The sequence below is a fragment of the Citrobacter sp. HN-141 genome, assembly GCF_033341895.1.
Lineage (GTDB): Bacteria > Pseudomonadota > Gammaproteobacteria > Enterobacterales > Enterobacteriaceae > Citrobacter.
The window spans coordinates 1-115,025 of record NZ_JAWPBF010000011.1 but is presented as its reverse complement, the minus strand read 5'-3'; the positions used below and the strand labels follow the sequence as shown (position 1 = coordinate 115,025).

General features: G+C 52.7%; 110 protein-coding genes, 1 tRNA gene and 2 pseudogenes (1 of these 113 running past the window's edge). 67 read left to right on the top strand and 46 right to left on the bottom strand.

Translation table 11 applies throughout. From position 1 onward, the window contains the following. The 9 genes from hflX to RYZ59_RS15030 form a co-directional block, all read left to right on the top strand. Positions 1-927: the 3' portion of a ribosome rescue GTPase HflX gene (gene hflX / locus RYZ59_RS15070; RefSeq protein WP_003025589.1), read on the top strand. Its footprint begins 354 nt before the window's first position; the window shows 927 of its 1,281 coding nt (coding positions 355-1,281); its start codon lies off the left edge, out of view; its stop codon occupies positions 925-927. 189 nt (positions 928-1,116) lie between these two features. Beyond that, positions 1,117-2,370, top strand: coding sequence for an FtsH protease activity modulator HflK (gene hflK / locus RYZ59_RS15065; RefSeq protein WP_048212892.1), 1,254 nt, complete (start codon positions 1,117-1,119; stop codon positions 2,368-2,370). 2 nt (positions 2,371-2,372) lie between these two features. Continuing rightward, positions 2,373-3,377, top strand: a complete 1,005-nt coding sequence (hflC, locus tag RYZ59_RS15060; RefSeq protein WP_005122169.1) for a protease modulator HflC — start codon at positions 2,373-2,375, stop codon at positions 3,375-3,377. An 82-nt stretch (positions 3,378-3,459) separates the two neighbouring features. Further along, positions 3,460-3,657 carry a DUF2065 domain-containing protein gene (locus tag RYZ59_RS15055; RefSeq protein WP_202039811.1) on the top strand — a complete coding sequence of 66 codons (198 nt, stop codon included), beginning with the start codon at positions 3,460-3,462 and terminating at the stop codon, positions 3,655-3,657. A gap of 102 nt (positions 3,658-3,759) precedes the next feature. Then, on the top strand, positions 3,760-5,058 hold the full coding sequence (gene purA, locus RYZ59_RS15050) for an adenylosuccinate synthase (RefSeq protein WP_048212891.1): 1,299 nt from the start codon (positions 3,760-3,762) through the stop codon (positions 5,056-5,058). Between the two features lie 216 nt (positions 5,059-5,274). Further along, a complete protein-coding gene (gene nsrR / locus RYZ59_RS15045) occupies positions 5,275-5,700 on the top strand; it encodes a nitric oxide-sensing transcriptional repressor NsrR (protein WP_005134424.1) in 426 nt (141 codons plus the stop codon). A gap of 38 nt (positions 5,701-5,738) precedes the next feature. Continuing rightward, the gene (gene rnr / locus RYZ59_RS15040; RefSeq protein WP_318049138.1) at positions 5,739-8,201 is read left to right on the top strand and encodes a ribonuclease R; all 2,463 of its coding nucleotides are present in this window, start codon (positions 5,739-5,741) and stop codon (positions 8,199-8,201) included. Between the two features lie 70 nt (positions 8,202-8,271). Further along, a complete protein-coding gene (gene rlmB, locus RYZ59_RS15035) occupies positions 8,272-9,003 on the top strand; it encodes a 23S rRNA (guanosine(2251)-2'-O)-methyltransferase RlmB (RefSeq protein ID WP_003830482.1) in 732 nt (243 codons plus the stop codon). A gap of 119 nt (positions 9,004-9,122) precedes the next feature. After that, a complete protein-coding gene (locus RYZ59_RS15030) occupies positions 9,123-10,745 on the top strand; it encodes an isovaleryl-CoA dehydrogenase (RefSeq protein ID WP_318049135.1) in 1,623 nt (540 codons plus the stop codon). An 85-nt stretch (positions 10,746-10,830) separates the two neighbouring features. Here the strand turns inward: RYZ59_RS15030 and yjfN are convergent, their stop codons facing one another. Then, a complete protein-coding gene (gene yjfN, locus RYZ59_RS15025) occupies positions 10,831-11,106 on the bottom strand; it encodes a DUF1471 family protease activator YjfN (protein WP_005134428.1) in 276 nt (91 codons plus the stop codon). Positions 11,107-11,253: 147 nt separating this feature from the next. After that, entirely contained in the window at positions 11,254-11,583 is a 330-nt protein-coding gene (gene bsmA, locus RYZ59_RS15020) for a biofilm peroxide resistance protein BsmA (protein WP_040232967.1), read from the bottom strand. A gap of 181 nt (positions 11,584-11,764) precedes the next feature. Here bsmA and yjfP point away from each other — a divergent pair, with 181 nt between their 5' ends. Then, positions 11,765-12,514 carry an esterase gene (gene yjfP, locus RYZ59_RS15015; protein WP_202039806.1) on the top strand — a complete coding sequence of 250 codons (750 nt, stop codon included), beginning with the start codon at positions 11,765-11,767 and terminating at the stop codon, positions 12,512-12,514. Here yjfP and ulaR read toward each other — a convergent pair. Continuing rightward, positions 12,511-13,266 carry an HTH-type transcriptional regulator UlaR gene (gene ulaR, locus RYZ59_RS15010; RefSeq protein WP_318049128.1) on the bottom strand — a complete coding sequence of 252 codons (756 nt, stop codon included), beginning with the start codon at positions 13,264-13,266 and terminating at the stop codon, positions 12,511-12,513. The genes yjfP and ulaR overlap by 4 nt on opposite strands. A gap of 105 nt (positions 13,267-13,371) precedes the next feature. Continuing rightward, positions 13,372-14,436 (bottom strand): L-ascorbate 6-phosphate lactonase, encoded by a 1,065-nt coding sequence (ulaG, locus tag RYZ59_RS15005; protein ID WP_318049127.1) that lies wholly within the window; start codon positions 14,434-14,436, stop codon positions 13,372-13,374. Positions 14,437-14,803: 367 nt separating this feature from the next. Here ulaG and ulaA point away from each other — a divergent pair, with 367 nt between their 5' ends. From ulaA to RYZ59_RS14975, 6 genes are read left to right on the top strand one after another with little or no spacing between them, the layout of a single operon-like run. Continuing rightward, the gene (gene ulaA / locus RYZ59_RS15000; protein WP_318049201.1) at positions 14,804-16,201 is read left to right on the top strand and encodes a PTS ascorbate transporter subunit IIC; all 1,398 of its coding nucleotides are present in this window, start codon (positions 14,804-14,806) and stop codon (positions 16,199-16,201) included. Between the two features lie 15 nt (positions 16,202-16,216). Continuing rightward, complete coding sequence (gene ulaB, locus RYZ59_RS14995; RefSeq protein WP_045439008.1) at positions 16,217-16,522, top strand: PTS ascorbate transporter subunit IIB; 306 nt, start codon at positions 16,217-16,219, stop codon at positions 16,520-16,522. Between the two features lie 11 nt (positions 16,523-16,533). Further along, positions 16,534-17,001 (top strand): PTS ascorbate transporter subunit IIA, encoded by a 468-nt coding sequence (ulaC, locus tag RYZ59_RS14990; protein ID WP_318049121.1) that lies wholly within the window; start codon positions 16,534-16,536, stop codon positions 16,999-17,001. Between the two features lie 12 nt (positions 17,002-17,013). Beyond that, positions 17,014-17,664, top strand: coding sequence for a 3-keto-L-gulonate-6-phosphate decarboxylase UlaD (ulaD, locus tag RYZ59_RS14985; protein WP_318049119.1), 651 nt, complete (start codon positions 17,014-17,016; stop codon positions 17,662-17,664). Positions 17,665-17,673: 9 nt separating this feature from the next. After that, the gene (locus RYZ59_RS14980) at positions 17,674-18,528 is read left to right on the top strand and encodes an L-ribulose-5-phosphate 3-epimerase (protein ID WP_318049116.1); all 855 of its coding nucleotides are present in this window, start codon (positions 17,674-17,676) and stop codon (positions 18,526-18,528) included. Further along, positions 18,528-19,214 (top strand): L-ribulose-5-phosphate 4-epimerase, encoded by a 687-nt coding sequence (locus RYZ59_RS14975; protein ID WP_318049200.1) that lies wholly within the window; start codon positions 18,528-18,530, stop codon positions 19,212-19,214. Before RYZ59_RS14980 ends, RYZ59_RS14975 begins: the two co-directional genes overlap by 1 nt. Before the next feature lie 130 nt (positions 19,215-19,344). Here RYZ59_RS14975 and yjfY read toward each other — a convergent pair whose 3' ends face one another. Beyond that, on the bottom strand, positions 19,345-19,620 hold the full coding sequence (gene yjfY, locus RYZ59_RS14970) for a DUF1471 family protein YjfY (RefSeq protein WP_318049113.1): 276 nt from the start codon (positions 19,618-19,620) through the stop codon (positions 19,345-19,347). A 299-nt stretch (positions 19,621-19,919) separates the two neighbouring features. On the opposite strand from yjfY, the gene RYZ59_RS14965 reads away from it, so the two are divergent. The 6 genes from RYZ59_RS14965 to RYZ59_RS14935 all read left to right on the top strand — a co-directional run bounded on the left by RYZ59_RS14965 (position 19,920) and on the right by RYZ59_RS14935 (position 23,348). Next, complete coding sequence (locus RYZ59_RS14965) at positions 19,920-20,684, top strand: TSUP family transporter (protein WP_318049110.1); 765 nt, start codon at positions 19,920-19,922, stop codon at positions 20,682-20,684. A 158-nt stretch (positions 20,685-20,842) separates the two neighbouring features. Then, a complete protein-coding gene (rpsF, locus tag RYZ59_RS14955) occupies positions 20,843-21,238 on the top strand; it encodes a 30S ribosomal protein S6 (RefSeq protein WP_003025672.1) in 396 nt (131 codons plus the stop codon). A gap of 6 nt (positions 21,239-21,244) precedes the next feature. Then, positions 21,245-21,559: a primosomal replication protein N gene (gene priB, locus RYZ59_RS14950; protein ID WP_006686338.1), complete on the top strand. Its 315-nt coding sequence runs from the start codon at positions 21,245-21,247 to the stop codon at positions 21,557-21,559. Positions 21,560-21,563: 4 nt separating this feature from the next. After that, positions 21,564-21,791: a 30S ribosomal protein S18 gene (gene rpsR / locus RYZ59_RS14945; protein WP_000135199.1), complete on the top strand. Its 228-nt coding sequence runs from the start codon at positions 21,564-21,566 to the stop codon at positions 21,789-21,791. Between the two features lie 41 nt (positions 21,792-21,832). Continuing rightward, positions 21,833-22,282: a 50S ribosomal protein L9 gene (gene rplI / locus RYZ59_RS14940; RefSeq protein WP_137383988.1), complete on the top strand. Its 450-nt coding sequence runs from the start codon at positions 21,833-21,835 to the stop codon at positions 22,280-22,282. Between the two features lie 142 nt (positions 22,283-22,424). Next, positions 22,425-23,348, top strand: a complete 924-nt coding sequence (locus RYZ59_RS14935) for a DMT family transporter (protein WP_202039798.1) — start codon at positions 22,425-22,427, stop codon at positions 23,346-23,348. A gap of 88 nt (positions 23,349-23,436) precedes the next feature. Here RYZ59_RS14935 and RYZ59_RS14930 read toward each other — a convergent pair whose 3' ends face one another. Then, positions 23,437-24,087, bottom strand: coding sequence for an OapA family protein (locus RYZ59_RS14930; RefSeq protein ID WP_318049105.1), 651 nt, complete (start codon positions 24,085-24,087; stop codon positions 23,437-23,439). Between the two features lie 218 nt (positions 24,088-24,305). Between RYZ59_RS14930 and fklB the strand changes: the two genes are divergently transcribed. Then, positions 24,306-24,926, top strand: coding sequence for a peptidylprolyl isomerase (gene fklB, locus RYZ59_RS14925; RefSeq protein WP_202039821.1), 621 nt, complete (start codon positions 24,306-24,308; stop codon positions 24,924-24,926). Positions 24,927-25,234: 308 nt separating this feature from the next. After that, entirely contained in the window at positions 25,235-26,644 is a 1,410-nt protein-coding gene (gene cycA / locus RYZ59_RS14920) for a D-serine/D-alanine/glycine transporter (RefSeq protein ID WP_137383985.1), read from the top strand. Positions 26,645-26,802: 158 nt separating this feature from the next. On the opposite strand, the gene ytfE is transcribed toward cycA, so the two are convergent. Further along, positions 26,803-27,465, bottom strand: a complete 663-nt coding sequence (gene ytfE, locus RYZ59_RS14915; RefSeq protein ID WP_318049102.1) for an iron-sulfur cluster repair protein YtfE — start codon at positions 27,463-27,465, stop codon at positions 26,803-26,805. A 245-nt stretch (positions 27,466-27,710) separates the two neighbouring features. On the opposite strand from ytfE, the gene RYZ59_RS14910 reads away from it, so the two are divergent. Then, on the top strand, positions 27,711-29,282 hold the full coding sequence (locus RYZ59_RS14910; protein WP_318049099.1) for a methyl-accepting chemotaxis protein: 1,572 nt from the start codon (positions 27,711-27,713) through the stop codon (positions 29,280-29,282). Between the two features lie 41 nt (positions 29,283-29,323). Here RYZ59_RS14910 and RYZ59_RS14905 read toward each other — a convergent pair whose 3' ends face one another. From RYZ59_RS14905 to RYZ59_RS14895, 3 genes are all read right to left on the bottom strand, one after another. Next, positions 29,324-30,289: a DMT family transporter gene (locus RYZ59_RS14905; RefSeq protein WP_202039820.1), complete on the bottom strand. Its 966-nt coding sequence runs from the start codon at positions 30,287-30,289 to the stop codon at positions 29,324-29,326. 76 nt (positions 30,290-30,365) lie between these two features. Beyond that, positions 30,366-31,190: an AraC family transcriptional regulator gene (locus RYZ59_RS14900; protein ID WP_318049097.1), complete on the bottom strand. Its 825-nt coding sequence runs from the start codon at positions 31,188-31,190 to the stop codon at positions 30,366-30,368. Positions 31,191-31,271: 81 nt separating this feature from the next. Further along, the gene (locus tag RYZ59_RS14895; RefSeq protein ID WP_318049094.1) at positions 31,272-32,120 is read right to left on the bottom strand and encodes an SDR family oxidoreductase; all 849 of its coding nucleotides are present in this window, start codon (positions 32,118-32,120) and stop codon (positions 31,272-31,274) included. A gap of 90 nt (positions 32,121-32,210) precedes the next feature. Between RYZ59_RS14895 and RYZ59_RS14890 the strand changes: the two genes are divergently transcribed. Continuing rightward, positions 32,211-32,591, top strand: coding sequence for a winged helix-turn-helix transcriptional regulator (locus tag RYZ59_RS14890; protein ID WP_123268761.1), 381 nt, complete (start codon positions 32,211-32,213; stop codon positions 32,589-32,591). A gap of 47 nt (positions 32,592-32,638) precedes the next feature. Here the strand turns inward: RYZ59_RS14890 and RYZ59_RS14885 are convergent, their stop codons facing one another. Next, on the bottom strand, positions 32,639-34,582 hold the full coding sequence (locus RYZ59_RS14885; RefSeq protein ID WP_318049090.1) for a bifunctional 2',3'-cyclic-nucleotide 2'-phosphodiesterase/3'-nucleotidase: 1,944 nt from the start codon (positions 34,580-34,582) through the stop codon (positions 32,639-32,641). Between the two features lie 187 nt (positions 34,583-34,769). On the opposite strand from RYZ59_RS14885, the gene cysQ reads away from it, so the two are divergent. Beyond that, positions 34,770-35,510 (top strand): 3'(2'),5'-bisphosphate nucleotidase CysQ, encoded by a 741-nt coding sequence (gene cysQ, locus RYZ59_RS14880; RefSeq protein ID WP_271449165.1) that lies wholly within the window; start codon positions 34,770-34,772, stop codon positions 35,508-35,510. Here cysQ and RYZ59_RS14875 read toward each other — a convergent pair. Then, positions 35,500-36,057, bottom strand: coding sequence for a YtfJ family protein (locus RYZ59_RS14875; protein WP_318049085.1), 558 nt, complete (start codon positions 36,055-36,057; stop codon positions 35,500-35,502). The genes cysQ and RYZ59_RS14875 overlap by 11 nt on opposite strands. 326 nt (positions 36,058-36,383) lie before the next feature. On the opposite strand from RYZ59_RS14875, the gene RYZ59_RS14870 reads away from it, so the two are divergent. Further along, positions 36,384-36,590: a DUF1107 domain-containing protein gene (locus RYZ59_RS14870; RefSeq protein ID WP_003025710.1), complete on the top strand. Its 207-nt coding sequence runs from the start codon at positions 36,384-36,386 to the stop codon at positions 36,588-36,590. Between the two features lie 65 nt (positions 36,591-36,655). On the opposite strand, the gene RYZ59_RS14865 is transcribed toward RYZ59_RS14870, so the two are convergent. Both RYZ59_RS14865 and msrA read right to left on the bottom strand, forming a co-directional pair. Continuing rightward, entirely contained in the window at positions 36,656-37,993 is a 1,338-nt protein-coding gene (locus RYZ59_RS14865; RefSeq protein WP_137383976.1) for a hemolysin family protein, read from the bottom strand. Between the two features lie 298 nt (positions 37,994-38,291). Beyond that, a complete protein-coding gene (msrA, locus tag RYZ59_RS14860; protein WP_318049081.1) occupies positions 38,292-38,930 on the bottom strand; it encodes a peptide-methionine (S)-S-oxide reductase MsrA in 639 nt (212 codons plus the stop codon). Between the two features lie 213 nt (positions 38,931-39,143). On the opposite strand from msrA, the gene tamA reads away from it, so the two are divergent. The 3 genes from tamA to RYZ59_RS14845 are packed head-to-tail and all read left to right on the top strand — an operon-like array spanning position 39,144 to position 44,997. Then, positions 39,144-40,877, top strand: coding sequence for an autotransporter assembly complex protein TamA (gene tamA, locus RYZ59_RS14855; RefSeq protein WP_318049079.1), 1,734 nt, complete (start codon positions 39,144-39,146; stop codon positions 40,875-40,877). Beyond that, positions 40,874-44,650 carry an autotransporter assembly complex protein TamB gene (gene tamB, locus RYZ59_RS14850; RefSeq protein WP_318049076.1) on the top strand — a complete coding sequence of 1,259 codons (3,777 nt, stop codon included), beginning with the start codon at positions 40,874-40,876 and terminating at the stop codon, positions 44,648-44,650. Before tamA ends, tamB begins: the two co-directional genes overlap by 4 nt. A gap of 2 nt (positions 44,651-44,652) precedes the next feature. Then, the gene (locus RYZ59_RS14845) at positions 44,653-44,997 is read left to right on the top strand and encodes a gamma-glutamylcyclotransferase (protein WP_048212859.1); all 345 of its coding nucleotides are present in this window, start codon (positions 44,653-44,655) and stop codon (positions 44,995-44,997) included. Between the two features lie 57 nt (positions 44,998-45,054). On the opposite strand, the gene RYZ59_RS14840 is transcribed toward RYZ59_RS14845, so the two are convergent. From RYZ59_RS14840 to ppa, 3 genes are all read right to left on the bottom strand, one after another. Then, the gene (locus RYZ59_RS14840) at positions 45,055-47,064 is read right to left on the bottom strand and encodes a TonB-dependent receptor domain-containing protein (protein ID WP_318049073.1); all 2,010 of its coding nucleotides are present in this window, start codon (positions 47,062-47,064) and stop codon (positions 45,055-45,057) included. Between the two features lie 86 nt (positions 47,065-47,150). Continuing rightward, positions 47,151-48,221 (bottom strand): YncE family protein, encoded by a 1,071-nt coding sequence (locus RYZ59_RS14835; RefSeq protein WP_318049070.1) that lies wholly within the window; start codon positions 48,219-48,221, stop codon positions 47,151-47,153. A gap of 209 nt (positions 48,222-48,430) precedes the next feature. Beyond that, positions 48,431-48,958 carry an inorganic diphosphatase gene (gene ppa, locus RYZ59_RS14830; protein ID WP_005134479.1) on the bottom strand — a complete coding sequence of 176 codons (528 nt, stop codon included), beginning with the start codon at positions 48,956-48,958 and terminating at the stop codon, positions 48,431-48,433. A 309-nt stretch (positions 48,959-49,267) separates the two neighbouring features. Here ppa and ytfQ point away from each other — a divergent pair, with 309 nt between their 5' ends. The 5 genes from ytfQ to RYZ59_RS14805 all read left to right on the top strand — a co-directional run bounded on the left by ytfQ (position 49,268) and on the right by RYZ59_RS14805 (position 55,070). Beyond that, complete coding sequence (gene ytfQ, locus RYZ59_RS14825) at positions 49,268-50,224, top strand: galactofuranose ABC transporter substrate-binding protein YtfQ (protein ID WP_048212856.1); 957 nt, start codon at positions 49,268-49,270, stop codon at positions 50,222-50,224. A 103-nt stretch (positions 50,225-50,327) separates the two neighbouring features. Then, the gene (gene ytfR, locus RYZ59_RS14820; RefSeq protein ID WP_271440305.1) at positions 50,328-51,830 is read left to right on the top strand and encodes a galactofuranose ABC transporter, ATP-binding protein YtfR; all 1,503 of its coding nucleotides are present in this window, start codon (positions 50,328-50,330) and stop codon (positions 51,828-51,830) included. A 13-nt stretch (positions 51,831-51,843) separates the two neighbouring features. Beyond that, positions 51,844-52,866 carry a galactofuranose ABC transporter, ATP-binding protein YtfT gene (ytfT, locus tag RYZ59_RS14815; protein WP_318049064.1) on the top strand — a complete coding sequence of 341 codons (1,023 nt, stop codon included), beginning with the start codon at positions 51,844-51,846 and terminating at the stop codon, positions 52,864-52,866. Continuing rightward, the gene (gene yjfF / locus RYZ59_RS14810; protein ID WP_318049062.1) at positions 52,853-53,854 is read left to right on the top strand and encodes a galactofuranose ABC transporter, permease protein YjfF; all 1,002 of its coding nucleotides are present in this window, start codon (positions 52,853-52,855) and stop codon (positions 53,852-53,854) included. Before ytfT ends, yjfF begins: the two co-directional genes overlap by 14 nt. Positions 53,855-53,957: 103 nt before the next feature. Continuing rightward, on the top strand, positions 53,958-55,070 hold the full coding sequence (locus RYZ59_RS14805; RefSeq protein ID WP_318049059.1) for a methyl-accepting chemotaxis protein: 1,113 nt from the start codon (positions 53,958-53,960) through the stop codon (positions 55,068-55,070). A 76-nt stretch (positions 55,071-55,146) separates the two neighbouring features. Here RYZ59_RS14805 and fbp read toward each other — a convergent pair whose 3' ends face one another. Next, complete coding sequence (gene fbp, locus RYZ59_RS14800; RefSeq protein WP_137383961.1) at positions 55,147-56,145, bottom strand: class 1 fructose-bisphosphatase; 999 nt, start codon at positions 56,143-56,145, stop codon at positions 55,147-55,149. 175 nt (positions 56,146-56,320) lie between these two features. Between fbp and mpl the strand changes: the two genes are divergently transcribed. Both mpl and RYZ59_RS14790 read left to right on the top strand, forming a co-directional pair. After that, on the top strand, positions 56,321-57,700 hold the full coding sequence (gene mpl / locus RYZ59_RS14795; protein ID WP_318049055.1) for a UDP-N-acetylmuramate:L-alanyl-gamma-D-glutamyl-meso-diaminopimelate ligase: 1,380 nt from the start codon (positions 56,321-56,323) through the stop codon (positions 57,698-57,700). Positions 57,701-57,843: 143 nt separating this feature from the next. Beyond that, positions 57,844-58,368, top strand: coding sequence for a GNAT family N-acetyltransferase (locus RYZ59_RS14790; RefSeq protein ID WP_318049052.1), 525 nt, complete (start codon positions 57,844-57,846; stop codon positions 58,366-58,368). Between the two features lie 37 nt (positions 58,369-58,405). On the opposite strand, the gene yjgA is transcribed toward RYZ59_RS14790, so the two are convergent. Beyond that, positions 58,406-58,957 (bottom strand): ribosome biogenesis factor YjgA, encoded by a 552-nt coding sequence (yjgA, locus tag RYZ59_RS14785; protein ID WP_318049050.1) that lies wholly within the window; start codon positions 58,955-58,957, stop codon positions 58,406-58,408. Positions 58,958-59,053: 96 nt separating this feature from the next. Here yjgA and pmbA point away from each other — a divergent pair, with 96 nt between their 5' ends. The 13 genes from pmbA to RYZ59_RS14720 all read left to right on the top strand — a co-directional run bounded on the left by pmbA (position 59,054) and on the right by RYZ59_RS14720 (position 69,217). Beyond that, the gene (pmbA, locus tag RYZ59_RS14780; RefSeq protein ID WP_318049048.1) at positions 59,054-60,406 is read left to right on the top strand and encodes a metalloprotease PmbA; all 1,353 of its coding nucleotides are present in this window, start codon (positions 59,054-59,056) and stop codon (positions 60,404-60,406) included. A gap of 80 nt (positions 60,407-60,486) precedes the next feature. Continuing rightward, positions 60,487-60,873, top strand: coding sequence for a cytochrome b562 (gene cybC, locus RYZ59_RS14775; RefSeq protein ID WP_005134218.1), 387 nt, complete (start codon positions 60,487-60,489; stop codon positions 60,871-60,873). A gap of 309 nt (positions 60,874-61,182) precedes the next feature. Beyond that, positions 61,183-61,527 carry a glycine dehydrogenase gene (locus RYZ59_RS14770; RefSeq protein ID WP_318049042.1) on the top strand — a complete coding sequence of 115 codons (345 nt, stop codon included), beginning with the start codon at positions 61,183-61,185 and terminating at the stop codon, positions 61,525-61,527. Between the two features lie 10 nt (positions 61,528-61,537). After that, positions 61,538-61,900, top strand: a complete 363-nt coding sequence (locus RYZ59_RS14765; RefSeq protein WP_137383954.1) for an SFCGS family glycine-rich protein — start codon at positions 61,538-61,540, stop codon at positions 61,898-61,900. 2 nt (positions 61,901-61,902) lie between these two features. Continuing rightward, complete coding sequence (locus RYZ59_RS14760; protein ID WP_016151468.1) at positions 61,903-62,202, top strand: DUF4312 family protein; 300 nt, start codon at positions 61,903-61,905, stop codon at positions 62,200-62,202. A 22-nt stretch (positions 62,203-62,224) separates the two neighbouring features. Next, positions 62,225-63,001 (top strand): DUF4311 domain-containing protein, encoded by a 777-nt coding sequence (locus RYZ59_RS14755; RefSeq protein ID WP_043018215.1) that lies wholly within the window; start codon positions 62,225-62,227, stop codon positions 62,999-63,001. Between the two features lie 11 nt (positions 63,002-63,012). Next, entirely contained in the window at positions 63,013-63,657 is a 645-nt protein-coding gene (locus RYZ59_RS14750; protein ID WP_318049037.1) for a DUF4310 family protein, read from the top strand. A gap of 58 nt (positions 63,658-63,715) precedes the next feature. Beyond that, positions 63,716-64,849, top strand: a complete 1,134-nt coding sequence (locus RYZ59_RS14745; RefSeq protein WP_318049033.1) for an amidohydrolase/deacetylase family metallohydrolase — start codon at positions 63,716-63,718, stop codon at positions 64,847-64,849. After that, on the top strand, positions 64,833-65,951 hold the full coding sequence (locus tag RYZ59_RS14740; RefSeq protein ID WP_318049031.1) for a DgaE family pyridoxal phosphate-dependent ammonia lyase: 1,119 nt from the start codon (positions 64,833-64,835) through the stop codon (positions 65,949-65,951). Before RYZ59_RS14745 ends, RYZ59_RS14740 begins: the two co-directional genes overlap by 17 nt. Beyond that, a complete protein-coding gene (gene dagF, locus RYZ59_RS14735) occupies positions 65,948-66,688 on the top strand; it encodes a 2-dehydro-3-deoxy-phosphogluconate aldolase (protein ID WP_318049029.1) in 741 nt (246 codons plus the stop codon). Before RYZ59_RS14740 ends, dagF begins: the two co-directional genes overlap by 4 nt. Positions 66,689-66,709: 21 nt before the next feature. After that, positions 66,710-68,623, top strand: a complete 1,914-nt coding sequence (locus RYZ59_RS14730; protein WP_318049026.1) for a BglG family transcription antiterminator — start codon at positions 66,710-66,712, stop codon at positions 68,621-68,623. A gap of 77 nt (positions 68,624-68,700) precedes the next feature. Continuing rightward, positions 68,701-68,943: a type II toxin-antitoxin system RelB/DinJ family antitoxin gene (locus RYZ59_RS14725; protein ID WP_137383949.1), complete on the top strand. Its 243-nt coding sequence runs from the start codon at positions 68,701-68,703 to the stop codon at positions 68,941-68,943. Continuing rightward, positions 68,933-69,217 carry a type II toxin-antitoxin system RelE family toxin gene (locus RYZ59_RS14720; RefSeq protein WP_149281801.1) on the top strand — a complete coding sequence of 95 codons (285 nt, stop codon included), beginning with the start codon at positions 68,933-68,935 and terminating at the stop codon, positions 69,215-69,217. Before RYZ59_RS14725 ends, RYZ59_RS14720 begins: the two co-directional genes overlap by 11 nt. Positions 69,218-69,220: 3 nt before the next feature. Here the strand turns inward: RYZ59_RS14720 and nrdG are convergent, their stop codons facing one another. The 5 genes from nrdG to treR form a co-directional block, all read right to left on the bottom strand. Next, on the bottom strand, positions 69,221-69,685 hold the full coding sequence (gene nrdG, locus RYZ59_RS14715; protein ID WP_318049021.1) for an anaerobic ribonucleoside-triphosphate reductase-activating protein: 465 nt from the start codon (positions 69,683-69,685) through the stop codon (positions 69,221-69,223). A 184-nt stretch (positions 69,686-69,869) separates the two neighbouring features. After that, on the bottom strand, positions 69,870-72,008 hold the full coding sequence (gene nrdD / locus RYZ59_RS14710) for an anaerobic ribonucleoside-triphosphate reductase (protein ID WP_137383946.1): 2,139 nt from the start codon (positions 72,006-72,008) through the stop codon (positions 69,870-69,872). 409 nt (positions 72,009-72,417) lie between these two features. Beyond that, positions 72,418-74,070, bottom strand: coding sequence for an alpha,alpha-phosphotrehalase (treC, locus tag RYZ59_RS14705; RefSeq protein WP_318049019.1), 1,653 nt, complete (start codon positions 74,068-74,070; stop codon positions 72,418-72,420). A gap of 49 nt (positions 74,071-74,119) precedes the next feature. Continuing rightward, positions 74,120-75,538, bottom strand: coding sequence for a PTS trehalose transporter subunit IIBC (gene treB, locus RYZ59_RS14700; protein WP_318049017.1), 1,419 nt, complete (start codon positions 75,536-75,538; stop codon positions 74,120-74,122). A gap of 157 nt (positions 75,539-75,695) precedes the next feature. Next, the gene (treR, locus tag RYZ59_RS14695; RefSeq protein ID WP_137383943.1) at positions 75,696-76,643 is read right to left on the bottom strand and encodes a trehalose operon repressor TreR; all 948 of its coding nucleotides are present in this window, start codon (positions 76,641-76,643) and stop codon (positions 75,696-75,698) included. A gap of 417 nt (positions 76,644-77,060) precedes the next feature. On the opposite strand from treR, the gene mgtA reads away from it, so the two are divergent. From mgtA to RYZ59_RS14675, 4 genes are all read left to right on the top strand, one after another. Next, positions 77,061-79,769 (top strand): magnesium-translocating P-type ATPase, encoded by a 2,709-nt coding sequence (gene mgtA / locus RYZ59_RS14690; RefSeq protein WP_318049015.1) that lies wholly within the window; start codon positions 77,061-77,063, stop codon positions 79,767-79,769. 375 nt (positions 79,770-80,144) lie between these two features. After that, positions 80,145-81,122: a TRAP transporter substrate-binding protein gene (locus tag RYZ59_RS14685; RefSeq protein WP_318049013.1), complete on the top strand. Its 978-nt coding sequence runs from the start codon at positions 80,145-80,147 to the stop codon at positions 81,120-81,122. Between the two features lie 55 nt (positions 81,123-81,177). Further along, complete coding sequence (locus RYZ59_RS14680; protein ID WP_318049011.1) at positions 81,178-81,687, top strand: TRAP transporter small permease; 510 nt, start codon at positions 81,178-81,180, stop codon at positions 81,685-81,687. Between the two features lie 30 nt (positions 81,688-81,717). Beyond that, positions 81,718-83,004 carry a TRAP transporter large permease gene (locus RYZ59_RS14675; protein ID WP_202039765.1) on the top strand — a complete coding sequence of 429 codons (1,287 nt, stop codon included), beginning with the start codon at positions 81,718-81,720 and terminating at the stop codon, positions 83,002-83,004. A 91-nt stretch (positions 83,005-83,095) separates the two neighbouring features. On the opposite strand, the gene ridA is transcribed toward RYZ59_RS14675, so the two are convergent. The 4 genes and pseudogenes from ridA to pyrL form a co-directional block, all read right to left on the bottom strand. Beyond that, positions 83,096-83,482: a 2-iminobutanoate/2-iminopropanoate deaminase gene (gene ridA, locus RYZ59_RS14670; protein WP_000047544.1), complete on the bottom strand. Its 387-nt coding sequence runs from the start codon at positions 83,480-83,482 to the stop codon at positions 83,096-83,098. Positions 83,483-83,558: 76 nt separating this feature from the next. Next, positions 83,559-84,020, bottom strand: coding sequence for an aspartate carbamoyltransferase regulatory subunit (pyrI, locus tag RYZ59_RS14665; protein WP_003025816.1), 462 nt, complete (start codon positions 84,018-84,020; stop codon positions 83,559-83,561). Positions 84,021-84,033: 13 nt separating this feature from the next. Next, a complete protein-coding gene (gene pyrB, locus RYZ59_RS14660; RefSeq protein ID WP_003025818.1) occupies positions 84,034-84,969 on the bottom strand; it encodes an aspartate carbamoyltransferase in 936 nt (311 codons plus the stop codon). A gap of 2 nt (positions 84,970-84,971) precedes the next feature. Next, a pseudogene (pyrL, locus tag RYZ59_RS14655) lies at positions 84,972-85,107 on the bottom strand (pyr operon leader peptide). Here pyrL and RYZ59_RS14650 point away from each other — a divergent pair. Then, positions 85,087-85,209 (top strand): hypothetical protein, encoded by a 123-nt coding sequence (locus RYZ59_RS14650; protein ID WP_085951582.1) that lies wholly within the window; start codon positions 85,087-85,089, stop codon positions 85,207-85,209. The pseudogene pyrL and the gene RYZ59_RS14650 sit on opposite strands and share 21 nt — an antisense overlap. Here the strand turns inward: RYZ59_RS14650 and RYZ59_RS14645 are convergent. From RYZ59_RS14645 to arcA, 5 genes are all read right to left on the bottom strand, one after another. Then, on the bottom strand, positions 85,206-85,685 hold the full coding sequence (locus RYZ59_RS14645; protein WP_202039762.1) for an arginine repressor: 480 nt from the start codon (positions 85,683-85,685) through the stop codon (positions 85,206-85,208). The genes RYZ59_RS14650 and RYZ59_RS14645 overlap by 4 nt on opposite strands. Before the next feature lie 144 nt (positions 85,686-85,829). Next, positions 85,830-87,233: a YfcC family protein gene (locus RYZ59_RS14640; protein ID WP_318049003.1), complete on the bottom strand. Its 1,404-nt coding sequence runs from the start codon at positions 87,231-87,233 to the stop codon at positions 85,830-85,832. A 55-nt stretch (positions 87,234-87,288) separates the two neighbouring features. Beyond that, positions 87,289-88,293, bottom strand: a complete 1,005-nt coding sequence (gene argF / locus RYZ59_RS14635) for an ornithine carbamoyltransferase (protein ID WP_318049001.1) — start codon at positions 88,291-88,293, stop codon at positions 87,289-87,291. Between the two features lie 55 nt (positions 88,294-88,348). Beyond that, positions 88,349-89,281, bottom strand: coding sequence for a carbamate kinase (arcC, locus tag RYZ59_RS14630; protein ID WP_194211576.1), 933 nt, complete (start codon positions 89,279-89,281; stop codon positions 88,349-88,351). A 9-nt stretch (positions 89,282-89,290) separates the two neighbouring features. Beyond that, a complete protein-coding gene (gene arcA, locus RYZ59_RS14625; RefSeq protein ID WP_079939090.1) occupies positions 89,291-90,511 on the bottom strand; it encodes an arginine deiminase in 1,221 nt (406 codons plus the stop codon). A 674-nt stretch (positions 90,512-91,185) separates the two neighbouring features. Here arcA and RYZ59_RS14620 point away from each other — a divergent pair. Further along, a complete protein-coding gene (locus RYZ59_RS14620) occupies positions 91,186-91,638 on the top strand; it encodes a YhcH/YjgK/YiaL family protein (protein ID WP_079937263.1) in 453 nt (150 codons plus the stop codon). A gap of 95 nt (positions 91,639-91,733) precedes the next feature. On the opposite strand, the gene argF (RYZ59_RS14615) is transcribed toward RYZ59_RS14620, so the two are convergent. Next, positions 91,734-92,738, bottom strand: coding sequence for an ornithine carbamoyltransferase (gene argF / locus RYZ59_RS14615; protein ID WP_318048992.1), 1,005 nt, complete (start codon positions 92,736-92,738; stop codon positions 91,734-91,736). Next, positions 92,708-92,803, bottom strand: a complete 96-nt coding sequence (gene argL, locus RYZ59_RS24795) for a putative translational regulatory protein ArgL (protein WP_373371225.1) — start codon at positions 92,801-92,803, stop codon at positions 92,708-92,710. Before argL ends, argF (RYZ59_RS14615) begins: the two co-directional genes overlap by 31 nt. A 98-nt stretch (positions 92,804-92,901) precedes the next feature. Between argL and rraB the strand changes: the two genes are divergently transcribed. The 3 genes from rraB to RYZ59_RS14600 all read left to right on the top strand — a co-directional run bounded on the left by rraB (position 92,902) and on the right by RYZ59_RS14600 (position 95,137). Further along, positions 92,902-93,327: a ribonuclease E inhibitor RraB gene (gene rraB / locus RYZ59_RS14610; protein ID WP_003025845.1), complete on the top strand. Its 426-nt coding sequence runs from the start codon at positions 92,902-92,904 to the stop codon at positions 93,325-93,327. A 51-nt stretch (positions 93,328-93,378) separates the two neighbouring features. Then, the gene (gene miaE, locus RYZ59_RS14605) at positions 93,379-94,137 is read left to right on the top strand and encodes a tRNA isopentenyl-2-thiomethyl-A-37 hydroxylase MiaE (protein ID WP_318048991.1); all 759 of its coding nucleotides are present in this window, start codon (positions 93,379-93,381) and stop codon (positions 94,135-94,137) included. Positions 94,138-94,306: 169 nt separating this feature from the next. Beyond that, a complete protein-coding gene (locus tag RYZ59_RS14600) occupies positions 94,307-95,137 on the top strand; it encodes a topoisomerase II (protein WP_318048988.1) in 831 nt (276 codons plus the stop codon). Between the two features lie 26 nt (positions 95,138-95,163). Here RYZ59_RS14600 and RYZ59_RS14595 read toward each other — a convergent pair whose 3' ends face one another. From RYZ59_RS14595 to pepA, 4 genes are all read right to left on the bottom strand, one after another. Next, a complete protein-coding gene (locus RYZ59_RS14595; RefSeq protein WP_318048985.1) occupies positions 95,164-95,667 on the bottom strand; it encodes a GNAT family N-acetyltransferase in 504 nt (167 codons plus the stop codon). 176 nt (positions 95,668-95,843) lie between these two features. Further along, entirely contained in the window at positions 95,844-98,699 is a 2,856-nt protein-coding gene (locus RYZ59_RS14590; protein ID WP_318048984.1) for a valine--tRNA ligase, read from the bottom strand. Then, positions 98,699-99,142, bottom strand: a complete 444-nt coding sequence (holC, locus tag RYZ59_RS14585) for a DNA polymerase III subunit chi (RefSeq protein ID WP_202039754.1) — start codon at positions 99,140-99,142, stop codon at positions 98,699-98,701. Before holC ends, RYZ59_RS14590 begins: the two co-directional genes overlap by 1 nt. 136 nt (positions 99,143-99,278) lie before the next feature. Then, positions 99,279-100,790, bottom strand: a complete 1,512-nt coding sequence (gene pepA, locus RYZ59_RS14580) for a leucyl aminopeptidase (RefSeq protein WP_003025870.1) — start codon at positions 100,788-100,790, stop codon at positions 99,279-99,281. A gap of 153 nt (positions 100,791-100,943) precedes the next feature. On the opposite strand from pepA, the gene ytgA reads away from it, so the two are divergent. The 4 genes and pseudogenes from ytgA to RYZ59_RS24790 form a co-directional block, all read left to right on the top strand. Then, entirely contained in the window at positions 100,944-100,994 is a 51-nt protein-coding gene (gene ytgA, locus RYZ59_RS14575; RefSeq protein WP_211180521.1) for a protein YtgA, read from the top strand. A gap of 63 nt (positions 100,995-101,057) precedes the next feature. After that, the gene (gene lptF, locus RYZ59_RS14570) at positions 101,058-102,158 is read left to right on the top strand and encodes an LPS export ABC transporter permease LptF (RefSeq protein ID WP_318048982.1); all 1,101 of its coding nucleotides are present in this window, start codon (positions 101,058-101,060) and stop codon (positions 102,156-102,158) included. Continuing rightward, positions 102,158-103,240 carry an LPS export ABC transporter permease LptG gene (gene lptG / locus RYZ59_RS14565; protein WP_137383924.1) on the top strand — a complete coding sequence of 361 codons (1,083 nt, stop codon included), beginning with the start codon at positions 102,158-102,160 and terminating at the stop codon, positions 103,238-103,240. Before lptF ends, lptG begins: the two co-directional genes overlap by 1 nt. Before the next feature lie 15 nt (positions 103,241-103,255). Continuing rightward, positions 103,256-103,351 (top strand): annotated as a pseudogene (locus tag RYZ59_RS24790) (hypothetical protein); the annotation flags it as partial. On the opposite strand, the gene RYZ59_RS14560 reads toward RYZ59_RS24790, so the two are convergent. The 5 genes from RYZ59_RS14560 to idnD form a co-directional block, all read right to left on the bottom strand. Further along, complete coding sequence (locus RYZ59_RS14560) at positions 103,346-104,848, bottom strand: DUF853 domain-containing protein (protein ID WP_318048978.1); 1,503 nt, start codon at positions 104,846-104,848, stop codon at positions 103,346-103,348. The pseudogene RYZ59_RS24790 and the gene RYZ59_RS14560 sit on opposite strands and share 6 nt — an antisense overlap. A 79-nt stretch (positions 104,849-104,927) precedes the next feature. Further along, complete coding sequence (gene idnR / locus RYZ59_RS14555; RefSeq protein ID WP_202039751.1) at positions 104,928-105,926, bottom strand: DNA-binding transcriptional regulator IdnR; 999 nt, start codon at positions 105,924-105,926, stop codon at positions 104,928-104,930. Positions 105,927-105,977: 51 nt separating this feature from the next. Continuing rightward, positions 105,978-107,297 carry a gnt-II system L-idonate transporter gene (gene idnT / locus RYZ59_RS14550; protein ID WP_016155581.1) on the bottom strand — a complete coding sequence of 440 codons (1,320 nt, stop codon included), beginning with the start codon at positions 107,295-107,297 and terminating at the stop codon, positions 105,978-105,980. Between the two features lie 97 nt (positions 107,298-107,394). Further along, positions 107,395-108,159: a gluconate 5-dehydrogenase gene (gene idnO, locus RYZ59_RS14545; RefSeq protein WP_005134165.1), complete on the bottom strand. Its 765-nt coding sequence runs from the start codon at positions 108,157-108,159 to the stop codon at positions 107,395-107,397. 11 nt (positions 108,160-108,170) lie between these two features. Beyond that, positions 108,171-109,214 (bottom strand): L-idonate 5-dehydrogenase, encoded by a 1,044-nt coding sequence (gene idnD / locus RYZ59_RS14540; RefSeq protein WP_318048974.1) that lies wholly within the window; start codon positions 109,212-109,214, stop codon positions 108,171-108,173. Between the two features lie 217 nt (positions 109,215-109,431). On the opposite strand from idnD, the gene idnK reads away from it, so the two are divergent. Next, complete coding sequence (gene idnK, locus RYZ59_RS14535; protein ID WP_137383919.1) at positions 109,432-109,953, top strand: gluconokinase; 522 nt, start codon at positions 109,432-109,434, stop codon at positions 109,951-109,953. A 30-nt stretch (positions 109,954-109,983) separates the two neighbouring features. Here the strand turns inward: idnK and ahr are convergent, their stop codons facing one another. Then, a complete protein-coding gene (gene ahr, locus RYZ59_RS14530) occupies positions 109,984-111,003 on the bottom strand; it encodes an NADPH-dependent aldehyde reductase Ahr (protein WP_318048972.1) in 1,020 nt (339 codons plus the stop codon). A 230-nt stretch (positions 111,004-111,233) separates the two neighbouring features. On the opposite strand from ahr, the gene RYZ59_RS14525 reads away from it, so the two are divergent. Next, positions 111,234-111,318, top strand: a tRNA-Leu gene (locus RYZ59_RS14525). Positions 111,319-111,469: 151 nt separating this feature from the next. Beyond that, on the top strand, positions 111,470-112,729 hold the full coding sequence (locus RYZ59_RS14520) for a tyrosine-type recombinase/integrase (RefSeq protein WP_318048970.1): 1,260 nt from the start codon (positions 111,470-111,472) through the stop codon (positions 112,727-112,729). Positions 112,730-112,834: 105 nt separating this feature from the next. Here RYZ59_RS14520 and RYZ59_RS14515 read toward each other — a convergent pair whose 3' ends face one another. After that, the gene (locus RYZ59_RS14515; RefSeq protein ID WP_318048968.1) at positions 112,835-114,823 is read right to left on the bottom strand and encodes a hypothetical protein; all 1,989 of its coding nucleotides are present in this window, start codon (positions 114,821-114,823) and stop codon (positions 112,835-112,837) included. Positions 114,824-115,025: the final 202 nt, after the last annotated feature.

Sequence of the window (115,025 nt, the reverse complement as noted above, 5' to 3'; positions counted from 1 at the left end):
GAGGGTAAGTTGCAGGTTGAGCTGGCGCAGTTGCGCCATATGGCTACACGCCTGGTCCGTGGCTGGACTCACCTTGAAAGGCAAAAAGGCGGGATTGGTTTGCGTGGTCCGGGTGAAACCCAGCTCGAAACTGACCGTCGTTTGCTGCGTAATCGCATTTTGCAAATACAGTCGCGCCTGGAAAAAGTTGAAAAGCAACGTGAGCAGGGGCGGCAGTCGCGCAAGAAAGCGGATGTCCCAACCGTATCACTGGTGGGATATACCAACGCCGGAAAATCCACCCTGTTCAACCAGATAACTGAAGCCCGGGTCTACGCAGCGGACCAGCTGTTTGCGACCCTGGACCCAACGCTGCGCCGCATAGACGTTGCGGATGTCGGTGAAACCGTGCTGGCGGATACCGTAGGGTTTATCCGTCATTTGCCGCACGACCTGGTGGCGGCGTTTAAGGCCACTTTGCAGGAGACACGTCAGGCGACCTTGCTGTTGCACGTTATTGATGCGGCAGATTTTCGTGTGCAGGAAAACATCGAGGCCGTCGACACGGTTCTTGAAGAGATCGATGCACATGAAATCCCGACGCTGCTGGTAATGAATAAGATCGATATGCTGGATGATTTTGAACCGCGTATCGACAGAGATGAAGAGAATAAACCCATTCGCGTGTGGGTCTCAGCGCAAACGGGAATTGGCATACCACAGCTTTTTCAGGCTTTGACAGAGCGACTTTCCGGTGAGGTGGCGCAGCATACGTTGCGTCTGCCGCCGCAGGAAGGGCGTCTGAGAAGCCGGTTTTACCAACTTCAGGCAATAGAAAAAGAGTGGATGGAGGAAGACGGTAGCGTAGGTTTGCAAGTACGTATGCCGATCGTAGACTGGCGTCGCCTCTGTAAACAAGAACCGGCACTGGAAGACTATGTTGTCTGACCTGACGGATATGGCCTGAAGATTTTTTCGCCTCTATTCCTCGTGGATTTTATGCGGCAGAAAGGCGGCAAGTCCTGAAATCTCCAGGCGCATAGTCAACTATGTGACTGGGGTTGAAAGACGTAGCCAACGCATCTGCAGCGCAAAAAACGCAGGTATAGCATCGCATAACAAATATGGAGCACAAAAATGGCGTGGAATCAGCCCGGTAATAACGGACAAGACCGCGACCCCTGGGGAAGCAGCAAACCTGGCGGCAACCCAGAGGGAAATGGAAACAAAGGTGGTCGCGATCAGGGACCTCCCGATCTGGATGATATCTTCCGCAAACTGAGTAAAAAACTCGGTGGTTTGGGTGGTGGTAAAGGTACGGGCTCTGGTGGTGGTAGTTCATCACAAGGCCCGCGTCCGCAACTGGGCGGCCGAGTCTTTACTATCGCAGCGGCAGCTATCGTCATTATCTGGGCGGCTAGCGGTTTCTACACCATTAAAGAAGCGGAACGTGGCGTGGTGACACGCTTCGGTAAATTCAGCCATCTGGTTGAGCCGGGTCTGAACTGGAAACCGACCTTTATCGATGAAGTGACTCCGGTCAACGTTGAAGCTGTGCGTGAACTTGCCGCATCCGGCGTGATGCTGACATCAGACGAAAACGTCGTGCGCGTTGAAATGAACGTGCAGTACCGTGTGACCGATCCGCAACGTTACCTGTTTAGCGTAACCAGCGCGGATGACAGTCTGCGTCAGGCAACCGACAGCGCCCTGCGTGGGGTCATCGGTAAATACACCATGGATCGAATCCTGACCGAAGGGCGTACCGTTATTCGTAGCGATACCCAACGTGAACTGGAAGAAACCATTCGTCCGTACAACATGGGTATCACCCTGCTGGACGTCAACTTCCAGGCAGCACGTCCGCCGGAAGAGGTAAAAGCGGCGTTTGATGATGCTATCGCAGCGCGTGAAAACGAGCAGCAGTACATCCGTGAAGCAGAAGCGTATACCAACGAAGTTCAGCCACGTGCAAACGGTCAGGCGCAGCGTATTCTGGAAGAAGCGCGTGCGTATAAGACCCAGACCATCCTGGAAGCACAGGGTGAAGTGGCTCGTTTCGCAAAAATTCTGCCGGAATATAAAGCCGCACCGCAGATTACTCGCGAGCGTCTGTATATCGAAACCATGGAAAAAGTGCTGAGCCATACTCGTAAAGTCCTGGTTAACGATAAGGGCAGCAATCTGATGGTTCTGCCGTTGGATCAGATGCTGAAAGGCGGTAATGCGCCAGCAGCGAAGAGCGACAGCAGTTCAAATCTGCTGCGTCTGCCACCGGTAACGTCTTCCAGCACTGGAGCAAGCAACACCTCGTCCACCAGTCAGGGCGATATTATGGACCAACGCCGCGCGAACGCGCAGCGTAACGACTACCAGCGTCAGGGGGAATAACGATGCGTAAGTCAGTTATTGCGATTATCATCATCGTTCTGGTAGTTCTGTTCATGTCTGTCTTTGTGGTCAAAGAAGGCGAGCGCGGTATTACCCTGCGCTTTGGTAAAGTTCTGCGTGACGATGACAACAAGCCGCTGGTCGTTGCACCAGGCCTGCACTTCAAGATTCCGTTTATTGAATCCGTGAAGATGCTGGATGCGCGTATTCAGACCATGGACAACCAGGCCGATCGCTTTGTGACCAAAGAGAAGAAAGACCTGATCGTTGACTCTTACATCAAGTGGCGCATCAGTGACTTTAGCCGCTACTACCTGGCAACGGGCGGTGGCGATGTTTCTCAGGCAGAAGTGCTGTTGAAACGTAAGTTCTCTGACCGTCTGCGTTCTGAAATCGGTCGTCTGGACGTGAAAGATATCGTTACCGATTCCCGCGGTCGTTTGACCCTGGAAGTCCGTGACGCGCTGAACTCCGGTTCTGCTGGCACAGAAGATGAAGTCGCGACTCCGGCGGCGGATAGCGCGATTGCCGAAGCGGCTGAACGTGTGCAGGCTGAAACGAACGGTAAAGTCCCGGTCATCAACCCGAACAGTATGGCGGCACTGGGTATCGAAGTGGTCGATGTGCGTATCAAGCAAATCAACCTGCCAGCTGAAGTGTCCGAGGCTATTTACAACCGTATGCGCGCTGAGCGTGAAGCGGTAGCGCGTCGCCATCGTTCACAGGGTCAGGAAGAAGCGGAAAAACTGCGTGCAACAGCGGACTATGAAGTCACTAAAACGCTGGCAGAATCTGAGCGTCAGGGCCGCATTATGCGCGGTGAAGGCGATGCAGAAGCCGCTAAATTGTTTGCCGATGCGTTCAGTCAGGATCCTGATTTCTACGCCTTCATCCGTAGCCTGCGCGCTTACGAGAAGAGCTTCGAAGGAAACCAGGATGTCATGGTCATGAGCCCGGACAGCGATTTCTTCCGCTACATGAAGACGCCGAATAGCGCAACACGCTAAAATAGCGCCAGCGGTTTTAGACCAGCAAAACCACCGGCATCCCCAGGGATGCGGTGGTTTTCTTTTTATATAAGGACGACGGATGAACTCAACAATTGTGCTGGCGCTCGCGCTGGTTTTGGTGCTGGAAGGCTTGGGTCCTATGCTGTATCCCCGCGCCTGGAAGAAAATGATCTCGGCGATGGCACAACTTCCTGAAAATATTTTGCGTCGTTTTGGTGGAGGTCTTGTGGTCGCGGGCGTGGTCGTCTACTACATGTTGAGGAAAACGATTGGCTGATCAATAAGTAGACTAATTTGCAGATTTTTGGATGCAAAAAGTGCTGTATATCTGAAAAAGCGGTGGTAGAATCCATTTTTAAGCAAACGGTGATTTTGAAAAATGGGTAACAACGTCGTCGTACTGGGCACCCAATGGGGTGACGAAGGTAAAGGGAAGATCGTCGATCTTCTGACTGAACGGGCTAAATATGTTGTACGCTACCAGGGCGGTCACAACGCAGGCCATACTCTCGTAATCAACGGTGAAAAAACCGTCCTCCATCTTATTCCATCAGGTATTCTTCGCGAGAATGTAACCAGCATCATCGGTAACGGTGTTGTACTGTCTCCATCCGCGCTGATGAAAGAGATGAAAGGGCTGGAAGATCGTGGTATCCCGGTTCGTGAGCGCCTGCTGCTGTCTGAAGCGTGTCCGCTGATCCTTGATTATCATGTTGCGTTGGATAACGCTCGTGAGAAAGCGCGCGGTGAGAAAGCGATCGGTACCACCGGTCGTGGTATCGGCCCGGCTTATGAAGATAAAGTGGCTCGTCGCGGTCTGCGCGTTGGCGATCTGTTTGATAAAGCAACTTTCGCTGAAAAACTGAAAGAAGTGATGGAATATCACAACTTCCAGTTGGTGAATTTCTACAAAGTTGAAGCAGTTGACTACCAGAAAGTGCTGGATGATGTGATGGCGATTGCCGACATCCTGACGTCTATGGTTGTTGATGTTTCCGATCTGCTGGACCAGGCGCGTAAGCGTGGCGATTTTGTCATGTTTGAAGGTGCGCAGGGTACCCTGCTGGATATCGACCACGGTACCTATCCGTACGTAACGTCTTCCAACACCACTGCTGGTGGCGTGGCGACCGGCTCCGGCCTGGGCCCGCGTTATGTGGACTACGTTCTGGGTATCATCAAAGCATACTCCACCCGTGTAGGTGCAGGTCCGTTCCCGACTGAATTGTTTGATGATGTCGGCGAGTTCCTGTGCAAACAAGGTAACGAGTATGGCGCAACGACGGGTCGTCGTCGTCGTACAGGTTGGCTGGACTCCGTGGCTGTACGTCGTGCAGTACAGATTAACTCCCTGTCTGGCTTCTGCCTGACCAAACTGGACGTCCTGGACGGTTTGAAAGAGGTTAAAATCTGTGTTGCTTACCGTATGCCGGATGGCCGTGAAGTCACGACTACTCCGCTGGCAGCAGATGACTGGAAAGGTATTGAGCCGATTTACGAAACCATGCCTGGCTGGTCTGAATCCACCTTTGGTGTGAAGGATCGTAGCGGTCTGCCGCAGGCAGCACTGAACTACATCAAGCGTATTGAAGAACTGACCGGTGTGCCGATTGATATTATCTCAACTGGCCCAGACCGTACTGAAACCATGATCCTGCGCGACCCGTTCGACGCATAATTCTGGTTACAGCGTAGCGTCAAATGGCGCTGCGCTTGCACTAATTTAGGCCGGGTGAGGCGCTTTGCATCAGAATCCGGCTTAAAATCACGTAGGTTCCTCGCTTTTTTCCTTCCCGAACTGAAATAAATTAGCGACCTGGCTGGTGGCTGGTTTATCATCAATATAAATAATACTACCAGGCTTATCCGTTTTATCCCTTTTCCTGAGGTTGATGTGCAGTTAACAAGTTTCACCGATTACGGATTACGTGCGCTAATCTACATGGCGTCGCTACCCGAAGGACGTATGACCAGTATTTCTGAGGTGACAGAAGTCTACGGCGTGTCCCGTAATCATATGGTCAAAATAATCAATCAACTTAGCCGGGCGGGCTTCGTTACTGCTATTCGTGGAAAAAATGGCGGCATCCGCCTGGGCAAACCGGCTAAGGCTATTGGAATTGGTGATGTGGTTCGCGAGCTGGAACCCTTATCGCTGGTTAACTGTAGCAGCGAGTTTTGCCACATTACCCCTGCCTGCCGACTCAAGCAGGCGCTTTCTAAGGCAGTGCAAAGTTTTCTCACGGAACTGGACAACTACACACTTGCTGATTTGGTTGAAGAGAATCAACCGCTTTATAAATTATTGCTGGTGGAGTGACGAAAATCTTCATCAGAGCTGACAATGGAGGAACCTCGATGTCACAAGATCCTTTCCAGGAACGCGAAGCTGAAAAATACGCGAACCCTATCCCGAGCCGGGAATTTATCCTCGAACATTTAACTAAACGTGAAAAACCGGCCAACCGCGATGAGCTGGCCGCTGAACTCAACATTGAAGGTGAAGAGCAGCTGGAAGCGCTGCGTCGCCGCCTGCGCGCGATGGAGCGTGACGGGCAACTGGTCTTTACCCGTCGTCAGTGCTACGCGCTGCCGGAGCGTCTTGACCTGCTAAAAGGCACCGTTATTGGCCATCGTGATGGCTACGGTTTCTTGCGCGTCGAAGGACGCAAAGATGATTTGTACCTGTCCAGCGAGCAGATGAAAACCTGCATTCATGGCGATCAGGTACTGGCACAACCGCTGGGTGCAGATCGTAAAGGTCGCCGCGAAGCACGTATCGTGCGCGTGCTGGTACCGAAAACCAGCCAGATTGTTGGTCGCTACTTTACTGACGCGGGTGTGGGATTTGTCGTACCGGACGATAGCCGACTGAGTTTTGACATCCTGATCCCGCCTGAAGAGGTGATGGGTGCCCGTATGGGCTTTGTGGTGGTGGTTGAACTCACCCAGCGCCCGACTCGCCGTACCAAAGCGGTGGGTAAAATTGTCGAAGTGCTGGGCGATAATATGGGCACCAGCATGGCCGTTGATATGGCTCTGCGTACTCATGAAATTCCCTATATCTGGCCGCAGGCAGTAGAGAAACAGGTCGCCGGGCTGAAAGAAGAAGTGCCGGAAGAGGCGAAAGTCGGGCGTGTTGATTTGCGCGATTTACCGCTGGTTACTATCGATGGTGAAGATGCGCGTGACTTTGACGATGCCGTTTACTGCGAGAAAAAGCGTGGCGGCGGCTGGCGTTTATGGGTGGCGATTGCTGACGTAAGTTATTACGTTCGCCCACCGACCCCGCTGGACCAGGAAGCCCGTAGCCGCGGTACATCCGTGTACTTCCCATCGCAGGTTGTTCCAATGCTGCCGGAAGTGCTGTCAAACGGATTGTGTTCGCTCAACCCGCAGGTGGACAGGCTGTGTATGGTCTGTGAAATGACCATTTCGTCGAAAGGTCGCTTAACCGGCTTTAAATTCTACGAAGCGGTAATGAGCTCCCATGCGCGCCTGACTTACACCAAAGTCTGGCACATGCTGCAGGGCGACCAGGAGCTGCGCGAACAGTACGCGCCGCTGGTTAAACACATTGAAGAGCTGCATAACCTCTACAAAGTACTAGATAAAGCGCGGGAAGAGCGCGGCGGTATCTCGTTTGAGAGTGAAGAGGCGAAGTTTATCTTCAATGCTGAACGCCGTATTGAGCGTATTGAGCAGACGCAGCGTAATGACGCGCACAAACTGATTGAAGAGTGCATGATCATGGCGAATATCTCAGCGGCGCGATTCGTTGAGAAAGCCAAAGAGCCTGCGCTGTTCCGTATTCACGATAAGCCAACGACCGAAGCGATTAACTCTTTCCGCTCGGTACTGGCCGAGCTGGGGCTGGAGCTGCCTGGTGGTAACAAACCAGAGCCGCGTGATTATGCCGAACTGCTGGAGTCGATTGCTGATCGACCTGACGCAGAAATGCTGCAAACTATGCTGCTGCGTTCGATGAAGCAGGCGATTTACGATCCGGAAAACCGCGGTCACTTTGGTCTGGCGCTGCAATCTTATGCACACTTTACCTCGCCGATCCGTCGATACCCGGACCTCTCGTTGCACCGTGCAATCAAGTATCTGTTGGCGCAGGAGCAGGGTCATAAAGGTAACACCACGGAAACGGGTGGCTACCATTATTCGATGGAAGAGATGCTGCAACTGGGCCAGCACTGTTCGATGGCAGAGCGCCGTGCTGACGAAGCCACGCGCGATGTTTCCGACTGGCTGAAGTGCGACTTTATGCTGGATCAGGTCGGTAATGTCTTTAAGGGCGTTATTGCCAGCGTGACGGGTTTTGGCTTCTTTGTTCGTCTTGATGAGCTGTTTATCGACGGTCTGGTGCATGTCTCCTCGCTGGATAACGATTACTATCGTTTTGACCAGGTAGGGCAACGCCTGACTGGCGAATCCAGCGGTCAGATGTATCGTCTTGGCGATCGTGTGGAAGTCCGTGTGGAAGCCGTCAATATGGACGAGCGCAAAATCGACTTTAGCCTGCTTTCCAGCGAACGAGCGCCGCGCAACGAGGGTAAAACCGCGCGCGAAAAAGCCAAAAAAGGCGATGCAGGTAAGAATACCGGTAAACGTCGTCAGATGGGCAAAAAGGTGAATTTCGAGCCGGACAGTGCTTTCCGCGGTGAGAAAAAAGGCAGAGCCAAACCTCAGGCGGATAAGAATGCGGCTGAGAAAAAAGGCGACAAAAAAGCGAAAAAGCCATCGGCGAAAACGCTTAAAATCGCTGCCGCCACCAAAGCCAAACGCGCGGCGAAAAAGAAAGTCACGGAATAAGCCATAAACCGTAAGCCGGGTGGCCAGCGTGTCGCCCGGCGTTACACCTAAACTATTAACGAGTACATTCATGAGTGAAATGATTTACGGCATCCATGCGGTGCAGGCTCTGTTGGAGCGTGCGCCTGAGCGCTTTCAGGACGTCTTTATTCTCAAAGGTCGTGAAGATAAACGTCTGCTGCCGCTGATCCATGCACTGGAAGCACAGGGTGTTGTCATCCAGTTAGCTAACCGCCAGTTCCTGGATGAGAAAAGTGAGGGTGCGGTTCATCAGGGGATTATTGCGCGCGTGAAGCCGGGTCGTCAGTATCAGGAAAACGATCTCCCGGATCTGATTGCTACGCTCGATCAGCCGTTCTTTTTGATCCTCGATGGCGTCACCGATCCGCATAACCTGGGCGCATGCCTGCGTAGCGCAGACGCTGCCGGTGTGCATGCGGTTATCGTGCCGAAAGATCGTTCTGCACAATTGAATGCGACGGCGAAAAAAGTTGCCTGTGGCGCGGCAGAAAGCGTACCGCTGATCCGCGTGACCAACCTGGCGCGCACCATGCGTATGTTGCAAGAAGAGAACATCTGGATCGTTGGTACCGCAGGCGAAGCTGACCATACGTTGTATCAGAGCAAAATGACCGGACGTCTGGCGCTGGTAATGGGCGCAGAGGGTGAAGGTATGCGTCGCCTGACCCGTGAACACTGCGATGAACTGATCAGCATCCCAATGGCTGGGAGCGTTTCATCGCTTAACGTCTCAGTCGCGACGGGAATTTGCCTGTTTGAAGCTGTTCGTCAGCGCGGGTAATTGATTCCCTCTTCTCTTAAGCCATCCTTCGGGATGGCTTTTTTGTGACCTTTATCCCAGGCACTCTCTTCTCTGACTGGCCATACTTATGGCGACGGCCATTGACGGAGGGAGACACAATGCACTGGCAAACGCATACCGTTTTTAACCAACCTGTACCGCTCAATAACAGCAATTTATACCTGTCCGATGGCGCACTGTGTGAAGCCGTTGCTCGCGAAGGCGCGGGCTGGGACAGCGATCTTCTCGCCAGTATTGGCCAGCAATTAGGGACCGCGGAATCGCTCGAGCTGGGCCGCCTGGCCAATACCTTTCCCCCCGAATTATTGCGTTACGATCCGCAGGGGCAGCGCCTGGATGATGTGCGGTTTCATCCCGCCTGGCATTTACTGATGCAGGGATTGTGCGCAAATCGCGTGCATAACCTGGCCTGGGAAGAGGAGGCGAGGCAGGGCACGTTTGTTGCCCGGGCGGCACGTTTTATGCTGCATGCGCAGGTGGAGGCGGGTACCTTGTGCCCGATAACCATGACCTTTGCCGCCACGCCGCTGTTACTGCAGATGCTACCTTCACAATTTCATGACTGGTTTACCCCTCTGCGCAGCGATCGCTATGACTCACATTTGCTGCCCGGTGGACAAAAGCGTGGGGTGCTGATTGGTATGGGAATGACGGAGAAGCAAGGGGGTTCAGATGTGCTGAGCAATACCACTCAGGCTGAGCGTCTTGCAGATGGCTCATATCGCCTGGTGGGCCATAAATGGTTTTTCTCCGTGCCGCAAAGCGATGCCCATTTGGTGCTGGCGCAGACAAAGGGGGGATTATCCTGCTTTTTTGTACCGCGATTCTTACCTGATGGTCGGCGCAACGCCATCCGCCTAGAACGCCTGAAAGATAAGCTCGGTAACCGTTCTAATGCCAGCTGTGAGGTTGAGTTTCAGGATGCCATCGGCTGGTTGCTGGGCGAGGAAGGGGAAGGTATTCGCCACATCCTGAAAATGGGCGGTATGACGCGTTTCGACTGCGCGCTGGGTAGCCACAGTATGATGCGACGCGCTTTTTCCGTGGCGATTTATCATGCACATCAGCGGCAGGTATTTGGTAAACCTTTGATCGAACAACCGATGATGCGTCAGGTACTAAGCCGAATGGCGTTGCAGTTGGAAGGGCAGACCGCGTTACTGTTTCGGCTGGCGCGAGCCTGGGATCGCCGCACCGATACGAAAGAAGCCCTGTGGGCCAGATTATTCACACCCGCAGCGAAATTTGCCATCTGCAAAAATGGCATGCCGTTTGTTGCCGAGGCCATGGAAGTGCTGGGTGGGGTGGGATATTGCGAAGAAAGTGAGTTGCCCCGTTTGTACAGTGAAATGCCGGTGAACAGTATCTGGGAGGGTTCCGGCAACATTATGTGTCTTGATGTATTGCGGGTGCTGACGAAACAACCCGGCATGTACGATATGCTCAGTGAGGCTTTTGCTGAAGTAAAAGGGCAAGATCGTCATTACGATCGGATGGTGCGTCAGTTACAGCAACACCTACGTAAGCCCAGTGAGGCGTTGGCGAGGGAGATTACGCAGCAGCTTTTTCTACTCGGGTGTGGCGCGCAGATATTGCGTTATGCCTCTCCGCCAGTGGCGCAGGCCTGGTGTCAGATGATGCTGGATACGCGTGGTGTAAAACAGTTGTCTGCACAGGTGCAGAGTGATTTGCTACTGCGGGCGACGGGAGGAATACGGTAATATTGTGCCAGATGGCGATGCTGTTGCGTCGTATCCTGCCTACGTTCAATACAGGCAGGATACGTTTACGCCATCCGGCAATCTGTTATGCATAAAGTATGGCCTGTACGCGCCAGTTATCTGGCTGCTGTTCTTCATACATCTGAATAATCCGGTACCATGAGGCACCTTGTTCATCCGCTTTTAACGCTACAACGCGTTCTACGTCCTGCGGGTTTCCTGCAATGTTACTGACCGATATCAGGCCAATTTCGTTCAGGCCTGTTACGCAGTCAGCACTGGCGAACTCGGCAGACTGCGCCGTTGTACCGACCAGTCCGGCAGAAAGCAGCAGTGAGGATAAGGCAAGTGATTGTTTCATCGTCAGCTCCATTATTCGTACCCCTACACATGGCAGGGCATTCCATCGCGATAATAAACCTCAAGCTCCCTGCTGTTGGTTTATTGTGCACAGGTAAACGCATAGGGGCGCAAAGCAATGTAAAACTGACTAAATTTCAACCCAATGTTATTTACGATACAAAATAGCTTGTGAATACCATTGGCCTGTCACTATGGTCTCATCAACTAATAAGACCACGTAATAATCAGCTTTAGCCGCGACGGCTTTGGCACGGATCTCTGCCAGCGCATCATCTGGAGAGCCTCTTACCAGCGCATTGACTGTCCCTATTCGCTGCAACCCGTTGCTCTGGTCGCGGCGGATCTCTTGCGGGTGGTCGGCTACGGGCGGTGCAGGTTGTGGTGTACCCTGTAGCACACTACAGGCGCTTAAAAACGTCACCAGCAACAAAGAGGCAAACCGACGCATAACTCTATCTCGTTTCCTGATAGCCATAGTGTAGTGCCTTATTAAATTCCCTTTAGGGGAATGTTCCCGAATTGTTATCTCTCACGCGATTTTCGAATGAAAATGTTGCGAAAGCGTAACCCAGTTCTCAACATTATGAATCATTGCTGAACACATTCACTTGCGTTAAGTATTTCTCCATGGCATACCAGAAAAAAAGAGGCGACAAATGATCGAAATTGAAACACGCCAGCTGGCTGGTATCCCTGTCCTGCACGCCGTTCCTGCGGGTAAACGCGAGTGCTCACTCCCTTGTATTATCTTCTATCACGGGTTTACCTCTTCAAGTCTGGTCTACAGCTATTTTGCCGTTGCTCTGGCACAGGCCGGATTCCGGGTCGTGATGCCTGATGCGCCCGATCATGGCGCACGCTCCACGAGTGACGCTCAGGGGAGAATGTATCGCTTCTGGCAGATTTTGCAGCAAAATATGCAGGAGTTTACGACGTTACGTGCGGCGCTGGTGGCAGAAAATTGGCTATCAGATGAACGTCTTGCCGTCGGGGGTGCCTCAATGGGGGCAATGACGGCTCTGGGCATTATGGCACGTCATCCTGACGTAAAATGTGCAGCGAGCCTGATGGGGTCGGGTTATTTTACCCGGCTTGCACAAACGCTTTTTCCCCCTGTAGCGGTTCAGACGCCAGAACAGCAAGCGGAATTTGATAAGATTATCGGCCCGCTAGCCGAGTGGGATGTCACACACCAGTTGCAACGTCTGGCCGACAGACCATTGCTGTTGTGGCATGGTCAGGATGACGATGTGGTTCCGGCTGTGGAAACGTTCCGTTTGCAGCAGGCGTTAATTCAGGCAGGTCTGGATAACCATCTGACCTGCCTGTGGGAAGCGGGTGTCCGACACCGCATCACGCCAGAAGCGCTCGCTGCGACAGTATCGTTTTTCCGCCAGCACCTTTAAACGCGCATAATGTTCACGCCCTGAGCCTCAAGTTGTTGCAGAATCTCAGGGTTAGCATTTTTGCCGGTAATCAGCATATCGATTTGATCGGCGCGACTGAACAACATTCCCGCACGCTCACCAACTTTACTGCTATCGACCAGCACCACCAGTTTGCCGACCACGTTGAGCATCTTTTGCTCTGCCATCGCCGTCAGCATATCGGTTTTATACAGTCCATCTGCGGTCAGTCCTTTACCACTCGTAAACATCCAGTGTCCGGCATACAGGCTATTTTCGCTGCCCTGCGGGCTAAGCGTGATGGATTGGCTCTTGTTGTATTGCCCTCCCATGATGATCACGCTTTCATGCTCCTGGTCGATCAGATAGTTTGCCAGCGGCAGATAATTGGTGATGATCTGCACGGGTTTGCCACACATTTCGCGACCCAGCAGGAAGGCGGTTGAGCCGCAGTTGATCACCACGCTTTCTCCGGCATTCACTAGCTGGGATGCCGCTTTGGCAATGCGAACTTTTTCATCGTGATTCTGTGCCTGGTGCAGATTCATCGGTGTCCAGCGTGGGCGCTGCTGGGTAATGGCTTCTGCCCCGTTACGGACTTTTTTGAGTTTGCCGCTTTCGTCGAGTTTGTTGATATCCCTGCGTGCTGTGGCCGGTGAAATCCCCAGGCGCTCAATCACGTTCTCAACGGTAACAAAGCCCAATTGCGCCAGCATATCCAGCAATATTTGATGTCTTTGTGCTTCAGTCATGAGCTATTCCGATACAAATTGATTTGAAAAGATGATATTTGAAATAGCCTGGAAATACTAAGTAAATGGGAAAAAATGCCGGGAGAAACCGGCATTTTGTGTGGATCACAGGAAGGATTTAAACGGTAAATCCGGCTCAATCGTGAAGCAGTCATCAAAGCCGCGTGGATAGTGATATTCGAAGTTATCTTTATCCAGTGGCCAGGTGAACTTGCCGCCGACCTGCCAGATAAACGGTTTGAAATTATACTTCAGCCGATCTTTTTTCATGTTCCACAGGACGCGGATCTCCTGTGGATCAGCCTGAAAGTTTGACCAGATATCATGATGGAAAGGGATCACCACTTTTGTATTTAAGGATTCCGCCATGCGCAGTATGTCGGAGCTGGTCATCTTGTCCGTAATCCCACGCGGGTTTTCACCGTAGGAGCCGAGCGCGACGTCGATCTGATGCTCGTTGCCGTGTTTTGCATAATAGTTGGAGTAGTGGGAGTCACCGCTGTGGTACAACGTGCCGCCCGGAGTCTTGAACAGATAGTTTACCGCGCGTGCATCCATGCCATCTGGCAGAACGCCAGCGGCTTTCTGATCGGCTGGCAGGGTGATTAACGCAGTACGATCAAATGCGTCAAGCGCATGAATTTCAATATCTTTCACTTTAACCACATCGCCGGGTTTTACCACGATGCAGCGCTCTTGTGGTACACCCCAACCGATCCACAGATCGACACAGGTTTGCGGTCCGATAAACGGTACGTCGTCTGCACAGTTCTGCATGATGGCGGCGGCGACATTCACATCAATGTGATCGTTATGATCGTGCGTAGCAAGAACCGCGTCGATCTGACGAATAGCAAACGGATCAAGGACAAACGGCGTAGTGCGCAGATTGGGTTGTAGTTTCTTTACACCCGCCATGCGCTGCATTTGGTGGCCGGTTTTCATCAGTGGGTTGCCGTGGCTTTGTTTACCGGTGCCGCACCAGAAATCGACGCAGACGTTAGTCCCGCCTTCCGACTTCAGCCAAATTCCAGTACAGCCAAGCCACCACATCGCAAAGGTGCCTGGTGCAACCTGTTCCTGCTCGATCTCTTCATTCAGCCAGCTTCCCCACTCCGGGAATGTGCTCAGGATCCATGATTCACGCGTGATGCTTTTTACTTTACTCATCGCAATTACCTTCATGTTTATTCAAGTTAAATCAAATTGTGATTTGTTTTGATTGATTCTGGCATCATTTTATCAAGAAGGCAATGTGCTGATTTTTCTTATTCAGCGGGTAAGTGTGAGGGAATCACTACATGGCAGGATGGTTTGTAAGAAATAATTTTTTGTATTTTATTGTTTTAATGAGGTTTATTTTTTATTTTCTGAATAAAGATTAAAACCATGCTGCAAGCAAGAGAATTATTTGCGTACTGCATCACATTTAATCAAATTCAATCTTGTTGTGATTACTTTTGAAAACTAGAGTGAAAGCACAACATCCTGGGCATCTGTAATGAATGTTCAGCAACTTCGTCTTCTGGAGATCGTTATGGAGATCCTCTACAACATCTTTACCGTCTTTTTTAATCAGGTTATGACTAACGCCCCACTGCTGCTGGGGATAGTGACCTGCCTCGGCTACATCTTGCTGCGTAAAAGCGTCAGCGTAATTATTAAAGGCACGATCAAAACGATCATCGGCTTTATGTTGCTGCAGGCAGGGTCCGGCATCCTGACCAGCACGTTCAAACCGGTAGTGGCTAAGATGTCTGAGGTCTATGGCATCAACGGGGCGATTTCAGATACCTATGCCTCAATGATGGCGACCATTGAACGCATGGGGGATGCCTATAGCTGGGTGGGGTATGCGGTGCTGTTAGCGCTGGCGCTGAATATTTGTTACGTACTGCTACGGCGTATTACCGGTATCCGCACCATCATGCTGACCGGACACATCATGTTCCAGCAGGCGGGGCTGATTGCGGTTTCTCTGTATATCTTTGGTTACCCGATGTGGACCACCATTATCTGTACGGCGGTACTGGTGTCGCTCTATTGGGGTATTACCTCCAACATGATGTACAAACCGACGCAAGACGTGACTGACGGCTGTGGCTTCTCTATTGGTCACCAGCAGCAGTTCGCCTCCTGGATTGCTTACAAAGTTGCCCCTTATCTCGGTAAGAAAGAAGAGAGTGTCGAAGATCTTAAGCTGCCGGGCTGGTTGAATATCTTCCATGACAACATCGTTTCAACCGCGATCGTGATGACCCTCTTCTTCGGTGCAATCCTGCTCTCTTTTGGCATTGATGTGGTCCAGGCGATGGCGGGAAAAACGCACTGGACGGTGTATATCCTGCAAACCGGTTTCTCGTTCGCTGTTGCCATTTTCATCATCACCCAGGGTGTACGTATGTTCGTTGCTGAACTTTCAGAAGCGTTCAACGGTATTTCTCAACGTTTGATTCCTGGGGCGGTCCTGGCGATTGACTGTGCGGCGATATACAGCTTTGCCCCAAACGCTGTGGTCTGGGGTTTTATGTGGGGCACCATCGGTCAACTGATTGCTGTTGGCATTCTGGTAGGTCTCGGCTCTTCCATTCTGATTATCCCCGGCTTTATTCCAATGTTCTTCTCTAACGCCACTATCGGCGTATTTGCCAACCATTTTGGCGGCTGGCGAGCGGCGCTCAAGATTTGTCTGGTGATGGGCATGATTGAAATATTCGGCTGCGTCTGGGCAGTAAAACTCACCGGTATGAGCGCCTGGATGGGGATGGCTGACTGGTCGATTCTGGCCCCGCCTATGATGCAGGGTTTCGCCTCTATCGGGCTGATTTTTATGGCCGTCATTATTCTGATTGCGCTGGCTTATATGTTTTTCGCAGGACGCACCTTGCGCGCTGAGGAAGACGCAGAAAAACAACTGGCAGAACACTCTGCTTAATAAGGAGTTCCGATTATGACCGTACGTATTCTGGCTGTATGTGGCAACGGACAGGGCAGTTCCATGATCATGAAAATGAAGGTGGATCAGTTTTTAACTCAGTCAAATATTGACCATACGGTAAACAGCTGCGCAGTGGGTGAGTATAAAAGTGAACTGAGCGGCGCGGACATCATCATCGCCTCTACCCATATCGCCGGCGAAATTACCGTTTCTGGCAATAAGTATGTAGTAGGGGTACGCAACATGCTGTCTCCCGCTGATTTTGGTCCAAAACTGCTGGAAGTGATTAAAGAACACTTTCCGCAGGACGTGAAGTAAGGACGCGGAATATGAAACTACGTGATTCGCTGGCGGACAATAATTCCATCCTTTTGCAAGCCGAGGCCAGTAGCTGGCAGGAAGCGGTAAAACTCAGTGTTGATTTGCTGGTTAAGGCTGATGTGGTCGAGCCACGCTACTACCAGGCCATTCTCGACGGGGTTGCACAGCACGGTCCTTACTTTGTGATTGCCCCAGGCCTGGCTATGCCGCATGGCCGTCCTGAAGAGGGGGTTAAAAAAACCGGTTTTGCGTTGGTCACGCTGAAAACGCCGTTAGTGTTCAACCATGAAGATAACGACCCGGTCGACATCCTGATAACGATGGCGGCGGTTGACGCTAATACGCATCAGGAAGTCGGCATCATGCAGATCGTTAACCTGTTTGACGATGAAGCCAATTTTGACCGTTTACGTGCCTGCCGCACCGCGCAGGAAGTGCTGGATTTAATTGATAACGCCACTGCGGCGGCTGTTTAAAGGAACAATAAAATGTCATTACCTATGTTGCAGGTTGCGCTGGATAACCAATCAATGGCTTCTGCGTATGAAACGACGCGGCTGATTGCCGAAGAGGTGGATATTATTGAGGTCGGCACCATCCTTTGTGTTGCTGAAGGTGTGCGTGCCGTTCGCGATCTAAAGGCGCTCTATCCACATAAAATTGTGCTGGCGGATGCCAAAATTGCCGATGCGGGGAAAATCCTGTCGCGTATGTGCTTTGAAGCCAATGCCGACTGGGTCACGGTGATTTGCTGTGCAGATATCAACACCACCAAGGGGGCACTCGAGGTGGCGAAAGAATTTAACGGGGATGTACAGATTGAACTGACGGGTTACTGGACCTGGGAACAGGCGCAAGAGTGGCGTGACGCGGGCATTGGGCAGGTGGTATATCACCGCAGCCGTGATGCGCAGGCGGCGGGTGTGGCGTGGGGAGAGGCGGATATCAGCGCGATCAAACGCCTGTCCGAGATGGGCTTTAAAGTCACTGTCACCGGCGGTCTGGCGCTGGAAGACCTGCCGCTGTTCCAGGGGATTCCGATTCATGTCTTTATTGCCGGTCGCAGCATTCGCGATGCCGCCTCTCCGGTGGAAGCGGCCCGTCAGTTCAAACGTTCCATTGCCCAACTGTGGGGATAAGGAGCGGACATGTTGTCAAAACAGATCCCACTTGGCATCTATGAAAAAGCGCTCCCTGCCGGGGAGTGTTGGCTGGCGCGTCTGCGCCTGGCAAAGGAGTTGGGTTTTGACTTTGTTGAAATGTCGGTTGATGAAACCGACGCGCGCCTGTCGCGGCTTGACTGGAGCCGCGAACAGCGTCTGACGCTGGTCACCGCGATTGCCGAAACCGGTGTGCGTGTCCCCTCGATGTGCCTGAGCGCCCACCGTCGTTTCCCGCTGGGTAGCGAAGATGATGCCGTCCGTGCCCAGGGGCTTGAGATTATGCGTAAAGCGATTCGGTTTGCGCAGGATATCGGTATTCGCGTTATTCAACTGGCGGGTTACGACGTCTATTACCAGCAGGCCAATAACGAAACGCGTCGTCGGTTTCGTGATGGGCTGAAAGAGAGTGTGGAGATGGCGAGTCGTGCGCAGGTGACGCTGGCGATGGAGATCATGGATTATCCGTTGATGAATTCGATCAGCAAGGCGCTGGGTTATGCCCACTACCTCAACAATCCGTGGTTCCAGCTCTATCCTGACATTGGCAATTTGTCGGCGTGGGATAATGACGTACAGATGGAACTGCAGGCGGGAATGGGCCATATCGTCGCCGTACACGTGAAAGATACCAAACCCGGCGTATTCAAAAATGTGCCGTTTGGTGAAGGGATTGTCGATTTCGAACGTTGTTTTGCGACGCTCAAACAGAGTGGGTATTGCGGGCCATACCTGATTGAGATATGGAGTGAAACGTCGGACGACCCGGCACGTGAAGTGGCGAAGGCGCGCGACTGGGTGAAAGCGCGGATGGCCAGTGCCGGTCTGATGGAGGCAACGTGATACAAGAGCTCAGGCAGCAGGTTTTTGCGGCTAACATGGACCTTCCACGCTACGGGCTGGTGACCTTTACCTGGGGAAACGTCAGCGCCATCAATCGTGAACATGGGCTGGTGGTGATTAAACCCAGCGGCGTCGACTACCAAACGATGAAAGTCGACGACATGGTGGTGGTAGATCTGGACGGCAACGTGGTGGAGGGATGCTATCGTCCTTCTTCAGATACCGCCACCCATCTGGCGCTGTATCGCCGTTATCCGTCGCTTGGCGGCGTGGTGCATACCCACTCAACTCATGCCACAGCGTGGGCGCAGGCGGGTCTGGCAATACCTGCGCTTGGCACGACGCATGCGGATTACTTCTTTGGCGATATTCCCTGTACCCGGGCTTTAACTGAAGCTGAAGTTCAGGATGAGTATGAGCTGAATACCGGTAGGGTGATTGTTGAAACGTTGGGGGAGGTCGAACCTTTACATACGCCAGGCGTCGTCGTGTATCAGCATGGCCCGTTTGCCTGGGGCAAAGATGCTCACGATGCGGTACATAACGCGGTGGTGATGGAAGAGGTGGCAAAAATGGCGTGGATTGCGCGTGGCATTAATCCGGCGCTAAACCCCATCGACGATTATCTGATGAATAAGCATTTTATGCGTAAGCATGGTCCAAACGCCTATTATGGACAGAAGTAACGGCTAAGTCCTGGAGCCAAATCATTCAGGGGATGTTATCGATCTGGCTTCAGGGCTTTTTTGCAAAAAAAGCCCCCAATAAAGGGGGCAAGTCAAACTGTGGCAATGTTCTCGTTGGTTATTTCTGGTGTTAACGATAAATATCTGCACTGGCGTGCATATTTCCGTTACTACCGGGTTCCCTGGTGAGGATCACGTGGTAGTAGGTTGCGCCTTGCGCATCGGTCTCTTCGTTCAGAGCCTGAGTGGCTTCACTTTCAGTGGCGAAGTTATGATTTATGTAAATTACGCCTAAGCTCTGCACATCATCCATATTTCTGGCCTGATGATTGTCAATTTTGATGGCTGCCATTGCATTTGCGCTCAGCAAAAGCACAACCAGAAGGGTCAAAACACGGGCTCGCATAGGTACCTCCTCGACTGCGGTCTTTGGTTGCTTGTCTCCTGTGAGTCGTTAGCTTCTGATGTAATTTTAACCGTAACCAACGTAGTCGATAGCGACCATTTCTGATGCAGTTGTTCAAAAAATTACCGCATTGCCATCTTTCCTTTAATTAACAGTCAGCTGATATCTCTCGCTGCGATAAAAAAATACCTGTTTCCCAGGCATAAACTCTTACCAAATTGTCAATTTAACCCGAGGAGTACGCCGTTTATAGTGGGCCGAATAATCAACATAACTTTATGATTATAAGGCAAAAACTTATGGATACTTCATTCATGGATTTCAGCTACTTTGTGATTATGTTTATGGTCGCGCTGGTGGCTGGCTTTATTAACGTGGTGTCAGGCGGCGGCGGGTTTCTTTCTATTGGCGCATTACTGATTTCCGGTTTACCCCCGGCTAACGCGCTGGCAACCAATAAAATCCAGGCGCTGGGTAGCTCGCTGACCTCCGGAATTTACTTTTTACGCCGTGGGCATATCAACGTGCAGGAGCACAAGTATGTGTTCTTATCTGCTTTTATTGGTTCGGCATTAGGTACGACGCTTATTCAGTTCATTGAACCAGAACTGCTGAAAAAACTGCTGCCGGTACTGATTATTGCCGTCGCTATCTACTTTATTTTTGCGCCTAATCTCAGCGAACCGAAGAGAAAGCAAAAAGTCTCCCTGTTTCTCTTTTCGTTGATCGGCGGGGGTTGCATTGGTTTTTATGATGGATTTCTCGGCGCTGGGGCTGGCTCCTTTTATACGCTCAGCTATATCCTGCTGTGGGGATACAGTATCGATAAAGCGCAAATCCACTCGAATTTTATTAACCTGGCGTCGAACATCGCCTCGATTTTATTCTTCATTTTCGGCGGTAAAATGATCTGGTCGCTGGGGCTGGTGATGTTTGCCGGGCAATCCCTCGGCGCACGTCTGGGTGCGACAGTCGTACTGACGCGCGGCAAGAAAGTCATCCGACCCATGATTGTCATCGTCTCTATTTGTATCAGCATCAAAATGCTGCTGGATATGTATTAATGGCGATATGATAAATAATCGTACAAGCACCTTGAGTTTACCTGCTGACCCCAGTATTATGACGCGTCATTTTTCAGCCGACCTTTAACACGTTCCTTGCCTCCATGGGCCTCGGCTGACCCAGACAGGAGGCTGAATAATCCGTAAGGAGCAATTCGATGCGTCATTACGAAATCGTTTTTATGGTCCATCCTGACCAGAGCGAACAGGTTCCGGGTATGATCGAACGCTACACTGCTGCCATCACTGGTGCAGAAGGCACGATCCACCGTCTGGAAGACTGGGGCCGCCGTCAGCTGGCTTACCCGATCAACAAACTGCACAAAGCTCACTACGTTCTGATGAACGTTGAAGCGCCGCAGGAAGTGATCGATGAGCTGGAAACTACCTTCCGCTTCAACGATGCCGTTATCCGCAGCATGGTTATGCGTACTAAACACGCTGTTACCGAAGCATCTCCGATGGTTAAAGCGAAAGACGAGCGTCGTGAACGTCGCGATGATTTCGCTAACGAAACCGCAGATGATGCTGAAGCTGGGGATTCTGAAGAGTAATTTCTGATGACCAACCGTCTGGCGCTGTCCGGCACCGTGTGCAGGGCTCCCCTTCGAAAGGTCAGTCCATCAGGAATTCCTCATTGCCAGTTCGTGCTTGAGCATCGTTCTGTGCAGGAGGAAGCCGGGTTTCACCGGCAGGCGTGGTGCCAAATGCCCGTTATTGTTAGCGGACACGAAAACCAGGCCATTACTCACAGTATAACGGTCGGTAGCGCAGTGACCGTTCAGGGGTTCATCTCTTGCCACAAGGCAAAGAACGGCCTGAGCAAAATGGTTCTGCATGCCGAGCAGATTGAATTGATAGATTCTGGAGACTAGCCATATGGCACGTTATTTCCGTCGTCGCAAGTTCTGCCGTTTCACCGCGGAAGGCGTTCAAGAGATCGACTATAAAGATATCGCTACGCTGAAAAACTACATCACCGAAAGCGGTAAGATTGTCCCAAGCCGTATCACCGGTACCCGTGCAAAATACCAGCGTCAGCTGGCTCGCGCTATCAAACGCGCTCGCTACCTGTCCCTGCTGCCGTACACTGATCGTCATCAGTAATCGGTCACGGTCCATTAATACGACTTTGAGAGGATAAGGTAATGCAAGTTATTCTGCTTGATAAAGTAGCAAACCTGGGTAGCCTGGGTGATCAGGTTAACGTTAAAGCGGGCTATGCTCGTAACTTCCTGGTACCACAGGGTAAAGCTGTTCCTGCTACCAAGAAAAACGTTGAATTTTTCGAAGCGCGTCGCGCTGAACTGGAAGCCAAACTGGCTGACGTTCTGGCCGCTGCTGAAGCTCGTGCTGAGAAAATCAATGCACTGGAAACCGTTACCATCGCGTCTAAAGCAGGCGACGAAGGTAAACTGTTCGGTTCCATCGGTACTCGCGACATCGCTGACGCTGTAACTGCAGCTGGCGTTGACGTTGCTAAGAGCGAAGTTCGTCTGCCGAACGGCGTTCTGCGTACCACTGGCGAGCACGAAGTGAGCTTCCAGGTTCACAGCGAAGTGTTTGCTAAGCTGACTGTAAACGTAGTTGCAGAATAAGTTTTTATTCTGATGACCGCGTAAAAGCGCCGGCCCTGTGCCGGCGTTTTGCTTTTCTACCCTCCTGTTTTTCGCTCTGGCTATTCTTTGTCCTTTTCGGGATAATCATAAAAATAAAACATTATTTCAAAGTGGTGATGGAATGGAACCAACGCACCAACCTCTGTTCGCGCGTAAAAATGTTGTCTACCTGGGCGCAGCCTTCTGTTGCCTGTTGTGGGGGAGCGCTTATCCAGCGATAAAAAGCGGATACGAGATCTTCCAGATTGCCACGGATGACATTCCGTCAAAAATTGTCTTTGCCGGATATCGTTTCCTGTTCGCGGGATTATTGTTGTTGCTGCTGGCGATGGTGCAGCGTAAACCGATTGGCAGGTTAAGCCCGCGCCAGTTTGGCCAGCTTACGCTGCTTGGGCTGACGCAAACCTCGCTACAATACATTTTCTTTTATATCGGTCTGGCATTCACGACGGGTGTAAAGGGGTCAATCATGAACGCTACCGGTACATTCTTTAGCGTGCTGTTGGCCCATTTTATCTATCAAAACGACAAACTAAGCTACAACAAAGCACTGGGTTGTATTCTGGGTTTTACCGGCGTGATGGTGGTGAACTTTAACAGCGGAATGGATTTTAGTTTCAGCCTGTTAGGAGATGGTTCAGTCGTGATGGCGGCCTTTATTCTCTCTGCGGCCACGCTATACGGTAAACGCATTTCTCAGACGGTAGACCCAACGGTCATGACAGGTTACCAACTGGGGATGGGCGGTCTGGCGTTGGTTATCGGCGGTTATGCTTTTGGCGGGACACTGACCGTACACGGCTCTGCTTCAGTGGCTATTCTGGGTTACCTGACGTTGCTTTCGTCGGTGGCCTTCGCTTTGTGGAGCATTTTGCTCAAGTACAACCGCGTGGGAATGATCGCGCCGTTTAACTTCCTGATCCCGGTTTCAGGGGCGGTGCTGTCGTCAATTTTCCTCGGTGAGAACATTCTCGAATGGAAATATGCGGTGGCGCTGGTGCTGGTCTGTTCGGGGATTTGGTGGGTGAATAAGGTGAAGCGGTAACGCCTGATGGCGCTAACGCTTATCAGGCCTACAATCGCGGGGGCCGTAGGCCGGGTAAGGCGAAGCCGCCACCCGGCAATCAGTTCATTTAGCGTGCGCGAATAAAGCTGCCGTTAGGCTGGCGGGTAAACAATACCTGCTGACCATTTCCGCTATCAATGGTTAACCCGGTCACCACCCCATTAGCATTCTGCCTGATTTTGATCATCTGGCCGTCTTTCAAATTGCTCAGCGGCTTCCCGGCGCCTTCCACTTGTGCCATTGCGTACACATCAGTTGGCGGAAGGTTATGGTCCCGGAAGACCTGCGCCAGCGTTTTCCCTGAGTCTACGCGGTAGGTACGCCACTGCTGCTCAATACCACTATTCTGCTGAAAGGGCTGCGTCTGAGGCTGTGATTGCTGGCTCTGTGGCTGTGTATCGGGATCGCCTTCCTGGATGGGTTCCGGCGCAACGGGAGCGACCTGGCCGGGATCATTTTGTGGTGCGACCAACTGTGCCTGAAGCTGCGCTTCAGTTGGCGGCTGGGACTGCGACTGCAAATCCAGCTGTGCATTACGCGTGACCACCGGGGTATCGTTGGTGTCATTGGAAGGGAGCAGGAAACCTATCACCAGCACGATGGCAGCAGCAATAATGCCACGGCGATGCATAGGCGGTAGCGGGTCCATAATGCGAAAATTGTCCGGTGCATGCCAGATTTTCGCCAGGGTTGGTTTTAATTCAAAGCGCCCGGGCATGGCTTTCCTCCTGCTCCGCGTCTCGTTCCTCTGTCATAGAGTATAGATCGCTAACTCTATGATACTTGTTCAGGTACCCGCTTTCGTGACATTGATACGGGCAATAGCATTGTTTCTTTTTCCTCGCGATTTGTCATCTGTTCCCGAGACAAAGTTTTACCGGATGCGGCATGGCTGATATGCTGCCCGCTACTTTACATCCGATGAAAGGAAATATGATGGCTACCCCGACTTTTGACACTATCGAAGCGCAAGCAAGCTACGGCATTGGTTTGCAGGTAGGACAGCAGCTGAGCGAATCCGGTCTGGAAGGGCTGTTACCTGAAGCGCTGGTAGCGGGTATCGCTGATGCGCTGGAAGGTAAACACCCGGCAGTGCCTGTTGATGTTGTGCACCGTGCGCTGCGTGAAATTCACGAACGTGCTGATGCAGTACGTCGCGAGCGTTTCCAGGCTATGGCGGCTGATGGCGTCAAATATCTGGAAGAAAACCGTGAGAAAGAAGGTGTGAATAGCACTGAATCCGGTCTGCAGTTCCGTGTGTTGACTCAGGGTGAAGGTTCTATCCCGGCGCGTACCGACCACGTACGCGTGCATTATACCGGTAAACTGATCGACGGTACCGTGTTTGACAGCTCTGTTGCGCGTGGCGAACCGGCTGAATTCCCGGTTAACGGCGTGATCCCAGGCTGGATTGAAGCACTGACCCTGATGCCGGTAGGTTCCAAATGGGAACTGACTATTCCTCAGGAACTGGCTTACGGTGAGCGTGGCGCTGGCGCGTCCATCCCTCCGTTCAGTACGCTGGTATTTGAAGTTGAGCTGCTTGAAATCGTGTAAGCAGTAACTTCTGTTCCCCCCGACGCTGGGGGGAGCAACAAAATAGCGTGAAAAGCTATTGTTATGCCGATATCGATATTTTATCTTGCAAATGATGTTATTGCGTGTATTTTTGTGAACTGATTCTCGCTATCAGAGTGATATGACACTCACTTTAAACATAAAATTAACATTATATCTAAATCTTAGTATTCATCCCGCCGATTCTTACCTAATATCGATGAGTCCTGCCAACAGGATCGTCGTATCATAGACACACTAAAGGCCGTAGAGCCTGAACAACACAGACAGGTACAGGAAGAAAAAACATGGTAGATCAGGTAAAAGTCGACGCCGTTGAAGAGGCTTCGTCTGAACAGTCGCTACGGCGCAATCTCACAAACCGTCATATTCAACTTATTGCCATTGGTGGCGCTATTGGTACCGGCCTGTTTATGGGCTCTGGGAAAACCATCAGCCTCGCCGGGCCGTCGATCATTTTTGTCTATATGATCATCGGTTTTATGCTGTTTTTCGTGATGCGGGCAATGGGAGAATTGCTGCTCTCGAATCTCGAATACAAATCCTTTAGTGATTTCGCCTCCGACCTGCTCGGGCCATGGGCCGGGTATTTTACCGGCTGGACCTATTGGTTCTGCTGGGTGGTTACCGGGATGGCAGACGTCGTTGCGATTACGGCGTATGCGCAATTCTGGTTCCCCGGGCTGTCAGACTGGGTGGCATCGCTGGCGGTGATCATTCTGTTGCTGGCTCTTAACCTCGCCACGGTGAAAATGTTTGGTGAGATGGAGTTCTGGTTTGCGATGATCAAAATCGTCGCCATTGTCGGCCTGATTGTCGTCGGTCTGGTGATGGTACTGACGCACTTCCAGTCGCCAACCGGCGTTCAGGCCTCGTTCACTCATCTGTGGAATGACGGTGGCTGGTTCCCGAAAGGTCTGAGTGGCTTCTTTGCGGGCTTCCAGATAGCGGTCTTCGCGTTTGTCGGTATTGAACTGGTGGGTACGACGGCTGCTGAAACTAAAGATCCGGAAAAGTCTCTGCCGCGCGCGATTAACTCGATTCCAATCCGTATCATCATGTTCTACGTTTTCGCGTTGATCGTGATTATGTCCGTGACGCCGTGGAGCTCGGTGGTTCCCACTAAGAGCCCATTCGTTGAGCTGTTTGTGCTGGTAGGTCTGCCAGCGGCGGCGAGCCTGATTAACTTTGTGGTGCTGACATCAGCGGCCTCTTCCGCAAACAGCGGCGTGTTCTCTACCAGCCGTATGCTGTTTGGTCTGGCTCAGGAAGGTGTTGCGCCAAAAGCGTTTGCTAAGCTGTCTAAACGTGCGGTGCCGGCGAAAGGCTTGACCTTCTCCTGTATCTGCCTGTTGGGCGGCGTGGTAATGCTCTATGTGAATCCGAGCGTAATCGGTGCGTTCACCATGATCACCACCGTGTCGGCAATCCTGTTTATGTTTGTCTGGACTATCATTCTTTGCTCTTATCTGGTGTATCGCAAACAGCGTCCACACCTGCATGAGAAATCGATCTACAAGATGCCGTTAGGCAAGCTGATGTGCTGGGTATGTATGGCGTTCTTCGTCTTCGTACTGGTGCTGCTGACGCTGGAAGAGGATACCCGTCAGGCGCTGATCGTCACGCCGCTGTGGTTTATCGCTCTGGGTCTGGGCTGGTTGTTCATCGGTAAAAAACGTATGGCAGGTACGCGATAATCGTTACGCAGTGAGATGTAGGCCGGATAAGGCGTTTACGCCGTATCCGGCAATATGTCGCCGGGATTCGCTTATCAGGCCTACGTTCTGACACAAAAAAGGCCACATAAGCAGTGGCCGAATTCGGACTTCAGGAAGGCGCTCTCAGGCGCCTTTTTTTATTCACCTGCGAGGGCACGCGGGAACAACACATTGTTTTCCAGGCTGATGTGTTCCATCAGGTCGTCGATCATTTCGTTAATGCCGTTATACATGGCTTTCCAGGTGGTGCAGGCTTCTGGCGGCGGCGTTACGTTGTTGGTGATGTGCTTGATCACTTCTACCAGTTCGCCGGCCTCGTCATGTTCGCTTTCCATCACGCTGATTGGTCCCATCGCCTGACTACCCATTCCCTGTTTGATCATTGGGAACAGAATTTGCTCTTCTTTCATCATGTGGCTGGACAGCTCTTCATGCAGCATCGTCAGGTTCTTCGCCAGACCACGCGGTACGCTCGGCTTGTCGGCATGTACACGTTCAACTTTAGTGGCCTGCAGGATCAGCTCCGGCAGCTGTTCGCGGTGGCGGTCATGATAACGAATGACGATATGGTCGATGATTTCTGCCAGTGCCACGGTGCGCCAGTCTTTTTCCAGCGGCTGCTCAGCCAACTGAGTGAGCTGCGCTTCAATAGCTTCCACATCCAGCTCTTTACGTGCGGCAGCGCGTGCCAGCGTTTGCTTACCGCCGCAGCAGTAATCCATATCGTATTTACGAAACAGTGCCGACGCGCGAGGAATAGAGAGCGCCAGTTCACCTAAAGGTTGATCGCGATAAGACATAGCCGTTACCTCATTCTCAATAATATAAGATGTATTTTAAATGCAACTTATGCGGAAGGATATAACCCTTTCGGGGCAGAGGGTTTTGTGATGACTGTCACGAAAATTTCTTATCTCTTTAACGTGCTGAATCTTATTGAAAAGGGACAACGCGGTGAAAAAAGCTACGCCGCAAGATTAAATAAGCCGACGCCGCTGCCGATAGTTAGACCTCAGACAATACCTGCATAATTAAAAGGCAACAGATGTTCAAACGAATCAAAGTGATAACCTTACTTATCACCGTGTTACTCGCCCTGGGCGCGATGCAGCTCATTTCCGCAGGCGTTTTTATTGGCGCACTTAAAAACGACAAGGAAAACTTTAACGTTTCTCAACTTTCCAGCCAGAACGTGGCGGAGTTTACCGATGCATGGATTAGCCTGAACCAGGCTCGCGTCACGCTCAACCGGGGCATGCTGCGTTTGCAAGGGACGATGGCGAGCGAAATTAATGGCGGGCAGTTGACGGAGTTAGTGAACACGGCGAATCGCCTGCTGGCAGACGCAAAAGAGCATTACGATAAATACTACACCCTGCCGGAAACGCCGGGTCTGGATGAACGTCTGGCAGACCGACTGGAAGAACAGTACGGTATCTATTCTACTGCGCTTGCAAAAATGAACGCGCTGCTGGCTGAAGGCAAACTGGAAGAGATGTTCAAACAGAATGCCGAGCAAAAGCAGACGTCCATGCAAGAGGTTTATCAGGAATGGCGTGCTGCGCAAACCGCGCTGGCGAATGAGGGCGTTCGGGATAACGAAAATGACTACCAGAAAATTATCTGGTTGTTATCCGCCATATTGTTGATTGTGTTAACCGTCATTATTGTCAGTTGGATTGCCATGCAGCGTGTCCTGCTGAAACCACTCCACGAGGTGATGGGGCATATTCGCCATATCGCTTCAGGTGATCTGACCCACACGATTACCGCTGATGGACGTAACGAAATGGCGCTATTGGCCCAGAACGTCCGTGATATGCAGCAGGCGCTGGCGAACACGGTTAGCGTGGTACGTGACGGTGCGGATACTATCTATACCGGTGCGGGTGAAATTGCCGCAGGCAGTAACGATCTCTCTTCGCGCACTGAGCAGCAGGCTGCCTCTCTGGAAGAAACTGCTGCCAGTATGGAACAGCTCACGGCCACCGTAAAACAGAATGCGGACAATGCGCGACAGGCGACCAGCCTTGCAAAAAATGCCTCGCAGACGGCGCAGAAAGGCGGAGCCGTGGTCGACGGTGTGGTGCGTACGATGGATGAAATCGCTACCAGTTCCAGCAAAATTGCGCAAATTACCACTGTTATCGACGGTATTGCTTTCCAGACGAATATTCTGGCATTGAATGCGGCGGTAGAAGCGGCGCGTGCGGGTGAACAGGGGCGCGGTTTTGCCGTGGTGGCCGGTGAAGTGCGCACGCTGGCGCAGCGTAGCGCTCAGGCGGCGAAAGAGATTAAGGCGCTGATTGATGACTCAGGGAATCGGGTCAATGCCGGTACGGCACTGGTGCATGAAGCGGGTGAGACGATGGCGGAAATTGTCAGTGCCGTCACTCAGGTTACCGATATTATGGGCGAAATTGCGTCGGCGTCCGATGAGCAGAGTCGGGGTATCGATCAGGTCGGGCAGGCCGTTGCCGAAATGGATCGTGTGACACAGCAAAACGCCTCGCTGGTGGAAGAGTCTGCCTCTGCAGCTGCCGCGCTCGAAGAGCAGGCGGCCAGACTGAATCAGACGGTGGCGGTGTTTAAAGTGTCGCGCCGGATGGCGGCGTAAACGCCTTATCCGGCCTACAAGGTAGGCCGGGTCCGGCAACATCATGATTGTGAAACCACGACGACGCTCGGTTTTTCCGGTTTGGCTCTGACCGCGACCACCACACCGACAACCAACAGTGCGATGCCGCTCAGGGTCAGCAATGGCGGCATCTCCTGACGCAGAATAAAGGTGTACAACAGGCCTGCCAGTGTTTCAAAGACAATCAGCGGTCCGAGGATCACCGTCGGCAACTTCTGACTGGCGACGTTCCAGCACAGTGCGCCAACCCACGAGCACAATACGGCAATGGCGATCATCAGGCCGATAAACACGTCCGGTCGCGGGCCAAAGGGCAGCGAGAATTCCGGTGTTTGTCCACGCAGCCACAGGCAGGCTGCGATGTACCCCAGCAGCGAAACCGGAAGCGTCACCAGCGCCTGAGCCGTTGCCCACATCATTGGATGCTTATCCGGGTTTTCCCGCAGCCAGCGGGCATTACGCAGCGCATACCACGCCCAGCACACCACGGAAATCAGCGCCAGCGCGATGCCTGAACCATATCGCCAGCCGCTAAAATCAGGCAACCCCTGACTCAGCTCAGAGATATTCACACACAGCAGACCCATGCCGATCAGTACCAGCGCAGGGGCCAGGCGCCACCACGATAATTTGCCGTCACGTTGGCTATAAAGCAGGTTAGCGAAGACCGGGATCACCACCGGTAATGTACCGATAATCATCGTTGAAACGGGTGCGCCGGTGCGCTGAATGGCGCTGGCCAGGCACACGTAATAAATCAAATTCCCCATCATTGTTAGCGCCAGCGCCGTTATCCAGTCTTTACGCGTCAACTGGCGCAGTCGTCCGCGGCCCAGCCAGGCCAACGGCAGTGCGATCAGCCCCAACGCCAGATAACGCCCCATCGACTGTAATACCGCCGGGTATTCCGGCACGATCAAGGGTCCGACAAAAATTAATCCCCACATCAACCCGGCCAGCAGGGCATACAACACACCGCTAATCATTTTTGACATCCACATCATTAAACATAGCGCTGAGTGTAGGCAGGGAAAACATCACTGTATTGTATGAGATTGCGCATTAGCGCGAATAAACCTGCTTCTGATAGCGTACCGGCGTAATGCCATAGCGATGGGTAAAGGCGCGGGTGAGGTGCGATTGGTCGGTCAGTCCGGTGGCGGCGGCCACATCTGCGGCAGGCATACCGTAAGTGAGAAAACCTTTGGCTCGCCACAGGCGGATCGCCATCAGCATCTGATGCGGTGTGACGTGAAAATGAGACTTGAACTGGCGCTGAAAATGCCAGGGACTGAGTGACGCCACGCGAGCCAGTTCATCGAGTGTCACAGGGTGCATGTAGTTATCGTGCAGGTATTCACGCACGCGTTCGAAGCGATGTGACCTCTCCGGTAATACCGGTGCATGGCGAGCCAGCGGCTGGAATGTATCGATCAGATCGAGCAGCAATCCTTTTTGTGCCAGCGGATCTTCGGTGTTCCACAGACCGTGGATCAGCGAGCAGATCTGCCGTGAGCGCAGCGGATCGTGACGGGTAACGTCATGGAACCACCAGTGACGAACCCCGGTGACCTCTTCCAGAAGATCGGGTTCAAGATAAATCATTCGATAGCGCCAGCCGTCGGCAGTTTCAGCTTCGCCGGTATGCAGCTCATCGGGATTCATGGTGACGACGGAATGGGCGGGGGCCACGTACTGCGTGCCGCGATAGCGAAAACGTTCAGCTCCGGTTTCTATCGCGCCAATGCCAAACGCTTCATGAGTGTGCGGCTCAAAGGCGTAACGCGAGATGTGCGCATGATACAGCTCAACGCCCGGCACCTGCGCCAGATGGCGAAAGCGGGCGCTGTCTTTCTCATCAATAAACTGCTCAGGTACACCTTGCACGTTTTCTCTCCCCACGCATCATCCTGTCATTATCAGAGAGGATGCGTGAGGATGCCACCACAATTAACCGATTTTTAACACTTACACGATACCTTTGACGCTGTCCGCCAACGAGGTGGTTGGGCGGCCAATCAGTTTGCTCAGGGTATGGCTGTCGTCGAACAGTCCGCCTTTGGCGGCGCCGACGTCAGAGTCAGCCAGCATGTCCGCCAGCCCGGCAGGCAGACCAAAACCTTTTAGCGCGGCGGCAAAATCGGCTTCACTCAGGTTCTGATACACCACCTTTTTACCACTCTGTTGGGCCAGCTCAGCGGCCAATTGGTTCAGCGTCCAGCCCTCATCGCCTGCCAGCTCGTAGATTTTACCGGCGTGACCGTCTTCGCTGATAACGCGCGCGGCGGCTGCGGCATAGTCGGGGCGGGTCGCCGAGGCGATTTTTCCTTCTCCTGCAGCCCCAATAAACACGCCGTGCTCCAGTGCCGCTGGCGCACTCGCCAGATAGTTTTCGGTGTACCAGCCGTTACGTAACAACGCATAGGCAATGCCGGAGTCTGCCAGCATCTTCTCGGTTGCCACATGCTCATCAGCCAGCCCCAGCGGGGAGGTGTCGGCGTGCAGCAGGCTGGTGTAGGCGATAAATTTTACGTGGGCAGCTTTCGCTGCGTTAATCACGTTGCGATGCTGCGGGGCTCGTTGTCCCACTTCGCTCGACGAGATCAGCAGTAGCTTGTCGATACCCTGTAAGGCAGTTGTAAAGGCGGCTTCATTACTGTAATCCGCCTGACGAACGGTAATGCCCTGCTGGCTAAGCGCCGTCGCTTTAGCGGGATTACGCACAATTGCCACAATCTGGCTGGCAGGGACGGTTTTCAGCAGAGATTCAATAACGTGTTGGCCCAGTTGGCCGGTGGCGCCGGTAATCGCGATCATGGGGGGACTCCTTGGTATTGGTCTTGTGTTTAATCACGCTAACACCTAAACTTACTTTTAGTAAGTACGTACAAAAAGGTTAGTATGAAAATGACAGTTTCGACGCTCTCCCAGCAGTTACGCGATGGCAACTTGTTTGCCGAACAGTGTCCCTCCCGCGAGGTGTTAAAACACGTCACCAGCCGCTGGGGCGTGTTGATTCTGGTGGCGCTGCGCGACGGTACGCACCGTTTCAGCGATTTGCGCCGTAAGATGGGCGGGGTCAGTGAAAAGATGCTGGCGCAATCCCTGCAAGCGTTAGAGCATGACGGGTTTATCAATCGGGTGTCGTATCCGGTAGTACCACCGCACGTGGAGTATAGCCTGACGCCGTTGGGTGAGCAGGTGAGCGATAAAGTCGCCGCGCTGGCGGACTGGATAGAACTGAATTTGCCGCAGGTTTTAGCGCAGCGGGACGAACGGGCTGCGTAGCTTTGTAGGCCGGATAAGACGCTATTGCGTCGCATCCGGCACAAAAGTTACTTACTTAAATCCAGCTGATAAATGGCGAAACCGATATCATCGGTCGCGACTTTCTTCAGCGGATACTGGCCTTTCTCTTTAATAAACGCAGCGGCTTTATCAGACGGTGATGTTTCAAAGCGAATATCCAGTGGTGTATCGCTGTGAATCGGTGCCAGACGCCAGTTGTTATCTGCTGCCGGGTGGATTTCACCAGCACGCTTCGTCTGTGCTCCAATCCAGGCCGCCAGCACCGAGCGGTTTTCATCCGGAGAGGCAAACGCGATGTGGCTTTCGCCGGTTCCGGCAAATTTACCGCCGTAGGCGCGGTAGTTGTTGGTCGCGACGAGGAAGGTGGTATTCGGATCGATAGGTTTGCCGTTAAAGGTCAGGTTTTTAATACGTTCCGCTTGCGGGTTAACGGTCTGACATTCACCGTCGTAACGGGCCGGCTGTGAAACATCAATCTGATAATTCACGCCGTCAATCACGTCAAAGTTATAGGTACGGAACCCATCCCAGTTAATCAGCGACTGCGGCTTGCTGCTGTGAACATCTATCTGATTAAACTGACCGGCGGAACATTCCAGCCACTCTTTCACCTCTTTACCGCTGGCTTTTACCACCACCAGGGTGTTGGGATAGAGATACAAATCAGCGGCGTTACGGAAGGTGAGCTGACCTTTTTCGACTTCCACAAAGCTTGCCGGATCGTTCTTACGTCCTCCGACCTTAAATGGCGCGGCGGCGGAGAGCACCGGCAGTTTTGCCAGATCCGGATCGCCCTGAATAAAGTGTTCCACATAGGCTTTCTGCGCGTTGTTCACCACCTGTACGGTGGGGTCATCCTGTACCAGCGCCAGATAGCTGTACATGTTGTCGGCTGATTTACCGATCGGTTTGCTGACAAACTCACGCGTGGCGTCGTGATCGGCTTTCAGGATCTTAACGATTTTCTGGTCCTCGCCCGCCAGTGATTTTTTCGCTGCGGCGTCGTAAATCGGGCGCGCCTCGGCTTTCGCCTGGGTGACCTGCCATTTACCGCTATCGTTATTCAGCACGAGATCCACCACGCCCAGGTGATCGCCCCACATACCCGGCATCACTGCAGGAACCCCGTTCAGCGTACCTTTCGCGATATCTGCCCCTTTAATATTGGCAAAGTCTTTACCCGGGAAGACGGCGTGAGCGTGACCAAACATAATGGCATCCACGCCCGGTATTTCACTGAGGTAATAAACGGAGTTTTCCGCCATCGTTTGATATGGGTCGGCAGAAAGCCCGGAGTGAGCAACCACCACCACGACATCGGCGCCTTTTTCCCGCATTTCCGGAACGTATTTGCGTGCAGTTTCCGTAATGTCGTTCACGGTCACTTTACCGCTGAGGTTAGCTTTATCCCAGGTCATGATCTGTGGGGGCACAAAGCCGATGTAACCTATCTTCAGCGTCTGCTTATTCCCCTCTTTGTCGACGACGTCAGTGTCTTTAATCAGATAAGGGGTGAACAGCGGCTTTTGGGTCTTAACGTCGATAATATTGGCGTTAACGTAGGGGAATTTCGCGCCAGCGAGGGCATTGTGCAGATAGTCGAGGCCGTAGTTAAATTCATGATTACCAAGGTTGCCGACTGCGTAGTCCAGGGTATTCAGCGCCTTATATACCGGATGTGTTTCACCCGCTTTCAGCCCTTTGGCCGCCATGTAATCCCCGAGCGGGCTGCCCTGAATCAGATCGCCGTTATCAACCAGCACGCTGTTTTTGACTTCGCTGCGTGCCGCATTAATCAGACTCGCCGTCCTCACCAGGCCGAATTTTTCAGTCGCCGTATCTTTGTAATAATCGAAATCCATCATATTGCTATGTAAATCAGTGGTTTCCATTATTCGCAGATCGACGGTCGCGGCATTGACGCTGGCTGCAATCAGCGTGGCGAGAAGCGTTGCACTAAACTTAATCATCAGGGGCATCCTTTTAAGATCTAAGCCACAAAAGAAAATGTATATAAATCTTCTTGCTTACAGAACTGTGAATCATGACATGAATATAGCGTTTAAAACCGCAGACGCTATCACAGTTGGCGGATCCCTTGGCGATCGGGTATAAGTAAAACAACGAGTTAACACCACGACAGAAACGAGGTGGAGAATGCTAGAACATGTATGCCAGCTTGCACGGAACGCGGGCGATGCCATTATGCAGGTCTACGATGGACTCAAACCGATGGAGATTACCAGCAAGCAGGACGATTCTCCGGTCACGGCGGCGGATATTGCCGCGCACACGGTGATCCTCGAAGGATTACTGGCACTGACGCCGGATATTCCGGTTCTGTCTGAAGAGGCACCTCCGGGCTGGGATGTTCGTCAACACTGGCAGCGCTACTGGCTGGTGGACCCGCTGGACGGGACCAAAGAGTTCATTAAGCGTAACGGTGAATTTACCGTTAACATTGCGCTTATCGAGAAGGGAAAGCCGGTGCTGGGCGTGGTGTATGCCCCCGTGATGAAAGTGATGTACAGCGCGGAACAGGGCAAAGCGTGGAAAGAAGAGTGCGGTGTACGCAAACAAATTCAGGTTCGTGATGCTCGTCCACCGCTGGTGGTGATTAGCCGTTCGCACGCGGACAATGAACTAAAAGAGTATCTGCAACAGTTGGGCGAACATCAGACCACGTCGATTGGCTCGTCGCTGAAGTTTTGTCTGGTTGCCGAAGGGCAGGCGCAGCTGTATCCGCGTTTTGGACCTACCAACGTGTGGGACACCGCAGCAGGCCACGCGGTTGCCGCCGCTGCCGGGGCTCACGTTCACGACTGGCAGGGAAAACCTCTGGATTACACCCCGCGTGAATCGTTCCTTAACCCCGGCTTCCGCGTCTCTATTTACTGAGCAATTTGTGCAGCAGGGCGATAACCTGCTGCACCTCATCCTGCGTTAGCGCACCATCTTTTGCCCACTGTACGCGTCCGTCTTTGTCGAGAACGACGATCGCGGAGCTCTCTTCATCCAGTTGCCAGGCTTTACGCGCAATGCCATTGCTGTCGACAATGAATTGCGACCACGGGTAGAGCTTCTTATTGCTTTCCAGACTGCTGCGCACAAACATACCTGAGCCGGGAATGGCGTCATCCGTGTTGACGATAGTGGTGGTCTGGTATTTGTCGTGCGGCAGGTTGGCGGCTTTGATTGCCTCGATCAGCGTCGCATTTTTCTCTTTGGCGGAGGTGCGTCCGGCAATGTGTTGCACAATGCGGACTTTGCCTGGCAACTGCGCGCTATTCCAGCTTTTGTAGCTAAACTTATCGTTATCGAGAATCAGTTCGCCGCGATCGGCAATACCCACCGGCGGTACACGCTGGTTGGTTTCAAACTTATGCGCGGAGGCAATCATCGGCAGCAGCAGGCACGACAGGGCCAGCAGTTTTTGTAAGGTCATGGGTTTTCCTTCTTTCTTTATTTTGCAGGTGATCCGACCACTTGGGCCTGGAATTTAATCATATGTGCGAATGATGCTTTTTCCCGCAAGCGCGATGCCAGTTTGCGGACGGGCGCACAAATCCTGCGAAAAATGAAGGCTTATACTGAAGACAGCGAAGCGTTGAAAAGATAATTCTGAATAATTGTAACCTGAAGGTAAATAAACTTATACACGCTGGAAACATGGTTCAGATAGTCTATAGTCATAAGGCATTAAAATTTGCGCCTGAGGATTGTCGGACCGATTGTGGTACCGCAAAGGCGTAACGCTCAGCAGGAGATACAATGAAAATTTTCCAACGATACAACCCGCTGCAGGTGGCGAAGTACGTGAAGATCCTGTTTCGTGGACGGTTATATATCAAGGATGTAGGCGCTTTTGAGTTTGATAAGGGTAAGATTCTTATCCCAAAAGTGAAGGACAAACTGCATTTTTCTGTTATGTCCGAAGTTAACCGTCAGGTTTTGCGTCTGCAGACAGAGATGGCTTAACCAAAGTGCTATGCAGTAGTTAAAAAAACGGCTCCTGATGGGAGCCGTTGATGTTTCTGGCGGGATTACGCCCTGGTCTCTTCTTTTGCATCCGGCAGTTTCGGTACCAGGACGCTCGGTTTACTGTCCAGGCGTGTTACCAGCAGCTGATCGATTTTGTAGTTATCGATATCCACCACTTCAAATTTGTAGCCTGAGAACTTCACTGAATCGGTGCGTTTCGGGATTTTACGCAGCATGAACATCATGAAACCGCCGATGGTTTCATAGTTACCGGACTGCGGGAATTCGTCGATATCCAGCACACGCATCACGTCATCAATCGGCGTACCGCCGTCAACCAGCCATGAATTCTCATCACGCGCGACGATCTGTTCTTCCAGACCCTGGCCGACTAAGTCACCCATCAGTGTCGTCATTACGTCATTAAGCGTAATAATCCCCACCACCAGTGCATACTCGTTCATGATGACGGCAAAGTCTTCGCCTGCGGTTTTGAAGCTTTCCAGCGCTTCTGAGAGCGTCAGCGTATCCGGAACAATCAGCGTATTGCGGATCTGCACGCCGCTGTTCAGCGCCATGCTCTGGTTTGCCAGTACGCGATTAAGCAAGTCTTTGGAATCCACATAGCCAATGATGTGGTCGATATCTTCATTACAGACCAGAAACTTGGAATGCGGATGTTCCGCCACTTTGTTCTTCAGGCTCTGTTCATCTTCGTGCAGATCAAACCAGATAACGTTTTCGCGCGAGGTCATTGAAGACGGCACGGTACGGGATTCCAGTTCAAATACGTTTTCGATCAGCTCATGTTCCTGCTTGCGCAGAACCCCTGCCAATGCGCCGGCTTCTACTACGGCGTAAATATCGTCCGAAGTGATGTCATCTTTACGCACCATCGGGATCTTAAACAGACGGAAAATGTTATTCGCCAGACCATTAAAGAACCATACCAGCGGGCGGAACACGAGCAGACAGAAGCGCATCGGGTTGATGATACGCAAAGCCACAGCTTCTGGCGCAATCATACCGATGCGTTTCGGGGTTAAATCCGCGAACAGGATGAACAGGCCAGTCACCAGGGAGAACGACAGAATAAAGCTCAATTGTTCGGACAGCTCTGGGGCAAAGTATTTCGAGAACAGACCGTTAAATGCCGGTGAAAACGCTGCGTCACCGACAATACCGCCAAGAATAGCAACCGCATTAAGACCAATTTGCACAACGGTAAAGAACATGCCGGGGTTTTCCTGCATCTTCAAAACACGCTGTGCGTTTACGTTGCCTTCATCGGCAAGCAGTTTAAGTTTTATTTTGCGTGAGGCAGCAAGCGAGATCTCGGATATCGAGAAAAACGCACTCACGGCGATCAGGCAGAGAATGACTAAAATACTGTTTAACATATCTTATCCGACCGTTAGGGCCAGATCCTCGGAAGGGAGAAGTTGGTACTCGTCGTCTTTCAAGCTGCAGGTGCGTTGGGGCCAGCGCTAGCGCTGCTCAAAACACCTATGGCGTTTTGTCCTGCAAGCCGAAATCCATAAAGTATAAATCCAATGGAAAATTCATTGAAAACCTGCTCGTGGAGTTGAGCCGGTAAATTCAGACGCTAGTATAGCGTAAGGTACTGTAAAGCCGCCAGAGGTCACGTGAAGAGCGTGGGGAGGCCCGATAAGCGCTGTGCTATCGGGCCGTTGCGGATTAACTCTGCGGTGGCAGACAAACGCCTATGCCGCCAATGCCACAGTATCCATAAGGGTTTTTATGCAGATACTGCTGGTGATCGTCTTCGGCGTAGTAGAACGGGGTCGCCGTGCTGATTTCCGTCGTAATCTCGCGTTCGTCGCCCGCGGCGGTCATAGCTGCCTGAAAGCGTTCAAGGCTGGCCTGCGCGGCCGCGCTTTGCTCCGGGGTTAATGGATAAATCGCGGAACGGTACTGAGTGCCCTGGTCGTTCCCCTGACGCATACCCTGCGCCGGGTCATGATTTTCCCAGAACACCTGCAGTAGTTGTTCGTAGCTGATAACATGCGGGTCATAGACGATGCGTACCGCTTCGGCATGGCCCGTATCACCAGAACACACTTCCCGATAGGTTGGGTTAGGGGTATAGCCACCGGTGTATCCGGCTGCTGTGCTGTATACCCCTGGTAGTGACCAGAATAAGCGCTCCACGCCCCAGAAACATCCCATGGCGAAGAGGGCTATCTCCATGCCGTCGGGCACGTTGGTCATCGAATGCTGATTAACCGCATGCAACGTTGCTACCGGCATCGGGGTATTGCGTCCAGGTAGCGCATCTGCTTGAGTAACAAGATGCTTTCTATCAAATAAACTCATGGCCGTTCTCCCGAAATCAGTCATTTGGGTTAAGGTTGTAACGAGACGCGTCTTTGCCCACAATAAATAGCGTGAATGCGTCTAGAGTTAAACATAAGAAATATTTGGGTTGTCGTCTGTTTTTCAACTCTTATTGTTGATTTTTTGTTAAGCCGAGGAACGGCATAGTATTTTTTTCCAGGGGTGGGGAAAAAAGGATATTCAGGAGAAAATGTGCCACATATCCGTCAGTTATGTTGGGTGGGATTACTGTGCTTAAGTGGCTCCGCCACTGCTGCGAATGTTCGCTTACAGGTCGAAGGATTATCTGGACCGCTGGAGAAAAATGTCCGTGCGCAACTGTCCACGATCCAGAGTGACGAAGTCACACCAGACCGGCGTTTTCGTGCGCGCGTTGATGATGCTATCCGCGAAGGGCTAAAAGCGCTGGGCTACTTTGAGCCGACCATTGATTTTGAGCTACGTCCACCACCGGCAAAAGGACGTCAGGTGCTGATTGCCAAAGTGACGCCTGGCGAACCGGTGTTGATTGGCGGCACTGAGGTGATTCTGCGCGGTGGCGCACGTACGGACCGGGATTATCTGGACCTGCTGAAGACGCGTCCGGCAATTGGCACCGTGCTGAATCAAGGCGATTATGACAGCTTCAAAAAGTCGCTCACCAGCGTGGCGTTGCGTAAAGGCTATTTCGACAGCGAATTTAATAAAAGTCAGCTCGGGATAGCGCTCGATCGCCGCCAGGCATTCTGGGATATTGATTACAACAGCGGAGAGCGCTACCGCTTTGGCCATGTCACTTTTGAAGGTTCGCAAATTCGCGATGAGTATCTGCAAAATCTGGTGCCCTTTAAAGAAGGTGAAGAGTACGAGTCGAAAGATCTGGGTGAACTGAACCGTCGTCTGTCGGCGACCGGATGGTTTAATTCCGTGGTGGTGGCGCCTGAATTTGATAAAGCCCGTGAAACCAAAGTACTGCCGCTAAAAGGCGTGGTCTCGCCGCGCACTGAAAATACCATCGAAACCGGGGCCGGCTACTCGACTGACGTCGGACCGCGGTTGAAAACCTCGTGGAAAAAGCCGTGGATGAACTCCTACGGCCATAGCCTGACCACCAGTGCCAGTATTTCTGCGCCAGAGCAGGTCCTTGATTTCAGCTATAAAATGCCGCTGTTAAAGAACCCGCTGGAGCAGTATTACCTGGTGCAGGGGGGTTTTAAGCGTACCGATTTAAACGACACCGAGCAGGACTCCACCACGCTCGCGGTCTCCCGCTACTGGGATCTGTCGAGTGGCTGGCAGCGTGCAATCAATCTGCGCTGGAGCCTCGACCACTTTACCCAAGGTGATGTCACCAACACGACGATGTTGCTCTATCCCGGCGTGATGATCAGCCGGACGCGCTCGCGCGGCGGGCTGATGCCTGTCTGGGGTGATTCCCAACGCTATTCCATTGACTATTCGAATACGGCCTGGGGTTCAGACGTTGATTTCTCCGTCTTCCAGGCGCAGAACGTCTGGATCCGCACGCTGTATGACAAGCACCGTTTTGTGATGCGCGGTAACCTCGGCTGGATTGAAACCGGTGACTTCGACAAAGTCCCGCCGGATCTGCGTTTCTTCGCCGGGGGCGACCGTAGTATCCGCGGCTATAAATACAAATCTATTTCGCCTGAAGGCAGTGACGGTAAGCTGAAAGGGGCCTCGAAGCTGGCGACCGGCTCGCTGGAATATCAATACAACGTGACCGGGAAATGGTGGGGCGCGATGTTTGTCGATAGCGGTGAAGCGGTCAGCGATATCCGCAGAAGCGATTTCAAAACCGGTGCCGGGGTCGGTGTACGCTGGCAGTCGCCGGTGGGGCCTATCAAGCTCGATTTTGCCGCCCCTGTCGGCGACAAAGATGAACATGGTTTACAGTTTTACATCGGTCTGGGGCCTGAATTATGAGTTTATGGAAGAAGATAAGCCTCGGGGTACTGGTTTTTATCCTGTTGTTGTTAGGTACCGTCGCGTTCCTGGTGGGGACAACCTCCGGTCTGCATCTGGTCTTCAAGGCAGCTAATCGTTGGGTTCCGGGGCTGGAGATTGGTCAGGTTACCGGTGGCTGGCGGGATCTGTCGTTGAAACATATCCGCTACGACCAGCCCGGTGTGGCGGTAAATGCCGGTGAAGTGCATCTGGCGGTGGGACTCAACTGCCTGTGGAACAGTAGCCTGTGCGTCAACGATCTGTCGCTGAAAGATATCAACGTGGCGATCGACAGTAAAAAGATGCCGCCTTCCGCGCCGGTTGCAGAAGAAGAGAGCGGGCCGCTCAACCTTTCCACGCCTTATCCCATCACGCTTTCACACGTGGCGCTGAATAATATCAATATCAAAATTGATGACACCACGGTTTCCGTCCTGGATTTCACGTCCGGCCTCAACTGGCAGGAAAAAACGCTGACCCTGAAGCCTACGTCATTACAGGGGCTGCTGATCGCGCTGCCTAAAGTGGCGGACGTGGCGCAGGAAGAGGTTGTCGAACCGAAGATTCAACATCCGCAGCCGGACGAAAAGCCGCTGGGTGAAACGCTAAAAGATCTGTTCTCTAAACCGGTGCTACCGGAGATGACCGATGTCCATCTGCCGCTGAATCTCAACATTGAAGAGTTTCGTGGCGAGCAGCTGCGGGTGACCGGGGATACAGATTTAACGGTACATAACATGCTGCTGAAAGTGAGCAGCATTGACGGCAACATGAAGCTTGATGCGCTGGATATTGACTCGAATCAGGGAACAGTAAAAGCCAGCGGCACGGCGCAGCTCACCGACACATGGCCGGTCGATATAACCCTGAACAGCACACTCAACATCGACCCGTTAAAAGGCGAAAAGGTGAAGCTGAAGGTCGGCGGCGCGCTGCGTGAACAGCTGGAGGTCGGCGTCAATCTTTCCGGTCCGGTCGATCTGGATCTGCGTGCGCAAACGCGCCTGGCGGAAGCGGGGTTACCGCTCAATCTGGAGGTGAACAGTAAACAGGTTTACTGGCCGTTCACCGGCGACAAGCAGTTCCAGGCTGATGATATTAAGCTCAAGCTGACCGGCAAAATGACCGACTACACGTTATCGATGCGCACCGCCGTGAAAGGGCAGGATATCCCTCCGGCCACCATTACGCTGGATGCCAAAGGTAACGAACAACAGATCAATCTCGACAAACTCAGCATTGCGGCGCTGGAAGGAAAAACCGAGCTGAAGGCGCTGGTGGACTGGCAGCAGGCCATTAGCTGGCGCGGAGAGTTGACGCTGGATGGCATCAATACGGCAAAAGAGATCCCTGACTGGCCGTCAAAACTGAATGGTCTGGTGAAAACCCGCGGCAGTCTGTATGGCGGAAGCTGGCAGATGGAGGTTCCGGAACTGAAGCTGACCGGGAATGTGAAACAGAATAAGGTCAATGTGAACGGTTCACTGAAGGGGAATAGCTACCTGCAGTGGACCATTCCAGGCCTGCACCTGGAACTGGGGCGCAACAGCGCTGAGGTAAAAGGGGAGCTGGGGGTTAAAGATCTCAATCTGGATGCGACGATTGATGCCCCGAATCTGGATAACGCACTGCCGGGGCTGGGCGGTACGGCGAAAGGGCTGGTAAAAGTTCGCGGCACGGTCGAGGCACCGCAACTGCTGGCGGATATCACCGCCCGTGGTCTGCGCTGGCAGGAACTTTCCGTGGCTCAGGTGCGCGTCGAGGGTGACGTGAAATCAGCTGAGCAAATCGCCGGTAGCCTCAACGTGCGCGTAGAGCGGATTGTGCAACCTGACGTCAATATCGGGCTGGTCACTCTGAACGCGAAAGGCAGTGAAAAGCAGCATGAATTACAGCTACGCATTCAGGGAGAGCCGGTTTCCGGGCAACTGGATCTGGCCGGCAGCTTCGATCGCAAAGAACAGCGTTGGAAAGGGGCGTTGAGCAATACCCGCTTCCAGACGCCGGTCGGTCCGTGGTCGCTTAACCGTGCGATTGCGCTGGATTACCGTAACCAGGAGCAGAAAATCAGCATTGGGCCACACTGCTGGAATAACCCGAATGCGGAACTGTGCGTGCCGCAGACGATTGATGCGGGCGCGGAAGGCCGTGCGGTGGTGAATCTCAACCGTTTTGATCTGGCGATGCTGAAACCGTTTATGCCAGATACAACCCATGCCAGCGGCGTATTCAGTGGCAAAGCGGATGTGAGCTGGGACACCACCAAAGAGGGACTGCCGCAGGGGCAGGTGACGCTGAATGGACGCAATGTGAAGGTGACACAAAGCGTGAACGATGCGCCGCTGCCGGTGGCGTTTGACACGCTGAATCTCACCGCCGACCTGCACAACAACCGTGCTGAACTGGGATGGCTGATTCGCCTGACCAATAACGGGCAGTTTGACGGACAGGTGCAGGTAACCGATCCGCAGGGACGACGTAATCTTGGCGGTAATGTGAATATCCGCAACTTCAATCTGGCGATGGTGAATCCCATCTTCTCCAGAGGTGAAAAAGCCGCGGGAATGATCAACGCCAATCTGCGTCTGGGCGGCGATGTGCAAAGTCCGCAGTTGCTTGGACAACTGCAGCTTAGCGGTCTGGATGTTGATGGTAACTTTATGCCGTTTGATATGCAGCCCAGCCAACTGGCTGTGAACTTTAACGGAACGCGTTCGACGTTGGCGGGCGTGGTGCGTACGCAGCAGGGGCAGATTAACCTCAGCGGCGATGCCGACTGGAGCCAGATAGATAACTGGCGGGCGCGTGTTGCAGCCAAAGGCAGTCGCGTGCGTATTACCGTGCCGCCGATGGTTCGTCTGGACGTCTCGCCGGATGTGGTCTTCGAAGCCACGCCGAGCCTGTTTACCCTTGATGGCAACGTGGATGTGCCGTGGGCGCGTATTGTGGTGCACGACCTGCCGGAAAGCGCGGTGGGAGTGTCCAGCGACATGGTGATGCTCAACGACAATCTGCAGCCAGAGAAGCCGCAAAGCGCCGGTATTCCGATCAACAGCAACCTGAACATTCATGTAGGCAACAACGTACGAATCGATGCCTTTGGTCTGAAAGCGCGTCTGACGGGCGATCTGAAAGTTGCGCAGGATAAGCAGGGCCTTGGGTTGAACGGACAGATCAATATCCCGAGCGGGCGTTTCCATGCCTATGGTCAGGATTTGATTGTGCGTAAGGGTGAGCTGTTATTCTCCGGTCCGCCGGATCAGCCGTTACTCAACATAGAAGCAATTCGTAACCCGGATGCCACCGAAGACGACGTGATCGCCGGTGTTCGCGTCACCGGTACTGCCGATGAACCGAAAGCGGAGATCTTCTCCGACCCGGCGATGTCGCAGCAAATGGCGCTTTCCTATCTGCTACGCGGACAAGGACTGGACAGCGAGCAGAGCGACAGCGCGGCGATGACCTCAATGCTTATTGGCCTGGGGGTTGCACAAAGTGGTCAGGTTGTGGGTAAAATCGGGGAGACATTTGGCGTAAGCAATCTGGCACTGGACACGCAAGGGGTGGGTGACTCCTCTCAGGTGGTTGTCAGCGGATACGTACTGCCAGGTCTGCAGGTGAAATATGGTGTGGGTATATTTGACTCTTTAGCGACACTCACGCTACGTTATCGTCTGATGCCTAAGCTATATCTGGAAGCCGTGTCTGGCGTAGATCAGGCACTTGATTTGCTCTATCAGTTCGAGTTTTAGCAATGCGAATATTTGTCTACGGCAGTTTACGAACCAAACAAGGCAACAGCCACTGGATGACCAATGCCCTGTTGCTGGGAAATTTCAGTATCGACAACTACCAGTTGTACAGCCTGGGCCACTATCCAGGCGCAGTTCCGGGGAACGGAACGGTACACGGGGAAGTTTATCGTATTGACAACGCCACGCTGGCAGAGCTTGACGCTCTGCGTACGCGAGGTGGCGAATATGCACGCCAGTTAATTCAGACGCCGTACGGAAGTGCATGGATGTACGTGTACCAACGTTCTGTCGAGGGATTAACACTGATTGAAAGCGGTAACTGGTTAGACCGAGACCAGTACTGATATATCGCCTACGAGAATAAACAACGCCGCCTTCGGGTGGCGTTGTTTATTTAAGGCTTAAAACTCTACGCGCGCGCCGAGGTTATAGCGACGGCCTTCCACCTGAGCAGATTCATTCCACGCGGTAGTCAGCTTCGGATCTTCATCCAACACGTTGTAGATACCTGCCATCAGCTGCGTGTGCTTATTGAGCTGATAACGTAAGCCCACATCAACCATTGTGTAATCATCGTATTTGTAATTATTGCCGCTGTTGCGGTTACTGCTGCGATAGTTCACTGTACTCCACACGTCGAGACTCTGTGTCGCTGCCCAGGTCAGCGACAGATTCGCCATATGACGCGGGTAGTCGTTCAGCGCGTAGCCTTTGTTGACGCCGCTTTTCTGCTCGCTGTGGTTCCAGGTGTAGTTAGCGTTGGCTTTGAGGTCGGCGCTAATTTGCCAGTCGGCATTCAGCTCAATGCCATATACGTCTGCCTCACTGACGTTAAAGTATTTACTGACGGAATCTGCTTTGTAGCCATTCACCGAGCACTGGTTTGTCGCCGTGGTTTCACAAATGGTTTGTTCAGCGATTTTGTCTTTGAACTGGGTATAGAAGACCGTGCTATCCAGAGCCAGCGCATCACCCGTCCAGTAGAGACCCAGCTCGGAGTTAACGCTTTTCTCTGGTTTCAGGTCGTCATTACCTACCGTCAGGAATGGATAAGGCACGGTTGAGCCGTAAGGGGTGACGAAGTTGCTGGAGGTCGCGCGTAGCTCCGGCTTTTTATATCCTGCCGAAATACCACCCTTTAGCGCCCAGGCATCGCTGAAGGCCCAGTTACCGTACATTTTTGGCGTAATATGCGTACCAAAGTTATCGTCCTGATCCATACGCGCCGAGGTGGTCAGGATGAAATCGTCAATACTCCAGCCATCTTCAGCAAACAGCGCCCAGCCGTTGCGGCTGATTTTGGTTACCGGCTCTGAGCCGGGCAGCGTTTTGTTCGCCACATCAAAGCGGTCATTTAACTCTTCGCGGGTAAAATTCGCCCCGATGGTCAGTTTATGGTTGTCGAGTGTAAACGTGGTTTGCGAATTAGCGACATAGTTTTCCATCTGTACATACTGCGGAGCCTGCCCGTTATAGACGTACTTCGAACGGCCTTTCTCGTAATTAATGTAGTTGGTTGTCGCGATGGTATCGTCTGCGTACCAGCCGGTATGCGTCAGGGTGGCGGCATTACGATCGAACAGCCATGACCACGGGGCACCGCGCTTCTGAGTCCGGTTTTTCTCCTGCTCACCGGTGACCACGTTGAGGTCGAACAGGTTATTTTCGCTGGCGGCCAGGCCCAGCGTCATATCAACGGATTTACGGTTGTGTTTGCCGAAATAGTTATTGCGATCGTCATCGCGGCGGTCGAGCCAGTCGGCCGCCACGCTAAGGCCCAGCACATCGGGCACAATCGGCCCCATGGTAAACAGGTTCATCTGGCTGGTATTACCCAAATACTGGTGTTCCTGAAGCCAGGTATTCGCCGCAATCGCCGTCGTCCAGTCTTTCGCGCCGTACGGTTTTTTGGTGATGACGTTGACGACGCCACCAATAGCGTCTGAACCGTACAGCGAGGACATTGGCCCGCGAATAACCTCGATACGCTCAATGGCCTCCATAGGCGGTAAGAAGTTGGCTTCGGTACCAATATCATGGCCGTAGGGGCGCGACTCACCGGTATTCTGTTTGACGCTGTTAACCATAAAAGCGGTATAGGACGGGTCCATACCGCGGATCATAATGCTGCCCGCGTTCATGCCGCTGCTGTTGGTGACCGAGACACCGGGAAGGTTTTTAATCGCTTCGCCAATGCTACGGTCCGGCTGAATATCCAGCGTTTTACGATCGATAACTGAAATGGTGGCCGGCGCTTCGCGCTTTTGCTGCGAGAACCCGGATGCGGTGATCACCATTTCATCTTCACTATTGCGTGAGGTTTCCGTTAATTCTTCGGCCTGCGTGGGAAAAATAACACCGCCTGAGAATGCAACGATCCCTGTCAGCGTAATAAGTTGACGCGTTTTCATAATATAAGACACCTGAAAAGTAAAAAAATAAAAGCATCACCTTGCAACCCGGAAAAGCTGCAAGGTGTAAGAAGCGTTTTTAATTATTAATATTTAGACAGATCGACTTTCAGCACGTAGTCGGGTTTTATGCCAATCATCTTTTCCGGCTGCTTTACACTGACGAACAGGGTGTTAGCATCTGCCGAAAGTGCGAGGCTGTTAGGTAAAGCCTTGGTTTCAATACTTTGTTTTACCTGATAAGTCTTGCTGTCCACAATGCTGATGCGCTTTGCATTACGGTGGGTGATATAGACTTCCTGGCGTTTTTCGTTATATATCACCGCCAGCGAGTTGATAACCTTAATGGGGGCAATAACCTTACCGGTATTAATATCAACAACCAGTACATCCGCTAAATCAGGATCGGTCAGGAATGCGCGATTATTTTTTGCATCCAAAGCAATATTCAGGAAAAAATGTTTTTTGCCTGGCTCAATGCTAAAGCGGCTAATAATTTGATGGTTGGTGGTATCCAGTGTAATAAGTTCGTTGCGGCCATTTACGACATAGAGACGGTTCTTATTTGCATCGACGGCCATGCCGGTCGGATACTGGCCCATGTTTTCAAGGGTAGCGATTTTCTCGCGCTTTTGCGTATCCACCACCCAGACAATGCCTTTTTCAGTCACGCCGGAAACGTACAGGCGGTGATGTTGTTTATCGAGCACCATTTCGCGGGTATGGACAATTTCTTTCGGTTTTTTGGCTTCGCTCAGTTGCAGTATCGCCAGCTCTTTCCCGCTGCGGGTATCGATAAGCGTGACCGAACCCTCCAGCGTGTTGCCGACATACAGCACCTGGTTTTCTTCATCCAGGGCAGTGGCAAAGGCACGACGGCTGGTTTCGATAACTTCAGTCGTGGTGAGCTTCTCCAGATCGAGTTTATAGATAAGCCCGCTGGTTTTATCTTTATCAAACGACGGCGACGAGGCAGCAAAAAGCGCATTCTGCTGGCTATCAACCGCCAGTTCATACACGCCGTTACCGACATCGTGGGTCAGAAAATCGTTTTCAGGCAGCGTCTCTGCCGTGCTGGGCAGGCTGGTAAATAACAGCGCCGTGACGAGTGCTACGCCGGAATAGTGTTTCAGGGACTTCACAGTGTGGAGGTTCATTGACTTTTATTCACATTTATTTACGTGTTGCGAATGATAATGAGATCTAATCTCATTCGCAAATAAGATAAATGAAATGTGACTACCCAATCTGGTAGGTCAAAAAGAAACCAGCGGGCTACCGGGAGAATAAAGGGAGGGAAAGTACAGGCATAAAAAAACCCTTACTAACCAGAGGCTGGTGTTCAGGGTTTTCAGCGCAGGCGAAATTATTTCTTCGCGCGCTCGAAGGAAGCAACGATTTCAGCTTTAGCCGCTTCAGCGTTGTCCCAACCGTCAACTTTCACCCATTTGCCCGCTTCGAGGTCTTTATAGTGCTCGAAGAAGTGAGTGATCTGCGCTTTCAGCAGGTCCGGCAGGTCGTTCACATCTTTGATGTGATCGTATTCTTTGCTCAGTTTGGTGTGCGGTACGGCAACCAGTTTCGCATCTTCACCGGATTCGTCGGTCATTTTCAGTACGCCAACCGGACGGCAGCGGATAACTGAACCTGGCTCCAGCGGGTACGGAGTCGGGACCAGAACGTCTACCGGATCACCATCCAGAGACAGGGTGTGGTTGATGTAACCGTAGTTGCACGGATAGAACATCGCGGTGGACATGAAGCGGTCAACGAACAGGGCGCCGCTCTCTTTGTCAACTTCGTATTTGATCGGATCTGCGTTTGCAGGGATCTCGATAACAACGTAGATATCTTCCGGCAGATCTTTACCGGCAGGGACGTTGAGTAAGCTCATGTCTGTTTCCTTTAAATAAGCTATGGCAAACAAGTGGCGGGTATTATAGCCAACTCGCGCCGAATGTCTCCGCTTGTTTTCGCTTTCGCGGCGCACATTTTCTTCTTTTTTCTTCTCTTTCGTGACAGGAAAATCCATATCTTTAGCCGCATTTTTCATAGTGATATGAAAGCGATTACAAAGTTGTGATTAACGTTTTATTTACTTTTTTGAAGTGTGATGTAACGCAATTCGTTACATGCTCAATTGTCTATAGTTTTTTCGCGACTGTTTATTAACCAACAATAATCCCCCTACGAGGACGCACTTATGTGGAAGCGCTTACTTTTAGTCACAGCAGTTTCGACAGCCATGTCGTCTATGGCATTGGCAGCCCCTTTAACCGTAGGATTTTCGCAGGTTGGCTCTGAATCCGGCTGGCGCGCGGCGGAAACCAATGTGGCGAAAAGCGAGGCCGAAAAGCGTGGTATTACGCTGAAAATCGCTGACGGCCAGCAAAAACAGGAAAACCAGATTAAAGCCGTACGCTCATTTGTCGCGCAGGGCGTGGATGCCATCTTCATTGCGCCGGTCGTGGCAACGGGTTGGGAGCCGGTGTTAAAAGAAGCGAAAGATGCCAACATTCCGGTCTTTTTGCTCGATCGTTCCATCGATGTAAAAGACAAATCTCTCTATATGACCACCGTTACCGCCAATAACGTGCTGGAAGGTAAATTAATCGGCGACTGGCTGATCAAAGAGGTGAACGGCAAACCGTGTAACGTGGTTGAGCTGCAAGGGACCGTCGGTGCCAGCGTGGCGATTGACCGTAAAAAAGGTTTTGCCGAAGCCATCGCCAGCGCGCCAAACATCAAAATTATTCGCTCTCAGTCCGGGGACTTCACCCGCAGCAAAGGCAAAGAAGTCATGGAGAGCTTTATCAAAGCTGAAAACAACGGCAAGAACATCTGCATGGTTTACGCTCACAACGATGACATGGTGATCGGGGCTATCCAGGCGATTAAAGAAGCGGGTCTGAAGCCGGGCAAAGATATTCTGACCGGTTCAATCGACGGCGTACCGGATATCTATAAAGCGATGATTGATGGCGAAGCCAACGCCAGCGTCGAGCTGACGCCAAATATGGCAGGGCCGGCATTCGATGCGCTGGAGAAATTCAAGAAAGACGGCACGATGCCTGAGAAGCTGACCATTACCAAATCCATCCTCTATCTGCCGGATACGGCGAAAGAAGAGTTAGAGAAGAAGAAAAACATGGGCTACTAGGCCTTCATGAAAATGCCGGGGGCGCTGCGCTTGCCCGGCCTACATTACGCTCTTTTGTAGGCCGGATAAGCGTAGCGCCATCCGGCGTGATGCAGGGGGAACCATGACCACCGACCAACATCAGGAAATCCTCCGCACCGAAGGATTAAGCAAATTCTTTCCCGGCGTTAAGGCGCTGGATAATGTGGATTTCAGTTTGCGTCGTGGCGAGATTATGGCGCTGCTGGGAGAAAACGGGGCCGGAAAATCGACGCTGATCAAAGCGCTGACCGGCGTTTATCATGCCGATCGCGGCACGATCTGGCTCGAAGGCCAGACTATCTCCCCTAAGAATACCGCTCATGCCCAGCAACTGGGGATTGGCACCGTCTATCAGGAAGTAAACCTGCTGCCCAATATGTCGGTGGCAGATAATCTGTTTATTGGCCGTGAACCGCGGCGTTTTGGCCTGCTTCAGCGCAAGCAGATGGAAAAACGCGCGACGGAGCTGATGGCGTCATACGGCTTTTCCCTCGACGTGCGCGAGCCGCTGAACCGCTTTTCCGTGGCGATGCAGCAGATAGTTGCCATCTGTCGGGCGATCGATCTCTCTGCGAAAGTGCTGATCCTTGATGAGCCCACCGCCAGCCTCGATACCCAGGAAGTTGAAATGCTGTTCGGCCTGATGCGCCATCTGCGCGATCGCGGCGTCAGCCTGATCTTCGTCACCCACTTCCTCGATCAGGTTTATCAGGTCAGCGATCGCATCACCGTTCTGCGTAACGGCGGCTTCGTTGGCTGCCGTGAAACCCGCGAGCTGCCACAGATCGAACTGGTCAAAATGATGTTGGGCCGTGAACTGGATACCCATGCGCTACAGCGTGCGGGCCGCACATTGCTGAGTGATAAACCAGTAGCGGCGTTCAGTGATTTTGGCAAAAAAGGCACGATTGCACCGTTCGATCTGCAGGTACGCCCCGGCGAGATCGTCGGGCTGGCGGGTCTGCTGGGTTCGGGACGAACAGAAACGGCGGAAGTGATCTTCGGTATTAAACCTGCGGACAGCGGCAGTGCGCTGATCAAAGGTAAACCGCAGGTGCTGCGATCGCCGCATCAGGCTTCGTGTCTGGGGATCGGCTTCTGCCCGGAGGATCGCAAAACGGATGGCATCATCGCCGCGGCTTCGGTACGGGAAAACATCATTCTGGCATTGCAGGCGCAGCGCGGCTGGCTGCGGCCCATCCCGCGGAAAGAACAAAACGAGATCGCCGAGCGCTTTATTCGTCAGCTCGGTATTCGCACCCCCAACGCTGAACAGCCGATTGAGTTTCTCTCCGGCGGCAATCAGCAAAAAGTCTTGCTCTCGCGCTGGTTGCTGACCAAACCGCAGTTCTTGATCCTTGATGAACCCACGCGGGGGATCGACGTCGGCGCGCATGCTGAGATCATCCGCCTGATCGAAACGCTGTGCGCGGATGGTCTGGCGCTACTGGTGATTTCATCCGAACTGGAAGAGTTAGTGGGCTATGCCGATCGGGTCATTATTATGCGCGATCGCAAACAGGTGGCCGAGATCCCACTGGCTGAATTGTCCGTACCGGCGATCATGAATGCTATTGCGGCCTAAGGAGACTATGGTGATGCCTCAATCTCTCCCTCAATCCAATCCGCCTGAGCGGCGGTTTCGCTGGCCAAAGGGAATGCCGCAACTGGTGGCGCTGCTTTTAGTGCTGCTGGTGGATAGCCTGGTCGCGCCGCACTTTTATCAGGTCATTTTGCAAGATGGCCGCCTGTTCGGTAGCCCGATTGATATTCTCAACCGCGCCGCGCCCGTGGCGCTGCTGGCGATTGGTATGACGCTGGTGATTGCCACTGGCGGCATCGATCTTTCCGTTGGGGCGGTGATGGCCATTGCCGGGGCGACAACCGCTGCGATGACGGTTGCCGGGTACAGCTTACCCGTGGTGCTGCTTGCTGCCTTAGGCTCCGGCCTTCTGGCGGGATTGTGGAACGGGATTCTGGTGGCGATCCTCAAGATCCAACCGTTTGTCGCGACGCTGATCCTGATGGTGGCCGGGCGCGGCGTTGCGCAGTTGATCACCTCCGGGCAGATCGTCACCTTCAACTCACCTGATCTGTCGTGGTTTGGCAGCGGCTCGCTGTTACTGTTCCCCACGCCGGTAATTATTGCACTGCTCACGCTGGTGGTGTTCTGGTTGCTGACCCGAAAAACGGCGCTGGGCATGTTTATTGAAGCGGTAGGTATCAACATTCGTGCGGCGAAAAATGCCGGGGTCAACACCCGCATCATTGTGATGCTTACCTATGTGCTGAGCGGCCTGTGCGCAGCGATTGCTGGCATTATCGTCACGGCGGATATCCGCGGGGCCGACGCCAATAACGCCGGATTGTGGCTGGAGCTGGATGCCATCCTGGCGGTAGTTATTGGCGGCGGCTCGCTGATGGGCGGACGTTTTAACCTGCTGCTATCGGTAATTGGCGCGTTGATCATTCAGGGGATGAACACCGGGATTTTACTGTCGGGCTTCCAGCCGGAACTGAATCAGGTGGTCAAAGCCATCGTGGTGTTGTGCGTGCTGGTCGTGCAGTCACAACGCTTTATCAGCCTGATAAAAGGAGTGAGCGGTCGTGATAAAACGTAATTTACCGCTGATGATCACCCTCGGGGTCTTTATTTTGGGCTACCTCTACTGCCTGACGCAATTTCCGGCTTTTGCCTCCACCCGGGTGATCTGCAATATTCTGACCGATAACGCCTTTTTAGGGATTATCGCCGTCGGCATGACTTTCGTCATTCTCTCCGGGGGGATCGATCTTTCCGTCGGGTCAGTGATTGCCTTTACGGGGGTATTTTTAGCAAAGGCGATTGGTTACTGGGGGATTTCGCCACTGCTGGCGTTTCCTTTGATTCTGGCAATGGGCTGTGCGTTTGGTGCGTTTATGGGATTGCTGATTGATGCCCTGAAGATCCCGGCATTTATTATCACCCTGGCGGGAATGTTCTTCCTGCGCGGTGTCAGCTATCTGGTTTCCGAAGAGTCGATTCCGATTAACCATCCTGTGTATGACGCCCTCTCCAGTCTGGCATGGAAGATCCCCGGCGGCGGTCGCCTGAGTGCGATGGGCTTGCTGATGCTGGCGGTCGTCGTCATCGGTATATTCCTGGCGCACCGTACGCGCTTTGGTAATCAGGTTTACGCCATTGGCGGCAACGACACTTCGGCCAACCTGATGGGCATCTCAACCCGCAGCACCACCATCCGTATCTATATGCTGTCCACCGGGCTTGCGACGCTTGCCGGCATTGTCTTTTCCATTTACACCCAGGCCGGTTATGCGCTGGCAGGCGTCGGGGTAGAACTGGATGCTATCGCCTCGGTGGTGATTGGCGGTACGTTGCTCAGCGGTGGGGTTGGGACAGTTTTAGGTACCTTATTTGGTGTTGCCATTCAGGGGCTGATTCAGACCTATATTAATTTTGATGGCACATTAAGTTCCTGGTGGACGAAGATCGCGATTGGCATTTTATTGTTTGTTTTTATTGCCTTACAACGTGGTCTCACGGTGCTTTGGGAAAATCGTCAGAGCTCGCCGGTCACCCGCGTGAGCACGGCTGAAGTGTCAAAGTAACGTCATGATTTTCCAGAAAACATTTAAATACCTAAACTTTTTCCGGTTGTAGTCGATAGGTTCTGTACAGGTCTGTTTTATCCCTACAACCGGAAATATAACGATGCCAAAATCCCTTTCAATTCGATCAAGTTTGTTGGTGTTATTGTCTCTGCTGACGTTTCTTCTGTTGCTGACCGGCAGTATGGGGCTTTATGCCGCCACACGCGTTATTAATTCTTTGATTTATCACGGTATTATGAGTGCTGCCATGTTGGCTGCTATTGCGTTGCTGGCGGTCATTTGGTTTATGCTGCGAAATAAGTTTCTTAAGCCGCTGGATAACATTATTGAACAGCTGGAACGTCTGGCGACAGGCGATTTGTCGCCTGTTGGCGCGTTATCGGCCAGCGCTGAATTTAACCGCCTTAACGCTGCGATGGATGAAATGCGCCATGCGTTGGGTGATTCTGTGCAGCGTGTGCGTGAAGCCAGCTCGCAAATTGATGTTGGCAGCCGTGAATTGAGCGCAGGTAACCAACATCTGGCGCAACGTACAGAATCCACCGCCACGTCGCTGGAACAGACCGCTGCCAGTATGGAAGAACTCACCGCGACCGTGAAACAGAATGCGGAAAACGCAGAGCAGGCGCATCAGCTGGCAAAATCGGTATCGGATACCGCCGATCGGGGCAGTGAGATGGTGTGCTATGTAATTGAAAAAATGCGCGATATTTCCGGCAGCTCCAGCCGAATTGCCGATATTCTCAGTGTGATTGACGGTATTGCTTTCCAGACCAATATCCTGGCACTCAATGCCTCCGTTGAAGCGGCGCGCGCGGGTGAGCAAGGGCGTGGTTTTGCGGTGGTAGCAGGGGAAGTACGCAATCTTGCCAGCCGTAGCGCCGAGGCGGCAAAAGAGATCCGTACATTGATCAGTGATTCCCATACGCATGTGGGTGAGGGAAGTGAATTGGCGCAACAGGCGGGTGAAACCATGGATGAAATCGCGACCGAGGTTATGCGTATGACCAAGCTGATGCGTGAAATTGCCAGCGCGTCTCAGGAGCAGAGCCGTGGGATTGAGCAGGTGAATATTGCGGTGAGTCAGATGGATGAAACGGCGCAGCAGAATGCGGCGTTGGTACAGCAGTCTTCGGCAGCTACCCGCTCGTTGGAAGAGCAGTCTTCAGCGCTAATCGAAGCCATGGCCGTATTTAAGCTACAGACAGCCTAACCGAACGATGGATTTTGTAGGCCGAATGGCGGCGTAAACGCCTTTATCCGGCCTACGTCCGTGCGATGAATGATACTTACGCGTCCGGGAACTCGCGGATAAAGCGTTCTACATCGTCGACCATATGGTCGTTACCGACGAAGAAGGAGCGGCGCTGGTGCAGGCTTTCCGGGATGATATCCAGAATACGATTTTTACCGTCGCTGGCTTTGCCGCCTGCTTGCTCGGCCAGTAGGGCCATTGGGTTGCATTCGTACAGCAGGCGCAGTTTCCCTTGCGGGTGGCTGGCGGTGCTTGGGTACAGGTAGATCCCGCCTTTCAGCAGATTGCGATGGAAGTCCGCAACCAGAGAGCCAATGTAGCGCGAGGTGTACGGGCGCTGGGTTGACTTATCTTCTTCCTGGCAGAATTTAATGTACTTCTTCACACCGTTCGGGAATTTAATGTAGTTGCCTTCGTTAATGGAGTACGTGCTGCCTTTCGTCGGGAAGCGCATACGTTCCTGGCTGAGGCAGAATACGCCCAGAGAAGGATCGTAGGTGAAGGCGTGTACGCCACAACCGGTGGTGTACACCAGCATGGTGGATGAACCATAAACCACGTAACCCGCAGCAACCTGTTTGTTGCCCGGCTGCAGGAAATCCTCTTCCGTGACCGGCGTGCCGACTGGAGTTACGCGGCGATAAATAGAGAAAATCGTACCGACAGAGACGTTAACATCGATGTTGGATGAGCCATCCAGTGGATCCATCAGCACAACGTATTTTGCGTGTTCACAGCCTTCAAAGACGACAATTTCATCTTCTTCTTCTGAGGCAATACCCGCCACGATGTCGCGCGCCTTCAGTGCAGCTTTCAGTTTCTCGTTTGCGAACAGATCGAGTTTTTGTTGCACCTCTCCCTGCACGTTCTCTGCACCGCTGGCACCCAGGATATCGACCAGACCGGCCTTATTGATATCGCGGTGGATGATCTTGGCGCCCAGCTTTATTGCCGACAACAAAGCAGTGAGTTCACCGGTAGCATGAGAAAACTCGTGCTGCTTTTCGACAATAAATTCACCTAACGTTTTCATAACACTTTCCCTGCAATTTATGTGGAGTAAAGCGACCGCAACAATATTAACAAATATTTCAGCTATCGCGCTCAGGTGAATCGCGCCAGCAAACTACGGAATATCCTGAAATGCGTTTCTCAGTTGCCAGACATGTGCGTAAAATGGCCCCCAGATTAAAAAAGGATAGTGACGTATGCGCATTCATATTTTGGGAATTTGTGGCACTTTCATGGGCGGTCTGGCGATGCTGGCACGCTCGCTCGGTCATGAAGTAACGGGTTCGGACGCCAATGTGTATCCGCCGATGAGCACCTTACTTGAGAAGCAAGGCATTGAACTTATTCAGGGTTACGATGCCAGCCAGCTCGACCCACAGCCGGACCTGGTGATCATCGGTAATGCGATGACCCGTGGTAATCCCTGCGTGGAAGCGGTGCTGGAGAAGAACATTCCATACATGTCTGGCCCGCAATGGCTGCATGACTTTGTGTTGCGCGACCGCTGGGTACTGGCGGTGGCGGGGACGCACGGCAAAACGACTACGGCTGGAATGGCAACCTGGATCCTCGAAGTCTGCGGTTATAAACCGGGTTTCGTGATCGGCGGTGTGCCGGGTAACTTTGAGGTTTCCGCGCGTCTGGGTGAAAGCAACTTTTTCGTGATTGAAGCGGATGAGTACGACTGCGCCTTCTTCGATAAGCGTTCCAAATTTGTGCATTACTGCCCGCGTACCCTGATCCTCAACAACCTTGAGTTCGATCACGCGGACATCTTTGACGATCTGAAAGCGATTCAGAAGCAGTTCCATCACCTGGTGCGCATCGTGCCGGGTCAGGGACGCATCATCTACCCGGAAAACGACATCAATCTGAAACAGACGATGGCGATGGGCTGCTGGAGCGAACAGGAGCTGGTGGGCGAGCAGGGTCACTGGCAGGCGAAAAAGCTGACCACCGATGCTTCCGAGTGGGAAGTGTGGCTGGACGGTGAAAAAGTGGGTGAAGTTAAGTGGGGTCTGGTCGGTGAACACAACATGCACAATGGCCTGATGGCGATTGCGGCAGCCCGCCACGTGGGCGTGTTGCCAGCGGATGCGGCGAATGCACTAGGCTCGTTCATCAACGCCCGCCGTCGTCTTGAACTGCGTGGCGAAGCGCACGGCGTGACGGTGTATGACGATTTCGCCCATCACCCAACCGCGATACTGGCAACGCTTGCGGCGCTGCGCGGGAAAGTGGGCGGCACGGCGCGCATTATTGCGGTGCTGGAACCTCGCTCTAACACCATGAAAATGGGCCTGTGCAAAGACGATCTCGCGCCATCATTAGGCCGTGCGGACGAAGTGTTCCTGCTGCAACCGCCGCATATTCCGTGGCAGGTAGCGGAAGTCGCTGAAGCCTGCGTCCAGCCAGCTCACTGGAGTGGTGATGTGGATGCGCTGGCGGATATGGTAGTGAAAACCGCACAGCCCGGCGATCATATCCTGGTAATGAGCAACGGTGGTTTTGGCGGTATTCATCAAAAACTGCTGGATGGTCTGGCGAAGAAAGCTCAGGCAGAAGCGCAAGAGTAAAATAACGCCAGGTTTGCGATGTCTTTGTTCTGGCGTGCATCTGCGACCAGCCGCTATGCGGCTGGTTTTTTATTTTGCGCGCCTGGCGGTACAGGCATGACGTTTTTCTGGCAGGGTCGTGATTGTCTACAACGGTATTAACTATGCTCACTTGCGAAAAAATAACGTCTACCACCTCGGCACTTTTTCTCCCGTTGGATGCGCTTTACGCGCAGTCGTTTCCCTGGCATGAGCAGCGGGAAATGCCAGCGAAGCAGTTGGCGTTAAGTAACCCGCACTATGCGCTCGAAGCGTGGTTTGACGGTACGACATTTGTGGGGCTCAGCGGTTGCTGGGATTTCGGCGAATATACGTATATCGAGCATCTGGCGATTGATGGCGCTCTACGTTCGCAAGGCTATGGCAAAAAGGTGTTACACACCATTCTCACCCGTTCTCCGATGACGATTCTGGAGATTGATCCGATAACAACGGATATCGCTAATAAACGTTTACGCTTTTATGAGTCGATGGGGTTTTGTGCGAATGAATGGGCACATACGCATCCGGCGTATCATCAGGGGATCGCTGACCATGAACTGATTGTGCTGAGCTATCCGCACCCGATAGATGCAGAACGCTACCAGCGCTTTAATGAGGATTTGCGCCATCATGTGATGGCGTTGTAAAGGTGGTGCCCCAAGAGATGGGGCATCCTTTGCGGAATTACGCTTCGTTTTCCGCCAGTTCGCGCAGATACTGGAAGATCTGGCGGGAAGATTTTGGCGGTTTATTGCCCGCTTTTTCTTTCCTGGCGTTACGCACCAGCGAACGCAGTTGCTGACGGTCGGCATCAGGCCACAGGTTCATCACTTCTTCGATAGCTTCATCGCTACCGTCAACCATACGGTCACGCAGTTGCTCCAGCTTATGGAAGACAACAACTTGCTGGTTGTGGCGGTTTTTCAGCTTGTCCAGCGCCTGGCGGATGGGATCGACATCGCGCTGGCGCAACATTTTGCCAATCAGCTGCAGCTGGCGGCGGCGTCCTTCCATCTTAATACGCTGGGCCAGCTCAATGGCGGCACGTAAATCCGCATCGAGCGGGATTTTATCCAGCGCGTTTTTCCCCAGTTCGACCAGTTCTACACCCAGGCGTTTTAACTCCTCGGCGTCACGTTTAATTTCACTTTTACTGACCCAGATAATTTCATCGTCTTCGTCATCGATGTCATCACCGGGAACGTCGTCGAGCCAGTCTTCGGGCTGCTTAGTCATGTCAGGCTCCTTAAAAAAAAGAGGCTAATGTTACCAGTTAAGATGCGCACTGAAAAACGGTTCTCTGTTAGACTTCAGAGAAACTCTCTCTACATTATGGCATTTGCGATGAAAGTAATCTCACAAGTTGAAGCGCAGCGTAAGATTCTGGAAGAAGCGGTCTCGACAGCACTGGAATTAGCGTCAGGTCAGTCGGATGGCGCGGAAGTCGCTGTAAGCAAGACCACGGGTATTAGCGTCAGCACCCGTTATGGTGAAGTGGAGAACGTAGAATTCAATAGCGATGGGGCGCTGGGGATTACGGTTTATCACCAGAACCGTAAAGGCAGCGCATCGTCCACCGATTTAAGTCCGCAGGCCATTGCACGCACCGTGCAGGCCGCGCTGGATATCGCCCGTTACACCTCACCGGACCCGTGCGCAGGCGTGGCTGATAAAGACCTGCTGGCCTTTGATGCACCCGATTTAGACCTGTTCCATCCGGCGGAAGTCACGCCTGATGAAGCTATCGAGCTGGCGGCGCGCGCTGAACAGGCAGCGTTGCAGGCGGACAAACGCATCACCAATACCGAAGGTGGCAGCTTTAACAGCCACTATGGCATCAAAGTGTTTGGTAACAGCCATGGCATGTTGCAGGGCTACTGCTCTACGCGTCACTCTCTTTCCAGCTGCGTGATCGCGGAAGAAAATGGCGATATGGAACGCGATTATGCCTACACCATTGGCCGGGCGATGGGCGATCTGCAAACGCCGGAATGGGTGGGGGCTGACTGTGCGCGCCGCACGTTATCGCGCCTGTCGCCGCGTAAGCTCTCCACCATGAAAGCACCGGTTATTTTCGCCAATGAAGTGGCGACCGGGCTGTTTGGGCACCTCGTCGGCGCCATTGCGGGTGGCTCGGTATATCGTAAATCGACCTTCCTGTTGGACTCGCTGGGCAAACAAATTCTGCCGGAATGGCTGACTATTGAAGAACATCCGCACCTGCGCAAAGGACTGGCTTCTTCGCCGTTCGACAGCGAAGGCGTGCGTACGGAACGCCGTGACATTATTAAAGATGGCGTGCTGACCCAGTGGCTGCTGACCAACTACTCTGCGCGTAAGCTGGGGCTGAAGAGCACCGGCCATGCTGGCGGAATTCACAACTGGCGAATTCCGGGGCAGGGGCTAAGCTTCGAGCAGTTGCTCAAAGAGATGGGCACCGGCCTGGTGGTGACTGAGCTGATGGGGCAGGGCGTGAGCGGTATTACCGGAGATTACTCGCGCGGCGCGGCGGGCTTCTGGGTTGAAAATGGCGAAATTCAGTACCCGGTGAGCGAAATTACCATCGCCGGTAACTTAAAAGATATGTGGCGAAATATCGTCACCGTCGGTAATGATATTGAAACCCGCAGCAATATACAGTGTGGTTCGGTACTGTTGCCGGAGATGAAGATCGCCGGGCAGTAATACCCGTCATACTTCAGGCTGCAGCTCGCATGATTTAGGGTATCCGGCGTTATTTTTTAATAATAAAAAGGAAGTGAGCAATGCGTAAACACCTGTTAGCGATCGTCGCGGCTTCAACGCTGGTTCTTGGTTCTTCTGCCTTTGCCGCCGATCTTGAAGACGATATGGGGATCCTCAACGACAACCTGAAGATCGTTGAAAAAACGGATAACGCGACCGAGCTAAAAGATGCGTTAACCAAAATGCGTACAGCTGCGCTGGATGCACAAAAGGGAACGCCACCGAAGCTGGAAAGCAAATCCCCTGATAGCCCGGAGATGAAAGATTTCCGCCACGGTTTTGACACGCTGATCGGCCAGATCGACGGTGCGCTGAAACTGGCGAATGAAGGTAAAGTCTCAGAGGCGAAAGCCGCAGCGGAAGAGCTAAAAACCACCCGCAACGCTTACCATAAGAAGTATCGTTAATTTATGTATCCGGCCTGCGCAACCGTAGGCCGGATAAGACGCGACAGCGTCGCCCTCCGGCACCACTCTCACCCATAAGTAAACGTTATCCCCATCACATTATTTAACTTTTAACGCCAACCCGTTTTTCCTGCTGCTTGCGGTTTCCCTGCTATCTCGTGCGATCTCCATCACGTTATCCAAGGGGAAAATAACCAATCCCGCCCTTTTTGCGGCACAGATCACTGTCGCTGCACACCTTTCCACTTCGAAGTGGAAAACAACTCGCTACAAACTTTTAACCTCCACCGCTACTTTACCCTCAGAGCCATGAGTGGGGTAAGACGAGTGAATAACGGAGCTGTAATGAATGACATGGGGGAATCGGTGGAACTGGCCGACCGCATGCTGGCGCAGGTGTATGCCTTGCTGCGTGAACGCAACATTATTCCCAACGCAGTACAGGAACAGATGCTGACATCGCACGTTCGCGCCATGGCGCACCGTTCGGTCACGGGTGAACCGCTACCTGAAGTCGATGCCAGCTTATTTGATGAAATATCTGCCGAATCAATGGCGCTTGCCCGCGACGTGGTCGCTGAGTTTGGCAATCTTCCTGAGGAAGAGGCCTGGCTGCTGTCGGTGCACTTTGAAGTCGCGAAAGACAACCTTTAAGGAGCAAAAGATGGAACAGATTACCGTAGTGATTGGCGATCGTCTGGGTAAAGGCCAGAAAGTGGCGGCAGGCGTTGAGAAAGCGGGTGGCCGTGCGGTTGTGGTACCGGGCGTTGCCGCTGATATGAAGCTGGGCGATGTGATGAAAGCGGAAAACGCCACCTTTGGCATCTCGTTCTGCGGCAGTGGCGGTGCGGGGGCTATCACTGCACAGACCAAATACGGCTACAAGGCGAAATATGGAATGCGCTCAGTTGAAGAGGGCGTGACCGCCATCAACGAAGGTTGCAACGTGTTGGGGTTCGGCTTTATGGACAAAGAAGAGCTCGGCGAGCGCCTGGTACAGGCGTGGCAAAAGAAATACGGCGCTTAAGTATGAAAGAGCAATTCACCACCACGGTGAGAGTCACTGGCAAGGGCGAAGCCAAAGCGCGCGCCTTTGCCGATGCCCTGAACCACGTTCAGGCGGCGGTGATGAAAGCGTCGCCGCATATCTTACTGCGTATTGAGCCACAGGATGTGCAGGTTGTTCAAGCGCGTGAATCGGTGCGTAAAGAGGCATTTTTATTCCTCTTTTTGCGCCGGGAAAGACGCACTTTCAGCGTGGAGCTGGATGTGACTGTCAACGTGACTGCCATCAATCTCGACAAGGTGGATTTCGTTACGCAACGCTGATTCTCTATTAAAAGGCATAATTATGTTCCTGATAATATTAATAAAATCGCTCATCATCGGTGGCCTGGTTGGCGTTGGTGTCGGCGCTGGGGCTGCACGCATGTTTCATGCGCCTACCACGCAAGGGATGGGCGCGTTTCGTACTCTGGGAGAACTGAATTCCTGTGAAGGGGATCCGGCGTCTCACTTCTCGTTCGGCCTGGGCTTCTTCTTTAACGCCTGGGCTTCTTCCGTTGCGGCAGGGGCGTTCACTCAGGACGTTGACCACCGCATCATCCCCAACTGGGGTGCCGCCGCGCTGATGATTAAAAATCGCAACGTCGGTGAAACGCTGCACGATCCTAAACGCATGGCAATTGCCTGCGGTGTTATTGGGATGATCGTGGTGACCTTCCTGAACCTTACCGCGTCATCGGTACCGGAAGCATTGCAAGTTACCGCCGTTAAGGTGCTGGTTCCCGCAGCCAACCTGCTGGTCAACACGGTAATGCCAGTGATCTTCTGGCTGGCGGCGATCGATGCCGGTAAGAAATCCGGCTTCTGGGCCACCGTTTTTGGCGGCGCGGCGCAGCTGATTATGGGTAACGCCGTTCCGGGTCTGGTCCTCGGTATCCTGATTGGTAAAGGTGTTGAAGAGAGCGGCTGGAACCACGTCACCAAAGTGATGATGGTGGCTATCGTCGCGCTGTTCGTCCTGAGCGGCTTCTTCCGCGGCTTCGACATGAAGATGATCGAATCCTTCCATCTGACCGTGCCTAACTGGCTGGAACTGATCCACAACTCGCTCAGCGGCAAATAACGGAGGCCATCATGGAACAAAATAAAGGTTTTTGGTTTGCCGACTGGTCGTTCCCGATCTTCGTTGGCTTGCTCTCTTCCGGCGTCTTTGCCGGAACGCACATGTACTACCTGTATGGCATTGGCGCATTTAACGAAGTGGCGTTTGTGGCGATGCTTAAAGCGGGAATGGACACCGGCTCCTACGGCGCGGTAGCGGCATTTGGCGCAAGTTTCCTGTTTGCCCGCATCATTGAAGGTTCACTGGTGGGGATTTTGGACATCGGCGGGGCGATTCAGACCGGTGTTGGGCTAGGCGTTCCGGCGCTGCTACTGGGCGCGGGCATTATTTTCCCGGTCGCCAATTTTTCCGCCTCACTGGTCACCGGTCTGGTGATTGGTCTGGCGATTGGCTACATCATCATTCTGGCGCGTAAGTTCACCATCAATCAGAGCGACTCGACCTACGGGGCTGACGTGATGATGGGGGCCGGCAACGCCTCCGGCCGCTTCCTTGGGCCGTTGATTATCCTCAGTGCCATGACGGCCTCTATTCCTATCGGGATCGGCTCTCTGGCGGGCGCACTGCTGTTTTACCTGTGGCAGAAACCAATCACCGGCGGGGCGATCCTCGGCGCGATGATCCTCGGTTCCATCTTCCCGATTGCCATTAGCTAACTGTTGATTTGCAGGCCGGATAAGGCGGTTACGCCGCCATCCGGCAAAGGAGAGAGCAATGTTTGATTTACTCCTGCGCCATGCGCGTCTGGTTGACGATACGGTGAGCGATATTGCGCTCAAAGACGGCAAGATTGCGGCGCTGGGCGACGTTGATGGCCCGGCGCTGAAAACCATCGAGCTGGGCGGCGAGTGTTACGTCAGCGCAGGCTGGATTGATTCCCACGTCCACTGTTATCCCAAATCCCCGATTTATCATGACCAACCCGACAGCGTCGGCATTGCCACCGGCGTCACCACGGTGGTCGATGCGGGCAGTACCGGGGCGGATGATATCGACGATTTTTACACCCTGACGCGCGATGCCGCCACCGAGGTGTATGCGCTGCTGAATATCTCCCGCGTTGGGCTTATCGCCCAGAACGAGCTGGCCAACATGGCCAATATTGACGCTGATGCGGTGCGAGAGGCGGTTAAACGCTACCCTGATTTTATCGTCGGCCTGAAGGCGCGCATGAGCAGCAGCGTAGTCGGTGAAAATGGCATCACGCCGCTGGAGTGCGCCAAAGCGATGCAAGCGCAGAATGGAGACTTGCCGCTGATGGTGCATATCGGCAACAACCCGCCAGATCTGGATGAGATCGCCGAGCGCCTGAGCGCGGGCGACATTATTACCCACTGCTACAACGGTAAGCCGAATCGCATTCTGACGCCGCAAGGCGAGCTGCGGGCGTCAGTGAAGCGGGCGATTTCACGCGGCGTGCGTCTGGACGTTGGGCATGGCACCGCCAGCCTCAGCTTTGCGGTGGCAAAACGCGCTATCGAACTGGGCATTTTGCCGCACACCATCAGCTCCGATATTTACTGTCGCAACCGCATCAGCGGCCCGGTGCATTCCCTGGCGAATGTGATGTCGAAGTTTCTCGCTATCGGCATGTCACTGCCACAAGTTATTGAATGCGTAACCGCTAATGTGGCCGATGGTCTGCGTCTGAAAAACAAGGGCCGACTGCAGGTGGGGCTGGATGCCGATCTGACCCTCTTTGCGCTGAAACGCCAGCCTGGCGTGCTGGTAGATGCCGAAAATGACAGCCTGCAGGCTGAACAACTGCTGGTGCCGCTTGCCGCAATACGTGCGGGTAAGGGCTATATGACCGAACAAGGGAGCGCGGAACATGCCTTCGATTTTTGAGAAATACGATTTAAAACAGGTGATTAATACATCCGGTCGCATGACGGCACTGGGTGTCTCCACGCCACGACCGGAAGTGGTTCAGGCTGCGATGGCGGGGATGAATCAATACTTCGAAATGAAAGATCTGGTCAATAAGACAGGTGAGTACATTGCGAAATTACTGGATGTGGAAGGGGCAACCGTCGTTTCCTGTGCCTCGGCAGGGATTGCTCAGTCGGTGGCGGCGGTGCTGGTGAAAGACAGTGACTGGCTATTGGAAAACCTGCACGTGACGCCTGTCGATAACAACGAAATCGTGCTACCCAAAGGCCACAACGTTAACTTCGGCGCCCCGGTTGGCACGATGGTGGCGCTCGGCGGCGGTAAGTTAGTGGAAGCGGGCTATGCCAACGAATGTTCGGCGGCGCAGTTGGCTGCGGCTATTACACCGCGCACGGCGGCAATTCTGTATATCAAATCGCACCACTGTGTACAGAAAAGCATGCTCAGCGTAGAGCAGGCTGCGGTGGTCGCTCGCACGCATAACCTACCGTTGATCGTCGATGCGGCGGCGGAAGAGGATTTGCAATGTTACTACCGTGTCGGCGCGGACCTGGTCATTTACAGCGGTGCGAAGGCGATTGAGGGGCCAACCAGCGGTCTGGTGATTGGCAAAACGCAGTATGTTGAATGGGTCAAGCGCCAGACGGCGGGCATTGGCCGGGCAATGAAGGTCGGCAAAGAAGGCATCCTCGGTTTGACCTGTGCTATCGAACTGTATCTAAGCGCGCAGAAAGAGAGCGGTGCGGAGATGGTAGAAAAAATGACGCCGTTTATAGAGGCGTTGAATGCCCTGAATGGCGTGAGCGCTCGTGTCGTGTGGGACAGTGCGGGACGCGACATTGCACGCGCAGAAATTAAGTTTGATGAAGCGGTAACCGGGATCGCCACCGGCGAACTGGTTGATGCGCTGAAGCAGGGGGAGTACGCGATTTACTTCCGTGGTTACAAAGCCAACGAAGGCATTATCGAGGCGGATGTGCGCAGCGTCGATCGTGCGCAGCTGGAGATTGTGGCCCGTCGAATTGGCGAAGTGATTTTGCAGGAGAAAAAAGCATGAAACTGACCCCTAACTTTTATCGCGATCGCGTCTGTCTGAATGTACTGGCCGGCTCCAAAGAAAATGCCCGGGATATTTACGCGGCGGCGGAAGGACACGTGCTGGTTGGCGTGTTGTCAAAAAATTACCCGGATGTCGCAAGTGCGGTAGCGGATATGCGTGAATACGCAGCCCTTATCGACAATGCGCTCTCCGTGGGGCTGGGGGCGGGCGATCCGAACCAGTCGGCGATGGTCAGCGAAATTTCCCGCCAGGTGCAGCCTCAGCATGTTAATCAGGTGTTTACCGGCGTGGCAACCAGCCGTGCGCTGCTGGGCCAGCAGGAGACAGTGGTCAACGGTCTGGTCTCGCCAACCGGCACGCCGGGCAGGGTGAAAATCTCCACGGGTCCATTGAGCAGCCAGACGCCGGACGGTATTGTGCCGGTAGAAACCGCGATTGCGTTGCTCAAAGATATGGGCGGTAGCTCAATTAAATACTTCCCGATGGGCGGCCTGAAATGCCGTGACGAGTACATTGCGGTCGCGCAGGCCTGCGCCCGTCATGACTTCTGGCTGGAGCCAACCGGCGGTATCGATCTGGATAATTTCACTGAAATCCTGCAAATTGCCCTCGATGCCGGAGTGAGTAAAATCATTCCTCACATCTATAGTTCGATTATTGATAAGGTGAGTGGTAACACTCGTCCGGACGACGTACGCCAGCTGATGGCGATGGCCCGGGCCTGCGTAGGCTAACTGACAGATGAGGAAACTGACGTGCGATTCCCCAACCAACGTTTAGCACAGCTGTTTGACATGCTGCAAAACGAGGCGCTCCCGCAGGATGAGCTGGCGCAGCGGTTGTCGGTTTCTACACGCACCGTACGTGCGGATATTACGGCGCTAAACACGCTGCTTACTCAGTATGGTGCCCAGTTTGTTCTCAGCAGGGGCAGCGGTTACCAGCTTAAAATTGACGACCCGGCAAGCTTTCACACCCTGCAAACGCAGCAGCCCAATACGTTGCTGCGTATCCCGCGGACCAGCCAGGAACGGATACACTGGCTGGTGGTGCGTTTTCTGACGTCGGCCTTTTCGCTGAAGCTTGAAGATTTAGCTGATGAATGGTTTATCAGTCGTGCGACGCTGCAAAATGATATGGCCGAAGTCCGTGAACACCTGCAACGTTATCATCTGACGCTGGAAACGCGTCCCCGTCACGGCATGAAGCTGTTCGGCAGCGAGATGGCGATCCGCGCCTGTTTGACCGATCTGCTATGGACACTGGCGCAGCAGGACCCGCAGCATCCGTTAGTGACGCAAGAGGCGCTTAATGCCGGGATACCTGAGCAACTACAGCCGGTTTTACAGGATATTTTTGCTCGTTTTCATATTCGTCTGACCGATGAGGGCGAGCTGTTTCTGCGCTTGTACTGTGCGGTGGCTATCCGGCGGATTAGCGAAGGGTATCCACTGCCTGAGTTTGCCGCTGAAGAAACTGAACAGGCGGTGTGCCTGGCGGCAAGAGAGATTGCGGGGATTTTGCACCAACTGGCAGACAAGCCGCTTTCCGTGTATGAAGAAAACTGGCTTCAGGTACACATTGCCGCCCGTCAGGTACAGGAGATTGCGCCCAGCGCCATCAATGCCGATGATGACGAAGCGCTGGTCAATTACATCCTGCGTTTTATTAACACCCAGTACAACTACAACCTGCTGAATGACCAGCAGTTGCATGCCGATCTGCTGACACATATTAAGACGATGATCACCCGGGTTCGCTACCAGATCATGATCCCTAATCCGTTGCTGGAAAATATTAAACAGCACTACCCGATGGCATGGGATATGACGCTGGCCGCCGTGTCAGGTTGGGGGAAATACACGCCGTATACCATCAGTGAAAATGAGATCGGCTTTCTGGTTCTGCATATTGGCGTTGGGCTGGAACGTAGTTACAACATCGGTTACCAGCGTCAACCGCGTGTGCTGTTGGTCTGTGATGCGGGAAATGCGATGGTGCGGATGATTGAAGCGGTGCTGGCGCGAAAATATCCGCAGATTGATATTGTGGGCACCGTGACGCTACGCGACTACGAACAGCGGGACAGCATCAGCGAAGACTTCGTTATTTCTACCGCGCGGATCGGTGAAAAAGACAAGCCCGTAGTGATGATTGCGCCGTTTCCTACTGACTATCAACTGGAGCAGATCGGCAAACTGGTGCTGGTGGACCGAACCCGTCCGTGGATGCTGAACAAGTTTTTCGACGCTGCCCACTTTCTTGTTATCGACGGCACCATGGATCAGCAAACGCTGTTCAAAACGTTATGCCACCAGTTGCAGGATGAAGGTTTTGTCGACGCGGAGTTTCTTGATTCGGTTGTGGAACGTGAGGCCATTGTTAGCACCATGTTGGGTGACAGCATTGCCCTGCCGCATGCGCTCGGCTTGCTGGCAAAGAAAACGGTGGTCTACACCATCCTCGCCCCGCAGGGTATTGCCTGGGGCGATGAAACGGCACACGTGATTTTCTTGCTCGCCATTAGTAAAAGCGAATACGAAGAAGCGATGGCCATCTACGATATCTTTGTCACCTTCCTGCGTGAACGCGCCATGACGCGGCTCTGCGCGTGTCAGAATTTTGCCGAGTTCAAAACGGTTGCCATGGAGTGTGTGAGCCGTTTTTGAGAGGCGTTTTCCAGAATTCGATGTAATGTGAATGTAATGCTAAACTGCATTACACATTCGATTCTACTGGAGGCATAATGGCCACGCTGAACGTCCGTCTGGATGAAAAACTCAAAAATGAGGCTTATGCCGTGCTGGAAAAACTGAACATTACGCCAACGGAAGCCGTGCGATTACTGTTTCAGTACGTCGCGGAAACGGGGCGAATGCCAGTGAAAACCGTTACCGTTAGCGACAGTGAAGATGCACTGATTCAGACAGTCCGGGAGAGGCTGGCCAGCCCGCAAAAGGGAATCAAGGTTAGTCTGGATGACTTATGAACTGGAATTCGACCCGAGAGCCTTAAAAGAGTGGCATAAACTGGGTGATACGGTGAAGGCTCAGTTTAAGAAGAAGTTGGCCGACGTGTTGTTGAACCCCAGAATTGACTCTGCCCGTTTAAATGGTCTTCCTGACTGCTATAAAATTAAGCTTAAGTCGTCCGGGTATCGTCTGGTGTACCAGGTTCGGGATGAGGTTGTGGTCGTGTTTGTTGTCGCGGTCGGTAAGCGAGAACATTCAGCCGTTTATCACGATGCAAACAAACGGCTTTAGCGATTAACGCAAATGATGTACAACCTGGTTGCTGCTACCGCGCCAGATCAGCGCCGGGTCTTTAAGATCCTGCACAAATTTGCCATCGACCAGCACGTTGATGAGATCCACTACCTGCATTTGCGCGGCGTTGAGTTCATCGAGCTTGTAACCGGTCCACACCCAGATGTCTTTCCCCGGACATTCAGCGCGAATACGCTGTACCAGTTGCAGGATATCCGGCACGTTTTGCGGATGCAGCGGATCGCCGCCGGACAGCGAGATCCCCTGACGGTGAATACGCGTGTCGTTAAGATCGGCAACGATCTTGTCTTCCATCTCTTTGGTAAATGGCAGACCGGAGTTTAACCGCCATGTGCTTTTGTTATAGCAGCCGGGACATTCGTGTACGCACCCGGAGACAAACAGGGTGCAGCGGGTGCCGGGGCCGTTAACGATATCGACGGGGTAATATTGATGAAACCTCATTTTTGCTTCTCATCCGCTTATCAATTCGCGCCATAGCTGCGTTAGCTGCATTCGTGTGCCCGAGTCACTTACTTATGTAAGCTCCCCGGGACCCACTCATTTGCTGCCTTGCTATGACGTGAATTGCGTTGCGGAAAAAATGGCCCGAAAAGCATCGCATTGCCGGGCAATAATACTGTCGAAATTAACCTATCTGCCCATTACCTAAATGCTTAACGCGGCGCTTCACTTCTTCCTGCTTACCGGCGTTAAACGGACGAGCGTCCGGGCTACCTAAATAACCGCATACGCGACGGGTTACCGATACGCGTGCGGCGTCGTGGTTACCACATTTCGGGCAGGTGAAGCCTTTGCTGGTGCATTCGAACTCACCGGTAAAGCCACATTCGTAGCACTCATCGATTGGCGTGTTGGTCCCGTAATACGGCACGTGCTGGTAGCTGTAATCCCACACGTCTTCCAGCGCTTTCAGGTTGTGCTGAATATTCGGGTACTCGCCGTAGCAAATGAAGCCTCCGCTTGCCAGCGGCGGGTACGGCGCTTCGAAATCGATTTTGTCGTACGGGTTTACCTTCTTCTCTACATCAAGGTGGAAGCTGTTGGTGTAGTAGCCTTTGTCGGTTACGCCTGGCACCACACCAAATTCGGCGGTATCGAGACGGCAGAAACGGTCACACAGGTTTTCACTGGGTGTGCTGTACAGGCTGAAACCGTAGCCGGTCTCGTCTTTCCACTGATCAACAGCCTGACGCAGACGTTCGACAATGGCGATACCTTTGGCGCGCAGCTCTTCGCTGTCGTACAGGTGCTTATCACCAAACAGCGCGTTGATGGTTTCGTGAATGCCGATGTAACCCAGAGAAATCGATGCGCGACCGTTTTTAAAGATTTCAGACACATCATCGTCCGCTTTCAGGCGAACACCGCAGGCACCTTCCATATACAGGATTGGCGCAACGCGTGCTTTCACACCTTCCAGACGTGCGATACGGGTCATCAGCGCTTTACGTGCCAGAATCAGACGGTCGTCGAGCAGTTTCCAGAAGGTGGCTTCGTCACCATGGGCTTCCAGCGCGATGCGTGGCAGGTTCAGGCTAATAACGCCAAGGTTGTTACGTCCGTCGTGAACCTGTTCGCCGTTCTCGTTTTCCCATACACCGAGGAAGCTACGGCAGCCCATTGGGGTTTTGAACGAACCGGTGACTTTCACTACCTGATCGTAGTTCAGGATATCCGGGTACATACGCTTGCTTGCGCACTCCAGCGCCAGCTGCTTGATGTCATAGTTCGGATCGCCAAACTTATGGTTCAGACCGTCACGAATCGCAAACACCAGTTTCGGGAAGACGGCCGTTTTACGGTTTTTACCCAGTCCCGCGATGCGGTTACGCAGAATGGATTGCTGGATCAAACGGGATTCCCAGCTGGTTCCCAGGCCAAAACCAAAGGTGACGAATGGTGTCTGACCATTAGCGGTATGCAGGGTATTCACTTCATACTCAAGGGACTGGAATGCGTCATAGCACTCTTTCTCGGTACGGGAATGTGCATAACCGTCAGCGTCCGGGATCTGCCATTCTTCAGCGGTTTTACGGTGTTTATTAAAGCTCTCGGTCACGAATGGCGCGAGGACTTCATCAATACGGTTGATGGTGGTGCCGCCATAAATATGGCTGGCAACCTGCGCAATGATTTGTGCAGTGACGGCGGTCGCGGTCGAGATGGATTTTGGCGGCTCAATCTCCGCGTTACCCATCTTAAAGCCCTGTGTCAGCATACCTTTCAGGTCGATCAGCATGCAGTTAAACATCGGGAAGAACGGAGAATAGTCGAGGTCGTGATAGTGAATATCACCACGCTCATGTGCCTGGACGACATCACGCGGCAGCAGGTGCTGGCGCGCATAATGTTTGGCGACGATACCCGCCAGCAGGTCACGCTGGGTCGGGATCACTTTGCTGTCTTTGTTGGCATTTTCATTCAGCAGAGCAGAGTTGGTTTGCTCAACCAGACCACGAATTTCCTGGTTCAGACGGCCACGTTTTTCACGCTGTATATCACGGTCGTGGCGATATTCGATGTACGCACGGGCGAGTTGTTTGTACGGACCAGACATCAGTTGGTTTTCTACCGCGGTCTGGATCTCATTGATATCGACCTGGCTGCGCTCATTCATCTGACTGCTAACGACTTCTGCGACGGTGGCACAGTAATCTGCGTCATCGACTCCCGCTGCTTTAGCTGCACGCAGAATGGCTTCTTTGATGCGCTCTGATTTAAACGGCACTTTACAGCCATCTCGTTTCATCACATGCGGTGTCATGATCACTCCATATTTATAAGAACAGGTTATCCACAGAGGTTGGGGAAGCAGCCATGGGGCTATTCATCTATCAGGCCAATGACTTCCCGCAATCCCGACCCACTTTATCCACAATTCCACCGCTAACCGGGGAAATGTCGTTGTAGCAATTGTAGTCGATTAATACAACATATTGGGTCGGCGTGCATTTTAAGTTCTATATGTAGTGATTTGCATCAAGGATGTTTACGATTTATTTGATGTAGCGCAAAGTAAAAACTGGAGCGTACAGATGACGGGCACTGTAGCCGATTGTAAATTGTGGCAAGAAAAATCTGATTAATTATTCAACAAAAACAGGAAGGTAAGGCAGACATCTTCGGTGAAGCCCGGTCGCGCCATACGTACCGGGCTCAAAGCCAATTGCAAGCTATTTTTGCAGCCACCAGATGGCTTCAAAAGGACGTAATGTCATATCGCCTGGCTGACTGGCGACCTCGGCATAGTTGTGCATCATCACCTGCCAGTTTCCCTGGGTGTCAGCGGGTTGCCAGGGCTGGAAGGTGTCGCTCAGGTTGGCAATGACCAGAAGCCGTTGCCCTTGCCACTCGCGCTGATAACACCACATGTGCGGGCTGTCAGGTAGCAGATCCTGGTAATCACCCCAGGTGAGAATCGGCTCCGCTTTACGCAATGCAATCAGCTTCTGATAGGTATAGAACACCGAGTCGTCATCATTCAGCGCCGCTGCGACATTGATATCCGCTGCGTTGTCGCACAGATTGATCCATGGCTCACCCTGCGTGAAGCCTGCGTGTTTGCTGGCATCCCATTGCATCGGTGTGCGGCTGTTATCACGGGATTTGCTGGCGAGGATCGCCAGTAATTCGTCGGCATCGCGTCCCTGCGCATTCAGCTCAGCGAACATGTTATGGCTTTCTACGTCGCGATAATCGGTTATCTGGCGGAAGTGTGGGTTGGTCATGCCAATCTCTTCCCCTTGATAGATATAAGGTGTGCCCTGCATACCGTGCAGCACCATGGCCAGCATTTTAGCGGCAGGAACGCGGTATTTCTCTTCATCGCCGAAGCGCGAAACGATACGTGGCTGATCGTGATTACACCAGAACAGCGCGTTCCAGGCGACGTTGTGCATGCCTTGCTGCCAGTGGCGGAACAGGGTTTTTAGCGCCACATAGTCGGGTTTTGCTAACGTCCATTTCTCTCCATTGGGGTAATCCACTTTCAGATGGTGGAAGTTAAAGGTCATCGACAACTCACTACCATCCTGGGCGGCGTATTGCTGGCAATGTTCCAGCGTAGTGGATGACATTTCTCCCACCGTCATCAGATTGCGTGGAGTAAAGACATCGCGGTTCATCTCGCGCAAGAATTCATGTGCGCGTGGACCGTCGGTATAAAAACGGCGTCCATCGCCGTCTGGATCGTTCGGGAAGTCCTGATCTTTAGAGATAAGATTCACCACGTCGAGACGCAGACCGTCCACGCCGCGATCGGCCCAGAACTCGCACACTTTTTTCAGTTCAGCGCGAACCGCCGGGTTTTCCCAGTTCAGATCGGCCTGCTCTGGGGCAAAGAGGTGCAGGTAATACTGCTCGCTTTCGGCGTGCCAGCTCCAGGCGCTGCCGCCAAATTTGGAGCGCCAGTTGTTCGGGCTGGCCTCTGACGTGCCATCGCGCCAGAAATAAAACTGACGATACGGGCTGTTTTTATCCAGAGCTTCACGAAACCAGGCATGCTGGGTTGAGGTATGGTTAAACACCATATCGAGAATAATGCGGATGCCACGTGCCTTCGCCTGCGCGACCAGTTCGTCAAAGTCTGCAAGCGTACCGTAGGCCGGATCGACGGACATATAGTTAGCGACGTCATAGCCGTTATCAACTTGCGGTGAAATGTAGAATGGCGTCAGCCAGATAGCATCGACCCCCAGTTTTTGCAGGTAGTCGAGACGCTGTGTTACACCGCGCAAATCACCGGTACCGCTACCGGTGGTGTCCTGAAAACTCTTGGGATAAATTTGATAGATAACGCCGTTTTGCCACCAGTGTGGAATATTCATTGCTGTTTCCTGGAGATACGATGGGGCGCAACTGCGCCCCGAAGAAAAGTCAGACAATCTGTAAGGTGCCCTGACGGTATTTACGCTGGTAGATGAACGAGGTCAGTACCATCGGGATAACAATTGAAATCACCATCGCCAGACCAAATACCTGCCAGTACGTTGGCTGGATGGAGAGGATGCCTGGCAAGCCGCCGACGCCAATGCCGTTTGCCATCACACCGTTCAGGCCGCACAACAGCCCGGCAAGGCCCGAACCAATCATCGCGCACAGCATCGGGAAGCGATATTTCAGGTTGATGCCGTACATCGCGGGTTCAGTTACCCCCAGATAGGCGGAGATCGCGGCGGGAACGGAGATTTCACGCTCGTTGTGTTTACGGCTGGAGATAATGATGCCGACCACTGCGGAGGCCTGAGCGATGTTAGACAGCGCAATCAGTGGCCATACCGGTGTGCCGCCCATGCTCTGGATCATCTGCATATCGATAGCCAGCGTGGTCTGATGTACACCGGTGATCACCAGCGGGGCATACAGGAAGCCGAACAATGCTGCGCCAATCGGGGCAAAGCTGCCGGTCAGCAGATGGCGGACGGCAAACGCCACACCGTCGCCGATCATGCGGCCAAATGGACCGATAAAGGCATGGGCGAGGAACACGGCGAGGATCAGCGAACATACCGGGACGATGACCAGGTACAGATAATCCGGGACGATGCGTTTCATCCGCGTTTCAATAAAGCCGAGCGCCAGGCCCGCCAGCAGCGCCGGAATAACCTGCGCCTGGTAGCCCACTTTCTCGATACTGAACAGGCCGAAGTTCCACACTTCCGGTACCTGCTGGCCGAGTAAATAGGCGTTCATCAGTTGCGGAGAAACCAGCGTGATGCCCAGCACGATGCCGAGGATCGGCGTACCGCCCATTTTCTTCACCGCCGACCAACAAATCCCCACCGGCAGATAGAAGAAGATCGCTTCGCCAATCAGCCACAAGAAGTCGTAGAGCGTTTTCAGCGAGGGATGCATCTGCGCCAGCGTCTGCCCGTTGCTCATCGGCACATCGCCGATGACGTTACGAAAACCTAAGATCAAACCACCGCTTATCAACGCTGGGAGCAGCGGGAAGAAGATCTCCGCGAAGTGGGAAATCAGCTGCTCGTGCCACTTCATGTTCTGCCGTGCCGCTTTCTTTGCCTGCTCTTTGTCGGCACTGGCTTGTCCGGTGGTCGCCAACAGCGCCTTGTAGTAATCGCCCACCTCGGTGCCAATCACCACCTGGAATTGCCCGGCGTTGGTGAAGCAGCCTTTGACCATCGGTAGCTGTTCGATCTCTTTCGGTCTGGCATTCGCGGGGTGATTCAACACAAAACGCAGGCGCGTAATGCAGTGACTCACCGTGGCGATATTGTCGCGCCCGCCAACCAGCTCTATCAGTCGGTCGATATCCGCTTGTTTTACTTTGCTCATGATGACGTGTGTTCCCCGTAGGTCGGATTAGACGCTTTCGCGACGTCATCCGGCAGCTGTCTCGTTGTTGGTGCCAGAGTATATCTTCGGTGAATATTTAAAAATGGGAACGTTCCCGAAACGCAGCGAAGATCACAAATTAGTGCTCAGAAAGCGATCAGGAGAGGGTGGCGGGAATGACGATTTGCCGCAGTTCGCTGCGGCCGTTGATCTGTTCGATCAGCTGTAACGCCGCTTGCCGTCCGGCTTCAGCGTAGCCGGGATCGACGGTGATGATCTCCGGATGGAGGAATTTCATCAGCGGCGTATTACCGACGCTCGCCAGTTGCAGGTTGTCGATTCGCTGTTCCTGCAGATATTTGCTGACGCCAAGGGCAAGCGTGTCCGTTGCACAGACTAACGCGGTGGTTTCCGGCGTAATGACATCGGCGGCATGCTCATAGCCCTGCTTCATGGCAAGACCTGGCAGAGCAGCGACAGGATGCAGCTTATGTTTCTTGCAGAAGGTCAGGTAGGCCTCATGACGGCGCTTACCGGTGGTGACGTCGCTATGGGGGACGCCAAGGAAACTGATATGACGATGTTCACGATCGTACAGACGCTGCATCAGGGTATGAATGGCGCCTTCGTCGTCATAACAGACGGAGGCAAAGCCTTTGGCATCCCTGGCCAGCAGCACCAGCGAGTCCTGCCAGGAGGTGAGCATGGTTTCCGTTACGCCGGTAAAACCAAACAGCACCACGCCATCAATGTTGCGACGTTTGAGCATTCCCAGATGTTCTTCTACCAGTTCAGGTGAGAACTGGCTTTCCATCATGATCGGATCGTAACCCTGTTCATAAAAGGCGGGCAGCATGGTCTGCACCGCGAGGTTTTCTGAAAGTGAGTCCAGACGAGTGACGATAATCGCCACGACTTTGTCGCTTTGCCCACGCATGGCACGTGCGGAGCGGGAAGGGGAAAAACCGTGCTGATTCATCACTGCTTCAACACGTTCACGGGTGCGTTCGCTAACGCCGCTTTCGTTGTTGAGCACGCGGGAAACCGTTGATTTCCCCACGCCGCTTAAGCGGGCGATGTCTTTAATAGTCAGCCGATTTTGCATCCTGTTTTCCCGTTGCGCACTTTTTCAGTTATATCAAAGAGAGTAACTTTACTCATGTGGAGTGCAATGGGTAAAGTCTGCTTTAAACCGTTCACCCTTCAGGCGATGTGTATACGTTTGGTTTAGTTTCCATGCTGTATCATACCGCCATAATTGTCACAAACCTTATGGTTTTCTGCGTATAATCCGCAGCGCTTATCATTCACTTACCGGAGGCTATATGGATCCCGATCCCACCCCTCTCCCGAAATGGAGAACCCCCCTTCTCCGGTAAGCCTGTTTTCACTGTCTTACCGGAGCTGTAAGACAGTGACGTTCTGACGTCCCTGTTGTGATTTTAAAATTGCCACCAGGCAAGGCTTTGCCACGCCTGAAGGATTTACTGCGCCCGCTTATACTGGTGCAGAGGGACTGCCTATGTTCAAAAATATTACCCGCCAGCTGTTTGCCCGGCTTAACCGCCATTTGCCGCATCGTTTGGTGCATCGCGATCCGTTGCCTAATGCGCAGACCGTTGCCAGCACGCCGATCCCACCGTCACTCAGTGAACATTGCCTGAAGATGGCGCTGATGGATGAAGAGGCGCTGTGGAAAACGTTTGATGCGCATCCGGAAGGATTGAATGCCGCAGAAGTGGAGAGCGCCCGCGAAAAGCATGGCGAAAACCAATTGCCGACGCAAAAGCCGTCGCCGTGGTGGGTACATCTGTGGGTCTGCTACCGCAACCCGTTTAATATTCTGCTGACTATTCTGGGCGGCATTTCTTATGCCACCGAAGATCTGTTTGCTGCGGGCGTCATCGCCTTGATGGTGTGTATCTCTACGCTGCTGAATTTTGTGCAGGAGGCGCGTTCCACCAAAGCGGCGGATGCGCTGAAAGCGATGGTCAGCAATACCGCAACTGTCCTGCGTGTCATCAACGAAAAAGGGGAGAACGGCTGGGTTGAGCTGCCGATCGACCAGCTGGTTCCTGGCGATATTATTAAGCTGGCAGCAGGCGATATGATCCCAGCCGATCTGCGTGTGGTACAGGCTCGTGACCTGTTCGTGGCTCAGGCTTCGCTGACCGGTGAGTCTTTGCCGGTTGAGAAAGTGGCGACCAGCCGTGACCCGCAGCAAAGCAACCCGCTGGAGTGCGATACCCTGTGTTTTATGGGCACTAATGTGGTGAGCGGAACGGCACAGGCCATTGTCATTGCCACCGGGGCGAACACCTGGTTTGGACAACTGGCAGGCCGCGTCAGCGAGCAGGAAAGTGAGCAGAATGCCTTCCAGAAAGGGATCAGCCGCGTCAGCATGCTGCTGATTCGCTTTATGCTGGTGATGGCGCCCATTGTGCTCATCATCAACGGCTACACCAAAGGTGACTGGTGGGAAGCGGCGCTGTTTGCGCTGTCTGTGGCGGTGGGGCTGACGCCGGAAATGCTGCCAATGATCGTCACCTCAACGCTGGCGCGCGGGGCGGTGAAGCTGTCCAAACAGAAGGTCATCGTCAAACACCTCGATGCTATCCAGAACTTTGGCGCGATGGATATTCTGTGCACCGATAAAACCGGTACCCTGACTCAGGATAAAATAGTGCTGGAAAATCATACCGATATCTCCGGTAAGCCCAGCGAACATGTCCTGTATTCCGCGTGGCTAAACAGCCATTACCAGACCGGGCTGAAGAATCTGCTGGATACGGCGGTTCTCGAAGGTGTGGATGAAGAATCTGCCCGTCAGCTCTCCACCCGCTGGCAGAAAATTGATGAAATCCCGTTTGATTTCGAACGCCGCCGTATGTCGGTGGTGGTCGCTGAACAAACCGATGTGCATCAGTTGGTCTGTAAAGGGGCGTTGCAGGAGATCCTCAGCGTTTGCACCCAGGTGCGTCATAACGGGGAAATTGTCCCGCTGGATGAGAACATGCTGCGCCGGGTGAAACGCGTTACCGATACGCTGAACCGCCAGGGGTTGCGCGTGGTGGCGGTGGCGACGAAATACCTGCCAGCGCGTGAGGGCGATTACCAACGTATTGATGAGTCAGACTTGATCCTCGAAGGCTATATCGCCTTCCTCGATCCACCGAAAGAAACGACCGCCCCGGCGCTGAAAGCCCTGAAAGCCAGCGGTATTACGGTGAAAATCCTCACTGGCGATAGCGAGCTGGTGGCGGCGAAAGTGTGTCATGAAGTGGGTCTGGATGCTGGTGATGTGGTTATCGGCAGCAGCATTGAAGGGTTAAGCGATGATGAGCTGGCAAAACTGGCTCAGCGCACCACGCTGTTTGCCCGCCTGACGCCAATGCACAAAGAGCGCATTGTCACGCTGCTCAAGCGCGAAGGCCATGTGGTCGGCTTTATGGGCGATGGTATCAACGATGCCCCAGCGTTGCGCGCGGCGGACATTGGTATTTCCGTTGATGGTGCGGTTGATATTGCGCGTGAAGCGGCAGACATCATCCTGCTGGAAAAGAGCCTGATGGTGCTGGAAGAGGGGGTGATCGAAGGGCGTCGTACTTTTTCGAACATGCTGAAGTACATCAAAATGACGGCCAGCTCCAACTTTGGTAACGTGTTTAGCGTGCTGGTGGCGAGCGCATTTCTGCCGTTCCTGCCGATGTTGCCGCTGCACTTACTGATTCAGAACCTGCTGTACGATGTATCCCAGGTAGCGATCCCGTTTGATAACGTTGATGAAGAGCAGATTAAAAAGCCGCAGCGCTGGAACCCTGCCGAGCTGGGACGCTTTATGATCTTCTTTGGACCGATCAGCTCTATCTTCGACATTCTGACATTTTGCCTGATGTGGTTCGTTTTCCATGCCAATACGCCAGAGCATCAGACGTTGTTCCAGTCAGGCTGGTTCGTGGTCGGTCTGCTGTCGCAAACGCTGATTGTGCATATGATCCGTACCCGCCGCGTACCGTTCATCCAGAGCCGCGCCGCATGGCCGTTGATGCTGATGACGCTGGTCGTGATGGTGGTGGGCATTGCGTTACCGTTCTCGCCGCTGGCCAGCTACCTGCAATTGCAGGCACTGCCGCTGAGCTACTTCCCGTGGCTGATTGCGATTCTGGCGGGTTACATGACATTAACCCAGCTTGTGAAAGGTTTTTATAGCCGTCGTTACGGCTGGCAATAACTGCTACGCGTCTCAACAGGATGGTGTTAACACCATCCTGCATTTCTCTTCTTCATTCGAAGATATTCCTCCGTAATATTGCTGTTTTATTTTTATTGAAATACTAACGCGGCTAATTAGCCTAAAACCGCGTCCTTTGCGTTGCTTTTTTATCAGGAAAACGATCTGCGTTGCAAAAATGAAACAGCGTGCTAAAAATTATAGAGCTTAGTTTTTTTTTGTGAAGACAGTCATCGAAATAAATTGTTACACCAGTTAGTCTGCACCGGTAACGTCGTTAAGAAAGGTTCTCGCTGCCCATTTTTAATTCCGGCAGTCATTTGCTCTGCAAGCTATTCCTGTTAATGGATATTATGAACTTCTGGAGAAGGACAAATGAAACTGACAAAAAACCTGATAAGTCTGTGTATTGGCGCATCGGTATTACTGGCCAGCCATTCAACGTTGGCACAAACCTTCCGCGCCGCAGACGTGCATCCGGCTGATTACCCGAACGTGGTGGCAGTGAAACACATGGGGGAAAAGCTCAGCGCGGCGACCGATGGTCGTCTGGAAATTAAAACATTTCCAGGTGGTGTGTTAGGCGATGAAAAACAGATGATTGAACAGGCGCAATTAGGCGCTATCGATATTATTCGCGTCTCGATGACACCTGTCGCTGCTATCCTCCCTGAAATTAACGTCTTTACCCTGCCGTATATTTTCCGTGATGAAGACCATCTGCATAAGGTTCTCGACGGCATGATCGGCCAGGAAATTGGCGACCGTATGACGGCAAGTAACAAATCACGGCTGGTGTTTTTGGGCTGGATGGATGCGGGGACGCGTAACCTGATCACTAAAAATCCGGTGGTGAAACCGGAAGATTTACACGGTATGAAAATCCGCGTGCAAGGAAGTCCGATAGCGCTGGATACCCTGAAAGCGATGGGCGCTAACTCCGTTGTCATGGGCGTCAGCGAAGTCTTTAGCGGCATGCAGACCGGCGTTATTGATGGCACGGAAAATAACCCGCCAACGTTTGTTGCGCATAACTATTTGCCGGTCGTGAAAAACTATACCTGGAGCAGACACTTTATTATTCCTGAGCTTTTTCTGTTCTCGAAAGCCAAATGGGATAAGTTGAAAAAAGAAGATCAGGATCTCATTATTAAACTCGCTAAAGAAGCACAGGTAGAGCAGCGAAAACTTTGGCAGGATTATAATGCGAAATCACTGGAGACCATGAAAGCCAACGGCGTTCAGTTCCACGATATTGATACGGACTATTTCTATAAAGCCACGCAGTCAGTGCGGGATAATTACGGTAAAGACCACCAGGATTTGATCAAACGTATTCAGGATGTGCAGTAGTTCATCGGGCGGATGATATCCGCCTGAATCATTTGATTAATTCGAGGTGATGATTATGGGTGAATGCTATTCATCGGTAATGGATTTTCTTTATCGGGTCTCAATGTGGATTGCCGGTGTGGCATTATTGGTGATGGTTGCCATTATACCGATTGGGATATTCGCACGTTATGTCCTGAACAATGCCCTGTCATGGCCTGAACCCGTTGCTATTCTCTGCATGGTGACATTCACCTTTATTGGTGCTGCGGTTAGTTATCGCGCAGGCTCACATATCGCAGTGAGTATGGTCACTGACCGTCTGGGCGAAAGCGCCCGTCGTTCTTGCTTTATTGTCGCGGATATCATGCTGGCGGCGATAAGCCTGTTTATCCTCTGGTACGGAACCAATCTCTGTCTTGAGCTGTGGGATCAACCCGTTGCGGAATTCCCGATTTTAAGCGCTGGGCAAAACTATCTTCCGCTGCCAATTGGCTCTGCTATCACGCTGCTCTTTATTGTTGAGAAGATCTGCCGTGGCCCGCAGTACCAGCGTCCCGTTGTCATGCTGGGATCGACCAGCTAATTACCGCCCCCATTTCATTAAGGAAAGCAGATGGATGCATTTATTCTCGTCTTTACGCTTGGCATCATGCTGGCGATTGGGGTACCGGTAGCGTACGCGGTAGGGATTAGCGCCATCATTGGTGCCTGGTACATTGATATCCCACTGGAAGCGGTAATGATCCAACTGACCAGCGGCGTGAACAAGTTTTCTTTGCTGGCGATCCCGTTCTTTATTCTGGCCGGTGCGATCATGGCCGAAGGCGGAATTGCGCGTCGGTTAGTGAATTTTGCCTACATTTTTGTTGGTTTTATTCGCGGAGGTTTGTCACTGGTCAACATCGTGGCATCGACCTTTTTTGGCGCCATTTCCGGATCGTCCGTGGCAGACACCGCGTCTATCGGTTCGGTGATGATCCCGGAGATGGATAAAAAAGGTTACCCTCGCGACTTTGCCGCGGCGGTGACCGCCAGCGGTTCGGTGCAGGCAATCCTTACGCCGCCCAGCCATAACTCGGTTATCTACTCGCTGGCAACGGGTGGGACGGTGTCGATTGCCGCGCTATTTATCGCCGGGATCCTGCCGGGCCTGCTGTTAAGCTTGAGCCTGATGGTGATGTGCGTGGCGTTTGCCCATAAACGCGGCTATCCAAAAGGCGAGCGTGTACCATTTCGCCAGGCGCTGAAGATTTTCGTTGATACGCTGTGGGGCCTGATGACCGTTGTGATCATCATGGGCGGTATCCTGTCAGGTATCTTTACTGCGACGGAGTCTGCGGCGATTGCCTGCCTGTGGGCCTTCTTCGTCACCATGTTTATCTATCGCGATTATAAATGGTCTGAGCTGCCGAAGCTGATGTTCCGCACGGTGAAAACCGTCACCATCGTGATGATCCTGATTGGTTTTGCTGCCGCGTTTGGCGCTGTCATGACCTACATGCAGTTGCCGATGCGTATCACCGAAGCCTTCACCAGTATCTCGGATAACAAATACGTCATCCTGATGTGCATTAACATTATGCTGCTGCTGATTGGTACGCTGATGGATATGGCGCCGCTGATCCTGATCCTGACACCGGTTCTGCTGCCGGTGACCAACGCGCTCGGTATTGATCCGGTTCATTTCGGCATGATCATGTTGGTGAACCTGGGGATCGGGTTGATTACGCCGCCGGTAGGGTCGGTGCTGTTTGTTGCCAGCGCGGTGAGTAAGCAGAAGATTGAACAAGTGGTGAAGGCGATGCTGCCGTTCTACCTCGTCCTGTTCCTGGTGCTGATGTTGGTAACGTACATTCCGGCGATTTCGCTGTTCCTGCCGAAACTGTTTGGTGTGCTGTGATAAATGCCCGGTGGCGCTCGCGCTTACCGGGCCTGCAAATTACGCTTCCGTCGGCCGGATAAGGCGAAACCGCCATCCGGCACAAGGAAACTTAGCGACGAACGGCGATCGCTTCAATCTCGATTTTCACGTCTTTCGGCAGACGAGCAACTTCCACGCAAGAACGCGCCGGGAAAGTCGCGTTGTGCTCAGTGAAGAACGCTTCGTAGGTGGCGTTGACGGTTGCGAAATCGTTCAGGTCTTTAACGAAAACGGTCGTTTTTACGATGTCGCCCACTTTCAGGCCTGCTGCTTCAACGATAGCTTTTACGTTTTCCAGCGACTGACGCGCCTGAGCGGACACGTCTTCCGCTACGGCACCGGTTTTCGGATCGACCGGGATCTGACCGGAAGTGATTACCATGCTACCCAGGTCAACGCCCTGAACGTATGGGCCGATTGCTGCTGGTGCATTTTCCGTCGCGATAGTCTTGCTCATGATTTCTCCTGAATTACAGCGGTAATAGAATGTTCCCGGCCATTATAGGGAGCCGGGATCTCATAACCAACCCCAATTAGTTGGCCAGCACCACATAATGCGAAAACTCTTTTTCACAGTATTTGCATTTGAGTGCGATGTCATCGGCACGCTTTTTCACTGCAAAACTGGAGGAAACCGGCTCAGCATGACTGATACAGTTGCTGTTCGGGCAAACCAGTACATTGTCGATACGCTCAGGCAGGCTCGGACGTGATTTACCCACCACGTCGTAATCGTCAATGCGGTTTACCGTTGCCTGCGGGGCGTACAGGGAGAGCTGGTTTACCTGCTCATCGGTCAGGAACGTGTTTTCGATTTTAATCAGGTCCTTACGGCCCATCTCACCAGACGGCAGGTTCAGACCGATGGTGATACGTTGGTCGGTTTCCGTCAGTTTAAACAGCGTCAGCAGCTTAAAACCAACCTGTGCGGGAATATGGTCAATCACGGTGCCACGTTTGATGGCTTCAACCTGCAGTTTGTTATCGTGTGTCATCTCTTTTTCTCCCTTACAGTGCCAGTTCGCTATTCAGTACCAGTGCCAGTAACGCCTGACGGGCGAAGATGCCGTTGCCAGCCTGCTGGAAATACCAGGCGTGCGGCGTCTTATCGACGTCGGTGGTGATCTCATCGATGCGCGGCAGCGGATGCAGCACCTTCATGTTCGCTCTGGCGCCGTTCAAATCGCTGGCGCGCAGGACAAACTGTGCTTTCACGTTGGCGTATTCGGACGGGTCCAGACGCTCTTTTTGCACGCGGGTCATGTAGAGAATATCGACCTCCGCCATCACCTCTTCGATGGTGCCGTGCAGGCTCCAGGCGATACCTTTTTCGTTCAACATATCCAGAATGTATTGCGGCATGGCCAGCGCGTCCGGGGCGATGAAGTAGAAACGGTTACCTTCGAACTTCGCCAGCGCCTGGGTCAGGGAATGGACGGTACGGCCATATTTCAGGTCACCCACCATGGCGATGTGCAGATTGTCCAGGCGGCCCTGAGTTTCCTGAATGGTAAACAGATCCAGCAGCGTTTGGGTGGGATGTTGGTTGGAGCCGTCGCCTGCGTTTAGTACCGGAACGTTACCGGAGAACTCCGTAGCCAGACGCGCGGCGCCTTCCTGCGGATGACGCATGACGATGGCGTCGACATAGGTGCTGATGACGGAAATGGTGTCGGCCAGGGTTTCGCCTTTTTTGCCCAGAGAGGTGTTGCTGCTGTCAGAGAAACCCACCACGCTGGCGCCCAGGCGGTGCATCGAGGTTTCAAAGGATAAACGGGTGCGGGTTGACGCCTCAAAGAAGCAGCTGGCAATTACCTTATGCTTTAGCAGCTCCGGCTGTGGGTTGGCTTTCAGTTTCGCCGCTGTCGCGAGAACCAGATTGAGGTCATCGCGGCTGAGGTCATTTATGGAAATGATGTGTTTTTGATAGAGCGGGTTAGCCATGTTTATCTCCTGACGTCTGGGCAAAAAAAAAGCCCCTCAATTGAGGGGCTTGGAATGGATGATCAACGGAAAGAAAAACGGCAGGCCAGCGTCCTTTTTCAGACGCGGTAAGACAAAATGTCGTACACACTGAACCATACATCCTCCCGGCAAATTGTCCGCGATTATACTCAGCTCCGTTATGGGATCAAGCGGAAAATGCACAATTTATTCACCGCAAACGGTTCTTATGAATTTTAATTCATTTTAAATAGATAGTTAATCTGCTTGTGCACCAGCCCCGTTCGCTGCACGACGCGCGGCGCAACCCAGACAATACTGCTGCCAGCGATGACACCCAGAATCTCTGGTAACGCGTGGTAATCGAGGATTCTGGCAACGGCACGGCCATAGCCTGCGGCAGTGTGAATGAGGATAAACTCGCTATTGTGTTCCACGCTGACCACCATTTCAGCAATCGATCGGGCTGCATCAGGAGCGGGGCGTGATTGCGGATTTACAGAATAAATTTTTTGCCCTTTTGTATTTCTTATTTTTATCGCCCCGAGCAGTTTCAGCAGGCGGGATACCGTTGACTGGCTAATTCCGGTAAAACCATGGTGCTGGAGATCGCGGCGAAGCGCTTCCTGGGACTGGTAGCTTTTTTCAGTAATCAGGCGCTGACAAATCGCCAGTTGTTTCTGCTCTTTGGTCGAGTAATCATCGAATTCCTTCATAAATACACCCTAAATTTATCACTTGTATCAATGTGATGGCGAAATTCACCACATTTGCAGTATCAATAACGGCTCAAACGGGCGGTTGTGCAGAAAAACGAGAGCACGTTCAAAAAAGCCGTCGGGGTCCGACGGCTAAAAGGGCTACAACATCGCGCCGATACTCAGGACGGCCATGTTCAGTAACGTCAAAATGAGCAGCAGCGGGGCGACCCATTTCAGGTATCGCACGTAAGGAACGCGGGCGATGGCCAACCCGCCCATCACAACTGCTGAGGTGGGCGTAATCAGATTCACAATGCCGGAAGCGGATTGATACGCGGTGACGACCAGATCCCTGGGGACATGCGCGAAGTCGGCCAGCGGGGCCATAATGGGCATGGTGAGGACCGCCAGGCCTGAAGAGGAAGGGACCAGGAAGGAGAGCAAAACTTCCAGCCAGTAGGTCACATTGATAAAAATGGTGGTGGAAAGTCCGGAGACGATACTTTCCGCGCTGTGCAGAATAGTATGGGTGATCATGCCGTTATCCATCACCACCACGATGCCGCGTGCAATACCGATAATTAGCGCGACGCCAAGCAGGTCACGTGCCCCGTCAATGAATGTGCCAGTAAATTCCTCCTCACTCATACGGGCGATAACGCCGACGATAATCGCAGATGCCAGAAAAACCCCGGAAATTTCCGCCATCCACCAACCGAGCACCGCCACCCCATAAATCATGACCGCAAAGGCAGCGGCGAAAATGAACAGGATGCATTTACGCGTTGCTGTGAATTCAAGATTGGTATTGGCGCGACTACCGAGAAAATGGACGCGGTTTTCTTCCATTTTATCTGCCACGATGGAAAGTTCAGGATGGCTGCGAACTTTCCGTGCATAGCGCATGACCCAGACCACGCAGATAACATAGCCGACGACCAGCAGCAGAATACGCATCAGCATGCCCTGGGTGAAGGGGATCCCGGCGGCGTTAGCCGCGATAACCGTTGCGAAAGGGTTGATTGTCGAGCCGAGTGTGCCAATGCCCGCGCCGAGCAGAACGGTGGCGGCGGCCACCAACGGATCAAAGCGTGCGGCCATCATTACCGGAACCAGCAATGTGTAGAAAGGGAGTGACTCCTCCGCCATCCCGTAAATCGTACCTCCGGCGGCGAACAGTCCCATCAGAATGGGGATCATCCACTCCTCTTTACCGTTCAGCCTGACCGTCACGCGCTCGATACCTGCGTCGATGGCGCCTGTTTTGTTTACCACGCCGAGAAACCCACCAATAATCAGGACAAACAACGCCACATCAATGGCGCCTGCGGTATAGGTTTCGTGGTTGTAAAGACCGTCAATCGGCGCCAGCAGTACAGCGGTAAAACCTTGCGGATGCGCCTCTGTCGGGGCATAAGTACCGGCAACCGGCACTTCTTTGCCCAGAGTGGCATTCATCGCCATCTGGTATTTCCCTGCCGGGACTATCCAGGTCATAACGGCGACGAGTGCAATGAGAATAAACAGGATGGTATATGCGCTGGGAAATTTGAATTTGCCCATGATGTTCTCCGGATAGCTTGGGCATATGCCGTCAGGCGACATATGCCCGCTGGGGTTAGTCGCCGAGGGTCGCTACCATTACCGCTTTAATGGTATGCATCCGGTTCTCTGCTTCGTCGAAGACGATGGAATGCGCTGACTCAAAAACCTCTTCAGTGACTTCAAGCCCTTTCAGGCCGTAGGCCATTTCAATTTCACGTCCAACCTTTGTGTGCTCGTTATGGAAGGCGGGTAGACAGTGCATAAATTTCACATTGGGATTACCGGTTGCGTTGATGACCCGCTGGTTAATTTGATAGGGCGTCATCAGACTTACGCGTTCTGCCCAGGCTTCTTTGGGTTCGCCCATAGAGACCCAGACATCGGTGTAGAGGAAATCGACGTCGTATACGCCTTCTTCAACATCCTCTGTGAGCGTAATGCGTGCGCCAGTCACGCTGGCAATTTCACGGCATTCGGCAACCAGCGCCTCGTCAGGCCAGAAGGATTTAGGTGCGACCAGACGGATATCCATCCCCATTTTCGCTGCGCCAACCATCAGCGAATTACCCATGTTATTGCGGGCGTCACCGAGATAAGCGAAACTCAGTTCCGGCAAGGTTTTACCCGGCGCGTGTTCCAGCATGGTCATCAGATCCGCGAGGATCTGGGTGGGGTGAAATTCATTTGTCAGTCCATTCCAAACAGGAACTCCGGCGAACTGCCCCAGCTCTTCCACAATCTCCTGACCGTATCCGCGGTACTCAATGCCGTCGTACATGCGGCCTAGCACGCGGGCGGTATCTTTCATTGATTCTTTGTGACCGATCTGCGATCCGCTTGGACCGAGGTAGGTTACCTGTGCGCCCTGATCGAAAGCGCCAACTTCAAAGGCGCAGCGGGTACGGGTTGAGGTTTTTTCGAAGATCAGCGCGATATTTTTACCCACCAGCGTCTGTCTTTCACGCCCGGCCTTTTTTGCCGTTTTTAACTCGATAGCCAGATCGATCAGGTACTGGATTTCCGTCGGGGTGTAGTCCAGCAGTTTGAGAAAATTGCGATTTTTCAGGTTAACAGTCATGAAAATGTCCTTATGTAGGCCGGATAAGGCGTAGTCGCTATCCGGCAAAAAAGCCCTACGCGTTTGCGTCGGTGGTTTCGAGCCGAATGAGCGTGCCTTTGTCTCCGGCGAGGATGGCCGGACCGTCAGCCAATGAGCCGATGCCTGCTATTCCGTGACAGCGAGAGACAAATTCCGCGCAGGCGGTGACTTTGGGGCCCATTGAACCGGCGTCGAATTGCATTTCGCCGAGCAGTTCCGGTGTGACCTGGGCCAGCGGGCGCTGGGTAGGTTTGCCCCAGTCGAGATACACGGCATCAGCATCGGTCAGGATCAGCAGCGCATCGGCGTGGATTTGGCTGGCGAGCAGGGCGGCGGAGAGATCTTTGTCGATCACCGCTTCAATACCGTGGTAACCATCGGCTTTTTCCACTACCGGGACACCGCCGCCACCGTTGCAGATAACCAGATGATCGCGGGCGATCAGTGTGCGAATAGCGTCACTTTCAACGATACGTTTAGGTTGTGGAGAGGGCACAACGCGGCGGAACGCTTTGCCATCAGCTTTGAAAACCCAGCCTTTTTCCGCCTGCAAGGCGCTAGCCTGGTGAGCGTCGTAAATCGGCCCGATATATTTGGTGGGATTGCTGAAAGCCGGATCGTGAGCATCGACTTCAACCTGTGTCAGCAGCACACTAATTTCACGCTGTGGAAGCTGGTTTTTCAGCGCCTGTTGCAGCATATAGCCGATCATTCCCTGACTTTCCGCGCCGAGAATGTCGAGCGGATAGGGGGTAACGCTGGCATACGCGCTGTTTTGCAACGCTAAAAGTCCAACCTGGGGACCATTGCCGTGTACCAGGATCACGCGCCACTGTTGCGTGAGCTGCGCGATAGTCTTTGCCGCCAGCTCAATATTCTTGCGTTGGATGTCAGCTTCCAGCGGCTCGCCGCGTTTAAGCAATGCATTGCCGCCCAAAGCTACAACCAGGGTAGGTTTGTTTTCCATGACTTTTCCTTAAATACCGTCGCGTTCCAGTGGGCAGCTCATGCAGCGTGCGCCGCCGCGTCCGCGTCCAAGTTCGTCGCCAGGAATGGGTAAAACGGTGATGCCTGCTTTGTCGTATTTCTCGTTGGTCCAGATGTTGCGCTCGTAGCCCACTACCACACCGGGGCGCAGCGTCAGGACGTTGTTGGCGTCATTCCACTGTTCGCGTTCAGCTTCGAAGGCATCGCCGCCGGTGGTGATCAGGCGAATTTGGTCGAGGCCAAGTGCTTTCTCGAGAGCATTGAGCAGCGTATTTTCCTGCGTCCTTTTCAGTCCGCCGCGACCGTCTGGTGTCAGGGTCCAGCACTGCACATCCGGACGTACTACTTCCGGGTAGACGGAGAAGGTATCGATATCGATGTGGGTCATTACGGTATCGAGGTGCATGCAGGAGCGATGTTTAGGCAGTTCGACCGCGATGACGCGTTCTGCCTGACGATGGCTGAATAGCGACTGGGCAAGGAACTCAATTCCCTGCGGCGTTGTGCGTTCCGACATACCGATGAGAACGGCACCGCGACCAATGACCAGCACATCTCCACCTTCTAATGTGGCGTGGTCGTAATTAATATTTTCATCGCCGAAATATTTAATAAATTCACCATCAGCAAATTGGGGATGCCAACGGTAGATCGCCCGCAGGTTATTGGTTTCTCGTTGCCGCGCTGTTTTTGCCATTGGATTAATTGACACACCGTTATATATCCAGCATGAGGTGTCGCGGGTAAATAAGTGGTTTGGTAATGGCTTCATAATGAAATCATTAATATCGTGAGTATCGACCACCATATTTTTGATTGAGGCAGGAATTTCTCCATAGGTCAGCCCACCGCTTAAATGCCGGGCGAGTTCCCGGTGCTGCATATCTGCAAGCCAGGCGCGAATATCCGTGGCGAAAGCGGGGCCAAGGCGATAATCAGAAATTTGTGTATCCAGTAGCCAGCTTTTGGCATCAGGGATATCCAGGGTTTGTGTCAATAAATCAGTGAGTAACAGAACCTCAATTCCCTGTTCACGCAACGTGTTGGCGAAAATGTCATGCTCTTCTCCTGCACGTTCTACCGAAAGAACATCATCAAAAAGCAGTTCCTGACAATTTGATGGCGTCAGCCTTTTTAAACTGAGGTTAGGGCGATGTAGCATCACGCTACGTAATTGACCGATTTCCGACCCGACATAATGCTTTTCCATCATTATTCCTTTAATACTATTTTAAAAAATAAAGAGGAGATGCCTGCAAATAATATTTATCGCAGACATGTTTTTTTCAGCTGATTTCAAAATCTATATTTAGATCTTATTTGATGAGGAAACGTGATTTATTTCACAGTCAGGTCGATATTTGTCTTTTGTTGTTTAATTTATGATATGGCTCTGAGAATTAAAAAAATAAAAATACGAATAATTGAATCACTACGCGGGAATATGTCTTGTTATTTATTAGTGTTAATTTTATGTACATATTTAAAAGTGCTGCGATATAAATAATCTATTGATTTATCTGTGATTTTTTCTGTGTGGTGAATTATTATGCGAATCTATGATTTTATTATTTGTGCGGTAAAGTTTATTTCAAAATAAATATGACGATGGAGAAGAATAGCGAAGGAGATGTGAACTGTGAGCGACGGCTGGTTTTTCTAACAAAGCTTTTGATAACAGTGAGTTACTGATGTAGTCGGAAAAGGGTAGCCGAAAGTTATGCAGAGTTTATGCATAACCTTTTGCCGAGAGTTAGCAATTAATTAACATCATCAGCGATAAACATGCGTTGACGCAAAATATCGGCAAATAGCAGTGGTATGGCAGCGCGTTTTTTCGTATAACAACTAAAATGAAACGATGTTTTAATTAAGGGGTTTGAGATGATTGTCGGCAATATTCACAACCTGGATGCCTGGCTGCCGGAAGAGCTGCGTCAGGCGATTGAACACATTAAAGCGCATGTGACGGATGCGACGGAAAAAGGTAAGCACGACATCGACGGCGATCGTCTGTTTTATCTGATTGCTGAAGATATGACGGAGCCGTTTGCACAGCGCCGCGCCGAGTATCACGAGCGCTATCTGGATATTCAGATCCTGCTCAAAGGCCAGGAAGGTATGACCTTCAGCACGCAGCCTGCGGGCGCGCCGGAAACTGACTGGTTGGCGGATAAAGATATCGCCTTTCTGCCGGAAGGGGTACAGGAGAAAACGGTGGTGCTGAACGAAGGTGATTTCGTGGTGTTTTATCCGGGCGAAGTGCATAAACCGCTGTGCGCGGTCGGTGCTCCAGCGCTGGTACGCAAAGCCGTGGTGAAAATGCGGGTGGCATAAGCGTGCTTGCCGGGGGCGGCTTCGCCTTACCCGGCCTACGGGAACACGGTTGTAGGCCGGATACGATGCTTAGCATCGCCATCCGGCATATGCCCTCATTTCGCCAGTGTCGCCACCATCACCGCTTTGATGGTGTGCATCCGGTTTTCCGCCTGAGAGAATACGATGCTGGCGGATGACTCAAACACCTCGTCGGTGACTTCCATCCCGCCGTGCAAACCATACTCTTGTGCCATTTGTTTACCCAGCACGGTTTGATCGTCATGAAACGCCGGCAGGCAGTGCAGGAATTTCACCTGCGGATTACCCGTCAGCGCCATCATCGCGCTATTAACCTGGTACTTACGCAGCAGCGCAATACGTTCGGCCCACTTCTCTTTTGCTTCGCCCATTGATACCCAGACGTCGGTATAGATGAAGTCCGCGTCTTTCACGCCCGTGGCGACATCTTCGGTCAGCGTAATATTGCCGCCGTTTTTCTGTGCCAGCGCTTTGCACTCCGCAACCAGACTTTCCTCTGGCCAGCAGGCCTGCGGCGCGACCAGGCGCAGATCCAGCCCGGTTAACGCGGCGGCTTCCAGCATGGAATTGCCCATATTGTTGCGGGCATCGCCGGTGTAGACCAGCGTCATCTCATTAAACGCTTTACCCGGCAGGTGTTCCTGCATAGTTAACAGATCCGCCAGCAGCTGAGTGGGATGAAACTCGTTGGTTAATCCGTTCCATACCGGAACTCCAGCATATTCCGCCAGCGTCTCGACAATCTCCTGGCCGTGGCCCCGATACTGAATACCATCGTACATGCGGCCGAGCACGCGGGCGGTGTCTTTGATCGACTCTTTATGGCCAATCTGGCTGCCGCTTGGCCCAAGATATGTCACGCGCGCGCCCTGATCGTATGCGGCAACTTCGAAAGAGCAACGGGTACGGGTTGAATCTTTTTCGAAGATGAGCGCGATGTTTTTACCGGTGAGCTTAGCGACTTCAGTGCCGTTTTTCTTATCCGCCTTCAGCTGTGCGGCGAGCTGGAGCAGTGACGTGAGTTCAGCAGAGGTGAAATCAAGCAGTTTCAAAAAATGTTTCTGATAAAACGCAGACATGGTTCCCTCACATGGCTTAGGCCATTTATTGAATTAAAATTCAATTTATATGTATGTTTATTCATTTGCAACCTTGTTTAACAAATCTTTCCTGGAAAGGTGGAGGCAATGACAGCGGTATGTGACAATAAGAGTATCGGCAGGACATTATGAGGAACGAGCCATGGCAAACCCGGAACTACTGGAAGAACAGCGTGAAGAAACACGCTTGATTATTGAAGAGTTACTCGAAGATGGCAGCGATCCAGACGCGCTGTACACTATCGAGCATCACCTTTCCGCGGATGACTTCGAAACCCTGGAAAAAGCGGCAGTAGAAGCCTTCAAGCTGGGTTATGAAGTGACCGAGCCGGAAGAGCTGGAAGTGGAAGAAGGCGACACGGTTATTTGCTGTGACATTCTGAGCGAATGTGCACTGAATGCGGAGTTGATCGATGCTCAGGTTGAGCAGCTGATGAACCTGGCAGAAAAATATGATGTGGAATACGACGGTTGGGGCACCTATTTTGAAGACCCGAACGGCGAAGAAGGCGAAGACGGCGACGATGAAGACCTCGTCGACGAAGATGATGACGGCGTGCGTCACTAAGTCATCTGATGACCTGCGGTAGCCCAGGCTGCCGCAGGCCAAGGATAATGTATGGATTACCTGCAAATACTCTCCCCGATCCACAATTTCCTGCACTGTAAAACGCCCCAGGCCTGGCTTGATAAAGCGCGAGACCCGGCGAATCTGCCCCTGTTATTGACCGATCACCTCGTCTGTGAGCTGAAAGCGGCGCAAACGGCGATGCTGCTGGTGCGTAAGTATGTCGCGGATAAACAGGGATCGCAGGCGCTGCTGGACTGGCTGAAACCCTATGAGGCTTTTGCGTTCAGAGAAGGGGATGAGCCGGATTTTATCGCGCTGAATAAACAGATCAGCAAAAGCGTGATGCCGCAAACCGACGACCCGTGGGGACGCAAGCTTATCGACAGCATGGTTTTGCTGATCAAAGAAGAGCTGCATCACTTCTGGCAGGTGCGTGAGGCGATGATGAGCCGCAACATTCCCTATATTAAGATTACCGCCAGCCGTTACGCTAAAGGCATGCTCAAAGAGGTACGCACCCACGAGCCGCTGACGTTAATCGATAAACTGATTTGCGGGGCTTATATTGAGGCGCGTTCCTGTGAACGGTTCGCCGCGCTGGCACCGTATCTGGATGACGATTTGCAGGCGTTTTATCTGTCGCTGCTGCGATCCGAGGCGCGGCACTATCAGGATTACCTGGCGCTGGCGCAGCAGGTTTCAGCCGATGATATCAGTAGCCGGGTGCGGTTTTTTGGCGAAATAGAAGCCGCGTTGATCTCCTCTCCCGACGATGAATTCCGCTTTCACAGCGGCGTACCCGCGTAATACGCTTTCCCGGCGCGACTCGCCATGATTGCCGCGCCATCTCTCCTCTTCCTGATACCTGCAGATAAATTCTGGTGGCTGGAAAACCATCGCCTCTACCGTAATAATCAGAACACACAACGGGAAAATATATTCCCGACATACATATTGATTTGAATAAGGATGGTTAATGAACTGGGCACACGTAGTGTTGGCGGGCTATATCGGGGCGGTGATTGCTATCGTCGTCGGCATGTTTCGCAAAAAAGGCTGGGTAGGCAAGATCTCCGGCGCGGTGATTTTTGTGGTCGCGATTATTGCATGGAATATTTTTGATGTGCACTACCTTATCCCGCGTGAAAGTCCGGAATATGGTATGACCGAAGAGCAGAAGTTTGACAATGCGATGCGCGCCAACCCGGTGTTTCAGGTGATCAGGGAGCAGGAGCCTGCGCTAACACAAAAAATCATCACCCAGGCCGTGCAGATGAAGAACGAGGGCAAAAGCGAGCAGCAGGTTATCGACGCCATACAGCCGCAAATCCTTCAGCTACAGATGGCACGTTTGCAGCAAGCACCTGATGCTAACGTCATTGAGTATATGAAGATTAACCTCGAGCAGATTGCCGCGGTGGAAAAGGTGGGTGATGACGAATGTTTCCGTTTCCTGTTTCCGGCGGTGAAAGGGGGCATTAACCCGGTACATCTTGTCCCGCGTGAGATTATGAGTCGGCGGATGGTGGGCGATATGGGCATGATGCGCGCCGCCTATGGCCCGGATAAACATACGGTGACGGCCGAGGAAAAACAGCTGGCGCTGCAGGATTTACAAGCGATCAGCCCCGGACTGGTGCAGCGCTATGGGGATGATATTCAGATTATGGCCGACCCGAATAAAGGGATTGGCAAAGAGAAGATCGCCTGTGAGATTGTGCAGGATCTCTGGACTCAGGTGCTGAAGCTGCCAACAGCTCGTGCGGCTGGCGTGATCCGTCTGATGCTTTCAGCTGAGATGCAGTAAGGCCGACATGGCCCCTCGGCGTGAAGTCAGAGGGGCTTTAACATCCTTACTTCGCAATCGACGTGGCCGGTGCAGCCAAGCGCTTCGCTGATGTGCTCAAACCCTAAATGTTCATACAGACGAATAGCTTCAGTCAGAAACGCGGTCGTTTCCAGATAGCACTGCTTAAAACCCTGCTCACGGGCATGATCCAGCGCCATCAGCGCCAGCTTTTTCGCCAGCCCCTGACCGCGTGCGCTCGACAGGAAATACATCTTTTGCAGCTCGCAAATGTCCGGCTCGCTACAGCCTAACGGCGCAACGCCGCCGCCGCCCACGACTTCACCGTTTTGCTCAACCACCCAGTAGGCCGCGCCCGGCTGGCTGTAAACCTGGAACAGTTCGTCCAGATTGGGGTCGGCAACGGTATAGCCTTTATCGGCAGTCAGGCCGTATTCGGCGGAGACCTGGCGGATCACATAGGCAATGGCGGCGTTGTCGTCGGCAGCAATGCGACGCAGCGTAGCCGAGACAGGCGTAATGACACTCATAGCGAACTCATGACATAAAAGTGAGACATATGCAGTTAATACCACTGCGAAGAGGGGAAGTGCAAGCGAGGATAATTCAACACAGGTCGGATGCGCTATGCTTATCCGACCTGTGTTGACGATGCCTGTAGGCCGGATAAGCGCAGCGCCATCCGGCAAACGTACAGGCACGATTTTTACAGCGCGGCGATGACTGCCTGCTGCTCAATCAGCTTCGCTTTTGCTTCGGCGTAACCTTCCAGCTTCTCACGCTCTTTAGCGATGACCGCTTCCGGTGCGCGAGCCACGAAACCTTCGTTGGAGAGTTTGCCTTCGATACGAGCAATCTCGCCTTCGATTTTCGCCACTTCTTTTGCTAGACGCGCCAGCTCATCTTCTTTGTTGATGAGGCCAGCCATCGGGATCAGCAGCTCGGCGCCGTCGATGATTTTGGTCACGGAAACCGGACCTTTGTCATCGGCTGGCAGCACGGTAATGCTTTCCAGACGTGCCAGGTTCAGCAGGAAGCTGCGGTTGTCGTTCACACGACGCATCGCATCAGCGCTGCAACCACGCAGCAGCAGCTCCAGCGGTTTGCCCGGGGCGATGTTCATTTCCGCACGGATGTTACGTACGGCAACGATCGCCTGCTTCAGCCATTCGGTATCAGCCAGTGCGGCTTCATCAACCTGCGCTGCGTTATATTCCGGGAACGGCTGCAGCATGATGGTATCTGCAGTGTTGCCACAAATCACTTTCACGCGCTGCCAGATGGTTTCGGTGATGAATGGAATGATCGGGTGCGCCAGACGCAGCAGACCTTCCAGCACGGTGACCAGCGTATTGCGGGTGCCGCGCAGTTCAGACTCGGAACCGCCGTTCATGACTGGCTTGGTCAGCTCCAGATACCAGTCGCAGAACTGGTTCCAGGTGAACTCGTACAGGATGCCCGCAGCGATATCGAAGCGGAAGTTATCCAGCGCTTCGCGGTACGCTTTCACGGTCTGGTTGAATTCAGCCAGGATCCAGCGGTCTGCCAGAGACAGGGTCATTTCGCCGCCGTTGAAGCCGCAATCCTGATCTTCGGTGTTCATCAGCACGAAGCGGCTGGCGTTCCACAGCTTGTTACAGAAGTTACGGTAACCTTCCAGACGCTTCATATCCCAGTTGATGTCGCGGCCGGTAGAAGCCAGCGCGGCCAGGGTGAAACGCAGGGCGTCGGTACCGTGCGGCTCGATGCCGTCCGGGAACTGTTTCTCGGTACGCTTGGCAATTTTCTCGGCCAGCTGCGGTTGCATCATGTTGCCGGTACGTTTCTCCAGCAGTTCTGCCAGAGAGATACCGTCGACCATATCCAGCGGGTCAATCACGTTGCCCTTGGATTTGGACATCTTCTGGCCTTCGTCGTCACGAATCAGACCGGTCATGTAGACGGTCTTGAACGGCACCTGCGGCTTGCCGTTTTCATCTTTGATGAAGTGCATGGTCATCATGATCATGCGGGCAATCCAGAAGAAGATGATGTCGAAGCCGGAAACCATCACGCTGGTTGGGTGGAACTGACGCAGCGCGTCGGTATTTTCCGGCCAGCCGAGGGTAGAGAAGGTCCACAGTGCGGAGGAGAACCAGGTATCCAGAACGTCTTCGTCCTGACGCAGCGCAACGTCGGCGCCGAGGTTGTTTTCCTGACGCACTTCGTCTTCGGTGCGGCCAACGTAGACGTTGCCGTCGTTGTCATACCATGCCGGGATACGGTGACCCCACCACAGCTGACGGGAGATACACCAGTCCTGAATATCGCGCATCCAGGAGAAGTACATGTTTTCATACTGCTTAGGTACGAACTGGATGTCGCCGTTCTCAACCGCTTCAACCGCCGGTTTCGCCAGCACATCAGCGCGGACGTACCACTGGTCGGTCAGCATTGGTTCGATAACCACGCCGCCACGGTCACCGTAAGGCACGGTCAGATCGTGCGGCTTGATCTCTTCCAGCAGGCCCATCGCATCGATGGCAGCCACGATGGCTTTACGTGCGGCAAAGCGCTCCAGTTTCTGGAATTCAGCCGGGATCTCGTTGGAATAGACGTCAGATTCTTCACCTTTGGTGTCGTACACTTCCGCGGTTTCGCGAATATCACCGTCAAAGGTCAAAATGTTGATCATCGGCAGGCCGTGACGTTTACCAACTTCGTAGTCGTTAAAGTCGTGTGCCGGGGTGATCTTCACGCAGCCGGTGCCTTTTTCCATATCCGCATGTTCGTCGCCGACGATGGGAATGCGGCGGTCAACCAGCGGCAGCATGACGAATTTGCCGATCAGATCTTTATAGCGTGGATCTTCCGGGTTCACGGCTACGCCGGTATCGCCCAGAATGGTTTCCGGACGGGTGGTGGCAACGACCAGGTAATCTTTACCGTCTGCGGTTTTCGCGCCATCGGCCAGCGGATAGCGGATGTGCCACATCGAGCCTTTGGACTCGCGGTTTTCCACTTCCAGGTCAGAGATAGCGGTGCGCAGTTTCGGGTCCCAGTTTACCAGGCGCTTGCCACGGTAAATCAGGTCTTCTTTGTACAGGCGAACAAAGACTTCTTTCACGGCATTGGAAAGACCTTCGTCCATAGTGAAGCGCTCGCGCTCCCAGTCAACAGAGTTGCCCAGGCGGCGCATCTGACGGGTAATGGTGCCGCCGGATTCCGCTTTCCACTGCCAAATTTTATCGATAAACGCTTCGCGACCGTAGTCGTGGCGAGTTTTACCTTCTTCAGCGGCAATCTTACGCTCAACCACCATTTGGGTTGCGATACCCGCGTGGTCGGTACCGGCCTGCCACAGGGTGTTTTTACCCTGCATGCGCTGGTAGCGAATCATGGTGTCCATGATGGTTTGCTGGAAAGCATGACCCATATGCAAACTGCCGGTGACGTTCGGCGGCGGGATCATGATGCAGAAGGACTCTTTGCTTTCATCGCCGTTAGGTTTGAAATAGCCCTGCTTTTCCCAGTGCTCGTAAAGCGGCTGTTCGATATCTTGTGGGTTGTATGTCTTTTCCATTATTTCCAGGTTGCCGTATTCAGGTTAAAACCAGCCACGCGGTAAGCTTTGTAGCGATCGCGTGCCGATTGTTTCAAAGAATCTTCGTAAGGGACGAAGTCTATCACTTCTGTGAAAGCGGTGGCAAAATCTGCAAAGCCAACGCGCAAACTGATGAGCAGGTCGCGCGGGCTGCTGTTGCGTTTTTCTGGCCAGGCTATTTCTACCGGCGCGCCCCCTCTGGGGCCTTCACCCGCCAGATTATGCGGCACAAAACGCTCTGCCGGTCTTGCCCACAATGCTTCATCCAGGCGTATGGCCTGTTTTTCATCTTCGCAGGCGATCAATACACGCTTGCCCGCGCGCCAACGTTCTGCGGCAATTTCACACACCAGTTGCTCGACGGCGCTCAGACCGTCTTGCTGTGTGTCGTTGTCCAGAAGGTAGAACGTTGCATTCTTCATATATGGGGTTTCTTGTGGTGGATTTAAATGCGTTGTCATGATGCACCCCGTAGGCCTGATTAGGCGCATTAGCGCCGCCATCAGGCGTTTTGCCGGATGGCGCTGCGCTTATCCGGCCTACGGGGCAATCTCAAACTTACTCTTCGCCGTTAAAACCTGCGCGATTGAGCAGGAACTGCGACAACAGCGCCACCGGACGACCGGTTGCGCCTTTGGCTTTCCCTGAACGCCACGCGGTACCGGCGATGTCCAGGTGCGCCCAGTTGTACTTACGGGTAAAGCGTGACAGGAAGCAACCTGCGGTAATCGCGCCGCCAGGACGTCCACCGATGTTCGCCATATCCGCAAAGTTGGACTCTAACTGCTCCTGGTATTCATCACCCAGCGGCAAACGCCACGCACGGTCGCCCGCTTGTTCGGACGCCCCGATCAGCTCGTGCGCCAGTGGGTTATGGTTCGACATCAGGCCGGTGATGTGATGGCCCAGGGCAATCACGCACGCGCCGGTCAGGGTGGCGACGTCAATAACGGCTTCGGGTTCAAAGCGCTCGACGTAGGTTAACACGTCGCACAGCACCAGACGGCCTTCGGCATCAGTATTGAGCACTTCAACGGTTTGACCGGACATGGTGGTGAGCACGTCGCCCGGACGATACGCGCGGCCGCCCGGCATGTTTTCACAACCCGCCAGTACGCCGACGACGTTGATCGGCAGCTGGAGCTCCGCCACCATGCGCATCACGCCGTACACTGCCGCAGCGCCGCACATGTCGTATTTCATCTCATCCATGCCTTCGGCTGGTTTGATGGAAATACCGCCGGAGTCAAAGGTCAGCCCTTTGCCGACCAGCACAATCGGACGCGCATCTTCAGACGGATTGCCCTTGTACTCGATAACCGACATCAGCGACTCGTTCTGCGAACCGTGGCCGACCGCCAGATAAGAGTGCATACCCAGCTCTTTCATCTGCTGCTCGCCAATGACGCGCGTCACAACATTTTTGCTGTAGCTGTCAGCCAACTGACGCGCCTGAGACGCCAGGTACGCGGCATTACAGATATTCGGCGGCATGTTGCCGAGGTCTTTCGCCGCTTTGATACCGGCTGCAATGGCCAGACCGTGCTGAATAGCACGTTCACCGCTGGTCAGCTCACGGCGGGTCGGTACGTTGAACACCATCTTACGCAGCGGACGACGCGGTTCGCTTTTGTTGGTCTTCAACTGATCAAAGCTGTACAGCGTTTCTTGCGCTGTTTCGACAGCCTGACGTACTTTCCAGTAGTTATTGCGGCCTTTGACGTGCAGCTCGGTCAGGAAGCAAACGGCTTCCATCGAACCGGTATCATTCAGCGTATTGATGGTTTTCTGAATGACTTGCTTGTACTGGCGCTCATCAAGCTCACGCTCTTTGCCACAACCAATGAGGAGAATTCGCTCAGACAGGACGTTAGGAACATGGTGCAGCAACAGGGTTTGACCCGGTTTACCTTCCAGTTCGCCACGACGCAGCAGTGCGCTGATGTACCCGTCGCTGATCTTGTCGAGCTGCTCTGCAATCGGAGAGAGGCGGCGAGGTTCAAAGACGCCCACGACGATGCAGGCACTCCGCTGTTTCTCCGGGCTACCGCTTTTTACACTGAACTCCATGCACTACGCTCCTGAATCTTAAAGACAACGGCGGTGGCTACGGATAGAATTGCAAGCTTTCGTAACTCATACCCGCTGTTGCGGTGACTTCGTGTTAATCTTAACGTTATTACGGCATTGGCACGTCAGAACAATTTCTGAGAGGTGGATCCGTTGAGTATAATAATCTTAGCGACGATTTCGACGACTCAAGAGAATAAATGACGTTTAAGCCATGAAACAAGCTATTTTCCTGCAAAAAGACGGGTTTTTACGGGCGTATTTAAAGTGATAATCATAAGATATCTGGTACGGGAAACGCTCAAAAGCCAACTTGCGATCCTTTTCATCCTACTTTTGATCTTCTTTTGTCAAAAGTTAGTCAGGATCCTCGGTGCGGCGGTTGACGGTGATATCCCGGCAAATCTGGTGCTCTCGCTGCTGGGGCTGGGCGTGCCAGAAATGGCGCAACTTATCTTGCCCTTAAGCCTGTTCCTTGGGCTGCTAATGACGCTGGGCAAACTGTATACCGAAAGTGAAATTACGGTCATGCACGCCTGCGGGCTGAGCAAGGCTGTGCTGGTAAAAGCGGCGATGGTGCTGGCGTTGTTCACCAGTATTGTTGCGGCAGTCAACGTAATGTGGGCAGGGCCATGGTCCTCCAGACATCAGGACGAAGTGCTGGCGGAAGCGAAAGCGAACCCCGGTATGGCGGCGCTTGCTCAAGGGCAATTCCAGCAGGCAACCAACGGCGGTTCGGTGTTGTTTATCGAAAGTGTTGACGGTAGCAGCTTCAAAGATGTGTTCCTCGCGCAAATCCGCCCGAAAGGTAACGCCCGTCCTTCGGTGGTGGTGGCTGATTCCGGACATCTGACTCAGTTGCGTGACGGCTCTCAGGTCGTGGTGCTGAACAAAGGGACGCGCTTTGAAGGGACCGCGCTGCTGCGTGATTTCCGCATTACCGATTTCCAGGACTACCAGGCAATTATCGGTCATCAGGCCGTGGCGCTGGACCCCAACGATACCGACCAGATGGATATGCGCACGTTGTGGAATACCGACAACGATCGGGCCCGTGCGGAGCTGCACTGGCGTATCACATTGGTATTCACCGTATTTATGATGGCGCTGATGGTTGTCCCGCTGAGCGTGGTTAACCCGCGTCAGGGGCGCGTACTGTCCATGCTGCCAGCCATGCTGCTCTATTTGCTGTTCTTCCTGGTGCAGACGTCGCTGAAGTCGAACGGCGGGAAAGGTAAGCTGGACCCGGTGTTCTGGATGTGGGTGGTAAACCTGGCCTACCTGGCACTGGCGATTGTGCTTAACCTCTGGGATACGGTGCCGATGCGTCGCTTGCGTGCCCGTTTTATGCGTAAAGGAGCGGTATAATGCAGCCCTTTGGTGTACTTGACCGCTATATCGGTAAAACCATTTTTACCACCATCATGATGACGTTGTTCATGCTGGTGTCACTCTCCGGGATCATCAAGTTTGTCGACCAGCTGAAAAAAGCCGGACAGGGGAGCTACGATGCAATGGGCGCCGGGCTGTATACCCTGCTTAGCGCACCGAAAGATATCCAAATCTTCTTCCCGATGGCGGCACTGCTCGGCGCGTTGCTGGGGCTGGGCATGCTGGCTCAGCGTAGTGAACTGGTGGTGATGCAGGCGTCCGGTTTTACCCGTATGCAGGTGGCGCTGTCGGTGATGAAAACCGCGATCCCGCTGGTGCTGCTGACGATGGCCATCGGCGAATGGGTGGCGCCGCAGGGCGAGCAGATGGCGCGTAACTATCGTGCGCAGCAGATGTACGGCGGCTCGCTGCTGTCTACCCAGCAAGGGCTGTGGGCGAAAGATGGCGACAGCTTTGTCTACATCGAGCGAGTGAAAGGCGACGCCGAATTAGGTGGGATTAGCATTTACTCCTTTAACGACAAACGTCGTCTGCAGTCTGTTCGCTATGCCGCAAGCGCGACGTTTGACCCGGAGCAGAAAGTCTGGCGTTTGTCGCAGGTGGATGAATCCAACCTGACCGATCCGAAGCAAATCACCGGTTCACAAACGGTGAGCGGGACGTGGAAAACCAACCTTACGCCGGACAAACTCGGTGTGGTGGCACTGGACCCGGATGCGCTGTCGATTAGCGGGCTGCACAATTACGTGAAGTACCTGAAGTCCAGCGGCCAGGACGCCGGACGCTACCAGCTCAATATGTGGAGCAAAGTCTTCCAGCCGCTGTCTGTCGCGGTGATGATGCTGATGGCGCTGTCGTTTATCTTCGGTCCGCTGCGTAGCGTGCCGATGGGCGTGCGCGTGGTGACGGGGATTAGCTTTGGCTTTGTGTTCTATGTGCTGGACCAAATCTTCGGCCCGCTGACGCTGGTGTATGGCATTCCGCCGATTATCGGCGCGCTGCTGCCAAGTGCCAGCTTCCTGCTGATTAGTCTGTGGCTGATGCTGCGTAGGTCGTAATCACCGTAAAGCGCAGTGCCTGATGGCGCTGCGCTTATCCGGCCTACCAGGGCCCGTAGGCCGGATAAGGCGTTTACGCCGCCATCCGGCACAGTACCACGGGTGCTAGCGTTTTCTCCCGCCCATCAAACTCCCCAACATCCCCCGGATTATCTGATTGGTGACCTGTCGCGCCGCGCTTTTCGCCACGCTTTGTACCACGCCATCGCGCTTGCCGCCGCGCGGTCCGGTGCTGCCAAACAGGATATCCTTCAACCCACCGAGAATACCGCTGTCCACCTCGACCGCTTTACCGTTGGCGGGTGGCGTATTTTGCTGCCCGGTGCTGGCCTGCACGCCTTGCTGCAAACGTTCATAGGCGGATTCACGGTCGATCTCTTCTTCATATTTGCCGTACAGCGAGGAGTGATTAATCAGCCCGTTGCGCTCATCGTCCGTCACCGGCCCCATCCGTGAGCACGGCGCAATGACCATTGCCCGTTCAACCACCGACGGGCTGCCTTTGGCATCCAGAAACGAGATTAGCGCCTCGCCGGTGCCCAGCTCCTGAATGGCTTTTTCGGTATCAAATGCCGGGTTGGCGCGCATGGTTTGCGCCGCGGTTTTCACCGCTTTCTGATCTTTCGGCGTGAACGCGCGCAGGGCGTGTTGCACGCGGTTGCCCAACTGGCCGAGTACGTTGTCTGGAATGTCCGACGGGTTTTGCGACACAAACCACACGCCAACGCCTTTCGAGCGGATCAGGCGGATGACCTGTTCGATTTTATCCAGCAGCACCTGCGGGGCGTCGTTGAACAGCAGGTGCGCCTCATCGAAGAAAAACACCAGTTTAGGTTTCTCCAGGTCACCCGCTTCCGGCAGTTGTTCGTACAGTTCGGAGAGCATCCACAGCAGGCTGGCGGCGTACAGTTTGGGCATCTGGTAGAGCTTCTCGGCGCTGAGGATATTAATCACCCCTTTGCCACTGGCGTCGGTACGCATCCAGTCTTTGATATCCAGCATCGGCTCGCCAAAGAAGTGCGCTGCACCCTGTTGTTCCAGTGACAGCAGACCGCGCTGGATAGCCCCGACCGAAGCGCTGCTGATGTTGCCGTACTGGTTCTGGAAGGATTTAGCGTTATCGCCAATGTACTGGGTGATGGCCCGCAGATCTTTGAAATCCAGCAGTAACAGTCCCTGGTCATCGGCAATGCGGAAGATAATATCCAGCACGCCGGACTGCACGTCGTTGAGGTTCAGCAAACGGGCCAGCAGCAGTGGCCCAAGGTCAGAGACTGTGGCGCGAACAGGGTGACCTTTTTCGCCGAAGATATCCCACACCGTGACCGGATTAGCATGTGGCTGCCAGTCGGTAATGCCGATGTTTTTCAGGCGGGCGAGCAGCTTTTCAGACGCTTCTCCTTCCTCGGCTACGCCGGTTAAGTCACCTTTCACATCGGCCATAAAGACCGGTACGCCAATCTCGGACAACGATTCGGCCAGCTTCTGTAGCGTGACGGTTTTGCCGGTCCCGGTCGCGCCGGTAATCAGCCCGTGACGGTTGGCCATGCCTGGCAGTAAAAACAGTTCGGTGTCCGGCGTGCGGGCAATTAGCAGGGGTGCGCTCATTGAGATTTCCTCCATTTATCCTGCCTGGAGTATAGGCAATGTCGATGAAAGAAAGTATGCGCGGGTGTGAGAAAAGGCGTTAAAGCGTATTGCCGTGATAAATCTGATACCCCAAATCCACGGTATTGTGGTTATGGTCGTTGTTCTTGATTTTGCTCAGCAACATCTGTGCCGCCATACGGCCAATGTCGAAACGCGGGGTAATGACGCTGGCAAGGCTTGGGATCATCTGCCGACCCATTTCCAGCCCGTGAAAACCGGCAATCGAGATCTGCTCCGGGACGGCAAGCTCGCGCTCGCGACACAGCAGCAGCGCGCCCATCGCGATGTCGTCGTTGGTGCAAAACACGCCGTCTAAATCCGGATGCGCAGTGAGCGCATCACGCATCATTTGTGTGCCCAGATGGATGGAGGAGATGGCGCGTGGGTTAACGCGCAGCGGTTCCAGACCCCGGCGGGTCATGGCGTCGCAGTAGCCACGATAGCGCTGTTCATCGCGGATATCGTCTTTCGAACCCAGGTAGAGGATTTTGCGCCGCTGGCGCTTATCCAACATGGTACTGACCATATCAAATGCCGCCTGACGGTTATCAAAGCCCACTTCCATGTCCAGACGATCGCCCTGGATATCCATCAGCTCGACCACCGGAATGTTGGCAGAGCGCAGGAATTTAACCGTGCGCAGGGTGTGGTATTTCTCGGAAAGAATAATGCCGTCGATATTGTACGACAGCAGGTTGATTACCGACTCTTCTTCGGATTCCCGGTCGTAGTTATAGTTGGCGATCAGCGTCTGATAGTTATGGTCGGAGGTGACCGACTCAATACCGGCCAGAATGTCAGCGAACAGCTGGTTTTGAAACGAGGGGATCAGCACGCCGAGCGTATAGCTTTGCGCGTTCAGCAGCATCGCGGGTGCGCGGTTGGGGATGTAATTAATCTCCTCCATAATTTGCGCGATGCGTTCACCGGTTTCCTTTGCGACCTTTTTCGGCGAGCGAATGTAGCGGCTCACCGTCATTTTGGTCACACCTGCCAGCGTGGCGATGTCTTGCAAAGAAATTCTGTGGTTCCTCATTTTCTCTCCTGAGCCGGGGAGCGCGGGCTGATGCTCCCCGGTAATACCGTATTAATGCAGGATGGCGTTCAGCGCCAGAACCCCCAGCAGACCCATAATGGAAATCAGCGTTTCCATTACCGTCCAGGTACGCAACGTTTCGCCTACGCTGAGATTAAAATAGCCTTTAAACAGCCAGAATCCCGGATCGTTAACGTGGGAGGCAATCACGCTACCCGCACCGGTTGCCAGCACCATCAGCGCCGGGTCAGCATGGGTGACGTTAATAATCGGCAGCACCACGCCTGCAGTGGTGATCGCCGCCACGGTCGCAGAACCGAGCGCGATGCGCAGCAACGCGGCGACCGTCCAGCACATCAGCAGTGGAGAAAGCGACGTACCGGTCATCAGGTGCGAGATATATTGCCCCACGCCGCTGTCGACCAGAACCTGCTTAAACGCACCGCCCCCGGCGATGATAAACACAATCATCGCAATCGCGCCGATAGAGTCGCCAATGATATCCATAATTTGCTCGATCGTCCGTCCGTTACGCCGTCCAAGGGTAAAAATGGCCAGCACGATAGCGATAAACAACGCGACCGCAGGGTTACCGATAAACTCAAAGAACACCCGCACGCTGTTGGTCTTCGGCAGCGTAATTTCGCACACCGCGGCGACCGCCATCAGTATGACCGGGATAACCGCCGCAAAGATACTGTTCCAGAATGACGGCATCTCTTCTTCGGTGAACAGATGCGGGTTGAATAACCCCTCCGGCGGTGCTTTCTCAAAGCGGGTCAGCAGCTTAGAAAACAGCGGCCCGGCGACAATCACCGTCGGGATGGTAATAATAAATCCGTACAGCAGGGTAGTGCCGAGATTGGCCTCGAAAATGGTGGCAATCGCGGTAGGCCCTGGATGCGGCGGCAGAAAACAGTGGGTCACGGACAGCGCTGCGACCATCGGCACGCCGACATACAGCAGCGGCAGACCGGAAGAGGCCACTACCGTAAACACCAGCGGCAGCAGCAGAACAAAGCCGACTTCGAAGAACATCGCCAGACCGACAACCAGACCGGTGATCACCAGCGCCCACTGCACGCGTTTTTTACCGAACGTACCAATCAGCGTGGTGGCGATGCGCTGAGCCGCGCCGGTATCGGAAATCAGCTTACCGAGCATCGCGCCGAACCCGAGGATCATCGCCAGCCCGCCGAGCGTGCCGCCGATCCCATTTTGTATAGAGTGTAAAACGGCCTGTGCATCCATCCCTTCGGCAAAACCGACGACCGCCGCAACCAGTACCAGGGCAATAAAGCCGTTAACTTTAAAGCCAATCATCAGGACCAGGAGCAGCGCGACGCCTGCCGCAATTATTATTAATGGCATAATCTTTTCTCTTTTATCCCCGTCATCCTGCAACTCGAATGATTTAGGGGGTGTGCCAAAAATGCAGCGCCGGAGCGCTGCGCGGTGTCGCTAAATGTCAGACGGCGACCAGCATGCCGCCATCGACAAACAACAGGTGCCCGTTAACAAAATCGGATGCTTTAGAAGAGAGGAATACCGCCGCGCCAATCAGCTCCTGCGGATCGCCCCAGCGGGCGGCTGGCGTACGTTTGCACAGCCAGGAGGTGAAGGCCTCATCTTCGACCAGCGCTTTGGTCATTTCGGTTTTGAAGTAGCCCGGCGCGATACCGTTGACCTGGATATTGTGGCGTGCCAGCTCAACGCACATCCCGCGGGTGAGCATTTTCACTGCGCCTTTGGAGGCGGCATACGGCGTGATGGTGTCGCGGCCCAGTTCGCTCTGCATGGAGCAGATGTTGATGACCTTCCCGGCCTGACGTTCCACCATGCGGCGCGTGACCGCCTGCGAGACCAGGAACACTGCCGTCTGGTTAACAGCGATTACATCGTTCCAGTCCTGTTCCGGGAACTCGGTAAACGGATGGCGGCGCTGAATACCGGCGTTATTCACCAGCACATCGATTGGACCAATGTCTTTTTCGATATGGTCGATGGCGGCATCGATATCCTGTTTCTGCGTAACATTAAAAGGTGCAGCAACGGCACGAATCCCTTCCTGCTGCAGTTTGGCGACGGCGGCTTCAGCACGCTCTGGCGTAATATCATTGACGATAATCTGCGCGCCATATTTACCCAACCCGGTCGCCAGTAAATAACCAATACCCTGAGCTGAACCGGTGATCAGAATGTTTTTGCCGTCCAGTGAAAAAAGATCGTTCATCATGTTATTCCTTATTTTGTTTCTGCAAAAACGAGCTGGACTTTCGCCGCCTGGGTTTTATCCCCGGCGAAGATCAGCGCTTGTTCAAGTTCGGTAAACGGATATTCGGCGCTGAGTAACGGCAGCGGATCGATAACGTTATTTGCCAGCCACGACACCGCGGTGTTGAACTCGGTGGTAAAGCGGAACGAGCCTTTGAGCGCGATCTCTTTGCCGATCAGCATCATCATCGGGAAGTCCGGCACCGCGCCGCCCATGCCGACCTGCACCATCACGCCTTTCGCGCGGGTGACTTCCAGGCAGGTGGTGATTGAGGACGGATGACCGGAGACTTCGAAGCTGACGTCGAAGTAGCCTTTTTCTTTTTTCCACTCATCGAGTGAGTCCTGCTGCGGGTTAATCAGCGTATCGGCACCCATCTGCTGGGCAAGCGACAGCGAACGCGGGCTGATATCAGCACAGACAATCTCTGCTGCACCGAGCGTTTTCACCGCGCTGACGATCAGACAGCCGATAGGACCGACGCCGGAGATAAATACGCGCTTGCCCTGCAGGTCGCCCGCTTCATGCGCGGCGTGGATCGCGACCGCCAGCGGTTCGGCAAAGGCCATGACTTTTTCATCGGCCTCTTGCGGGTACGGGATACACTGCGCGGTATCAACGGTTTTAAACCGGGTAAAGCCGCCGTCGACATGGGGAAAATACATGGCGCTGCCAAAAAAGCGCATTTCCGTGCACTGGTTTTCTTCGTGCTGCAAACAGTATTTACAGTGGCCGCAGGGTTTCGATGGATTAATCGCCACTGACTGACCTTCATGTAATTCTTTTGAATCGCTATGCACCACTTTACCAATAACTTCATGGCCTAAAATCATTGGCGCTTTAATGGTAAAATTACCGACTTTCCCTTCCTGATAATAATGTAAATCGGAACCACAAATACCGCCGCGGGTAATTTGTACTAAAGTTCCTTTATTATTCCATTCAATGTTTTGGTCGGTAATGGCAACAGTTTTCTTACCCGCGACAACGCAGGATTGGGTTTTGACTTGCATAAATGCCTCACTGGTCAGGTAGTAACCTCGGCAGCATTTAAACGGTTTTGAGTGTTATTATTTGTGATGCAGATCACGCTGGAAAATTGTTACACTACAATGTTACGCATAACGTGATGCGCCTTGTAATTCTCATCAGCAGCGCTGAAAAAGCGTGAAATCCTCAATGTGGAAAGCGTAGTATCGCGCCATGGAATATGAATCTGGAGTTTTTTCGATGGCCGGGGAAAGTTATATTTTGATGGGTGTTTCAGGTAGCGGTAAATCTTTAATTGGCAGTAAAATTGCCGCTGTATTATCGGCAAAATTCATTGATGGTGACGATCTCCATCCCGCTAAAAATATTGATAAAATGTCTGAAGGCATTCCATTAACCGATGAAGACCGACTGCCGTGGTTAGCGCGATTAAATGATGCCTCATACAGTTTATATAAAAAGAATGAGACCGGGTTTATTGTCTGCTCGTCATTAAAAAAACAGTATCGCGATATATTGCGTCAGGGCAGCCCGAATGTGCATTTTCTGTGGCTGGACGGTGACTACGAGACCATTCTGGCGCGCATGCAGCGCCGGGCAGGGCATTTTATGCCGGTGGGATTACTTAAAAGCCAGTTCGACGCGCTGGAGTGTCCGCAGGAGGATGAACGCGATATTGCCCGCATCGACGTGAACCACGATATTGAGCATGTGACGGAACAGTGCCGCCAGGCGGTGCTCGCGTTTCGTCACGGGCAATAGGCCCAGCCCCTTGCGGGACTGAGCCCGGCATCAGAAGTCGGCTTTCAGTACCACGCGGTAGCGGGCCTTGCCGTCACGCACGTGCTGGATAGCGTCGTTAATTTGCGACATTGGGTACAGCTCGGTGGTGGGTGACACCTTGCTGCGCCCGGCAAACTTCATCAGCTTGCGCAGTTCGAACGGCGTACCGGTTGCCGAACCGGAGATGCTGCGATCGCCGGCAATTAAGGTGAATGCCGGCACCGGCAGTGGTTTCATCACCGCGCCGACGGTATGGAAGTTACCGCCGTAGGCCAGCGCTTCAAAATAGGGCTGCCAGTCGAGATCGGCGTTAACCGTATTAATAATGAGATCGAACTGGCCCGCCAGCGCTTTTAGCGCATCCGGATCGCGGCTGTTGACCACCTTATCCGCCCCCATCGCCAGTACTTCCTGCTCTTTCGCCGGATTGGAACTGAACGCGGTGACTTCACAACCCATCGCGTGTAACAGCTTAATGGCGATATGCCCCAGGCCGCCGATGCCGATCACCCCAACGCGGCTGGTGGCGGTGATATGGTGCATCAGCAGCGGTTTGAACACCGTGATGCCGCCGCACAGCAAGGGACCGGCTGCCGCATAATCGATGCTCTCTGGTAGCGGGATCACCCACTGCCAGTCGGCCCGCAGTTTCTCGGCAAAGCCGCCGCGATTGAGGATCGTGGGAACGGACCCTTCCAGGCAGTTAATTTGATTGCCGCTGATACAGGCATCGCAGTGCCCGCAGCTGCGTGCCGTCCAGCCAACGCCGACGCGCTGACCAACTTTCAGCCCCTTATCCTGCGCCGCGCTGCCGAGCGCCGCCACGCGACCAATTACCTCATGCCCGGCAACCAGCGGATACTGAGAGAATCCCCATTCGTTGTCGATCATCGACAAATCAGAATGGCAGATACCGCAGTAATCGACCTGGACTTCGACATCTTCCGGCTTAAGCTCGCCCGCATCATATTCATAGAGTTCGAGTTCGCTGCCCGCCGCTTTTGCAGCGTAGCTTTTTATCATCGACATCGTGTTTCCCTCAGTGTGGTGTTGAACTGGAAGTGTAGAGCATGGGGAAACGGGACGCTTCGCAGAAGGGGGGATTAAGGCGGTTATTGCGTGGGCTAAACCGTGATGCTGATTGCAGGTACGAAAGGTAATGCTGAAATTTTCAACACTTAGCGAGCCAGACACACGCTGGTGCTTGCATGGTGGCGCATGACAGGTATAATCCACAACGTTTTCCGCATCCCTTCCGTGCCGGAGTGGCGAAATCGGTAGACGCAGTTGATTCAAAATCAACCGTAGAAATACGTGCCGGTTCGAGTCCGGCCTTCGGCACCATTAGTACTTCCAAGAACATCCGAGAAAGTCCATCAAACCCTTTAAAATCAATGCTTGCAGCGATTTTTCCGTCCCGAGTTGTCCGAGGTAGTCCGTTGAAATCCGGATGTCATTGGGGGCATCTTAACTTCGATTAGAAATGTGCCCCCAAATGAAGCTCAACGCCAGACAGGTCGAGACCGCAAAGCCAAAAGACAAAACCTACAAAATGGCCGATGGTGGCGGTTTGTATCTCGAAGTTTCGGCCAAGGGTTCTAAGTACTGGCGTATGAAATACAGACGCCCCTCTGACAAAAAAGAGGATCGCCTCGCTTTTGGTGTTTGGCCTACTGTGACACTTGCTCAGGCAAGAGCAAAACGCGATGAAGCCAAAAAGTTGCTAGTGCAGGGTATTGATCCAAAAGCCGAACAGAAAGAGGCTCAGGCCGAGAACTCGGGGGCATATACTTTCGAAACTATCGCTCGTGAATGGCATGCCAGTAACAAGCGCTGGAGCGAAGACCATCGATCGCGCGTTCTTCGCTATCTTGAGCTTTATATCTTCCCTCATATCGGCTCGTCCGACATTCGCCAGCTCAAAACTAGCCACCTGTTAGCCCCTATTAAAAAAGTTGATGCCAGTGGTAAGCATGACGTCGCTCAGCGTCTTCAGCAGCGTGTCACGGCTATTATGCGTTATGCAGTTCAGAACGATTACATCGACTCAAATCCAGCCAGTGATATGGCCGGTGCGCTATCGACAACTAAAGCGCGACATTACCCCGCTTTGCCCTCAAGCCGGTTCCCTGAATTTCTTGCTCGTGTTGCTGCTTATCGTGGTCGTGTAATGACACGGATCGCGGTCGAGCTTTCCTTACTAACTTTTGTGCGTTCCAGTGAGTTACGTTTCGCGCGTTGGGATGAGTTCGACTTCGATAAATCTCTCTGGCGAGTACCTGCAAAACGAGAAGAAATTAAAGGCGTGCGTTATTCGTACCGTGGAATGAAGATGAAAGAGGAGCATATTGTTCCACTTAGTCGACAAGCGGTGATTTTGTTAGAGCAGTTAAAGCAGATTAGTGGTGATAAGGAGCTCCTGTTCCCGGGGGATCATGATGCAACCAAGGTTATGAGTGAAAATACGGTAAATAGCGCATTGCGTACGATGGGATATGACACTAAAACTGAGGTCTGCGGGCATGGGTTTAGGACGATGGCGCGTGGGGCGTTGGGTGAGTCGGGGCTGTGGAGCGATGATGCGATTGAACGTCAGTTGAGCCATACAGAGCGTAATAATGTACGTGCGGCTTATATTCATACTTCTGAGCATTTGGATGAACGTAGGTTAATGGTGCAGTGGTGGGCTGATTATCTTGATATAAATAAGAACAAAACTATAACACCTTACGATTATGCTCTTGTTGGAAAATGAAAATTGTCGAAATTTTTAATTGTTAAATCGAGATAGCTTTGACAGTCACTCGTATTAATTTAATTTAGCAACTGTCAAAGATAATCCACTGTTTTTGGGGGCGCTTTAGGCCTTAATGTATTTTTTGGAAAGGGAATACTCTTTGTAGAAATCTCTAGTCGAATGTGATATTGAGGAAAGTGTTATTAAAGCTTTCACAAGACCTTCGCTAGAACCTTTATCTTCTAGTATCATCAGCAACTGAGATATGCTCATGAAAAATAGATTATGAAATGGTTCGGCATCAAGTTGGTTGGAATCCTTAAGGCATTGAATATGTGTTGATAATTCATTTATGTGTTCTTTCCAATTATTAAGTTTTTTATCAATGCTCGAATTGGCTCCTTTAAATGTTGCACCCAATGAGTTAGTTAAAATTGAACGAATTGTCATTCTGTCTTGAAAACTTCCATAATCATAAAGAGTTAAGGCAATTTTAATTACTCTTTGTGATTTATATATTATAGGGGAAGATCCTTCGATGTTAATTTTACCATCACATCGTAAAACGCGCTCAGCCTTGAAACATTGGCTTGTGGCATGAATCAATCCACCACCTAAATCAGACAGAATTGAGTAATCGACTCCTGACATTGATAGTCTTGTCATTCCTTTCTTTTTTATCTCAATAAAAATTATGGTGTTGTCAGTTTCAATTGTTATATCACTTTCCCCATATACCAATCCATCTTTACTAACAAAATTTCCGCTATGAAATAAAATCCCATAAGATAATAGTTTATCCTTAACAAATCTCTCGATTACATGTCCTAGTGTTGCATCGTTATGTTTATTTCTTTTGCCATCAGGAGCAATGATAGAGTTTAATGTATTATTAAGAAATGCTAAAGAAGATAAAGGTCGTGGTAATAGAAGATAGGAACTTTTCAATGGGGTCAATATATTAAAGTTATTATCAATGTTGGTGCTTTTGGGAGGGAATTCTAAAGAGTGGTTAGGGGATTTATTGAGAAGGATATTGTTAATTATAGCTGTGTTTTTTTTGGGGTCTAAATTCAATATTTTCTTTATGTTGTTATGATCAATATGAGTGATCTGATGATCTAAAGTTTTACTAAGTAATGTCAACCCGCTTTTGTATATTTTCCCTATGGAAAAACCATGGCTTTTTAAAGATTTAAATTCAGATGAGTTTACTACATAGTTTAAGATTTCAGTCACGTGGCCACTGTGCATTTGGGCTATGCAATACAGGTTGTCGAACACAACTTCGTCAGATAAAAATTTGGTTAAACCATAATGGTCAACGTACCATGATTCATATGGGCTATAATCCTGAACTTCAAAGACAGCAACTATATCGGTTAATAAATTAATTAATTTGGGAAAGTTGTTCTCGCGGTTACTATCGCCAAAACTATTTGAATATTTTGTGCCTAACGCAATCAAATATGCCCATGGTATAGCAGGTAAAGGCCTATCATGACCCATAGAAAGTGAGCGATGGATATGGAATCTTTTTTGGCTGGAGTCATAGCTATTGGAAATGCTCTCAAAAACTGCATGCAAGATATTACATCCACCAATTGAAGTGGCAAGTCTTCCAATCTCTATGGATAATTGGTGATGGTAATTACTGTCGAAATAAAAACTGTCTTCTATTTCGATTATTGGAAATCCGTTTTTTATTAGTCTTACACAGGAACGGCTAAAGTCAAAATATTTTGCATATGTAATTTCGAAATGTTCATCTTCACTCATAAGGCTGTTGGTGTCTTTAATTTCCCCTAAAACGCTTATTATTTCATCCCATTTAATAGTTGAGGCTTTTCCTTGCTCTTTATTTTTTGTATTGTCTCTTGATCCATCAATTAACGTGCATACATAGGACATGTATGGATTTAATGGCCTTCCATTAACTATGTGCTCATAAACTATTTTCTTTTGTAGGTATATTAGTTTCTCTCTGATTAGGTAGATATTATCTCCTGAAATGCTTTTTATTTTGACATAGCCATCCTTACTGTCTATTTGAGGGAGGGTTATATTTGTAACTAACTTATCACATAAATTTAAAAACAACTCATAGTTCATTTTTTTCTCCATGAAATAATTAATTGTGAATGTGGTTGTAATCTTGGAGGGGGGAATTTTAATTATATTAATGGGTTTTTATTTAGTTATGCAAGTTTAGGCATTAAGAAAATACTATCTTCTATAGGGTGATGCTGCCAACTTACTGATTTAGTGTATGATGGTGTTTTTGAGGTGCTCCAGTGGCTTCTGTTTCTATCAG

Coding starts and splice junctions, on each gene's coding strand:
- hflK (WP_048212892.1), top strand. CDS start 1,117: ATGGCGTGGAATCAGCCCGGTAATAACGGACAAGACCGCGACCCCTGG.
- hflC (WP_005122169.1), top strand. CDS start 2,373: ATGCGTAAGTCAGTTATTGCGATTATCATCATCGTTCTGGTAGTTCTG.
- RYZ59_RS15055 (WP_202039811.1), top strand. CDS start 3,460: ATGAACTCAACAATTGTGCTGGCGCTCGCGCTGGTTTTGGTGCTGGAA.
- purA (WP_048212891.1), top strand. CDS start 3,760: ATGGGTAACAACGTCGTCGTACTGGGCACCCAATGGGGTGACGAAGGT.
- rnr (WP_318049138.1), top strand. CDS start 5,739: ATGTCACAAGATCCTTTCCAGGAACGCGAAGCTGAAAAATACGCGAAC.
- rlmB (WP_003830482.1), top strand. CDS start 8,272: ATGAGTGAAATGATTTACGGCATCCATGCGGTGCAGGCTCTGTTGGAG.
- RYZ59_RS15030 (WP_318049135.1), top strand. CDS start 9,123: ATGCACTGGCAAACGCATACCGTTTTTAACCAACCTGTACCGCTCAAT.
- yjfN (WP_005134428.1), bottom strand. CDS start 11,106: ATGAAACAATCACTTGCCTTATCCTCACTGCTGCTTTCTGCCGGACTG.
- bsmA (WP_040232967.1), bottom strand. CDS start 11,583: ATGGCTATCAGGAAACGAGATAGAGTTATGCGTCGGTTTGCCTCTTTG.
- yjfP (WP_202039806.1), top strand. CDS start 11,765: ATGATCGAAATTGAAACACGCCAGCTGGCTGGTATCCCTGTCCTGCAC.
- ulaR (WP_318049128.1), bottom strand. CDS start 13,266: ATGACTGAAGCACAAAGACATCAAATATTGCTGGATATGCTGGCGCAA.
- ulaG (WP_318049127.1), bottom strand. CDS start 14,436: ATGAGTAAAGTAAAAAGCATCACGCGTGAATCATGGATCCTGAGCACA.
- ulaA (WP_318049201.1), top strand. CDS start 14,804: ATGGAGATCCTCTACAACATCTTTACCGTCTTTTTTAATCAGGTTATG.
- ulaB (WP_045439008.1), top strand. CDS start 16,217: ATGACCGTACGTATTCTGGCTGTATGTGGCAACGGACAGGGCAGTTCC.
- ulaC (WP_318049121.1), top strand. CDS start 16,534: ATGAAACTACGTGATTCGCTGGCGGACAATAATTCCATCCTTTTGCAA.
- ulaD (WP_318049119.1), top strand. CDS start 17,014: ATGTCATTACCTATGTTGCAGGTTGCGCTGGATAACCAATCAATGGCT.
- RYZ59_RS14980 (WP_318049116.1), top strand. CDS start 17,674: ATGTTGTCAAAACAGATCCCACTTGGCATCTATGAAAAAGCGCTCCCT.
- yjfY (WP_318049113.1), bottom strand. CDS start 19,620: ATGCGAGCCCGTGTTTTGACCCTTCTGGTTGTGCTTTTGCTGAGCGCA.
- RYZ59_RS14965 (WP_318049110.1), top strand. CDS start 19,920: ATGGATACTTCATTCATGGATTTCAGCTACTTTGTGATTATGTTTATG.
- rpsF (WP_003025672.1), top strand. CDS start 20,843: ATGCGTCATTACGAAATCGTTTTTATGGTCCATCCTGACCAGAGCGAA.
- priB (WP_006686338.1), top strand. CDS start 21,245: ATGACCAACCGTCTGGCGCTGTCCGGCACCGTGTGCAGGGCTCCCCTT.
- rpsR (WP_000135199.1), top strand. CDS start 21,564: ATGGCACGTTATTTCCGTCGTCGCAAGTTCTGCCGTTTCACCGCGGAA.
- rplI (WP_137383988.1), top strand. CDS start 21,833: ATGCAAGTTATTCTGCTTGATAAAGTAGCAAACCTGGGTAGCCTGGGT.
- RYZ59_RS14935 (WP_202039798.1), top strand. CDS start 22,425: ATGGAACCAACGCACCAACCTCTGTTCGCGCGTAAAAATGTTGTCTAC.
- RYZ59_RS14930 (WP_318049105.1), bottom strand. CDS start 24,087: ATGCCCGGGCGCTTTGAATTAAAACCAACCCTGGCGAAAATCTGGCAT.
- fklB (WP_202039821.1), top strand. CDS start 24,306: ATGGCTACCCCGACTTTTGACACTATCGAAGCGCAAGCAAGCTACGGC.
- cycA (WP_137383985.1), top strand. CDS start 25,235: ATGGTAGATCAGGTAAAAGTCGACGCCGTTGAAGAGGCTTCGTCTGAA.
- ytfE (WP_318049102.1), bottom strand. CDS start 27,465: ATGTCTTATCGCGATCAACCTTTAGGTGAACTGGCGCTCTCTATTCCT.
- RYZ59_RS14910 (WP_318049099.1), top strand. CDS start 27,711: ATGTTCAAACGAATCAAAGTGATAACCTTACTTATCACCGTGTTACTC.
- RYZ59_RS14905 (WP_202039820.1), bottom strand. CDS start 30,289: ATGATTAGCGGTGTGTTGTATGCCCTGCTGGCCGGGTTGATGTGGGGA.
- RYZ59_RS14895 (WP_318049094.1), bottom strand. CDS start 32,120: ATGATCGCGATTACCGGCGCCACCGGCCAACTGGGCCAACACGTTATT.
- RYZ59_RS14890 (WP_123268761.1), top strand. CDS start 32,211: ATGACAGTTTCGACGCTCTCCCAGCAGTTACGCGATGGCAACTTGTTT.
- RYZ59_RS14885 (WP_318049090.1), bottom strand. CDS start 34,582: ATGATTAAGTTTAGTGCAACGCTTCTCGCCACGCTGATTGCAGCCAGC.
- cysQ (WP_271449165.1), top strand. CDS start 34,770: ATGCTAGAACATGTATGCCAGCTTGCACGGAACGCGGGCGATGCCATT.
- RYZ59_RS14875 (WP_318049085.1), bottom strand. CDS start 36,057: ATGACCTTACAAAAACTGCTGGCCCTGTCGTGCCTGCTGCTGCCGATG.
- RYZ59_RS14870 (WP_003025710.1), top strand. CDS start 36,384: ATGAAAATTTTCCAACGATACAACCCGCTGCAGGTGGCGAAGTACGTG.
- RYZ59_RS14865 (WP_137383976.1), bottom strand. CDS start 37,993: ATGTTAAACAGTATTTTAGTCATTCTCTGCCTGATCGCCGTGAGTGCG.
- msrA (WP_318049081.1), bottom strand. CDS start 38,930: ATGAGTTTATTTGATAGAAAGCATCTTGTTACTCAAGCAGATGCGCTA.
- tamB (WP_318049076.1), top strand. CDS start 40,874: ATGAGTTTATGGAAGAAGATAAGCCTCGGGGTACTGGTTTTTATCCTG.
- RYZ59_RS14845 (WP_048212859.1), top strand. CDS start 44,653: ATGCGAATATTTGTCTACGGCAGTTTACGAACCAAACAAGGCAACAGC.
- RYZ59_RS14840 (WP_318049073.1), bottom strand. CDS start 47,064: ATGAAAACGCGTCAACTTATTACGCTGACAGGGATCGTTGCATTCTCA.
- RYZ59_RS14835 (WP_318049070.1), bottom strand. CDS start 48,221: ATGAACCTCCACACTGTGAAGTCCCTGAAACACTATTCCGGCGTAGCA.
- ppa (WP_005134479.1), bottom strand. CDS start 48,958: ATGAGCTTACTCAACGTCCCTGCCGGTAAAGATCTGCCGGAAGATATC.
- ytfQ (WP_048212856.1), top strand. CDS start 49,268: ATGTGGAAGCGCTTACTTTTAGTCACAGCAGTTTCGACAGCCATGTCG.
- ytfR (WP_271440305.1), top strand. CDS start 50,328: ATGACCACCGACCAACATCAGGAAATCCTCCGCACCGAAGGATTAAGC.
- ytfT (WP_318049064.1), top strand. CDS start 51,844: ATGCCTCAATCTCTCCCTCAATCCAATCCGCCTGAGCGGCGGTTTCGC.
- RYZ59_RS14805 (WP_318049059.1), top strand. CDS start 53,958: ATGCCAAAATCCCTTTCAATTCGATCAAGTTTGTTGGTGTTATTGTCT.
- fbp (WP_137383961.1), bottom strand. CDS start 56,145: ATGAAAACGTTAGGTGAATTTATTGTCGAAAAGCAGCACGAGTTTTCT.
- mpl (WP_318049055.1), top strand. CDS start 56,321: ATGCGCATTCATATTTTGGGAATTTGTGGCACTTTCATGGGCGGTCTG.
- RYZ59_RS14790 (WP_318049052.1), top strand. CDS start 57,844: ATGCTCACTTGCGAAAAAATAACGTCTACCACCTCGGCACTTTTTCTC.
- yjgA (WP_318049050.1), bottom strand. CDS start 58,957: ATGACTAAGCAGCCCGAAGACTGGCTCGACGACGTTCCCGGTGATGAC.
- pmbA (WP_318049048.1), top strand. CDS start 59,054: ATGGCATTTGCGATGAAAGTAATCTCACAAGTTGAAGCGCAGCGTAAG.
- cybC (WP_005134218.1), top strand. CDS start 60,487: ATGCGTAAACACCTGTTAGCGATCGTCGCGGCTTCAACGCTGGTTCTT.
- RYZ59_RS14770 (WP_318049042.1), top strand. CDS start 61,183: ATGAGTGGGGTAAGACGAGTGAATAACGGAGCTGTAATGAATGACATG.
- RYZ59_RS14765 (WP_137383954.1), top strand. CDS start 61,538: ATGGAACAGATTACCGTAGTGATTGGCGATCGTCTGGGTAAAGGCCAG.
- RYZ59_RS14760 (WP_016151468.1), top strand. CDS start 61,903: ATGAAAGAGCAATTCACCACCACGGTGAGAGTCACTGGCAAGGGCGAA.
- RYZ59_RS14755 (WP_043018215.1), top strand. CDS start 62,225: ATGTTCCTGATAATATTAATAAAATCGCTCATCATCGGTGGCCTGGTT.
- RYZ59_RS14750 (WP_318049037.1), top strand. CDS start 63,013: ATGGAACAAAATAAAGGTTTTTGGTTTGCCGACTGGTCGTTCCCGATC.
- RYZ59_RS14745 (WP_318049033.1), top strand. CDS start 63,716: ATGTTTGATTTACTCCTGCGCCATGCGCGTCTGGTTGACGATACGGTG.
- RYZ59_RS14740 (WP_318049031.1), top strand. CDS start 64,833: ATGCCTTCGATTTTTGAGAAATACGATTTAAAACAGGTGATTAATACA.
- dagF (WP_318049029.1), top strand. CDS start 65,948: ATGAAACTGACCCCTAACTTTTATCGCGATCGCGTCTGTCTGAATGTA.
- RYZ59_RS14725 (WP_137383949.1), top strand. CDS start 68,701: ATGGCCACGCTGAACGTCCGTCTGGATGAAAAACTCAAAAATGAGGCT.
- RYZ59_RS14720 (WP_149281801.1), top strand. CDS start 68,933: ATGACTTATGAACTGGAATTCGACCCGAGAGCCTTAAAAGAGTGGCAT.
- nrdG (WP_318049021.1), bottom strand. CDS start 69,685: ATGAGGTTTCATCAATATTACCCCGTCGATATCGTTAACGGCCCCGGC.
- nrdD (WP_137383946.1), bottom strand. CDS start 72,008: ATGACACCGCATGTGATGAAACGAGATGGCTGTAAAGTGCCGTTTAAA.
- treC (WP_318049019.1), bottom strand. CDS start 74,070: ATGAATATTCCACACTGGTGGCAAAACGGCGTTATCTATCAAATTTAT.
- treB (WP_318049017.1), bottom strand. CDS start 75,538: ATGAGCAAAGTAAAACAAGCGGATATCGACCGACTGATAGAGCTGGTT.
- treR (WP_137383943.1), bottom strand. CDS start 76,643: ATGCAAAATCGGCTGACTATTAAAGACATCGCCCGCTTAAGCGGCGTG.
- mgtA (WP_318049015.1), top strand. CDS start 77,061: ATGTTCAAAAATATTACCCGCCAGCTGTTTGCCCGGCTTAACCGCCAT.
- RYZ59_RS14685 (WP_318049013.1), top strand. CDS start 80,145: ATGAAACTGACAAAAAACCTGATAAGTCTGTGTATTGGCGCATCGGTA.
- RYZ59_RS14680 (WP_318049011.1), top strand. CDS start 81,178: ATGGGTGAATGCTATTCATCGGTAATGGATTTTCTTTATCGGGTCTCA.
- RYZ59_RS14675 (WP_202039765.1), top strand. CDS start 81,718: ATGGATGCATTTATTCTCGTCTTTACGCTTGGCATCATGCTGGCGATT.
- ridA (WP_000047544.1), bottom strand. CDS start 83,482: ATGAGCAAGACTATCGCGACGGAAAATGCACCAGCAGCAATCGGCCCA.
- pyrI (WP_003025816.1), bottom strand. CDS start 84,020: ATGACACACGATAACAAACTGCAGGTTGAAGCCATCAAACGTGGCACC.
- pyrB (WP_003025818.1), bottom strand. CDS start 84,969: ATGGCTAACCCGCTCTATCAAAAACACATCATTTCCATAAATGACCTC.
- RYZ59_RS14650 (WP_085951582.1), top strand. CDS start 85,087: ATGTCGTACACACTGAACCATACATCCTCCCGGCAAATTGTCCGCGAT.
- RYZ59_RS14645 (WP_202039762.1), bottom strand. CDS start 85,685: ATGAAGGAATTCGATGATTACTCGACCAAAGAGCAGAAACAACTGGCG.
- RYZ59_RS14640 (WP_318049003.1), bottom strand. CDS start 87,233: ATGGGCAAATTCAAATTTCCCAGCGCATATACCATCCTGTTTATTCTC.
- argF (WP_318049001.1), bottom strand. CDS start 88,293: ATGACTGTTAACCTGAAAAATCGCAATTTTCTCAAACTGCTGGACTAC.
- arcC (WP_194211576.1), bottom strand. CDS start 89,281: ATGGAAAACAAACCTACCCTGGTTGTAGCTTTGGGCGGCAATGCATTG.
- arcA (WP_079939090.1), bottom strand. CDS start 90,511: ATGGAAAAGCATTATGTCGGGTCGGAAATCGGTCAATTACGTAGCGTG.
- RYZ59_RS14620 (WP_079937263.1), top strand. CDS start 91,186: ATGATTGTCGGCAATATTCACAACCTGGATGCCTGGCTGCCGGAAGAG.
- argF (WP_318048992.1), bottom strand. CDS start 92,738: ATGTCTGCGTTTTATCAGAAACATTTTTTGAAACTGCTTGATTTCACC.
- argL (WP_373371225.1), bottom strand. CDS start 92,803: ATGAATAAACATACATATAAATTGAATTTTAATTCAATAAATGGCCTA.
- rraB (WP_003025845.1), top strand. CDS start 92,902: ATGGCAAACCCGGAACTACTGGAAGAACAGCGTGAAGAAACACGCTTG.
- miaE (WP_318048991.1), top strand. CDS start 93,379: ATGGATTACCTGCAAATACTCTCCCCGATCCACAATTTCCTGCACTGT.
- RYZ59_RS14600 (WP_318048988.1), top strand. CDS start 94,307: ATGAACTGGGCACACGTAGTGTTGGCGGGCTATATCGGGGCGGTGATT.
- RYZ59_RS14595 (WP_318048985.1), bottom strand. CDS start 95,667: ATGAGTGTCATTACGCCTGTCTCGGCTACGCTGCGTCGCATTGCTGCC.
- RYZ59_RS14590 (WP_318048984.1), bottom strand. CDS start 98,699: ATGGAAAAGACATACAACCCACAAGATATCGAACAGCCGCTTTACGAG.
- holC (WP_202039754.1), bottom strand. CDS start 99,142: ATGAAGAATGCAACGTTCTACCTTCTGGACAACGACACACAGCAAGAC.
- pepA (WP_003025870.1), bottom strand. CDS start 100,790: ATGGAGTTCAGTGTAAAAAGCGGTAGCCCGGAGAAACAGCGGAGTGCC.
- lptG (WP_137383924.1), top strand. CDS start 102,158: ATGCAGCCCTTTGGTGTACTTGACCGCTATATCGGTAAAACCATTTTT.
- RYZ59_RS14560 (WP_318048978.1), bottom strand. CDS start 104,848: ATGAGCGCACCCCTGCTAATTGCCCGCACGCCGGACACCGAACTGTTT.
- idnR (WP_202039751.1), bottom strand. CDS start 105,926: ATGAGGAACCACAGAATTTCTTTGCAAGACATCGCCACGCTGGCAGGT.
- idnT (WP_016155581.1), bottom strand. CDS start 107,297: ATGCCATTAATAATAATTGCGGCAGGCGTCGCGCTGCTCCTGGTCCTG.
- idnO (WP_005134165.1), bottom strand. CDS start 108,159: ATGAACGATCTTTTTTCACTGGACGGCAAAAACATTCTGATCACCGGT.
- idnD (WP_318048974.1), bottom strand. CDS start 109,214: ATGCAAGTCAAAACCCAATCCTGCGTTGTCGCGGGTAAGAAAACTGTT.
- idnK (WP_137383919.1), top strand. CDS start 109,432: ATGGCCGGGGAAAGTTATATTTTGATGGGTGTTTCAGGTAGCGGTAAA.
- ahr (WP_318048972.1), bottom strand. CDS start 111,003: ATGTCGATGATAAAAAGCTACGCTGCAAAAGCGGCGGGCAGCGAACTC.
- RYZ59_RS14520 (WP_318048970.1), top strand. CDS start 111,470: ATGAAGCTCAACGCCAGACAGGTCGAGACCGCAAAGCCAAAAGACAAA.
- RYZ59_RS14515 (WP_318048968.1), bottom strand. CDS start 114,823: ATGAACTATGAGTTGTTTTTAAATTTATGTGATAAGTTAGTTACAAAT.